This is a genomic window from Staphylococcus sp. FSL K6-0223 (genome assembly GCF_038008285.1).
The window spans coordinates 1,384,118-1,499,460 of the sequence record NZ_JBBOYX010000001.1 but is presented as its reverse complement, the minus strand read 5'-3'; the positions used below and the strand labels follow the sequence as shown (position 1 = coordinate 1,499,460).

Sequence of the window (115,343 nt, the reverse complement as noted above, 5' to 3'; positions counted from 1 at the left end):
CACAATTAATGGGTGGAGAAAATACATCTATTAAAATGGCTAATAAGCCACCCACAGTTGTAATGATGGTTGGTTTACAAGGGGCAGGTAAAACAACTACCGCTGGTAAATTGGCATTGTTAATGCGTAAAAAATATAATAAAAAGCCAATGTTAGTAGCAGCCGATATATATCGTCCAGCTGCGATTAATCAATTACAAACAGTAGGTAAACAACTTGATGTACCTGTTTATAGTGAAGGTGATCAAGTTAAACCACAACAAATTGTAGATAACGCATTAAGATATGCTAAAGAAGAACATTTGGACTTTGTAATTATCGATACTGCGGGACGTTTACACATTGATGAAACATTAATGAATGAATTAACTGATGTTAAAGAAATCTCAAAACCAGATGAAATTATGCTTGTTGTAGATGCGATGACAGGACAAGATGCTGTGAACGTTGCGCAATCATTTGATGAGCAATTGGATGTCACTGGTGTGACTTTAACTAAATTAGACGGAGATACTCGTGGTGGTGCGGCACTTTCTATTCGTGCAGTAACACATAAACCAATTAAATTTGTTGGTATGAGTGAAAAAATGGATGGTTTAGAATTATTCCATCCAGAGCGTATGGCATCTCGTATACTAGGTATGGGTGACGTATTAAGTCTTATCGAAAAAGCGCAACAAGATGTGGACCAAGAAAAAGCTAAAGATTTAGAAAAGAAAATGCGTGAGTCTTCATTTACATTAGATGACTTCTTAGAACAATTGGATCAAGTGAAGAATTTAGGACCACTGGATGATATTATGAAAATGATTCCAGGTATGAATAAAATGAAAGGTTTAGATAAGCTAAATATGAGCGATAAACAAATTGACCATATTAAAGCTATTATTCAATCAATGACACCTAATGAAAGACAAGATCCAGCAATTTTAAATGTTTCAAGAAAGAAACGTATAGCAAAAGGCTCAGGCCGTTCATTGCAGGAAGTGAATCGTTTAATGAAACAATTTAATGATATGAAAAAAATGATGAAACAATTTACGGGTAATGGTCGTAAAGGTAAAAAAGGTAAACGTAGCCAAATGGAAAATATGTTAAAAGGCATGAATTTACCATTCTAAAAAGTAATGAAAGCGGAATAACATCCTAAGTGTTATTCCGCTTTTTCATAAATAAGTAAAGGAATGCATGTACATTGGCACATGCATAACCAAAATGAATAAAGGTAAGCTCTAGTTAAAGCTAGTACATAATCAAATCTACAATTTATTTCATAAATCTAGATTTGGTAAAGAAAAAAGTCTTTACAAAGTTGGAGGTTCCTGTTATTATTATTTCTTGTAGAAAATAAAAATTAAAAGATTTAAAGGAGAGTTTTATAAATGGCAGTTAAAATTCGCTTAACTCGTTTAGGTTCAAAAAGAAATCCATTCTATCGTATCGTTGTAGCTGATGCGCGTTCACCACGTGATGGTCGTATCATCGAACAAATCGGTACTTACAATCCAGCAAGTGTAAATGCACCAGAAGTTAAAATCGATGAAGAATTAGCTTTAAAATGGCTAAAAGACGGTGCAAAACCAACTGATACTGTTCACAATATCTTATCAAAACAAGGTATTTTAAAAACATTTGATGAACAAAAACGTTCAAAATAATTGATAATAATATCAATATCATATAATAACAGGTCTGTGGCATAAGGTATGTCACAGGCTTTTATTATATTCTCACTTTATAAGAAACATGTTAATATGTATAAATAAACGACTATGTAAGGAGGATAAGGATGCAAGTAGAAGTAGGACAAATTGTAAATACACATGGGATTAAAGGAGAAGTAAAAGTAAAATCTAATTCTGATTTTACTGATACACGTTTTCAACCTGGAGAAGTCCTTATCGTGAATCACCACCATAATGAAATAGAAATGACTATTACATCATATCGTATACATAAAGGATTTCACATGCTTAAATTTGAAGGTATTAATAATATTAATGACGTCGAACAATATAAAGGCGACTACTTATTCCAAGAACGTGATCATGAGGATATTGAATTGAATGAAAACGAATTTTACTATTCTGATATTATTGGGTGTACGGTTTTTAATAACGATACACCAATTGGAAGAGTCATTAATATTTTTGAAACAGGTGCCAATGATGTATGGGTTGTTAAAGGTGACAAAGAATACCTTATTCCATATATAGCAGATGTCGTTAAAGAAGTAGATGTTGAACATAAAACAATTCGTATTACGCCAATGGAAGGATTATTAGAATAATGAAAATAGATTACCTAACATTATTTCCAGAAATGTTCGACGGCGTTCTAAATCATTCGATTTTGAAGCGTGCGCAAGATAAAAATATTATTGAAGTTAATACTGTAAACTTTAGAGATTACGCTGAAAATAAACATAATCAAGTGGATGATTATCCGTATGGTGGCGGTCAAGGAATGGTTTTAAAACCAGAACCAGTGTTTAATGCAATGAAAGATTTAAAACGTACTGATAAAACGCGTGTCATTCTCATGTGTCCTCAAGGACGACCATTCTCTCAAGCAATTGCTGAAGAATTGAGTGAAGCTGAACATATTGTATTTATTTGTGGACACTACGAAGGATATGACGAAAGAATTAGAGAAAATTTAGTAACCGATGAAATTTCAATGGGGGATTATGTATTGACTGGCGGAGAATTACCAGCTATGACTATGACTGATGCTATCGTTAGATTAATTCCTGGAGTACTTGGTAATGAACAATCCCATCAAGATGATTCTTTCTCCGATGGTTTACTTGAATTCCCACAATATACACGTCCAAGAGAATATAAAGGTATGACTGTACCTGACGTATTGTTATCTGGAAATCATGCAAATATAGAAAAATGGCGACATGAACAAAAATTAATACGTACTTTGCATAAACGTCCGGACTTACTAGAAAAGTATCAATTAAGTGATAAGGATAAAGAATTTTTAGAAAGCTATAAAAACCAATTGAAAAACAATTAGGAGTATGCTAATATATATCAAGTGTGAAAAGACACTAAAAATCACTATGATCCGCTGCTATATGAATGTCTAGGCAAGAACATAGGTTGAAGGAGAGTATAAAAATGAGTAATCATAAGTTAATCGAAGCAGTTACAAAATCACAATTACGCACAGACTTACCAACTTTCCGTACTGGTGACACTTTACGTGTACACGTACGTATCGTCGAAGGTTCACGTGAACGTATCCAAGTTTTCGAAGGTGTTGTAATTAAACGCCGCGGTGGAGGAATTTCTGAAACTTTCACAGTTCGTAAAATTTCTTCAGGTGTAGGTGTGGAACGTACATTCCCATTACACACTCCAAAAATCGAAAAAATCGAAGTTAAACGTCGCGGTAAAGTACGTCGTGCTAAATTATACTACTTACGTAGTTTACGTGGTAAAGCTGCAAGAATTCAAGAAATTCGCTAATCAGTATATAGAAAACTATACTAAAAAATGGGTAAGTTAATACGCAATTAAAAAAGAGTCTTGGATATAAAGTTCCAAGATAAGTAAAAAAAGACAATTTCTATTGAAATAATATAGAAATTGTCTTTTTTATAATTTTTGTGATTATTTTCTGCTCATTGAGCTGTTACTTTTCTTATATTAAGTGTCATTAGCTCAAATCCTAGTTCTCTTTTGTCTTTATTTATCCCTCGAACGGACATTCGAGTGAAACTCAAAATAGCCTTTATAAATCTAAAAACAGACGCCACATCAATTTTTCTTTGACTATAAATGGTTTTTGTTTTTGAAAGCTTTTTATTAATTTGCGCTTTAAAATATTCCCAATTATAATTCTTCATTACTTTTTTATTTGTTTTTGAATTGAAGTTCATACATGGGTGTTTCAGAGGACATTCTGAATCATCATCACATTCATATAATTTAAAGTCTCGTTTAAAGCTATATTTATCATGGTGATAGGTATATTTTTTAAATACTAGTCTTTTATTGTTCGGACAAATAAATTCAGTCTTAGTATTTGTTTCTACAATATCATTTACATGTCGTGAAATATCATGTATGGGAATGAGAACTGAAATTACCATTGGTAGAGTAAGATGAATCATATTATAATCTTTATACATAAGACATCTCGTTGATTTAGTTTAGTGATGTTTATTAAATTGTACGAATATGCCTTATTTTCTTAAGTATTTCAATGTAAAATTACATATAAATACAAAACATTTTGGCAAGACTCTTGAGAGAATAGGACAAGCTGAAGACTGCAGGCTGAAGCTATTCCCTAAAAAAGCGAGCCAACAATACGCAGTATTGTAAATAAAGAAGCCAGTAAATGAATTTATAATAAACTCATTTACTGGCTATTTTTCTAGTAATTATGACTCAGGCTCTTTTTATTTTAATTGATTTTTTCGTTTTAAATATCTGCTAAATATTATACTGCTTATTATTCCGATAACGCTCAAAATTAATAGTATATAAAAATGTGGTGGTGTATAAGATAATTCAATATGAGTATCATTTTTCTTGACTGGAATAGCTGTCATAATACCGTTAGCTTGTTTTACATCTACATCGTGTCCATTAACACGTGCATGCATACCATTAGCATAGGCGATTGGTACCACTAAGTATCCAGAAGTTCCTTTAGGTTTAGTGAATGTATAGCCACTTCTAAATTGTGAAATAGTCACAGGTTTAAGTGATTTAGAAGCTTGTTTCAATGTATGATAATCTTCTCCATAGATACCTTTAATAGATAATCGATAATGTCCTTTAGTAAGACGAATCTTTAATTGATCCGAAGCTTTTACTCTCATTGTTACAGGCGTTACAAAACGTCGATATTTATAACTTAGCATATTACGATTTTGAGCATATTCATTTACTCCTATAGAATGCTCAATATCGGGAGCTAACAATTCTACATCCATTTCGACATACATATCTTTATATTGATTAGCTAACGTTTTAGGTAATGTTAATGTGATACCACCATTATTTTTTTCTACGTTTAAATGAGTTTTATCTTTCCAAGTAGCATTATTTGTAGATTGATATGCTTTACTTAATAGGTTTTTATTTTGAGTGAAAGAAGTATTCGCTTTTATTGAATCATCATCTAATACTACACCTTGTAGCATCGCTTGCTCACGATCTAATGGCGATTTGAGATCATGTTTATTAAAAATCTTATTAGTAATATGCGTGGCTGGATAATTAATAGTATTTTCTGAATGAATTAATTTATCTGAACCATTATTGATAGTATCTACCTTTTTAAAACCATAAGGCATATTCAGATCATTAGGATGTCGGAATCGATCTTGAACATCCCACATGGCTTCTAAATTTGCTCGATTCCCTAAGTATCGATATGTACTATTTTTATCAACAGGCATATTAATTTGCACTTCTTTATCATAGTATTTTAATATGTCACCATCAAAAATACTTGAGTAAAGTGAAATGCCATTATAATGGTAAATAAATGGTGAATTGAGTGCATAGGCTGACATGTAATCGATACGATGGAAAGGATTTTTATTATCTTTTTGTTTCTTAATATTATTAATTTTTTTAGCAAGTTTATGATTATAATAACTTGAATCTGTTAATGTTTTCGTAGTCGTTGCATATGGATCAATAGTACGGGCTCGTGAATCGTGTGTCATTATAATTTGTTGTACAAAGAATAGTAATACAATAGCTATTAGTATATAAGGTTGATATAACCATTGCTTTTTCCATACTACAAAGATTAAAACGATGATTAAAAATAATGGTACAATCATCCAATTGACATAAGCACTTGCAAATATATAGTGATATAAACCAAATATAAATACCGGAATTGCTACAAGTAAATATTGTTTTAATGTAAGTTCAGATAAATATTGAATATATAATGCAATTAAGATACTAGTTGAAATAGATAAAAAGTATACCCATCGACGTTGTGGTAATGAAAAGCCATTAAATGCACTATCAAAGTATTGTGATAACGATCCAATAAGTAAAAACCAAGTGATGATAGCAAAAATTTTATAATAGTAGTGACGATATAACTTAAACGTAAATAAAGCCATTAATGCAATAATCGAAACTGTGATATAAAAACCATCAGAAAAAATATGATATTTACTTTGTGTTAAATCTGTAAACAATGTAATATTAAAGTCATCATTTTGGGCTCTATCATTGTTTAGGAATGAAGATACACCTGTATAGAATCCTAAAATACTAGATAAAAGCGCAAGTATTGCACCAATAACGAGTAAATAAAATTTTTCCCATCTTGATACGATATCACAACGATATTTAAAAATGACTCTTAATATGAAATAAATCCCTAATACAATAGCTTGGTAGTAACTGAAATAAAAATTAGAAAATAAGGTCAGAGCAACTGAAAAGATAAATAGCCCTATTCTTCTTTTTTGGAAGAAACGTTCCATTCCCCATAAAGATAAAGGTAATAAAATCAATAAGTCTCCATAAAATGACCATGTATAGTTATAGTAAAGCACAAGAGTGGATGCACCATATAAAATAGTAGCGATAAGCAATGGCGCTGTTTTCAACTTTAACCATTTTAAATAGTAAAATACAACAATAATTGTAATAATCGTTCTAGCGTAAGCGATTATTAATTGGTTAGTTGCCCAAAAGGCGATATGACTCGTTTGCCAATGAAATAAAAAATGACTTACCCAGATTATAAAAAAATTAATCCACATTATGGGAGATAAAGAATAATAATAGGCCAACCCCTTAATGTAATCTCCGCCTAATCCAAAAGATTGATCATAGGCTCCTTTGAACTTACTGTAATGTTCATATAAGTACATTTGAAATGGCATCATTTGTCTAAAACCATCTCCAGAACCACTAAATACAAATCCTTCTTTGAAATAATCTCGAATAAATGGATAATAAATTGCTAAAGAAATGATATTAGCAATTATAAATATAGATAAAAAGGTCAATAATCGATTGGACCGAATTTTATTGATCAATGTTTTTCCTCAACTTTCTCTTTTTGGTATTAACAAATCTAACAAATACAACACTTATTACTATACTGATGAGTGAGATTAAAATCATAGTATTCCAATAAGGTGGTTGATATTTAATAATTATTTTTTTAGCAGATGAATTAACAGGAACGCCTGTCATCATGTAATTAACTTTCATAGGTTTAATACGGTGTCCATCAACATACGCTTGCATCCCTTCTCTATAAGGAATATTAATTGAAGCAATCCCTTTATCATGTTTAGCTAAGTTGACTTCAACGCCGTTTTTAATATCTTTATATTTGTTATTAAAATCAGCTTTTTTATGCATTTGTTTTAACATTTTATAGTTTTCACCATTTAATTGTTGAAGGTTTAAATAAAATGTTCCTTTAGGAGATAAAGTGATATTAATGTTTCCCTTATTATCAGGTTGTGTTCGATAAAGTTGAGTATCAATACCAGTACGATAAGTAGAATTGTTAAATAATCGGTGATTTGCATAATTATTTACAGAGACTGTGTAATTACTATCAGGATTACCACGCTTTATTTTCATCGTAACGTAAAAATCATCATACTTTTGGCGTAATGATTGAGGTAAGTGTATCGTTAATGTTCCACCTTTATCTCCAATTACTTTATAGACATTACCATTTAAATGTTTTAAATTTTTATAACTCAATGATGATTGATTTAATAAATTAGGAGCTTTAGCTTTATAACTTGTGCCTTCATTGTTTAAAATCACACCTTTTAATATTGCATGTTCTCTATCAATTGCAGTCGTCAATTTTTTACTATTGTATATAAAATCAGTTACTTTAACAGATGGTAAGTTAAGTGTATTTTCATAAATACCATATTGTCCGCTTGATTTTATTTTTTTGAAGTAGGAAGGTAAGTTATTTTGATAATTTTTTAGCATCATATAACGCACTGAAAATAGACTCGCGATATTTTGTCGTCCGTTCGTTGATTGATATCTACTCAATGACTCCTCAGCTAAATTAATTTTTAAAGCATCGTAATAATAATCGAGTATATTATGATGAAAAATACTTGAATATAAACTTAACCCTTTAAAATGTTGATACATCGGTGTATTATCTTGCTCGTTGACTCTCCAATCGATACGTTCATCTTCATGCTTATTTTGATTTATTTCTTGAACAAGTGCACGTTGTAAGTCGGAACTATATAAACTGGAATTAATATAAAACGTATTTCCACGATCAGTGTGATCTTTATAGTAAATTTGATTTTTAATAAATACTATAGAGACCAAGATACTTAATAATATAATTGAAACACTATATAAATAACCTAATTTAAAACGATATGTACGATCTTTAATGATAAGAACCATCAGTCCAACCAAAGATACAATAGGGACTAATATGAACCATGCTAAAAATTTATGATATATCATAGCACTTATAAATATAACTAATTCTGCAATAATATTACTTATTAGATAAGATTTTGTAGTTAGTGTTTTGAAATATTTTAAAAATAATCCGATTAATAGTGTGGAATTAAAAGCTAAAATAAAATGCCAACGCTTTTGAGGCGCTGAAAAACCATTAAATACTTGGTCGATGAAAGGTATAAAACTAAATATAATAAATACAAAGGTAAGGATAGCAAATAAACGATAATAATAATGTTTATATAATTTAAAACTTAAAAGAGCTTGAATGGTAATAAATAATAATACAATTAAATAATTATCAAAGAAAATATTTGTATTAATATCTAATTTTTCAAATGTATCAACTGCTCCAGAAAAAGGTACACGACGGTTATTTAAAAAGCTTTGAGCACCATGAAAAAAGATAAATAAACTATTACCTAAACCTAACATGGCACTAATGATTAAAGTTAAAAATGCTTTACTTCTTGAGAGAATATCTTTTGGATGTCTAAATATTATACGAATCAATATATAACCCGCACCTATTAAACAAAGATAGTATGCAAAATAAAAGTTATTAATTAGTATTAAAGAAACAGTAACAATGAATAGTCCAAACTTCTGTTTTTGTAAGACTCTTTCAATAGAGAGTAATAATAACGGCATCCAAACAAACACATCACTAAAGAAGGGCCAATACACTGTAAAGCGATAATATAAGGGTGACATAACAAATAAAAACGCTACAACTAAGCTTAACCATTTGTTATTTGAAATGTATTTACTATATAAATAAGTGCAATACATGGCAATCGTTGCTTTAATCATGGACATAATCAGTGCATTAATCATCCAAAATAATACATCATGCGTATGTAAAGGAATAAAAATTTTAATAAGTGCAATAAATACTACATTTATTATAAATAAAATATTTGTGGAGAAGTAGTAACTAAGATCTGTAAAGAAATCGCCACCTAATCCAAAATCAGTGGAATAAAACAAATTGCCACTACTCCATTTATCAAATAAATACATTTGAATTGGAACCATTTGTTCCATTCCATCATTTGGACCTGTAAATAAAATACCATCGTGAATAAAACGATAAATGACATAACTATGTCCTATGATGGACAGTGCTATAAAAAGTCCTAGATAAGTAAAGAATTTTTTCATATTAAACCTCTATAGTTAGAATGTACTATTCATAATTAAAAAATGACTACATACTAAATTGTAGAGTATTAAACTTCTTAATAAAAGTATTTATATGTTTTATAAAAAATTAGAAATTTGTTTTTAATATTAGCGATTTAATGAATATGAAATAGCATGTTAAAATATAATAGAATTGATAATAGTAGTGAAGATTTTAAATATTGATTATAATCGAACAGTTGAAATAAATTTAATGAAAGTAGGGTGAATGTCATGGTGATTCAATGGTATCCAGGGCATATGGCAAAGGCCAAAAGAGAAGTGACAGAACAACTTAAGAAAGTAGATGTGGTATTTGAACTTGTTGACGCACGTATACCTTATAGTTCAAGAAATCCAATGATCGATGATGTCATTAAACAAAAACCACGCGTAGTTATTTTAAATAAAAAAGATATGTCGAATTTAAATGAAATGCAAAAGTGGGAACATTTCTTTACTGATAAAGGTTTTTATCCTGTAGCAGTTGATGCGAAACACGGCAAAAATTTAAAAGGTGTAGAAAATGCTGCAATTGAAGCGACTAAAGAAAAATTTGAGAAAGAAAAAGCGAAAGGACTTAAACCTAGAGCTATACGTGCCATGATTGTTGGTATACCTAATGTGGGGAAATCTACATTAATTAATAAGTTAGCTAAAAAAAATATTGCTCAAACAGGAAATAAGCCGGGAGTAACGAAACAACAACAATGGATTAAAGTAGGTAAAGCATTACAACTACTAGATACGCCAGGTATTTTATGGCCTAAATTTGAAGATGAAACTGTAGGTAAAAAACTAAGCCTTACTGGTGCCATTAAAGATAGTATCGTACACTTAGATGAAGTAGCAATATACGGTTTACAATTCTTAATTAAACATGATATTGAAGGATTGAAGAATCATTACAATATTGATGTAGAAACTGATGCAGAAATTTTAGAATGGTTTGATGCTATTGGACGTCGACGTGGGTTATTACAAAAAGGAAATGAAGTCGATTACGAGGCTGTCATCGAATTGATTATTAATGATGTGCGTAATGCTAAAATTGGAACTTATTGTTTTGATATTTATTCAGAAATGAAAGGGGACTTAGATTATGCCTCAAACAATTAAAGAGATTAAAGCATTATTAGACACAATTGATTCAATTGAAGCACTTGAACAACATGAATTAATGAGTGATACAAGAAAAGGGGTACAGCAAAATATAGTACGACGTCGTAAACAGCTTTTAAAAGATCAAGAAACACGAGAACATTATCAACAAATGAATAAATATGAAAATGAAATATTAAAGGACAATCCTAATGCTTTAATATGTGGAATTGATGAAGTAGGTCGTGGTCCACTTGCAGGGCCTGTTGTAGCTTGTGCAGTCATTTTAAATAAAGAACATCAATATTTAGGATTAGATGACTCGAAGAAAGTTTCAGCAACAAAGCGAAAAATACTTAACGAACAATTGAAAGAAGGCGTTTATGATTACGCTTACGGGATAGCAAGCGCTGAAGAAATTGATAAGTTCAATATTTACAACGCAACCAAATTAGCTATGGAACGTGCTATTAATCAATTAACACAACAACCTAATCATTTACTTATTGATGCTATGACATTGGATAATGCAATTCCTCAAACTTCTATTATTAAAGGAGATGCTAAAAGTGTTTCTATTGCTGCTGCTAGTATCATGGCAAAAGAATATAGGGATGGTTTAATGGCGGAAGTAGCACTGAAATATCCTGGTTATGATTTTGAAAAAAATGTAGGATATGGCACTAAATCACACCTTCAAGGATTAAAACAATTAGGCATAACGCCATATCATCGTAAAACGTTTGAGCCTGTTAAATCAATGATATAATTAAATAAAAATAAAATTATTTGAATTTAAAAACTATTGCAAAAAGTATAACACTTTCAGTTTACAAAAGCGCTTACATTTTCTATAATTAAAGTGAATTTAACCTAAGAAACAGGAGGATGGAAGATGAATATCCACGAGTATCAAGGTAAAGAAATATTTCGTGCTATGGGTGTAGCCGTTCCAGAAGGACGTGTAGCATTTACTGCTGAAGAAGCGGTGGAAAAGGCAAAAGAATTAAATTCAGATGTTTATGTAGTGAAAGCACAAATTCACGCTGGGGGTAGAGGTAAAGCAGGTGGAGTTAAAATTGCTAAATCACTGTCTGAAGTTGAAACTTATGCTAATGAATTATTAGGCAAGCAATTAGTAACGCATCAAACTGGACCTGAGGGTAAAGAAGTTAAACGCTTATATATCGAAGAAGGTTGTGATATTCAAAAAGAATATTATGTAGGCTTTGTCATTGATCGTGCTACTGATCGTATTACATTGATGGCTTCTGAAGAAGGTGGAACTGAAATTGAAGAAGTTGCAGCTAAAACACCAGAAAAAATCTTTAAAGAAACAATCGATCCAGTGATAGGATTATCACCTTTCCAAGCACGTCGTATTGCATTCAATATCAATATTCCAAAAGAATCTGTAAATAAAGCAGCAAAATTCTTACTTTCTTTATATAATGTTTTTGTTGAAAAAGATTGTTCTATTGTTGAAATTAATCCACTTGTAACAACGGGTGATGGTGATGTTTTGGCTTTAGATGCGAAATTAAATTTTGATGATAATGCATTATTTAGACATAAAGATATTTTAGAATTACGTGATTTAGAAGAAGAAGATCCAAAAGAAATTCAAGCATCTAAATATGATTTATCATATATTGCTTTAGATGGTGACATTGGTTGTATGGTTAATGGTGCCGGATTAGCCATGGCTACAATGGATACAATTAATCATTTCGGTGGTACTCCAGCTAACTTCCTAGACGTTGGTGGCGGTGCTACAAAAGAAAAAGTAACTGAAGCATTCAAAATCATCTTGGGGGATGATAATGTTAAAGGTATTTTTGTAAATATCTTCGGTGGAATTATGAAATGTGATGTGATTGCAGAAGGTATTGTAGCAGCAGTTAAAGAAGTCGAATTAACTTTACCTTTAGTTGTTCGTTTAGAAGGCACAAACGTTAAACGTGGTAAAGAGATTTTAAATGAATCTGGTCTAGCAATTGAACCAGCAGCAACAATGGCTGAAGGTGCACAACAAATTGTTAAACTTGTTAAAGAAGCGTAAGGAAAGGATGGGAACACTAAAATGGGTGTATTTATAGATAAGAATACTAAGGTAATGGTGCAAGGTATTACAGGGTCTACTGCCCTTTTCCATACAAAACAAATGCTTGATTATGGCACACAAATTGTCGCAGGGGTAACACCAGGTAAAGGTGGACAAGTTGTTGAAGGCGTGCCAGTGTATAATACAGTAGCTGAAGCTAAAAAAGAAACAGGTGCTAACGTATCAGTAGTTTACGTACCAGCACCATTTGCTGCAGATTCAATTTTAGAAGCAGCTGATGCAGAATTAGATATGGTGATCTGTATTACTGAACATATTCCAGTTGTTGATATGATTAAAGTGAAACGTTATTTAGAGGGTAGAAAAACACGTTTAGTTGGACCGAACTGTCCTGGTGTAATTACGGCAGATGAATGTAAAATTGGTATCATGCCAGGTTATATTCATAAAAAAGGGCATGTAGGTGTTGTTTCTCGTTCAGGTACTTTAACATATGAAGCAGTACATCAATTAACTGAAGAAGGTATTGGTCAAACCACAGCAGTAGGTATCGGTGGGGACCCAGTTAACGGTACAAACTTTATCGATGTACTTAAAGCATTTAATGAAGATGAAGAAACAAAAGCTGTTGTTATGATTGGCGAAATCGGTGGTACTGCTGAAGAAGAAGCAGCTGAATGGGTCAAAGCAAACATGACTAAACCAGTGGTTGGTTTTGTTGGTGGACAAACAGCACCTCCAGGAAAACGTATGGGCCATGCAGGTGCAATCATCTCAGGTGGTAAAGGAACTGCTGCAGAAAAAATTAAAACGCTTAATGAATGTGGTGTTAAAACAGCAGATACACCATCAGAAATTGGTACAACACTAATTGAAGCGGCAAAAGAAGCAGGCATTTATGAAGAACTATTAACAGTGAAGTAGCAATTATGTAATTAATAATTGAATTCAAACTGTCAACAATTACTGAAATTTGTTGGCAGTTTTTCTTATATATATCGTAGACTACAATATATTATAAATGACTGAACGCTCTATTTTTCACATGTTATGAAATCAAAAAGTATACATAATCTTTTAATATTATTACTCCTTACATTTATATATCAAATTTGTCTTATAAATGAAATTTTACTGTTAATGATTCACGGTATAATAAATTAAAAGGAGACATTTACTTCATGAATGATTTTATTTTATTAAAAATGAGATGGATAGGGTATACGACCCAACATATTCATCATTTACTCAATGTATTTCCAAAATTTTTCAATGTTAATGAACATGATCAATTTGAAATGATCAATGAATGGGAATCTCTATATTTAAAAAAGAAGCGTTTTACTCAATTAACAGAGATTTCTTACGATTATATTCAAACCCAACTTTCTAGATATCAGGTTAACTATGTTACTTCATTTTCTTCTCAATATCCTTCATTGCTTAAAACTATTTACGACTATCCTTTTATATTATTTTATCGTGGAAATATACATTTATTATCATCTACGTATACTTTAGGTGTTGTAGGTTCACGTGAGGCCACAAATTATTCTAAGTGTGCACTAGATTATCTATTTCCTCACTTTATAAATATTCCACTAACGATTGTATCCGGTTTAGCGAAAGGTGCTGATAGCATAGCTCATCAATTCGCATTAAAACATCATCTTCCAACTATTGCAGTTCTAGGTTTTGGTCATTTAAATCATTATCCAAAGGAAACACGAAAGTTACGCAATATAATTGAAGAAACTGGTTTAGTCATAAGTGAATATCCTCCTTTAACAAAAATAAACAAATATCAATTCCCTGAAAGAAATCGTCTGATAAGCGGGTTGTCTCGTGGTGTATTAATTACTGAAGCTAAAATTAAAAGTGGTAGTCAAATTACAATAGATTGTGCTTTAGATCAAAATAGAAATGTTTATGTACTGCCTGGATCGATGTTTAATCCTTTGACAAAAGGAAATTTATTACGTGCTCAAGAAGGTGCAATGATTGTTTCAGAAGCAGAAGATATATTATATGATTATCGCTTTTTAAACGATTAAATATATAAATAATTAATTGTGAAAATTCAAAGGATATTTCACAAAAAAATATCTATATTGGATTAAAATATTGACAAAAACAAAATTAACCGTTTATCATTTATCTTTAGTAATTGAAAAAGCAAGGGGGAATTCACTTTGGCAGATAATTTAGTCATCGTTGAGTCGCCTGCAAAAGCGAAAACCATTGAAAAATATTTAGGTAAACGATATAAAGTTATTGCTTCTATGGGACACGTACGAGATTTACCAAGAAGTCAAATGGGTGTAGACGTAGAAGATAACTATGAACCAAAATATATAACTATTCGAGGTAAAGGTCCTGTTGTTAAAGATTTAAAAAAATATGCGAAAAAAGCTAAAAAAGTTTTCTTAGCTAGTGACCCTGACCGCGAAGGTGAAGCGATTGCTTGGCATTTATCAAAAATTTTAGAACTTGAAGAATCAAAAGAAAACAGAGTTGTATTTAATGAAATCACTAAGGATGCAGTAAAAGAAAGTTTTAAACATCCTCGTGGTATTGAAATGAATTTAGTTGATGCACAACAAGCGCGTCGTATTTTAGATAGACTTGTAGGTTATAATATTTCTCCAGTACTATGGAAGAAAGTAAAAAAAGGATTGTCAGCTGGTCGAGTACAATCAGTTGCTTTAAGATTAGTCATTGATCGTGAAAATGAAATCCGTAATTTTAAACCAGAAGAATATTGGTCAATTGAAGGTGAATTTAGATATAAAAAATCAAAGTTCACTGCTAAATTCTTACATTATAAAAACAAACCGTACAAATTAAAAACAAAAAAAGATGTTGAAAAAATTACATCCGAATTAAATGGTGATGAATTTGAAATCACTAATGTAAATAAAAAAGAAAAAACGAGATACCCTGCAAATCCATTTACAACGTCTACGTTACAACAAGAAGCAGCACGTAAACTTAATTTTAAAGCACGTAAGACTATGATGTTAGCACAGCAATTATATGAAGGTATCGATTTGAAACGACAAGGTACAGTTGGATTAATCACATATATGAGAACAGATTCAACACGAATCTCACAAACTGCTAAAGATGAAGCAAAATCATATATTGAAGAGAAATATGGTACTGAGTATACTTCAAACCGTAAAACAAAAGGCAAACAAGGGGATCAAGATGCCCATGAAGCTATTCGTCCAACAAGTACATTACGTACACCAGATGAAATGAAAGCATATTTAACACGTGATCAACATCGCTTGTATAAATTAATTTGGGAACGTTTTGTAGCAAGTCAAATGGCTCCTGCAGTTTTAGATACTGTGGCTTTAGATGTAACACAAAATGACATTAAATTTAGAGCAAATGGACAAACAATCAAATTTAAAGGCTTTATGACATTATATGTTGAAGCAAAAGATGACAAAGATAATGATAAAGAAAATAAATTACCAAAATTAAATCAAGGTGACAAAGTAACTGCAACACAAATTGAACCGGCACAACATTTCACTCAACCACCTCCACGATACACAGAGGCACGATTAGTTAAAACATTAGAAGAATTAAAAATTGGTAGACCTTCAACATATGCTCCAACGATTGACACAATTCAAAAACGTAATTATGTTAAACTTGAAAGTAAACGTTTTGTACCAACTGAACTAGGAGAAATCGTGTATGAGCAAGTGAAGGATTACTTCCCAGAAATTATTGATGTTGAATTTACAGTTAATATGGAAACCTTGCTCGATAAAATTGCAGAAGGTGATATCGGTTGGAGAAAAGTTATCGATAATTTCTATGGTAGTTTTAAATTAGATGTTGCACGTGCAGAGGAAGAAATGGAAAAAGTTGAAATTAAAGATGAACCAGCCGGCGAAGATTGTGAAGTATGTGGAGCTCCTATGGTAATAAAAATGGGACGTTATGGTAAATTTATGGCGTGCTCGAATTTCCCAGATTGTCGAAATACAAAAGCTATTGTTAAAACTATTGGTGTCACTTGTCCAAAATGCAAAGATGGCGATGTAGTTGAGAGAAAATCTAAGAAAAATAGATTATTTTATGGTTGTTCGAATTATCCAGAGTGTGATTTTATTTCTTGGGATAAACCAATAGGAAGAGATTGTCCAAAATGTAATCATTACTTGATGCAACATAAAAAAGGACGTAGTTCTCAAGTGATTTGTTCTAATTGTGACTATAAAGAAGAAGTACAAAAATAGAGTTTTATTAAAGGAGAATGTATATGAGTCAAACTGTTAATGTTATAGGCGCAGGATTAGCTGGTTCAGAAGCAGCTTATCAATTAGCAGAACGTGGTATTAAAGTGAATTTAATCGAAATGCGTCCTGTTAAACAAACGCCTGCCCATCATACAGATAAATTTGCTGAGTTAGTATGTTCTAATTCACTACGTGGTAATGCATTAACAAATGGTGTAGGTGTGCTTAAAGAAGAAATGCGACGTTTAGATTCATTAATCATCGCAGCAGCTGATAAAGCTAGAGTTCCAGCTGGTGGTGCATTAGCAGTAGATAGACATGACTTTGCTGGTTATATTACAGATACATTGAAAAATCATCCTAATGTAACTGTTTTGAATAAAGAAATTCACAGTATTCCAGAAGGACATACAATCATTGCAACAGGCCCGTTAACAACTGAACATTTAGCTAAAGAAATTGTAGAAATTACAGGTAAAGATCAACTATATTTCTACGATGCAGCAGCTCCAATCATTGAAAAAGATTCAATTGATATGGATAAAGTCTATTTGAAATCACGCTATGATAAAGGTGAAGCAGCATATTTAAACTGCCCTATGACTGAAGAAGAATTCAATCGTTTTTATGATGCGGTATTAGAAGCTGAAGTTGCACCTGTAAATGAATTTGAAAAAGAAAAATATTTTGAAGGATGTATGCCATTTGAAGTGATGGCTGGTAGAGGTCGTAAAACATTACTATTTGGTCCAATGAAACCAGTAGGATTAGAAGACCCTAAAACTGGTAAACGTCCATATGCAGTAGTGCAATTACGTCAAGATGACGCGGCTGGTACGCTTTATAATATTGTCGGCTTTCAAACACATTTAAAATGGGGCGCTCAAAAAGAAGTCATTCAATTAATTCCAGGTTTAGAAAATGTTGATATTGTTAGATATGGTGTGATGCATAGAAATACCTTCATTAATTCACCTGATGTTTTAAATGAAAAATATGAATTAATTAATAATGATAGAATTCAATTTGCAGGACAAATGACAGGTGTGGAAGGATATGTTGAAAGTGCAGCAAGTGGACTTGTAGCAGGTATCAATTTAGCGCATAAGTTACTTGGAAAAGGAGAAGTGATTTTTCCAAGAGAAACAATGATAGGCAGTATGGCTTATTATATTTCTCATGCTAAAAATGAAAAAAACTTCCAACCAATGAATGCTAACTTTGGTTTATTGCCGTCACTTGATCGCCGCATTAAAGATAAAAAAGAACGTTATGAAGCACAAGCATATCGTGCACTAGACTATTTAGAAAATTTCAAAAAAACGTTATAGATTTAAATTATAATAAAATATTTTGAAGGAATTTTTAAATTATTCACAAATTCTCAAAAGATTTTGAATTCTATAGCTAATTATTTTAGTCCCCCTCAGTTTATATGCTACAATGCATATGATGGAGGGGATTTTTAGTGGAAGAAATCCAAAAGAAATTTTTGAATATGCTTAAAGTTGAAAGAAATTTCTCCGACCATACATTAAAAGCGTATCATGACGATTTAGCTCAATTTAATCAGTTTTTAGAACAAGAACTGTTAAATTTAAGAACGTTTGAATATAAAGATGCAAGAAATTATCTAAGTTATTTATATTCCAATAATTTGAAACGTACTACTGTATCAAGAAAAATATCAACATTAAGAACATTTTATGAGTTCTGGATGACTCAAGATACATCTGTAAATAATCCTTTTATACAACTTGTACATCCTAAGAAAGAGCAATATCTTCCTCAATTTTTTTATGAAGAAGAAATGGAAGCATTATTTAATACTGTTTCAAACGATGCAAAAAAAGGATTAAGAGATAGAGTAGTAATTGAATTATTATATGCAACAGGCATTCGTGTTTCAGAACTTGTGAATATAAAGGTTATGGATTTAGATATGAATCTTCCAGGGGTAAAGGTATTGGGTAAGGGAAATAAAGAACGATTTGTGCCTTTTGGAGAGTTTTGTAGACAAAGTATTGAACAATATTTAGAAAAATTCAAACCACTTAAAGGTAAAAGTCATCCTTATTTAATTGTTAATATGAAAGGTGATCCTATTACTGAGAGAGGTATTAGATATCTTCTCAATGATGTAGTTAAACGTACAGCGGGGGTAACTGAAATCCACCCTCATAAATTAAGACATACATTTGCTACACATTTATTGAATCAAGGTGCAGACCTAAGAACAGTTCAATCTTTATTAGGACACGTTAACCTTTCTACAACTGGTAAGTATACACATGTATCTAATCAACAATTGCGCAAAGTGTATTTAAATGCACATCCTCGAGCAAAAAAGGAGAGTAAATAAATGAGTAAGACATCATTACATGCTACAACGATATATGCTGTAAGACACAATGGAGAAGCGGCAATGGCTGGAGACGGTCAAGTTACACTTGGTGAACAAGTAATTATGAAGCAAACAGCTAGAAAAGTAAGACGCTTATACGAAGGTAAAGTGTTAGCAGGATTTGCAGGAAGCGTAGCCGATGCATTTACATTATTTGAAAAATTTGAAACTAAATTACAACAATTTAGCGGTAATTTAGAACGCGCTGCTGTAGAACTTGCTCAAGAATGGCGTGGAGATAAGCAATTACGTCAACTGGAAGCCATGCTTATCGTAATGGATAAAGATGGTATTTTAGTGGTAAGTGGTACAGGTGAAGTCATTGCGCCTGACGATGATTTAATCGCTATTGGTTCAGGAGGAAACTATGCATTAAGTGCAGGAAGAGCACTTAAACGTCATGCTTCACATATGACTGCTAAAGAAATGGCATATGAAAGCTTAAAAGTGGCTTCAGATATTTGTGTATTTACAAATGATAATATTATTGTTGAGACTTTATAAATAACATATATAAACAAAACGGAAATGAATTGATATGGACATACATTAAGGTGGAGGTAATAGTAAATGGATGCAAACGGTATAAAATTAACACCTAAAGATATCGTATCTAAATTGGACGAATATATTGTAGGTCAAGAAGATGCAAAACGTAAAGTAGCAATCGCGTTAAGAAATAGATACAGAAGAAGTCTTCTTGATGAAGAAACTAAGCAAGAAATTGCACCCAAAAATATTTTAATGATTGGCCCAACTGGTGTAGGTAAAACAGAAATTGCACGCCGTATGGCAAAAGTCGTAGGTGCACCATTCATTAAAGTAGAAGCTACAAAATTCACTGAAGTTGGATATGTTGGACGTGATGTAGAAAGTATGGTTAGAGACTTGGTGGACGTGTCTGTAAGACTCGTAAAAGAGCAAAAGAAATCATTAGTTGAAGATGAAGCAACACAAAAAGCTAATGAAAAATTAGTAAAATTACTTGTTCCTAGTATGAAGAAAAAAGCAGCTCAAAATAATAATCCACTTGAATCTCTTTTAGGTGGTGCTATTCCTAATTTTAATCAGAATGACGAGGAAGAAGAAGCCCCTACAGAAGAAATCAAAACAAAACGGTCAGAAATAAGACAACAACTTTTAGCAGGTAAGCTAGAAGAAGAAAAAGTTAGAATCAAAGTTGAACAAGACCCTGGCGCATTAGGAATGTTAGGCACGAGTCAAAATCAACAAATGCAAGATATGATGAATCAATTGATGCCTAAACGAAAAGTAGAAAGAGAAGTACCAGTAAAAACAGCACGTAAAATTCTTACTGATGATTTTGCAGATGAATTAATTGATCAAGAAACTGCTAATCAAGAAGCTTTAGAATTAGCAGAACAAATGGGAATTATCTTTATCGATGAGATTGATAAAGTCGCTACAAACAATTCCAATAGTGGTCAAGATGTATCAAGACAAGGTGTTCAAAGAGATATATTACCAATCCTTGAAGGTAGCATGATTCAAACTAAGTATGGTACTGTAAATACTGAGCACATGCTATTTATTGGTGCTGGCGCTTTCCATGTTTCTAAACCAAGTGACTTGATTCCTGAGTTACAAGGGCGTTTTCCAATTCGAGTTGAACTTGAAAGCTTAACAGTCAATGATTTCTATAGAATATTGACTGAACCTAAGTTATCTCTTATAAAGCAGTATGAAGCACTGTTAAAAACTGAAGAAGTTACGGTCAACTTCTCTGATGAAGCGATAACACGATTAGCTGAAATGGCATATCAAGTGAATCAAGATACAGACAATATTGGTGCACGTCGATTACACACTATTTTAGAAAAAATGTTAGAAGATTTATCTTTTGAAGCACCAAATATGCCAAATGCAGTAGTAGATATAACACCACAGTATGTTGATGATAAGTTGAAATCTATTTCAACAAACAAAGATTTAAGTGCATTTATTTTATAATATAAATAAAGGAGAAATTTTATGAGCTTATTATCTAAAACTAGAGAATTAAATACATTATTACAAAAACATAAAGGCATTGCGGTAGACTTTAAAGATGTTGCTCAGACTATTAGTAATGTAACTGTTACAAATGTCTTCATCGTTTCTCGTAGAGGTAAAATTTTAGGTTCAAGTTTAAATGAACTTTTAAAGAGTGAACGAATTAGTAATATGTTGACTGAAAGTAAACATATTCCAAGTGAATACACTGAACTACTTATGCAAGTTCAACAAACTGAAGCGAATATTGATATTGATTCAGACTTGACAGTATTCCCTCCAGAACACAGAGATGTATTTATTAATAGTAGAACAACCATCTTCCCGATTTTAGGGGGAGGCGAACGCTTAGGTACACTGATTCTAGGAAGAGTTAAAGATGACTTTAATGAAAATGATTTAGTGCTTGGCGAATACGCTGCAACTGTTATTGGTATGGAAATTTTACGTGAGAAACATAATGAAGTTGAGAAAGAAGCACGTGATAAAGCTGCTATTACAATGGCAATCAATTCATTATCTTATTCTGAAAAAGAAGCGATTGAACATATTTTTGAGGAACTTGGTGGTAATGAAGGTCTATTAATTGCATCTAAAGTAGCAGATAGAGTAGGTATTACACGTTCTGTAATTGTAAATGCGTTACGTAAATTAGAAAGTGCTGGTGTAATAGAATCACGATCGCTTGGCATGAAAGGTACATTTATTAAAGTTAAAAAAGAAAAATTCTTAGATGAACTTAATCGAAGTGAATAAATATTTTTTAAAACTACTATCTATTAAAATTAAGATAGTAGTTTTTTATTTTACACAGTTAAAAAATGTTGCGTAATGATTCTAGATATGATATTATTATTGACGGCTATAAAGCCAATACACACGTAGTGAATGTAAATATAAAGGGTGCAGTCTTAAGTATTGTCTTTATATTAGTTTACTATGGAGGTAATTAACCAATAGGAGGAATTTAACATGGCAGTAATTTCAATGAAACAATTACTAGAAGCCGGTGTTCACTTCGGTCACCAAACACGCCGTTGGAACCCAAAAATGAAAAAATATATCTTTACTGAAAGAAATGGTATTTATATCATTGACTTACAAAAAACAGTAAAAAAAGTTGAAGAAGCTTATAACTTCTTAAAACAAGTATCTGAAGATGGCGGTAAAGTCTTATTCGTAGGTACTAAAAAACAAGCACAAGAATCAGTTAAAGCTGAAGCAGAACGTGCTGGTCAATTCTACGTTAACCAAAGATGGTTAGGTGGAATCTTAACTAATTATAAAACAATCTCAAAACGTATTAAACGTATTTCTGAAATTGAAAAAATGGAAGAAGACGGTTTATTTGACGTTTTACCTAAAAAAGAAGTTGTTGAACTTAAAAAAGAATATGACCGTTTAATCAAATTCTTAGGCGGTATTCGTGATATGAAATCTATGCCTCAAGCATTATTCGTAGTTGACCCTCGTAAAGAGCGCAATGCGATTGCTGAAGCACGTAAATTAAATATCCCTATCGTTGGTATCGTTGACACTAACTGTGATCCTGATGAAATCGACTATGTTATCCCAGCGAATGATGATGCTATTCGTGCCGTTAAATTATTAACTGGTAAAATGGCTGACGCTGTCTTAGAAGGTCAACAAGGTATTTCAAACGATGAAGTAGCTGCAGAACAAAACATCGATTTAGATGAAAGTGAAGAAACTCAAAAAGCAGAATCAACTGAAGAAAATACTACTGTTGAATCAAACTAAGATATAGTTTAAATGGGTGATAAGATGTAATGCTTATCGCCCTTTTTTTAAAATATTTATTTAAAATGGATAGTAAATTGGGTATAAATATAAAAGATAAATATTCAATTATACTTTTAAATCAGATTTTATTTTTAAAATAACCTTAATTTAAAAAATTATTAATAAATCGTAATAGAGTATTGGAAATAATAGTACCTTTAATGGTAATATTTAAATATCATCTATTATTACAATTAGACATATTGGAGGAATAATTAATGGCAATTTCAGCAAAACTTGTTAAAGAATTACGTGAAAGAACTGGCGCAGGTATGATGGATTGTAAAAAAGCGCTAACTGAAACTGATGGAGATATCGATAAAGCAATCGACTACTTACGTGAAAAAGGTATTGCTAAAGCAGCTAAAAAAGCTGATCGAATCGCTGCTGAAGGTTTAGTACATGTAGAAGTAAAAGGTAATGAAGCAGCAATCGTTGAAATTAACTCTGAAACTGATTTCGTTGCTCGAAACGAAGGATTCCAAGAATTAGTTAAAGAAATTGCTAATCAAATCCTTGAAAGTAAAGCTGAAACAGTAGAAGCTTTATTAGAAACTAAATTAGCAAGTGGTCAAACAGTTGATGAAAGAATGAAAGAGGCTATCTCAACAATCGGTGAAAAATTAAGCATCCGTCGTTTTGCTATTAGAACTAAATCTGATAACGATGCTTTTGGTGCATACTTACACATGGGTGGACGTATCGGTGTATTGACTGTTGTTGAAGGTTCTACTGATGAAGAAGCAGCTAAAGATGTAGCAATGCACATCGCTGCAATTAATCCTAAATATGTTTCTTCAGACCAAGTAAGTGACGAAGAAATTAATCACGAAAGAGAAGTATTAAAACAACAAGCATTAAATGAAGGTAAACCTGAAAATATCGTTGAAAAAATGGTTGAAGGTCGTTTACGTAAATATCTTCAAGAAATTTGTGCTGTTGACCAAAACTTCGTTAAAGACCCAGATCAAACAGTTGAAGCTTTCTTAAAATCTAAAGGCGGTAAATTAGCTGACTTCGTACGTTATGAAGTAGGCGAAGGTATGGAAAAACGCGAAGAAAACTTTGCTGATGAAGTTAAAGGTCAAATGAAATAATTTGTTCACATTATTCTAACAAGAAAGAAGACACCTTTAAGGAATTCTATATAATAAAATTCTTTTATTATAGAAGACCATTAGTGTCTTCTTTACTTGTATATATTACATATCATTAATCATAGAGAGGAAAAAATAATGGCGCAGACTTCTAAATATAAACGTGTAGTACTGAAACTTAGTGGTGAAGCACTTGCAGGTGAAAAAGGTTTTGGTATCAATCCTATCATCATTAAAAGTGTAGCAAAACAAGTCGCTGAAGTAGCTAAAATGGATTGTGAAATAGCGGTTATCGTTGGTGGCGGTAATATTTGGAGAGGTAAAACAGGTAGCGATTTAGGCATGGACCGTGGTACAGCTGATTATATGGGCATGCTTGCTACTGTAATGAATGCATTGGCATTACAAGATAGTTTAGAGCAATTAGATTGTGATACACGAGTATTAACTTCAATTGAAATGAAACAGGTTGCTGAGCCTTATATTCGTCGTCGCGCAATTAGACATTTAGAGAAAAAACGCGTAGTTATTTTTGCAGCTGGTATTGGTAATCCATACTTCTCTACTGACACAACTGCAGCACTACGTGCAGCTGAAGTAGAGGCCGATGTCATTTTAATGGGTAAAAATAATGTTGATGGTGTGTATTCTGCCGATCCAAAAATTGATAAAAATGCTGTAAAATATGATCATCTAACACATATTCAAATGTTACAAGAAGGCCTACAAGTTATGGATTCAACTGCTTCTTCATTCTGTATGGATAATAACATTCCATTAAATGTATTCTCTATTATGGAAGAAGGCAATATTAAACGTGCCGTTATGGGCGAAAAAATTGGTACATTAATTACTAAATAATTAGAGGTGTAAATGTATGAGTGAGATAATTCAAGATACAAAATCTAGAATGAAAAAATCAATTGAAAATTTATCACGTGAATTAGCTAATATTAGTGCGGGTAGAGCGAATTCTAATTTATTAAACGGAGTAAATGTTGATTATTATGGTGCGCCAACACCAGTTCAACAGTTAGCGAGTATAAACGTGCCTGAAGCACGCTTACTTGTCATTTCTCCATATGATAAATCATCTGTAGCTGATATTGAAAAAGCGATTATTGCTGCTAACCTAGGTGTGAACCCTACTAGTGACGGTGAAGTTATTCGTATCACTGTTCCTGCTTTAACTGAAGAACGCCGTAAAGAATTAGTTAAAAATGTTAAAAAAATCGGTGAAGATTCAAAAGTTTCAATCCGTAATATTCGTCGTGATATCAATGATCAATTGAAAAAAGACGAAAAAAATGGAGACATTACTGAAGATGATTTAAGAAGCCAAACAGAAGATGTTCAAAAAGTAACAGACAATTCAATTAAAGAAATTGATAATTTAGTTGATGAAAAAGAAAAAGATATTATGTCTGTTTAATATTTCATCATATTCTTCTATGACAAGATTATAAATTGTTTTAGTCTAAACTGTGCCAAGTCAGACTTTGGTACAGTTTTTTAATTTGCTTATTCAATGCCATTATTTAGTATGATAAAATGATAGATGATTTCTTAAATAACCTATATAATATAACAGAAATGATCAGGCTCGGAGGAAAGACCATGTTTAGAAAGCTAATAAAAAGAAATAAGACTAAAATCAATCAAAATGATGATTTAGATATACATAATTTACCTGAACATATAGCAATTATCATGGACGGAAATGGTCGTTGGGCAAAAAAGCGTAAAATGCCTAGAATTAAAGGTCACTATGAAGGTATGCAAACCATAAAAAAAGTGACACGTGAAGCAAGTCATTTAGGTATTAAATATTTAACTTTATACGCTTTTTCAACGGAAAATTGGTCAAGACCTGAAAGTGAAGTTAATTATATCATGAATTTACCTGTGAATTTTTTAAAAACATTTCTACCAGAACTTGTAGAGAAAAATGTTAAGATAGAAACTATTGGTTTTTTAGATGCAATACCCCAATCAACAATTGAGGCGATTAATTATGCTAAAGAAAAAACCAAAAATAATACAGGATTGAAATTAGTATTTGCCATTAATTATGGTGGACGAGCTGAACTTGTTCAAAGTATGAAATCAATTTATGATGAACTTCAACGTAATGGTCAAAACAGTGATGATATTGATGAATTGATGATTTCCAAACATTTAATGACCCATCCATATCCAGATCCAGATTTATTAATACGTACATCTGGAGAACAACGCCTTAGTAACTTCTTAATTTGGCAGGCTTCGTATAGTGAATTTATTTTTAATGAGAAGTTATGGCCAGACTTTGATGGTGAAGAATTAAAACAATGTATAAAAATATATCAATCTCGCCAAAGACGTTTTGGAGGATTAAGTGAGGAGTAATTTATGAAAGTAAGAACATTGACCGCGATTATAGCATTGCTTATTTTTCTACCTATATTATTAAAAGGTGGAACTATTTTAATGCTTTTTGCTTATTTGCTGGCGCTCATTGCTTTAAAAGAATTGTTAAATATGAATATGATTAAATTTTTATCAATTCCAGGTATTTTCAGTGCTATAGCGCTTATTATTATTATGCTTCCTCAGTCTTCCGGAGATTGGGTGAGTGATGTTCAATTAAAAAGTTTAATTGCAATGAGCTTCATACTATTAAGTTATACTGTACTTTCGAAAAACAGATTTAGCTTTATGGACGCTGCATTTTGTTTAATGTCTGTAGCATACGTTGGAATAGGATTTATGTATTTTTATGCTACACGTTCTTATGGTTTACATTATATACTTTTTGCATTTTTAATCGTATGGTTAACAGATACTGGCGCATATATATTTGGACGATTAATGGGAAAACACAAACTATGGCCAGTTATTAGTCCAAACAAAACGATTGAAGGTTTTATTGGAGGACTCATTTGTAGTTTAATTGTTCCACTTGTAATGATGTTTTTTGTAGATTTTCATCTAAATATTTGGCTGTTATTATTAATTACAATTATTTTAAGTGTATTTGGTCAATTAGGTGACTTAGTAGAATCTGGTTTTAAACGTCATTTTGGTGTTAAAGATTCAGGCAGAATCTTGCCAGGACATGGCGGTATTTTAGATAGATTTGATAGCTTTATGTTTGTTTTACCACTGTTAAACATTCTATTACTACAAATGTAATAAAAAATTAACGTTTTATTTATTTATGAAAAGCATATAATGATATAATTGAGGAGTTATTGAGTTCACATTTGATTAATATTATACAATCGTGTACTTTATAGCTCTTTTTTTAAAACTGTTTTTTTATACTAGAAATTATTATAAAATTTAAAATCTAAAATCTTATAATCTAGATAATTTAAATATTAAAATTAATTGAGGTGTTGTAAGTGAGTTATTTAATCACAATCGTCTCATTTATTATCGTATTTGGTGTACTCGTTACAGTACATGAATATGGACATATGTTTTTTGCAAAACGTGCAGGTATTATGTGTCCAGAATTTGCGATTGGAATGGGACCCAAAATTTTCAGTTTCCGTAAAGATGAAACGTTATATACAATACGTTTACTTCCAGTTGGTGGATATGTAAGAATGGCAGGAGATGGATTAGAAGAACCACCCGTTCAGCCAGGAATGAATGTTAAAATAAAACTAAATGAACAAGATGAAATTACACATATTATTTTAGATGATCAACATAAATTCCAAAAAATTGAAGCGATTGAAGTTAAACGATGTGATTTTAAAGATGATTTATATATTGAAGGTATTACAGCATATGATAATGAAAGACATCATTTTAATATTGCTAAAAAAGCTTACTTTGTTGAAAATGGTAGTTTAATTCAAATTGCACCAAGGCATCGTCAATTTACACATAAAAAACCATTACCTAAGTTTTTAACTTTATTTGCGGGCCCATTATTTAACTTTATTTTAGCTCTCGTACTATTTATTGGCTTAGCTTATTATCAAGGTACGCCTACCCCTACAGTAAAACAATTAGCAGACCATTATCCAGCACAAGAAGCTGGATTAAAACCTGGAGATAAAATTGTTCAAGTTGGACACTATAAAATTAACGATTTTAGCGATATTCAAAGTGCACTTAATAAAACGAAAGACCATCAAACAACAATTAAAATTGTACGAGATGGTCACACCAAATCACTAGATGTTACACCTAAAAAACAAGTGATTAAACAGACAAAATTAAATTCTAAAACTTCTTATGTATTAGGTTTTCAACCTGCGAATGAACATTCACTATTTAAGCCATTAGCATTAGGCGTACAACAATTTTTTGATGCAAGTGTACTTATTTTTAAAGCAGTTGGAACAATGATTGGAAGTATTTTTACAGGTGGCTTTACTTTTGACATGTTAAATGGTCCAGTGGGTATTTATCACAATGTAGATTCTGTAGTAAAACAAGGTATTATTGCATTAACATACTATACGGCATTGTTGAGTGTTAACTTAGGGATTATGAACTTATTACCTATTCCAGCTTTAGATGGTGGTAGAATTTTATTTGTTATTTATGAAGCAATATTTAGAAGACCAGTAAATAAAAGAGCTGAAACTGCAATTATTGCTGTTGGAGCTATATTTGTAGTGATTATTATGGTCTTAGTCACTTGGAATGATATACAACGTTATTTCTTATAATTTAGGAGGATAAAAAATGAAACAATCGAAAGTCTTTATACCAACAATGAGAGAAGTCCCTTCTGAAGCTGAGGCTTTAAGTCATCAGTTGTTATTAAAAGCAGGTTTAATTAAACAAAGCACAAGTGGTATTTATAGTTATTTACCCTTAGCAACACGTGTACTAAATCATATTTCTAAAATCATTCGTGAAGAAATGGAAAATATTGATGCAGTTGAGATTTTAATGCCAGCATTGCAGCAAGCAGAACTTTGGGAAGAGTCGGGACGTTGGGGCGCTTATGGTCCTGAATTAATGCGATTAAAAGACCGTAATGGAAGAGAATTTGCTTTAGGACCTACTCACGAAGAAGTAGTGACTTCTATCGTTAGAGACGAATTAAAGTCTTATAAACAATTACCATTAATATTATTCCAAATTCAATCTAAGTTCCGTGATGAAAAACGTCCACGTTTTGGTTTATTACGTGGAAGAGAGTTCATCATGAAAGATGCTTATTCTTTCCATGCTGATGAAGCATCATTAGATCAAACATATCAAGAGATGTACAATGCTTATAGTCGTATTTTTAAACGTGTTGGAATTAATGCGCGTCCAGTAGTAGCTGATTCAGGTGCTATTGGCGGTAATCATACACATGAATTTATGGCTTTAAGTGAAATTGGTGAAGATACGATTGTGTATAGTGAAAATAGTGATTATGCAGCAAATATTGAAAAAGCTGAAGTTAAGTATTATCCAAATGAGAAACATACAGACATTAAATCACTAGAAAAAATAGAAACGCCAAATATTAAAACAGCTCAAGAATTGGCTGACTTTTTAAATCGTCCAATTGATGAAATTGTAAAAACAATGATTTTCAAAGTGGATGGAGAATTCATGATGTTCTTAGTAAGAGGCCATCACGAGCTCAATGATGTGAAGGTGAAAGCATACTTTGAAACTGATAATGTGGAAATGGCGACTCAAGATGAAATTGTAAATTTACTTGGAGCAAATCCTGGTTCATTAGGACCTATTCATAATAAAGACATTAAAATTATTGCTGATAATTTTGTTAAAGATTTAAATAACATAGTGGTAGGTGCTAATGAAGATGGCTATCACTATATTAATGCAAATGTTGAGCGTGATTTTAATATCGATGAATACGGAGACTTTAGATTTATTTTAGAAGGTGAACCGTTAAGTGATGGTTCTGGAAATGCAAATTTTGCAGAAGGTATTGAAGTTGGACAAGTATTTAAACTGGGAACGAAATATTCTGAAGCAATGAATGCTAAATTTTTAGATAATCAAGGTAAAGCGCAACCTTTAATTATGGGTTGCTATGGTATCGGAGTGTCTAGAACATTAAGTGCGATTGTTGAGCAAAATAATGATGAAAATGGTATTATTTGGCCAAAGTCAGTCACTCCATTTGATTTACATTTAATTACAATCAATCCTAAAAAAGAAGAACAACTTGAATTAGGAGATAAATTATACTCAGAATTACAATCTAAATATGATGTACTTTATGATGATCGTAAAGAGCGTGCAGGCGTTAAATTTAATGACGCTGATTTAATTGGTTTACCGATAAGAATTGTTGTAGGTAAAAATGCAAGTGAAGGTATTGTTGAAGTTAAAGTGCGTCAAACGGGTGAAAGTGAAGAAGTTCATGTTAATGAATTAGACAATCACATTGCTTCACTCTATGAAAAACTATAGGTGCACATGAATAAAAATGGTTGGAACATTTTGTTGTTTCCAACCTCTTTTATTGTTTTTATTAGTTAAACTGTAATCATGAAAAATAAATGTGAAAGTAGTATAATATAAATCAAGTTTTTTAAAGTAAATGATAAGTTCGAAATAAGGTGGTTATTCTTTGTGGCAATGACAAGTCAGGAAAAATTTAGAGTACTTGCCGATCAAATTAAGATTTCAAATCAATTGGATAAAGAAATACTTGAAAAAGGTGAACTCACACGAATAGATGTATCAAATAAAAATAGAAGTTGGGAATTTCAAATTACGTTACCTTATTTTCTTTCAAATGAAGATTATTTAATCTTTACTCATGCAATTAAAGAAGAGTTTAAAGATATTGCACATGTGGACTGGCATTTTACAATTCAAAATACATCGAATCAAGATGAACATGTGATTAAATATTTTGGACATTGTATTGAACACACAGCTTTATCACCAAAAGTGAAGGGTCAACTTAAACAAAAACGTTTAATTATGTCAGGTAATGTTTTAAAAGTAATGACTTCAAATGATATTGAAAGAAATCATTTTGATAAAGTATGTAATGGTAGTTTAGTAAAAGCATTTCAAAAATGTGGCTTTGATATAGATAAAGTAATATTTGAAACTGATGATTCGAATAGAGATGAAGATCTTGCTTCATTAGAGGCACATATTCAAGAAGAAGATCAACAAAGTGCTAAAGAAGCTACAGAAAAAATTGAAAAAATAAAAGCTGAAAAAGCAAAACAACAAGATAATAACGGCAGTAGTGTTGAAAAATGTCAAATAGGAAAGCCAATTCACGTTGAAAATATTAAACCTATTGAAACAATTATTGAAGAAGAATTTAAAGTAGCCATTGAAGGGGTTATCTTTGATATTAACATTAAAGAACTAAAAAGTGGACGTCACATTGTTGAACTTAAAGTGACAGACTATACAGATTCTTTAGTATTAAAAATGTTTACTAGAAAAAATAAGGATGATTTAAATCACTTTAAAGCCTTAAGTGTAGGTAAATGGGTACGTGCACAAGGTCGTATAGAAGAAGATACGTTTGTACGTGATTTAGTCATGATGATGTCAGATATTGAAGAAATCAAAAAGACACCTAAACAAGATAAAGCAGAAGAGAAACGTGTCGAATTTCATTTACATTCATCAATGAGTCAAATGGATGGTATTCCAAACATCAGTGCGTACGTTAATCAGGCTGCAGCATGGGGACATAAAGCAATAGCTGTTACTGATCATAATGTGGTTCAAGCTTTTCCTGATGCTCATAGTGCAGCGGAAAAAAATGGAATTAAAATGATTTACGGGATGGAAGGCATGTTAGTCGATGATGGTGTGCCTATTGCCTATAAACCTACTGATAGAAATTTAAAAGAAGCTACATATGTAGTGTTTGACGTCGAAACAACAGGTTTATCTAATCAATATGATCAAATTATCGAACTTGCTGCTGTCAAAGTTAAAGACGGCGAAATTATAGATAAATTTGAAAGATTTAGTAATCCACATGAAAAATTATCAGAAACAATAATTAATCTGACACACATTACAGATGACATGCTAGTGGATGCACCAGAAATTGAAGAAGTACTAACAGAATTTAAGGAATGGGTAGGAGATGCCATTTTTGTAGCGCATAATGCTTCATTCGATATGGGCTTTATTGATACAGGGTACGAACGATTAGGTTTCGGTCCATCAACTAATGGAGTGATTGATACTCTTGAATTATCACGTACCATTAACACTGAATATGGTAAACATGGATTAAATTTCTTAGCTAAAAAATATGGCGTTGAACTTACTCAACACCATAGAGCGATTTATGATACTGAAGCAACAGCTTATATTTTCATTAAAATGGTTCAACAGATGAAAGAACTAGGTGTGACTAATCATAAAGATATTAATAAAAAATTATCAAATGAAGATGCCTATAAACGTGCACGACCAACCCATGTCACACTCATAGTTCAAAATCAAGATGGACTCAAGAATTTATTTAAAATCGTAAGTGCTTCTTTAGTAAAATATTATTATAGAACACCTAGAATTCCACGATCATTATTAAATGAATATCGAGAAGGCATTCTAGTAGGTACAGCTTGTGATGAAGGGGAATTATTTACAGCTGTGATGCAACGTGATCAATCTGAAGTTGAAAAAATAGCAAAGTATTATGATTTTATAGAAGTACAACCACCTAAACTTTATCAAGATTTAATTGATCGTGAATTAATTCGTGATACTGAAACATTGTATGAAATATATGATCGTATTTTAAAAGCAGGAGAAAGTACAGGAATACCTGTGATAGCTACTGGTAATGCTCATTACTTATTTGAGCATGATGCTATTGCTCGTAAAATTTTAATTGCATCACAACCAGGTAATCCATTAAATCGTTCCACACTTCCAGAAGCACATTTTAGAACAACAGATGAAATGTTAGATGAATTTCATTTTTTAGGAGAAGATAAAGCCTATGATATTGTTGTTAAAAATACGAATGAATTAGCAGACCGAATTGAGAAAGTAATTCCAATTAAAGATCAATTATTTACGCCACGTATGGAGGGCGCTAACGAAGAAATACGTGAATTAAGCTATACAAATGCGAAAAAATTGTATGGTGATGACTTACCGCAAATTGTCATTGATCGTCTCGAAAAAGAATTAGATAGTATTATTGGTAATGGCTTTTCAGTTATCTATCTCATATCACAACGGTTAGTTAAAAAGTCATTAGATGATGGATATTTGGTAGGGTCACGTGGTTCTGTAGGTTCGAGCTTTGTTGCAACGATGACAGAGATAACAGAAGTGAATCCGCTCCCTCCACACTATATATGTCCACATTGTAAGACGAGTGAATTTTTTGATGATGGGTCGGTAGGTTCAGGATTCGACTTACCTGATAAAACATGTGAAACATGTGGTGGCGAATTAATTAAAGAAGGTCAAGATATTCCATTTGAGACTTTCTTAGGATTTAAAGGAGATAAAGTACCAGATATTGACTTGAACTTTAGTGGTGAATATCAACCGCATGCCCATAACTATACGAAAGTACTTTTTGGAGAAGATAAAGTATTCCGAGCAGGTACAATTGGTACAGTGGCTGAAAAAACGGCATTTGGCTTCGTTAAAGGATATCTAAATGATCAAGGTATTCATAAACGTGGTGCGGAAATCGATAGACTTGTCAAAGGATGTACAGGTGTTAAACGTACAACTGGACAGCATCCAGGAGGAATTATTGTAGTTCCTGATTATATGGATATTTATGATTTTACACCGATACAATATCCAGCAGATGATCAAAGTGCATCTTGGATGACCACACACTTTGATTTCCACTCTATTCATGATAATGTGTTAAAACTCGATATACTTGGACACGATGATCCTACAATGATACGGATGTTACAGGATTTATCGGGTATCGATCCTAAAACGATTCCTGTTGATGATAAGGAGACAATGCAAATATTTAGTAGTCCGGCTTCTTTAGGTGTAACAGAAGAGGATATTTTATGTAAGACAGGCACATTTGGTGTACCTGAATTTGGTACAGGTTTCGTTCGTCAAATGTTAGAAGACACTAAGCCAACAACATTTTCTGAACTTGTACAAATTTCAGGTTTATCACATGGTACCGATGTGTGGCTTGGTAATGCACAAGAGTTAATTCGCTCAGGCATCTGCGATTTATCCAGTGTAATTGGTTGTCGTGACGATATTATGGTATATCTTATGTATGCTGGGCTTGAACCATCAATGGCCTTCAAAACAATGGAGTCTGTGCGTAAAGGTAAAGGACTTACGGATGAAATGATAGATGCGATGAAAGCGAATGATGTACCTGATTGGTATTTAGATTCATGCTTAAAAATTAAATACATGTTCCCTAAAGCTCACGCAGCTGCTTACGTACTTATGGCTGTACGTATTGCATACTTTAAAGTGCATCATCCGTTATACTATTATGCAGCATATTTTACAATTCGTGCATCAGACTTTGATTTAATTACAATGATTAAAGATAAAGAAAGTATTAAGAACACAGTTAAAGATATGTATTCTCGTTATATGGATTTAGGAAAAAAAGAAAAAGATGTATTAACAGTATTAGAAATAATGAATGAAATGGCACATCGTGGATTTAAAATGCAGCCGATTAGCTTAGAAAAAAGTCAAGCTTTTGATTTCATTATTGAAGATGATACATTGATCCCACCATTTATTGCTGTGCCAGGATTAGGTGAAAACGTAGCTAAACGTATTGTTGAGGCACGTGAAGACGGTCCATTTTTATCCAAAGAAGACCTTAATAAAAAAGCAGGTTTATCTCAAAAAATTATTGAATACCTTGATGATTTGGGTTCATTACCAGATTTACCAGATAAAGCACAATTGTCCATTTTTGATATGTAAATGGACAACTTAGAAGTATTAATAGTAGCTTCATTTGTTTAAGCATATAAAGTATGTTATAATTAGTTTGTGTAAAAATTTAGACTCAGGCAGAAAGAGTGGGCATATACCCGCTCTTTTCTATTTGCCAAAAAAGGAGGCCTGTATGAGTAAAATTACTGAAGAAGTAGAAACTATCATTACTCCCATTTTAGATGATTTAAACTTTGAATTAGTTGATGTTGAATATGCAAAAGAAGGCAAAGATCGTTTTTTGAGAATCTCTATTGATAAAGAAGGTGGCGTGGATTTAAATGATTGTACGCTTGCTTCTGAAAAAATAAGTGAAGCAATGGATCAAAATGATCCTATTCCTGAAATGTATTATCTTGATGTAGCTTCACCTGGAGCTGAACGTCCACTAAAAAAAGAAAAAGATTATCAAAATGCGATAGAGCAACCTATATTTGTATCTCTTTATGCGCCAATTGAAGGTGATAAAGAATGGTTAGGCATTCTGAAGTCTGTCGATGATGACACAATAACTATGGAAGTTAAAGAAAAAGCAAAGAAAAAAACAATTGAGATACCAAGAAATAAAATTGCAAAAGCACGTCACGCTGTAATGATTTAACGTGATGAGGAGGAATAATTGTGGCAAGTAATGAATTATTATTAGCAACTGAATACTTAGAAAAGGAAAAGAAAATTCCAAGAGAAGTTTTGATTGATGCAATTGAAGCAGCTTTAATTACTGCATATAAGAAAAATTATGATAGTGCTAGAAACGTCCGTGTAGAATTAAATATGGATGAAGGCACATTTAAAGTCATCGCACGTAAAGAAGTTGTAGAAGAAGTATTTGATGATCGTGAAGAAGTTGATTTAAGCACAGCTTTAGTTAAAAATCCTGCTTATGAAATAGGTGATATTTACGAAGAAGATGTCACACCTAAAGACTTTGGTCGTGTGGGCGCACAGGCTGCTAAACAAGCAGTAATGCAACGTCTAAGAGATGCTGAAAGAGAAATTTTATACTCTGAGTTTATTGATAAAGAAGAAGATATTTTAACAGGTGTGATTGATCGTGTTGATCATCGATATGTGTATGTTAATTTAGGTAGAATCGAAGCGGTTTTATCTGAAGCTGAAAGAAGTCCTAATGAGACATACATTCCAAATGAAAGAATTAAAGTCTATGTTAATAAAGTAGAGCAAACAACAAAAGGTCCACAAATTTATGTGTCAAGAAGTCATCCGGGTTTATTAAAACGTTTATTTGAACAAGAAGTTCCAGAAATTTATGATGGAACTGTTATTGTGAAATCAGTTGCACGTGAAGCAGGAGATCGTTCTAAAATTAGTGTATACTCTGAAAATCCAGATATAGATGCAGTGGGAGCTTGTGTAGGTGCAAAAGGTTCACGTGTTGAAGCGGTTGTTGAAGAATTAGGTGGAGAAAAAATCGATATTGTTCAATGGGATGAAGATCCAAACGTTTTTGTACGTAATGCTTTAAGCCCATCACAAGTTTTAGAAGTTATTGTTGATGAAGATAACCAATCTACTGTAGTGGTAGTACCTGATTATCAATTATCATTAGCTATTGGTAAACGTGGACAAAATGCGCGCTTAGCTGCCAAACTTACAGGATGGAAAATTGATATTAAATCTGAAACAGATGCTCGCGAAGCAGGGATTTATCCTGTAATTGAATCTGAAGAAAAAGCTGATGAAATAGTATTTTCTGAAGATAAAGATATTGAAATTGATGACATAAATTTAGAAGAAACAAACTTAACAACAGCTGAATTATCAGCGGAAGTTGATGAAACTTCAAATGAAGCACAAGACGCTTCAGATAATAAAGAAGAACATTAATACGTTTAAGCATATGGGGTGAGTAGTAAATGAAGAAGAAGAAAATTCCAATGCGCAAATGCATCATCACGAATGAAATGCGTCCTAAAAAAGACATGATTCGAGTAGTAATTAATAAAGAAGGCGAAATTTTCGCTGATGGTACTGGAAAACAACAAGGTAGAGGTGCATATGTTTCAAAAGATGTTAAAAGCGTAGAAGATGCTCAAAAAAATGGTGTACTCGAGAAGTACTTTAATGAAAGTCCTGAAAAATTAGATCCTGTATATAAAGAAGTAATTCGATTAATTTATAGAGAAGAGATTCCTAAATGATAAAAGAACAGATATTTAATTTTTTAGGCTTAGCGATGAGAGCTAGAAAAGTTAAAGTTGGAGAATCAGTACTCATATCTGAGATAAAAAAACGTAATATTAAACTTGTGATTTTATCTACTGATGCTTCAGATAACGCTAAAAAGAATATAAAGAATAAATGTGACACATATCATGTTCCGTTTAGAGTTTTCGGTACGAGAGTAGAATTAGGACAATCATTGGGCAAAGAAGAACGTGTAAATGTTGGCGTGACAGATTCAGGTTTTGCTAAAAAACTTATGTCGATGATTGATGAATATTGTAAGGAGTGATTATATGAGTAAAAAGAGAATTTACGAATATGCGAAAGAATTAAATGTTAAAAGTAAAGAGATTATAGATGAGTTAAAGAAAATGGACGTTGAAGTATCCAATCACATGCAAGCATTAGAAGATGACCAAATTAAGATGCTTGATAAAAAGTTCAAATCATCACAAAATGAAGAAAATAAAAAACAAAACACTCAAAATAATCACCAAAAACAACAAAGTAAAAAAGATAATAATCAAAACAAATCTAATTCAAAGAAAAAAAACAATAAAAATAGCAAAAACAATAAAAACAACAAAAATAATAATAAAGGTAAGAATAACAAATCTGCTGCTGAACCTAAAGAAATGCCTTCAAAAATCACGTATGAGGAAGGTATTACAGTAGGAGAACTTGCTGATAAATTAAATATCGAATCATCTGGCATTATTAAAAAATTATTCTTGTTAGGTATTGTTGCTAATATTAACCAATCATTAGATGAAGAAACATTAGAACTTATCGCAGATGATTATGGTGTTGAAATTGAAAAAGAAGTTGTTGTTAATGAAGAAGACCTAACAACTTATTTTGATGATGAAGAAGACGATCCAGATGCAATTGAACGACCAGCAGTTGTAACAATTATGGGACACGTTGACCATGGTAAAACAACATTACTAGACTCAATTAGAAATACTAAAGTTACAGCAGGAGAAGCAGGCGGTATCACACAACACATTGGTGCATATCAAATTGAAAATAATGGTAAAAAAATTACTTTCTTAGATACACCTGGACATGCAGCTTTCACAACAATGCGTGCACGTGGTGCTCAAGTAACAGATATCACTATTTTAGTAGTAGCAGCAGATGATGGCGTTATGCCTCAAACAATTGAAGCAATTAACCATGCTAAAGAAGCGGATGTACCAACAATTGTTGCGGTCAACAAAGTTGATAAACCAACTGCAAATCCAGACCGAGTGATGCAAGAGTTAACTGAATATGGTTTAATTCCAGAAGATTGGGGTGGCGACACAATCTTTGTACCACTTTCAGCATTAAATGGTGATGGTATTGATGACTTATTAGAAATGATTGGTTTAGTTGCCGAAGTACAAGAATTAAAAGCTAATCCTGATAAGCAAGCAGTAGGTACTGTTATTGAAGCAGAATTAGACAAATCACGTGGACCAGCTGCGTCATTATTAGTTCAAAATGGTACGTTGCATGTAGGTGATTCAATTGTAGTTGGTAATACGTATGGTCGCGTAAGAGCTATGGTAAATGATTTGGGTCAAAGAATTAAAACAGCTGGGCCTTCTACACCGGTTGAAATTACTGGTATTAACGATGTACCTCAAGCAGGTGACCGCTTCGTTATTTTCAAAGATGAAAAACAAGCGCGTCGTATTGGTGAAGCTCGTCATGAAGCAAGTGTGATTCAACAACGTCAAGAAAGCAAAAATGTTTCATTAGACAATTTATTCGAACAAATGAAACAAGGAGAAATGAAAGATCTTAATGTCATTATTAAAGGTGATGTACAAGGTTCTGTAGAAGCTTTAGCTGCATCTCTTATGAAAATTGATGTTGAAGGCGTAAATGTTCGTATTATTCATACAGCTGTAGGAGCAATCAATGAATCAGATGTTACATTAGCTAATGCCTCAAATGGTATTATTGTTGGATTTAACGTACGTCCTGATGCAGGTGCGAAACGTGCAGCAGAAGCTGAAAATGTTGATATGCGTCTTCATAGAGTCATCTATAATGTTATAGAAGAAATTGAATCAGCGATGAAAGGTCTATTAGATCCTGAATTTGAAGAACAAGTTATCGGACAGGCTGAAGTACGTCAAACATTCAAAGTTTCAAAAGTTGGAACCATTGCTGGTAGTTACGTAACTGAAGGTAAAATCACTCGTAACGCAGGCGTACGTGTCATTCGTGATGGTATTGTTCAATTCGAAGGTGAACTTGATACGTTAAAACGATTTAAAGATGACGCTAAAGAAGTATCACAAGGTTACGAATGTGGTATTACAATTGCAAACTTTAATGACATTAAAGAAGGCGACATTATTGAAGCATTCGAAATGGTAGAAATTGAAAGATAACTAATTTGTAAGAGGCTAAAGTGTATATGATATAGGTAGGCACTTTAGCATTCTCTTCTAATCATATGTTAAATAATAAAGAGGTGACATATCCATGAGTAATATGAGAGCTGAACGTGTTGGCGAACAAATGAAAAAAGAAGTTATGGATATCATTAATAATAAAGTAAAAGATCCAAGAGTAGGATTTATTACTATTACTGACGTTGAATTAACAAATGATTTATCACAAGCCAAAGTTTTCTTAACAGTGCTTGGCAATAAGAAGGAAGTTAATGATACGTTTAAAGCTTTAGATAAAGCAAAAGGATTCATTAAATCTGAGCTAGGTTCAAGAATGAGATTACGTATAGTACCAGAGTTATTCTTTGAATATGATGAATCAATTGAATACGGTAATAAAATTGAAAAAATGATTCAAGATTTACACAAACAAGATAAATAATACTTTATCATTGTTATTAATCAGTGACATTCAATCAAATAACTTCAGAAAAAGAAGTTTAGATGCAACATATAATGGGGGTAGGACGATAACATTTACATGAATTCAGTCCTACTCCTTTTTATATGATTAATACTGATAAAATATGGATAAGACATTAAATGATTTAATAATACATAGTGAGACATAATAAACTAAAGGGTGTGAAAAAATGTACAACGGTATATTACCAGTGTATAAAGAACGTGGTTTGACCAGTCATGATGTTGTATTTAAACTTAGAAAAATCTTAAAAACTAAAAAGATAGGTCATACTGGAACATTAGATCCTGAAGTTTCAGGTGTACTACCTATCTGTATAGGGACAGCAACTAAGGTGAGCGACTATGTCATGGATATGGGAAAATCTTATCAAGCAACCATTACATTAGGTGAAAGTACGACAACTGAAGATCAAACTGGAGAAGTAATAGAAAAAGTAAATATATCATCGAATACGATTACTTCTATAGAAGTTGATCGTGTTTTAGAAGAATTTAAAGGAGTAATAGAGCAGATTCCTCCAATGTATTCCTCTGTAAAAGTAAATGGAAAAAAATTATATGAATATGCTAGAAAAGGAGAAACTATTGAACGGCCAAAACGACAAGTTAAAATTGATGAAATTGAACGAATATCTGATTTAACATTTATAGAACAAACATGTCATTTTGATATAAAAGTAACGTGTGGAAAAGGTACCTATATCAGAACGTTAGCAACAGATATTGGCAAAGCTTTAGGCTATCCTGCTCATATGTCGTTGTTAACTCGTATAAATTCGGGTGGATTTAATATAAATGAAAGTTTATCACTTGAAAAAATTTCTGAATTACATGAGCATGAAACATTACAACATTATCTATTTCCTATAGAATATGGTTTGAAAAGTTTACAACATGTAGTCATTGATGATGACACTTTAAAGTATAGAATCTTAAATGGTCAAAAACTCCTAAAAAAAGATTTTACTCTATCATTAGAAAAGCAATTTGTGTTTATTGATAAGATAAGTGAAAAAGCATTAGCCATTTATGAACATCATCCTGACAAAATTAACGAAATAAAACCTAAAAAAGTATTTAATTAAAGGAGCCTTTGATTGATATGAAAGTGATAGAAATAACACATCCAATACAAAATGAACAACTCATAAAAGAAGATGTTGCAATGGCATTTGGTTTTTTTGATGGTATGCATCGTGGTCACAGTAAAGTATTTGAAGCATTAGATATACGTGCAAAAGAAAAAAATTTAAAAAAGGCAGTAACAACATTTGATCCGCATCCATCAGTAGTATTAAATCCTGAACGTAAACGTACAGATTACTTAACGCCACTATCTGATAAATTAGAAATGATAGAACAGCATGATATTGATTATTGTATTGTTATCAATTTCTCATCACGTTTCGCTAACGTCACAGCTGAAGAGTTTATCAAAGACTATATTATTAATAATCATGTTAAAGAAGTTGTTGCTGGATTTGATTTTACATTTGGTAAATTTGGTAAAGGAAATATGGCCGTGTTAAATGAAATAGATGAATTTAATACTACAATAGTCGGTAAATTAGATTTAGATTCTGAAAAAATTTCAACAACATCAATTAGACAAGCGTTACATGAAGGCAATCTACAAAAAGCTAATGATGAATTAGGGTATTTATATCGAATTAAAGGCACAGTTGTTCAAGGAGAAAAAAGAGGTCGAACAATCGGTTTTCCAACAGCTAATGTCCAACCTAGCGATGATTATGTCCTTCCTAAAAAAGGGGTATATGCGGTAAGTATTGAAATAGGTGCCGAACACAAAATATATCGTGGGGTAGCTAACGTAGGTGTTAAGCCGACATTTCACGATCCATCTAAAGCAGAAGTGGTGATAGAAGTAAATATTTTTGATTTTGAAGAAAATATTTATGGAGAACGTGTAATCGTATATTGGCACCATTATTTAAGACCAGAGGTAAAATTTGATGGTATAGATGCTTTAGTAAGTCAAATGAATGACGATAAAGAACGTGCAAAATATCTTTTAGCAGTTGATTTTGGTGATGATGTATCGTATAATATCTAAAGTTGAGTTTTCGAAAAACTTATTACTATTGAATCCTTTATCTTGGCAGGTTGAAACTCCGACGCCTTGCTCAGATTAAGGTGTAAACAAAAATTAGGAGGAATTTAATTATGGCTATTACTCAAGAACGTAAAAATGAAATTATTAAAGAATATCGTGTACACGAAACAGATACTGGTTCACCAGAAGTACAAATCGCTGTTTTAACTGCAGAAATCTCTGCATTAAACGAACACTTACGTGAACACAAAAAAGATCACCATTCACGTCGTGGATTATTAAAAATGGTTGGTCGTCGTAGACACTTATTAAACTACTTACGTAGTAAAGATATTCAACGTTACCGTGAATTAATTAAATCATTAGGTATTCGTCGTTAATTTTAAATATATTGAAGGGAAAGCACCATTTAGATTGGTACTTTCCTTTTTTTGTATTTTTATCATAAACACTAATATAAAAATATATAAATAAATGATATGATGTAAGTATTAGATTTCAGAGAGGAGATTCATAATGTCTCAAGAAAAGAAAGTGTTCAAAACTGAATGGGCTGGAAGATCGTTAACGATTGAGACAGGTCAATTAGCGAAACAAGCTAATGGTGCAGTTTTAGTACGTTATGGTGATACTGTTGTATTATCTACAGCAGTTGCTTCTAAAGAGCCACGTGATGGTGATTTTTTCCCCTTAACAGTTAACTATGAAGAAAAAATGTATGCGGCTGGTAAAATTCCAGGTGGATTTAAAAAACGCGAAGGTCGTCCTGGAGATGAAGCGACACTTACTGCACGTTTAATTGATAGACCAATTAGACCATTATTCCCTAAAGGTTATCGACATGACGTTCAAATTATGAATACTGTATTAAGTGCGGATCCAGACTGCTCCCCAGAAATGGCAGCAATGATTGGATCGTCAATGGCATTGAGCGTGTCTGATATTCCATTCCAAGGACCAATTGCCGGTGTAAATGTAGGATATATTGATGGAAAATACGTGATTAATCCAACACTTGAACAAAAAGAAGTATCTCGTTTAGATTTAGAAGTTGCTGGTCATAAAGATGCTGTAAATATGGTTGAAGCAGGTGCGAGTGAAATTACAGAACAAGAAATGCTTGAAGCGATTTTCTTTGGTCATGAAGAGATAAAACGCTTAGTTGCTTTCCAAGAAGAAGTTGTTGAGCATATTCAACCTGTAAAAAAAGAATTTATTCCTGTTGAACGTGATGAAGAATTAGTACAACGAGTAAAATCTTTAACGGAAGAAAAAGGATTAAAAGAAACTGTATTAACATTTGACAAACAACAACGTGATGAAAATTTAGATGCACTTAAAGCAGAAATCGCTACTGAATTTGTAGACGAAGCGGATCCAGAAAATGAGTTGCTTATCGATGAAGTATATGCGATTTTAAATGATTTAGTAAAAGAAGAAGTTCGTCGATTAATTGCAGATGAAAAAATTAGACCTGATGGACGTAAACCAGATGAAATTCGTCCGCTTGAATCAGAAGTTGGTTTATTACCACGTGCACATGGTTCTGGATTGTTTACCCGTGGACAAACTCAAGCATTATCTGTACTTACTTTAGGAGCATTAGGAGACTACCAACTTATTGATGGATTAGGACCTGAAATTGAAAAACGTTTTATGCACCACTATAATTTCCCTAATTTCTCAGTAGGTGAAACGGGTCCAGTGAGAGCGCCAGGTCGTCGTGAAATTGGTCATGGTGCACTAGGTGAAAGAGCGCTTAGATATATCATTCCTGACACTACAGAGTTCCCTTACACAATTCGTATTGTGAGTGAAGTATTAGAGTCAAATGGATCATCTTCACAAGCTTCAATTTGTGGATCAACATTAGCGTTAATGGATGCTGGTGTGCCTATTAAAGCTCCAGTAGCTGGTATTGCTATGGGTCTTGTCACTCGTGAAGATAGTTATACAATTTTAACTGATATTCAAGGTATGGAAGATGCTTTAGGTGATATGGACTTCAAAGTTGCTGGAACTAAAGAGGGAATTACTGCGATTCAAATGGATATCAAAATTGATGGTTTAACACGTGAAGTGATTGAAGAAGCTCTTGAACAAGCTCGTCAAGGTCGTTTAGCGATTATGGATCATATGTTACAAACAATCGATCAACCACGTAGTGAATTAAGTGCATATGCACCTAAGGTAGAAATTATGCATATCAAACCTGAAAAAATTCGTGATGTCATTGGCCCAGGTGGTAAAAAAATTAATGAAATTATTGACGAAACTGGCGTTAAGTTAGATATTGAACAAGATGGCACTATCTTTATTGGCGCTGTTGATCAAGAAATGATAAATAGAGCTCGAGAAATTATTAATGAAATTACACGCGAAGCTGAAGTTGGCCAAGTATACCATGCGAAAGTTAAGCGTATTGAAAAATATGGTGCTTTTGTAGAATTATTCCCAGGTAAAGATGCTTTATTACACATTTCTCAAATTTCTAAAGATAGAATAAATAAAGTTGAAGACGTTTTAAAAATCGGTGATACAATTGAAGTTAAAATTACAGAAATTGATAAACAAGGCCGTGTAAATGCGTCTCATAAAGTTTTAGATGAATAAGTGAATGAAGTTAAGGTTAGGACAAAATGAAGTCCTAACCTTCTTTATATATATAAAGAATGATTTTATGAAAGTATATATTTTTTTATTAAAGGTCTTTTACTCCTTAGTTACAACACACTTTAATAGTGTACATCCTTCGTAAATTAAATTATAATAAATTATGAGTTTATATGGACGGGAATTAATTATAGGAGGTAACATTTTGAGTTTAGTAAAGAAAAAGAATGACGATATTCGCATTATTCCACTTGGGGGCGTAGGCGAAATCGCTAAAAATATGTATATCGTCGAAGTAGACGATGAGATGTTTATGTTAGATGCAGGATTAATGTTTCCTGAAGATGAAATGTTAGGAGTAGATATTGTTATTCCTGACATCCAATATGTAGTAGAAAACAAAGATAAATTAAAAGGGATATTTTTAAGTCATGGTCATGAACATGCAATTGGTGCAGTGAGTTATATTTTAGAGCAAGTTGATGCACCAATTTATGGTTCAAAACTTACTTTAGCTTTAGTTAAAGAAAGTATCAAAGAAAGAAATATAAAGAAAAAAGTACGATATTATACTGTAAATCATGATTCAGTGATGAGATTTAAAAACGTCAATATTACTTTCTTTAATACATCACATAGTATTCCAGATAGTTTAGGTATCTGTATTCATACTTCACACGGTTCAATTGTATATACAGGTGAATTTAAATTTGACCAAAGTTTACAAGGGCATTATGCTCCTGATATGAAACGCATGGCTGAAATTGGAGAAGAAGGTGTTTTTGCTTTGATTAGTGATTCAACTGAAGCAGAAAAACCTGGTTATAATACTCCAGAAAATGTCATAGAATCGCATATTTATGATGCATTTGCTAAAGTAAAAGGTCGTTTAATTGTTTCATGCTATGCATCGAATTTTATTAGAATTCAACAAGTATTAAATGTTGCTAGTAAATTAAATCGTAAAGTATCTTTCTTAGGAAAATCTCTTGAAAGTTCATTTAATACTGCACGCAAAATGGGATATTTTGATATTCCTAAAGATTTATTGCTTCCAATCAATGAAGTTGAAAACTATCCTAAAAATGAAGTCGTTATTATAGCAACAGGTATGGAAGGCGAACCTATTGAAGCGTTGAGTCAAATGGCCCAACATAAACATAAGATTTTAAATATTGAAGAAGGCGATTCAGTTTATTTAGCCATCACTGCTTCAGCAAATATGGAAGTTATTATAGCCAATACGTTAAATGAACTTGTTCGAGCAGGTGCACATATTATTCCAAATAATAAAAAAATTCATGCCTCTAGTCATGGTTGTATGGAAGAATTAAAAATGATGATTAATATTATGAAACCTGAATACTTTATTCCTGTTCAAGGTGAATTTAAAATGCAAATTGCGCATGCAAAATTAGCAAATGAAGCAGGCGTTGCACCTGAAAAGATTTTCCTTGTCGAAAAAGGGGATGTGATTCATTTCGATGGCTCACACATGGTATTAAATGAAAAAGTAAATTCAGGTAATATTCTCATCGATGGTATAGGTGTAGGAGACGTTGGAAATATTGTGTTAAGAGATCGTCATCTTCTTGCAGAAGATGGTATCTTTATTGCAGTAGTAACATTAGACCCTAAAAATAGACGTATAGCTGCTGGACCTGAAATTCAATCACGCGGATTCGTTTACGTACGTGAAAGTGAAGAATTAATGCAAGAAGCGGAAGATAAAGTTCGAGAAATTGTGGAAGCTGGACTACAAGAAAAACGTATAGAGTGGTCTGAAATTAAACAAAATATGCGCGACCAAATTAGCAAGCTTTTATTCGAAAGTACAAAACGTCGCCCAATGATTATTCCAGTTATTTCTGAAATTTAAAAGATATACATTTAATAAAGAGGTCGGGACAATATCACTTTTATAAAATAATTAAAAATATAAACGTTTATCATTCTTATTTATAGATTCATTGATGTATTAAATTGAAAGTATATAAAAGATAAGACATTTACCCTAACTTTTATAGTGAACTCTATAATTTTAAAAGATGATTTGACTCATTTATTTTTAATTATTTAAAAATGGGCTTAAGAGTCTATGTGATACATATTGTCTCAACCTCTTTCATACTTTTAACTCTAAAACATAACTTACATTTTTTTATATTTTTGAAAATGTCATTATTATAATTAAAAATAAAAGAAGGTGTAACATTTGCCACGAACTAAGAAAAAAACAACGACTAGAAAAACCAATTCAAAGTCGAAAACGAAAGCACGCCAAACTAAAAAGAAAAAGCAACAAAAAACAGATAGTTCTGTAAGGTATATTATTGCTATTGTAATTGTGATTATATCTATTTTAGGAATATTTCAATTAGGGCTTTTTGGTAGAATGATTGATAGCTTTTTCAATTATTTATTTGGCGCAAGTCGTTACCTTACATATATTTTAGTAAGTTTAATTACGATTTATATTGCAATGCAAAGACATTTTCCAAAAACACGTCGTACATTCGGTCTCATTTTATTACAATTTGTATTACTGATTGTTTCTCAACTCATTTATTATTTTTCTAAAGGAGAAGTTGCGAAAAGAGAACCGGTATTGTCTTACGTTTATAAATCTTATGAACATACTCATTTTCCAAATTTCGGTGGAGGTATTATTGGCTTTTATTTATTAAAATTATTTGTACCTTTAATCTCTATTGCTGGGATTATCATTGTGACTTTGATTTTACTGATATCAAGTTTTATCTTATTACTAAAATTACATCATAGAGATGTGGCGAGAAACACAATTGATTATTTTAAACGTTCTACTCAGAGTGCCTCATCTACTTTAAAAGAAAAAAGAGAAGCAAATAAAATTAGAAGAGAAGAACGATTACGTGAAAAAGAAGAACAGCGTCAAGCATTGGCACACCAAAGAGAATTAGAAGAACAACAAAGGAAAGATGAAGTCATGAAAGATGTGAGTGACTTCCCAGAAGTGAAACAGCAACATGAAGATATTCCTATATATAGCCATCATGCAGCAACGGATGAAGAAAAAGTACGACCTAAACGTAAAAAACGTCAATTTGACATGGACCATCAAGATAAAGAACCTACGCATGTGTCTGCATCAAATTCTATGAAAAAAGATAAAATAAAACACGTCTCTAATGATAACGATACGAATAATAGTTCGATCATAGAAGCGGGGGAAGTTGGCAATGTAGCTTATCACATTCCTCCTTTATCATTACTTAAACAGCCAACAAAACAAACGACAACTTCAAGAGCTGAAGTACAACGTAAAGGTCAAATATTAGAATCAACCATGAAAAATTTTGGAGTTAATGCTAAAGTGACTCAAATTAAAATTGGACCGGCTGTCACTCAATATGAAGTTCAACCAGCTCAAGGTGTTAAAGTAAATAAAATCGTTAATTTACATAATGATATAGCTTTAGCACTTGCTGCGAAGGACATTCGTATTGAAGCGCCTATACCTGGACGTTCAGCTGTAGGCATTGAGGTTCCAAATGATAAAATTTCTTTAGTTACGCTAAAAGAAGTTTTAGAATCTAAGTTTCCAGCAAAAAATAAATTAGAAGTCGGTTTAGGACGAGACATCTCCGGAGAACCAATGACTATTGAATTGAATGAAACACCTCACTTATTAGTGGCTGGTTCTACAGGTAGTGGTAAGTCAGTATGTATCAACGGTATTATTACGAGCATTTTATTAAACGCTAAGCCACACGAGGTAAAATTAATGTTAATTGATCCTAAAATGGTAGAATTAAATGTATATAATGGTGTTCCACATTTATTAATACCTGTAGTAACAAATCCTCATAAAGCATCACAGGCATTAGAGAAAATTGTAGCTGAAATGGAACGTCGTTACGATTTATTTCAACATTCGTCTACTAGAAACATTGAAGGATACAATCAATTTATAAGACGTCAAAATGAAGAACTTGATGAAAAGCAATCAGAACTTCCTTATATCGTTGTCATTGTTGATGAATTAGCAGATTTAATGATGGTGGCAGGAAAAGAAGTTGAAAATGCAATACAGCGTATCACACAAATGGCCCGTGCAGCCGGTATACATTTAATTGTAGCAACACAACGTCCTTCTGTAGATGTTATCACGGGGATTATTAAAAATAATATCCCTTCAAGAATTGCATTTGCTGTAAGTTCACAAACAGACTCTAGAACAATCATAGGCTCTGGAGGAGCAGAGAAATTATTAGGCAAAGGCGACATGCTTTATGTTGGTAATGGTGAATCCACACAGACACGTGTTCAAGGTGCATTTTTAAGTGATCAAGAAGTACAAGAAGTTGTAAATTATGTAGTTGAACAACAAAAAGCAAATTACGTAAAAGAAATGGAACCTGATGCTCCTGTAGAGAAATCAGAAATGAAAAGTGAAGATGCACTATATGATGATGCATACGCTTTTGTAATTGAGAAACAAAAAGCAAGTACGTCGCTTTTACAAAGACAATTCAGAATTGGATATAATCGTGCATCAAGATTAATGGACGATTTAGAGAGAAATAATGTTATTGGTCCACAAAAAGGCAGTAAACCAAGACAAGTTTTAATAGATTTTGAGAATGAAGAGGTGTGAGTATGACTGAATTGAACTCAGTTTTTAAAGTAAAAGAATATATTTTTAAAAAAATAAAAAATCATTCTTTAAAACCTGGTGATAAACTTCCTAGCAATTTATCCATTGCTAGAGAAGTTAACGTTAAAACAGATGATGTCTATGAAGCGATTGGAGAACTTATTATTGAACAAGTTTTAACTGATAATTTTGAAGAAGGAACAAGTATAAAGGCTCTACAGCCCTTTTATTATCCTTTAAATAAATTATTTAGTATTAGTGAAATGATTAAAAAAGCGGGATATGAAGCAAGTACAGAATATTTGAGTTTAGAGCAGCAACCCGCTTCTTTATTAGATGCAAAAATGTTAGATATTGAAGATAAGCAGCCTATAACAATTATTGAAAGACTACGTACTGCGAATCATCATCCAGTTATTTATTGTTTAGATAAGATTGCTGAACATCATTTAACTTGTACCGAATATCAAGAAAGTGATGGATCGATGCTTAATGCAATTGAACTTAATACTGGGCATAAGGTAGCTTCTGCTGAAACTGAAATTGAAGCAATCAGTTATGAACCTCATATTTCTAGCATATTGAATGCTGAACCACATGAGGGATTAATGTTATTAAAGGTTGTCCATTATGATGAAATGGGTAAACCTATTTTATACTCATTAAATTATATAAAAAGTAGCCTAGTGAAGTTTAAATTAACACGCACAAAAATTTAATAACAGGTAAAGGAGTGATTGATTATTTTGAAACAACATACTAATCATCAAATACATATTGATATTCTTCCAACTGAGAAATTTAAAACAACGATGATCACATTTAAATTTATGGCACCACTTGATTACGAAACAATTACTGCTCGTTCATTACTAAGTAAAGTATTGGTTCGTGCCACAAAAAAATGGCCAACAGATAAATCATTTAATAAACAATTATCAGAGCTTTATGGAGCTTATATTAATAGCTTTGTTTCTAAATTTAAAGATAAACATGTCATTACTATTTCTTTAGAAATTGTAAATGAACGTTATCTTAAAGATACTACACCATTATTTGAAAAAGGTTTGAATTTATTAAAAGAAGTCATCATGAATCCACTTGTTGAGAATAATTCATTCAACTCTACATTTGTTACTCAAGAAAAATCATTATTACATAAAAAAATAGAAGCGATGATTGACAATAAAGCGCAATATTCATTTATTAATTTATTAAAATATATGTTCAAAAATGAAGCTTATCGTTATTTAGCTATAGGTCAAATAGAAAATATTGCGCGTATTACAAATGAAAGTTTGTATGATACATATAAATCTATGATAAATAATGACATGTGTTCAGTGTATGTAGTGGGAAATGTAAATGAAAAAGAAGTTACATCACTCATAGAAAATTCATTTAGTCTTAGCTCAACGACGTTTGACTTTAATCATAATGTAAATACTGACTGTACCGCCCAATCTACTGAAACAATCATTGAAAAAGATACCGTTGACCAAGCTAAATTAAATTTAGGTTATCGTTTTCCAACTCATTATGGAAACGAAGATTACTATGCACTTGTCGTATTAAATACTATGTTTGGCGGTGATCCTTCTTCAGTACTATTTAATGAAGTACGTGAAAAACAAAGTCTAGCTTATTCTATTCATTCGCAATTAGATGGAAAAAATGGCTATTTATTTGTATTAAGTGGTGTATCTGTTGAAAAATACGATATTGCAAAAAATACAATTATTGAAGAATTCGAGAAGTTTAAAGTAGGAGATTTCTCTGAAGAAAAATTAGCATTAGCTAAAAAAATTATCATTTCACAACGACAAGAAATTGCAGATAGACCTAAAGGTATTATTGAAGTCATGCAAAATCAACTACTTTTAAATCAGCCTCAATCAGATAAAGAATACATGGAATTAATTAATAAAGTGACTAAAGAAGATGTCGTTAAAATGGCAAATCAAGCCTATTTAGATACGATATATGTATTAACGAAAGGAGGTCAATCATAGTGCAAGAACAATATTATGAATTAATTGATGAACGCGTCTATAAACATGAACTAAATAATGGATTACGCTTATTTGTAATTCCTAAAAAAGGATTTCAAAAAACATATGTGACCTATACAACTCAATTTGGTTCGTTGGATAATACATTTAAACCTCATCATAAAGATCAATATGTGACTGTACCAGATGGAGTAGCACATTTTTTAGAGCATAAGTTATTTGAAAAAGACGATGATGAAGATTTATTTACTGCATTTGCCAATGATAATGCTCAAGTCAATGCATTTACAAGTTTTGATCGTACGAGTTATTTGTTTAGTGCAACTGATCAAGTTGAACGTAATATTCTACGTTTACTTGATATGGTAGAAACACCCTATTTTTCAAAAGAAACAGTAGACAAAGAAAAAGGAATTATTGCTGAAGAAATTAAAATGTATCAAGAACAACCAGGATATAAAATTATGTTCAATACATTACGTGCAATGTATCATCATCATCCAATTAAAGTAGATATTGCAGGTAGTGTTGAGAGTATTTATAGTATCACTAAAGATGATTTATACTTATGTTATGAAACGTTTTATCATCCATCCAATATGGTATTATTTGTCGTAGGAGATGTGGATCCTAAACGTATTTGTAATGTTATTGAAGAACATGAAAATCGTCGTCATAAAACAAATCAACCTTCTATTCAAAGAGGAGCAATAAAAGAACCAAATGAAGTAGTTCAATCATTTATATCTGAAAAAATGAAATTACAGTCTCCACGTTTAATGCTAGGGTTTAAAAATGAACCTTTGGATGAAGCACCTGAGAAATATGTTCAAAGAGATTTAGAAATGACTTTATTTTTTGAACTCGTATTCGGTGAAGAAACAGATTTCTATCAATCTCTTCTTAATGATGATTTAATTGATGATTCATTTGGATATCAATTTGTTCTTGAACCTACTTATAGTTTCTCAATTATTACAAGTGCTACTCATGAACCAGATCAATTAAAGGATAGGTTACTTACTGAATTAAAGAAATATAGAGGAAACTTAAAAGATTCAGAAGCGTTTGAATTATTGAAGAAGCAGTTTATTGGTGAATTTATCTCTAGTTTGAATTCCCCAGAATATATTGCAAATCAATATGCAAAATTGTATTTTGAGGGTGTAAGTGTATTTGATATGTTAGATATTGTAGAAAATATTACTTTAGATAGTATTAATGAAACTGCTAAACAATATCTAAATATTGATCGTCTTGTTGATAGCCGTTTGGAGATAGATTAAATATGAAGGCATTAGTATTTGGTGGTTCTGGTAGTATTGGTAGTGCGATTGTAGATCGTTTATTAAAAGAGGGATATGAAGTAGTACTTCAATATTATCAATCTGATATTTCATCCTTAGAAAAAAAGTATAAAGGTGAAGCCGTAGAATTCATTCAAATGGATTTGACTCATGATATTGATTTAAATGATATATTTAGTCATATAAAACAGTTAGACTGTTTAATTTATAGTAGTGGTACATCATTATATGGCATGCTACAAGATATGAAAGATAAAGAGATAGATGAATGTTATCATATTCATGTCAAACAGTTGATTCGATGCTGTCGATATTTCATAGACCTATTGAGAAAAAGTACAAATGGTAGAATTATTGTTATCTCATCAATTTGGGGCGAGACGGGAGCAAGTATGGAAACTATTTATTCAGCAATGAAAAGTGCTCAAATTGGATTTGTAAAGGCCCTCAGTCAAGAGCTAGCATTGACGAATGTCACTGTGAATGCTATAGCACCTGGTTTTGTTTCAGGACGTATGGCTAAAGCATTCAGTGATGAAGACAAAGCAGTTATCTTATCTGAACTACCACAACAAAGAATGATAGCTCCACAAGAAGTAGCACATGTGTGTGCTTATTTATGCCATCCTAATGCTAAGAGTATTACAGGAACAGTCCAAAAGGTTAATGGTGGTTGGTATATTTAAAAAGTATCCTAAATTTTAAATGCAGATTTGACGATTCGTTTTTTATAATCAATGATATAATAAATTTAATTATATAAGGGGAATATTTCAAATTGTATTTAAACAAGGGGTTGGTTAGATGACTGTTGCTAAAAAAAAGGAATGGTATTTAGAATACGAGATAATTGTTAATCGGGCTGGACTTTTAGGCGACGTATCGAGTTTACTTGGTATGTTAGGAATTAGTATTATTACTATAAATGGTGTTGATCAAGGGCGTCGTGGATTACTTATTAAGACAGATAGTCTTGAAAAAGTCACACGTTTTGAAAATATCATTCATGAATTGAAAGAAATAGAAATAACAAAGTTAAGAATTCCAGAGTTACGTGATCGTTTAGCAGTGCGTCATGGTCGCTATATTGAACAAGATGCTGGTGACAAAAAAACATTTCGTTTTGAACGTGAAGATTTAGGTTTACTTGTCGACTTTTTAGCAGAATTATTTAAAGAAGATGGTCATAAATTAATAGGTATTAGAGGGATGCCTCGTGTTGGAAAAACAGAATCGATTGTCGCAGGTAGTGTCTGTGCGCATAAACGATGGCTATTTATAAGTTCAACATTAATTAAACAGACAGTTCGTAGTTCTCTTATAAAAGGTGAATATGATGCTAATCATGTTTATATTATTGATGGTGCGGTAACTGCTAGAGAAACAAATCCTAAACATCAACAGTTAGTTGAAGAAGTGATGACTTTACCGTCAATAAAAGTAGTTGAGCATCCAGATTTATTTATAGAAACAAATCAATATAGCATCGATGATTTTGATTATATTATCGAGCTACGTGAACATGAGAATCAAAAAATTGAATATGATCACATGAAACAACAAGTTAAACAACAAGCAATTAAAAGCAAAAACACATTAGATTTTGGAGAAGATGTGTTTGGCGGTGGCTTCGGTTTTTTTGAGTAATGAAGGTGGAGGCGTCAAAAGTGAAAACAATTGGTGAAACCTTAAAAGGTAGAAGAGAAAGATTAGGAATGACATTAACAGAATTAGAACAACGTACACAATTAAAGCGAGAAACGTTAAAATATATTGAAGAGAATAAATTTGATCAACTTGCCAAAGTGGATTACGCTGAAGGTTTTATTAGACGTTATGCAAGTGTAGTTAATATGGATGTAAATCAACTCATTAAAGTGCATCATGAAGAAATTCCTAATCAACATAATCAACTCGATACACTTTTACATCATTATCGACACAACGAAGTGCCCGAATATCGTACTAAAAATAAAGAACCTATTCAATTATTGATTATGATTAGTATTGTTATAATTATTACTTTTATTATGTGGGTATTAGCAGTATTATTAATATAATATACATATAAATTAAGAAATGAGGTATTAAAATGAATATACCTAACCAGATTACAGTTTTTAGAGTGATTTTGATTCCAGTATTTATATTATTTGCTCTAGTAAACTTTGGTTTTGGAAGTGTATCTATATTAGGTGGATATGACATAAGAATAGAGCAACTTATTGCTGCTATTATTTTTATTGTAGCTTCTTTAAGTGATTTTTTAGATGGTTATTTAGCAAGAAAATGGCAACTTGTGACAAATATGGGTAAGTTTTTAGATCCATTAGCGGATAAATTATTAGTTTCTAGTGCTCTTATTGTTATGGTTCAATTAGGGCTAACTAATTCAGTTGTAGCAATTATTATCATTGCTCGTGAGTTTGCGGTTACAGGTTTACGTTTACTTCAAATTGAACAAGGATTTGTGAGTGCAGCAGGCCAATTAGGTAAAATTAAAACAGCTGTTACAATGGTAGCAATTATTTGGATTTTACTTGGTGATTTATTCTCAAACTGGATTGGATTCCAATTAGGACAAGTATTATTATACATTGGCGTATTCTTTACAATATTATCAGGAATTGAATATTTCTATAAAGGTAGAGATGTGTTTAAGCAATAAAAGTATAATCAAATAAAGTGAAATGTAATGAGAGTCGCATAAAATGACTCTCATTTTTTTGAGTTATTTTTTAGATTATATAATAGATTAAGTATAAAATATGAATTAAGACTATATAAGGGAGAGGGACATATGAATATATCTATCATAGCAGTAGGTTCAGAATTATTATTAGGTCAAATAGCAAATACAAATGGCCAATATTTATCAAAACTTTTCAATCAAATTGGAAAGAATATAGTTGAACATACAGTTATCGGTGATAATCCTGATCGTTTAGAATTTATTATTAGAGAAGGACTAAAAAGATTTGACACATTAGTGCTCACTGGTGGATTGGGCCCAACTAAAGACGATTTAACTAAACAGACAGTAGCAAAAGTATTAAATAAAAACTTAGTGACTAATGAAGAAGCATTAAATTATATTGAAGATTTTTTCAAAGAACAAGGGCAAGAAATGACACCTAATAATAAACAACAAGCACTTGTAGTAGAGGGAGCGAAAGTATTAAAAAATCATTATGGTATGGCTCCAGGTATGTTTATTGAAATGGATAATAAAAAAGTAATTCTGTTACCTGGTCCTCCGAGTGAAATGCAACCTATGGCTAAAAATGAGTTGCTTCCATTACTTATAGATAATGACAATACTATTTTTTCAGAGCAACTGAGATTTGCAGGAATTGGAGAATCGAAAGTTGAAACAGAACTTATGGATTTAATTGAAAAACAAACTAATCCTACGATAGCTCCGTTAGCAGGGAAACATGAAGTATATATTAGATTAACAGCAAATGCTTCTACACAAAGTGAATGTAAAACATTGATTCAACCTATAAAAGAAGAAATACTAGAACGAATTGGTCAATTTTATTATGGTTCAGATGACACATTGTTAGAACAATCTGTAATGGAACAAATGAATTCTACAGTAAGTATATATGACGGGGTAACGGATGGAGCGATTTATACTCGTTTAAAACGCTTTGATAAACAAAATATATTAAAAGGAATATTACCAGATAATGATATATTTTTAAATCATCATTCAAGTATTGAAATGCAATTAAGAGACGCCTCTTCATATGTAAAAGATTTATATAAAACTGAAATGGGTATAGCAATATTACATGAGAAAGAGGAAGTTTATCTAGCAATTAATACAAAAGATGATTTTAAAATGACTACATTTAAGATAACACAATCAAGAAATATACTACCCAACAGAAGTCAAAATTATGTATTAATAAGATTATTAAATTGGCACTAAAATGTACTTAAATTAAAAAATGGTTATAATTTTCGGGCACATTTGTTCGATTTTGTATTCATTGTTCTCTTCTTATACGAACAAATATTCGCAAAATACTTGTGTTTGAATATGGTTAAGAGTATAATATATATATAATATTAAATAGATAACTATCTCATATAGGAGGTTTCGCTTTGGATAATGATCGTCAAAAAGCTTTAGATACAGTTATAAAAAATATGGAAAAATCCTTTGGTAAGGGTGCAGTAATGAAATTAGGCGATAATAAAGGTCGTCGTGTATCTAGTGTATCAAGTGGTTCAGTTACTTTAGATAATGCACTAGGTGTAGGTGGTTATCCTAAAGGAAGAATTATTGAAATATATGGTCCTGAAAGTTCCGGTAAAACAACAGTAGCACTTCATGCCATTGCTGAAGTACAAAAAAATGGAGGCGTTGCTGCGTTTATCGATGCTGAACATGCACTTGATCCAGTATATGCTGAAGCATTAGGTGTTGATATAGATAATTTATATCTTTCTCAACCCGACCATGGTGAACAAGGTTTAGAAATAGCAGAAGCTTTCGTAAGAAGTGGAGCAGTTGACATTGTTGTTGTAGACTCAGTTGCTGCTTTGACTCCTAAAGCTGAAATTGAAGGTGAAATGGGAGATACACATGTTGGTCTTCAAGCACGTTTAATGTCTCAAGCTTTGCGTAAACTTTCAGGTGCAATTTCAAAATCAAATACTACAGCTATATTTATTAATCAAATTCGTGAAAAAGTTGGAGTAATGTTTGGTAATCCAGAAACTACACCAGGTGGTAGAGCATTAAAATTCTATAGCTCAGTACGTTTAGAAGTGCGTCGTGCAGAACAATTAAAACAAGGTCAAGATATTGTAGGTAACAGAACTAAAATTAAAGTTGTTAAAAATAAAGTAGCACCACCATTTAGAATTGCTGAAGTAGATATCATGTATGGTCAAGGTATTTCAAAAGAGGGCGAATTAATTGACTTAGGTGTAGAAAATGATATTGTCGATAAATCTGGTGCTTGGTACTCATATAATGGTGAGAGAATGGGTCAAGGTAAGGAAAATGTTAAAACATATCTTAAAGAAAACCCTCAAATTAAAGATGAAATCGATCGCAAATTACGTGAAAAATTAGGCATTTTCGATGGTGATGTTGAAGAAAATGAAGATAAATCATCACAAACATTATTTGATGAAGAATAATGTTAAATTTTTAATGCTTTAACTAGAATATACTTAAAAATATTAAAATTATTTTGTGTGAGAGTGAATGATGAGTTCGAAATGAATTCAATGTCACTCTCTTTCTTTTATAAGTATGTGTAGTGAAATTGAAGTGAAATTTCATATCTTGACACTACTGAGTACATAAACGTACAATTAATATGTATATTATTTATACAATTTATAAAAAATCATAGAGATTTTAATATACAAGCAAATACCTAGAAAAAGGAGGTGTTTATGTGAATTTATTAGACCTCCTACTCATTTTGCTGGGGATTATTCTAGGGGTTGTTGTAGGGTATTTTTTAGCCCGAAATATATTACATCAAAAGCAAATTCAAGCTAGACAAACTGCTAATGATATTATCAAACAAGGACAAAAAGAAGCAGATAATATCAAAAAAGAGAAATTATTAGAGGCAAAAGAAGAAAATCAAATCATTAGAGAACAAGTTGAAACAGAGCTACGTGAAAGACGTAGTGAGCTTCAAAGACAAGAAGCCCGAAATCTTCAAAAAGAGGAAAATTTAGATCGTAAATCAGAATTATTGGATAAAAAAGATGAGATTTTAGATCAAAAAGAATCCAAAATTGAAGAAAGACAACAACAAGTAGATGCAAAAGAGAGTAGTGTTCAGACGTTAATAATGAAGCATGAACAAGAATTAGAACGCATCTCCGGTCTCACTCAAGAGGAAGCAGTTAATGAACAACTTCATAGAGTGGAAGAAGAACTGTCACAAGATATTGCAGTGCTTGTTAAGGAAAAAGAAAGAGAAGCTAAAGAAAAAGTTAACAAAACAGCAAAAGAATTGTTAGCTACTACTGTACAAAGATTAGCTGCTGATCATACAACGGAATCTACTGTTTCAGTAGTCAATTTACCAAATGATGAGATGAAAGGTCGAATTATTGGTAGAGAAGGTAGAAATATTCGTACTTTAGAAACGTTAACAGGTATCGACTTGATTATTGATGATACTCCTGAAGCAGTGATTTTATCTGGATTTGATCCTATTAGACGTGAAATCGCTAGGACTGCATTAGTGAATTTAGTCTCTGATGGAAGAATTCATCCAGGTCGTATCGAAGAAATGGTAGACAAAGCTAGAAAAGAAGTAGATGACATCATTAGGGATGCAGGTGAACAAGCAACATTTGAAATCAATGTTCACAATATGCATCCAGATTTAGTGAAAATTTTAGGTCGTTTAAACTATAGAACAAGTTACGGCCAAAATGTCTTAAAACATTCTATGGAAGTCGCACATCTTTCTGGAATGTTAGCTGCTGAATTAGGCGAGGATGTTAGTTTAGCAAAAAGAGCTGGATTACTACATGATGTAGGTAAAGCAATTGATCATGAAGTTGAAGGTAGCCATGTTGAAATTGGTGTTGAATTAGCTAAAAAATACGGTGAAGTTGAAATTGTTATTAATGCGATTCATTCACATCATGGAGATGTTGAACCAACATCTATAATTTCAATTCTAGTAGCTGCTGCAGATGCATTATCGGCCGCGCGTCCAGGAGCACGTAAAGAAACACTTGAAAATTATATTCGTAGATTAGAACGCTTAGAAACTCTTTCAGAAAGTTATGAAGGTGTTGAAAAAGCGTTCGCAATTCAAGCTGGTAGAGAGATTAGAGTTATTGTTTCTCCTGAAGAAATAGATGATTTAAAATCTTACCGATTAGCTAGAGATATAAAAAATCAAATTGAAGAAGAATTACAATATCCAGGACATATTAAAGTGACAGTTGTTAGAGAGACTAGAGCAGTAGAGTATGCGAAGTAATTTTTAAAATTAAATAGGGACTCACTGAGTACTAAAAAACCTGAGACATGTTTAAAATGTCTCAGGTTTTTCATTATTTAAGTTGTAAATCAGTTTTTTTGATTTCAGAAAGAATTTCAGCTGTATCATAACAATTTGTAGCAATATTAGAATATCTTTCTGCTAAACGGTATGCGTTAATATATAATTCTAAGCTTTCTTTGGCCATATCTTCTGCATCTTCTGATTTTGATGGGTTTGCTTTTACAACTAGTTCTGCAAATTTTTCTGGATCGATATTAATAGACATTTAATTATACAACTCCTAAATTTTTATAATATTATAATAACATATGCTGTATGCATGCTAAAGTTAAGACTGTGTAATTTTAAAAAATATGAAACTCTACCTTTAATTATATAGTTATTTCAATTACACTATATTGTGAGAGGATGAACATTAATGCGAATTTTATTTATTGGAGATATCGTAGGAAAAGTAGGGAGAAATACCATTGCTGAATATTTGCCTAAATTAAAGCAAGCTTATAAGCCTACGTTGAGCATTGTTAATGCAGAAAATGCTGCTCATGGAAAAGGTTTAACTGAAAAATTATATAAACAATTGCTTAGAGATGGCGTGGATTTTATGACAATGGGTAATCATACTTATGGTCAAAGAGAAATTTATGACTTTATTGATGATGCTAAAAGAATGATAAGACCTGCTAATTTTCCGAGTGAAGCGCCAGGTGTTGGCATGCGTTTTATTCAGGTTAATGATATTAAAGTTGCCATCATTAACTTGCAAGGACGTTCATTTATGCAAGATATTGATGATCCATTTAAAAAAGCAGATCAATTGATTGAAGAAGCTAAAAAAGAAACTAATTATATTTTTGTAGATTTTCATGCAGAAACTACTTCAGAGAAAAATGCAATGGGTTGGTATTTAGATGGAAGAGTCAGCGCTGTTGTAGGCACACATACTCATATTCAAACATCTGATGAGCGTATTTTGCCCAATGGTACAGGCTATATTACAGATGTAGGTATGACTGGTTATTATGATGGAATACTAGGGATTAATCGCGAGGAAGTTATTAAGCGTTTTATTACAAGTTTACCACAACGACATGTAGTGCCTGATAATGGTAGAAGTGTACTTTCAGGTGTTATTATAGATTTAGATAAAAATGGAAGAACCAAACTCATAGAACGCATTTTAATCAATGAGGATCATCCTTTTGATAAATAGTGTATAGTCCATTAGTATGAATTTAAATAAAAGCCACTGTTGACATAGTAAGACGGTGGTTATTTTTGTTATGATTTAGTATGAATTAATTCCACAGGAGGCTAATGATATGAAACCACAAATATCATGGAAAGTGGGCGGACAACAAGGTGAAGGTATTGAGTCAACTGGAGAAATATTTGCTACTGCAATGAATCGAAAAGGTTATTATTTATATGGATATCGACATTTCTCAAGCCGAATTAAAGGCGGTCATACAAATAATAAAATAAGAGTCTCAACTTCTCCAGTTCATGCAATTAGTGATGATTTAGATATTTTAGTTGCATTTGATCAAGAGACAATTGAATTAAATCATCATGAAATGAGAGAAGATAGTATTATTATTGCAGATGCTAAAGCTAAACCTTCTAAACCAGAACATTGTCGCGCTCAACTTATTGAATTACCGTTAACATTAACAGCTAAAGAATTAGGTACTGCACTGATGAAAAATATGGTAGCGATTGGTGCAACTTGCGCAGTAATGAAATTAGATACAACAACTTTCGAAACGTTAATTACAAATATGTTTACTAAAAAAGGTCAAAAAGTTGTTGAAATGAATATAGAAGCGCTTCATCAGGGTTATGAGTTGATGAAGGATAAATTAGATACAGTAAATGGTGATTATTTACTAGAAGATAGTGAGGGTACACCACATTTATACATGATTGGTAACGATGCAATTGGATTAGGCGCGATTTCGGCTGGTTCAAGATTTATGGCAGCTTATCCAATTACGCCCGCTTCAGAAATTATGGAGTATATGATTGCAAATGTTCCAAAAGTAGGAGGAACTGTAGTACAAACTGAAGATGAAATTGCTGCAGCGAATATGGCAATTGGTGCGAACTATGCAGGAGTTAGAGCATTTACTGCGAGTGCGGGACCAGGTTTATCTTTAATGATGGAAGCCATTGGTTTATCAGGTATGACTGAAACACCACTAGTTATTGTTAATACGCAACGTGGAGGCCCTTCAACTGGATTACCTACAAAACAAGAACAGTCAGATTTAATGCAAATGATATATGGAACACATGGAGATATTCCTAAGATAGTAGTAGCACCAACTGATGCTGAAGATGCTTTTTATTTAACTATGGAAGCTTTTAATTTAGCTGAAGAATATCAATGTCCGGTTATCGTATTAAGCGATTTGCAATTGTCATTAGGTAAACAAACAGTAAAACAACTCGATTACAATAGAATTCAAATTAAACGTGGAGAGCTTATTCAATCAGATATTGAACGTGATGAAGATGATAGATCATACTTTAAACGTTATGCACTTACAACATCTGGAATTTCACAACGTCCAATCCCTGGTGTTAAAGGTGGTATTCACCATGTTACTGGTGTTGAACATAATCAAGAAGGTAAGCCAAGTGAAGCTGCTGACAACAGACGTGAACAAATGGAAAAACGTATGAGTAAAACTGCGAACTTACTTATTGAAACACCTGTTGATTATGATGAGAAACATGAGAAAGCAGATATTTTATATATCGGATTTATTTCAAGTAAAGGTGCAATTGAAGAAGGAAGTAAACGATTAAATAATAATGGTATTAAAGTTAATACGATGCAAATTCGCCAACTTCACCCATTACCAAAAGATATTATTCAACAAGCTATTGATAAAGCTTCAAGCGTCATAGTAGCTGAGCATAACTATCAAGGCCAATTATCAAATATCTTAAAAATGAATACTGCCATTCAAGACAAATTAGTTAATCAAACTAAATATGATGGTACACCTTTTTTACCACATGAAATAGAAGAAAAAGGACTTTCAGTAGCTAAAGATATGAAGGAGATGATGTAATTGGCTACATTTAAAGATTTTAGAAACAGTGTGAAGCCAAACTGGTGCCCAGGGTGTGGAGACTTTTCAGTACAAGCTGCAATCCAAAAAGCGGCAGCAAATTTAGGTTTAGAACCTGAAGAAGTGGCATTAATTACTGGAATAGGTTGTTCAGGTCGTTTATCAGGTTATATTAACTCTTATGGGGTACATGGTATTCATGGTCGTGCATTACCTCTTGCACAGGGAGTGAAAATGGCTAATAAAGACTTAACAGTCATTGCTTCAGGTGGCGACGGAGATGGTTATGCGATTGGCATGGGTCATACAATTCATGCATTACGTCGCAATATGAATATTACTTATATTGTTATGGATAACCAAATTTATGGCCTAACTAAAGGTCAAACGTCCCCATCTTCTGCTGTTGGATTTGTAACTAAATCAACACCTAAAGGAAATATAGAAAAAAATGTTGCGCCATTAGAATTAGCACTATCATCAGGTGCTACATTTGTAGCACAAGGTTTTTCAAGTGATATTAAAGCATTGACGAAATTAATTGAAGATGCAATTAATCATGATGGTTTTTCATTTGTAAATGTGTTTTCTCCATGTGTAACATATAATAAAGTGAATACGTATGATTGGTTTAAAGAACACTTAACTAGTATAGAAGATATTGAAAATTATGATCCAACAGATAAACAATTAGCGATGAAAACTGTATTAGAACATGAATCACTAGTTAAAGGTATTGTATATCAAGACACAACAACACCTTCATATGAATCACAAATTGAAGAATTAGATGAAAGTGCATTAACTAAAAGAGATATCCATCTTTCTGAACAAGAGTTTAATGACTTAACTGCTCAATTTGTATAATTTTTTTAAAGGCATTCTTGAAAGTATCATATGACTTCAAGAATGTCTTTTAATTTAAGTTTAAATTTATAAAAATCTTGTTAAACTTCATTTATTTATTTTTATTAGGGAAGAAAATAATATAGTAAATAAAAGGAGTGGGGATGTTGGACAAATTTAAATCAATGCAAGAATTGGAAAAAGAAACGATAGAAAATGAAGACTGGAAAATAATAACTAGAAATCGAAATAGTAGTGTTTCAATATTAGCAATTCATGGTGGAGGCATTGAACCTGCTACAACTGAATTAGCAAGTATAATTGCTGATGAAGGAGGATATAATTACTTTATTTTCGAAGGTTTACGTAGTAAAGGAAATAAAGAATTGCACGTAACTTCTACACGTTATGATAATAAAGATGCAATGAATCTGGTAACTGAAAGTAACCAAGCTATTGCTATTCATGGTTGTGAAGGGAACGAGAGCATTGCTTATGTTGGTGGAAAAGATGAACGTCTAAAATCACTCATCAAAGAACAATTAAATCATATTGGTATAAAAGCAAAAGAAGCACCAAGTCATATTTCAGGTCAACAGGATAATAATATTGTTAATTGTACAACTAGAGGTAGAGGTGTACAAATTGAGTTAACTACCTCATTACGTAAGGCTTTTTTCAAAAATAATAAAATAAATCGAAAAAGTAGAGAAAATCAGTCAAATTGGGATAAATTAATGTACGACTTTGCAAAAGCCATAAAATCTGCAATAGAAAATATAGAATAACTCAGATTTATAAAGATAATCATGATAAAATAAAATTATAAATAAATCATAGAGGTGAAATTTATGCAAGATACGTTAATGAGTGTACAAATAGTTCCTAAAACACCTAATAATGATGATGTTATTCCTTATGTAGATGAAGCTATTAAAATTATCGATCAGTCGGGGCTACATTACAGAGTAGGTCCTCTTGAAACGACTGTCCAAGGTGATATGAGTGAATGCTTAATTTTAATTCAAAAATTGAATGAAAGAATGGTTGAATTAGAATGTCCTAGTATTATTAGCCAAGTGAAGTTTTATCATGTGCCAGAAGGGATATCTATTGAAACTCTAACTGGTAAATATGATGAAGCATAACATATGTTAAAGTTAAATGAAGTTTAGTTAAAGTGGAGTAAGATTCAAGATGACATCTATTCCACTTTTTTATTCAATATTTAATAATAGAATATATTAATTTGTAAACTCTTTTTGCACTTTAATGCTAATTTTAATATAATGTACTAATGATATTAGGGCATATAGAAAGGATTTTTGTAAAGTGAATGAAGAGCAAAGAAAAGCTGGTACGATAGATATTTTAAACGAACGTAATAAAAAAGCAGAAAAAGACTATAGTAAATATTTCGAACATGTTTATCAACCACCTAATCTTAAAGAAGCAAAAAAGCGTGGTAAACAAGATGTTCAATATAACCGAGATTTTCATATTGAAGATAAATATAAAGGTATGGGGAAAGGACGAACATTTTTAATTAAAACATATGGTTGTCAAATGAATGCACATGATACTGAAGTAATGGCAGGAATTTTGCAGGCTTTAGACTATCAAGCAACTGATGATATTAATGAAGCGGATGTTATATTAATTAATACATGTGCTATTCGTGAAAATGCTGAAAATAAAGTATTTAGTGAAATAGGTAATTTAAAACATTTAAAGAAAAATAGACCTGAAACATTAATTGGTGTATGCGGTTGTATGTCACAAGAAGAATCTGTTGTAAATAAAATCTTAAAATCATATCAAAATGTGGATATGATTTTTGGAACGCATAATATCCATAAATTACCTGAAATTTTAGAAGAAGCATATTTATCAAAAGCCATGGTCGTTGAGGTTTGGTCTAAAGAAGGCGACGTTATTGAAAACCTACCTAAAGTGCGTGAAGGAAGTACAAAAGCATGGGTTAATATTATGTATGGATGTGATAAATTCTGTACATATTGTATTGTACCTTTTACACGAGGAAAAGAACGCAGTCGTAGACCACAAGATATCATTGAAGAAGTTCGAGGTCTCGCTCGTGAAGGTTATAAGGAAATTACGCTTCTAGGACAAAACGTTAATTCATATGGAAAAGATATTAAAGATTTAGATTATGGTCTAGGTGATTTATTAGAGGATATTTCTAAAATTGACATTCCACGTGTACGTTTTACAACGAGTCATCCTTGGGATTTTACAGATAGAATGATTGAAGTGATTGCAAAAGGTGGAAATATCGTTCCTCACATTCATTTACCTGTGCAATCTGGAAATAATGCTGTATTAAAAATAATGGGACGTAAATATTCACGTGAAAGTTACTTGGATTTAGTTGATAGAATTAAAGAAGCTATTCCTAATGTCGCCCTTACTACTGACATAATAGTAGGATATCCTAACGAAACAGAAGAACAATTTGAAGAAACACTTTCATTATACGATGAAGTTCAATTTGAACATGCTTATACGTATTTGTATTCACAAAGAGATGGTACGCCTGCTGCTAAAATGAAAGATAATGTTCCAACTGAAGTGAAAAAAGATCGCTTGCAACGTTTAAATAAAAAAGTTGGTCAATATTCAGAAAAAGCAATGCAACATTATGAAGGACAAGTTGTTACTGTTTTATGTGAAGGAACAAGTAAAAAAGATGAAACAGTTCTAGCAGGTTATACTGAAAAAAATAAATTAGTTAACTTTAAAGGACCACGTGAAGCCATTGGTCAGCTTGTTGATGTTAAAGTTAAAGAAGCAAAACAATACTCATTAAATGGTGAATTTTTACATTTTCATAATCAAGTTATGGTGACTAATTAATATGTATGAGAAAGAAGATATTCTAAAACAAGCAGATAGTGTATCGAACAAAATAAAGGGACTAGAATTGATTAAACAATATCAAAATGTAGAGCAACAAATTCATGAGAATTCATCAATTGACCAAAAAATGAAACAATTAAAATTGCAACAAAAACAGTCAGTAAATTTTCAAAATTATGGCAAGCATCAGGCTTATCAAAAATCTGAAAAAGAAATTTCTCAACTTGAAAAAGAAATCAATGCATTACCTATTGTTGAAGAGTTTCGGTCAGCGCAATTTGAAGCAAATGAGTTGTTGCAATTGATGGTTTCTACTATGGAACAAAGTTTAAATAAGCATAATGAAAAAGCACATCATGACTCATAAACAGAAGGGAATATTCAAAGATGAAAACTAAAAAACTTACCATTACAGCTTTACTCATTGCTTTTAATGTCGTATTTAGTAGTTTTATTATTATACCTTTAGGTCCAGTAAAAGCAGCCCCAGTACAACATTTTGTAAATGTACTATGTGCTGTTTTTGTAGGACCATGGTATGGTTTAGCACAGGCTTTGATTTCTTCTTTAATAAGAATAATATTTGGAACTGGCAGTGCATTTGCCTTTCCTGGTAGTATGATTGGTGTGTTTCTAGCTAGCATCTTCTATATGTATAGAAAGCACATATTTATGGCTGCAGTTGGAGAAGTGATTGGAACTGGAATCATTGGTAGTTTAATGTGCATTCCACTATCTTGGATATTAGGTTTGCAACATTTCTTTATCAAACCATTAATGCTTGTATTCTTAGTTTCAAGTTTCCTTGGTGCGGCGATTAGTTACATCTTACTTATAGTGTTAAAAAAACGTGGATTATTAGATAAATTCAAATAAATATTTTATTTAAGATTATCATTTCATACGCTTAATAAGTTTAGTGTTTATTAAGCGGAATAAAGAGATGATAATCTTTTATTTTTAAGTTGTAGAATAATATTCTAATTTAGATAACGAGCGCTTCAGTATGACATATGTTAAAATATACAAGTTAAAATGTGAGAAACAAGTATATATCAGTAAGGTTGTGAAAAAAATATGGCTAATGTGACACCTATGATGCAACAATATTTAAAAATAAAATCTCAATATCAAGATTGCTTATTGTTTTTTAGATTAGGTGATTTTTATGAAATGTTCTTTGAAGATGCTAAAGAAGCATCTAGAGTATTAGAAATTACTTTAACTAAAAGAGATGCTAAAAAAGAAAATCCAATTCCAATGTGTGGTGTTCCGTATCACTCAGCAAATAGCTATATTGAAACACTTATTAACAATGGATATAAAGTTGCTATTTGTGAACAGATGGAAGATCCAAAACAAACTAAAGGCATGGTTAAAAGAGAAGTAGTTAAAGTAGTCACACCTGGAACAATGATGGAACAAGGCGGAATGGATGAAAATCAAAATAATTATATTCTTAGCTTCATTCAGAATGAAAATGGATACGCATTAAGTTATTGTGATGTTTCTACTGGTGAATTAAAAGCTACCAATTTTGAAGATGAAAGCACGTTAATTAATGAAATCATTACGATTAACCCAAATGAAATTGTAGTACGAGAAGACATAAATGAAGATTTAAAAAAACAAATTTCACTTACTACAGAAACGATTACAGTTAGAGAAGAAATTTCTGATATGGAATATAGTGTCAATACATTAGAAAATAATTTAATGTTTTTGACAACACAATTATTGTTAGATTATATTCATCATACTCAAAAAAGAGATTTGTCTCATATTGAAGACGTGATAACCTATGCGGCGATTGACTTTATGAAAATGGATTATTATGCAAAACGCAATTTAGAGCTTACTGAAAGCATACGTTTAAAAAGTAAAAAAGGAACATTGCTATGGTTAATGGATGAAACAAAAACACCTATGGGTGCAAGACGCTTGAAACAGTGGATTGATCGCCCACTTATTCATAAAGACAATATTGAACAACGATTAGATATCGTAGAATCATTTATTGATCATTTTATAGAAAGAGATACTCTAAGAAGTTACCTTAATCAAGTATATGATATTGAAAGATTAGTAGGACGAGTAAGTTATGGAAATGTAAATGCTCGTGATTTGATTCAACTCAAACATTCTATTTCTGAAATTCCAAATATTAAATCACTTCTTGAACAAATGAATAGTGTGACAACAACGCAGTTTAGCACATTAGAACCATTAGAAGATTTACTGACAGTCTTAGAAGATAGTTTAGTAGAAGAACCACCTATTTCAGTTAAAGATGGGGGGCTGTTCAAACAAGGATTCAGTAAACAACTAGATGAGTATTTAGAAGCATCTAAAAATGGAAAAGATTGGCTCGCACAACTTCAAGCGAAAGAACGTGAAAGAACAGGTATCAAATCTTTAAAAATTAGCTACAATAAAGTTTTTGGTTACTTTATTGAAATCACACGTGCTAATCTTCAAGGATTCGAACCAAGCGAGCATGGCTATCATCGTAAACAAACTTTATCTAATGCAGAAAGATTTATTACAGACGAATTAAAAGAAAAAGAAGATATTATTTTAGGTGCAGAAGATAAAGCAATTGAATTAGAATATCAACTGTTTATTCGATTGAGAGAGCATGTTAAATCATATACTGAAAGATTACAAAGACAAGCAAAAGTGATATCAGAGCTTGATTGTTTACAAAGTTTTGCAGAAATTGCACAAAAATATAACTATGTTAGACCAAAATTTAGTGATGATAAAACATTGAACTTAGAAAATTCTAGACATCCTGTTGTAGAACGTGTGATGGATTATAATGATTATGTACCAAATGATTGTTATCTTGATCAAAATAACTTTATTTATTTGATTACTGGCCCAAATATGTCCGGTAAATCAACTTATATGCGACAAGTGGCAATCATTAGTATCATGGCACAAATGGGAGCTTATGTACCATGTGATAATGCAATATTACCGATTTTTGATCAAATTTTTACAAGAATTGGTGCAGCAGATGATTTAGTATCCGGTAAAAGTACCTTTATGGTTGAAATGCTAGAAGCACAAAAAGCATTAACATACGCAACAGCAGATAGTTTAATCATCTTTGATGAAATCGGACGAGGAACGTCAACATATGATGGTTTATCTCTAGCGCAAGCTATGATTGAATATGTATCTGAAACATCACATGCTAAGACGCTTTTTTCAACCCATTATCATGAATTAACAACATTAGATCAACAGCTATCTAGTTTAAAAAATGTACATGTAGCAGCAGATGAGTATCAAGGTGAACTTATTTTCCTTCATAAAGTTAAAGAGGGTGCTGTTGATGATAGTTATGGTATTCAAGTTGCTAAATTAGCAAATCTTCCTGAGAAAGTAATTGAAAGAGCTCAAGTTATTTTAAATGCGTTTGAACAAAATGGAGTATTAGATGAGAATGTCCATCGTCAACATTATAATGACAACTCTAAAGATATTGAAAATAAGAATCATTTAAATAATAAGGAAGAACACTCAACTATTAAACAAACAGATGTGTTTGAACAAACAAGTTTTGACTTATTTAATTCGAATGAAACACAAAGTGAAATAGAAGCACAAATTAAAAATTTAAATATTTCAAATATGACACCTATTGAAGCATTACTTAAGTTAAGCGAATTACAAAATCAGTTAAGATAGAGGTGTTAATACATGGGTAAAATTAAAGAATTACAAACATCTTTAGCAAATAAAATTGCTGCAGGAGAAGTGGTTGAACGTCCTAGTTCAGTAGTAAAAGAATTACTTGAAAATGCAATTGATGCTAAGGCGACTGAAATTAATATAGAAGTAGAACAATCAGGTATTTCCTCAATTCGTGTAGTCGACAATGGAACTGGAATTGAGCAAGATGATTTGCAACTTGTTTTTCATCGCCATGCTACCAGTAAAATAAATGATGATGACGATTTGTTTCATATCAGAACATTAGGGTTTCGAGGTGAAGCACTGGCCAGTATTTCATCTGTAGCTAAAGTGACACTTAAAACGTGTACAGATAATGAAAATGGTCACGAAATTTATGCTGAAAATGGTGAAATATTATCTCAAAAACCAGCAAAAGCCAAAAAAGGAACAGATATTAAAGTAGAATCATTATTTTATAATACGCCAGCTCGGTTAAAATATATTAAAAGTTTATATACAGAATTAGGAAAAATTACAGATATTGTTAATCGAATGGCAATGAGTCATCCAAACATTCGCTTTTCACTTATATCTGATGGAAAAACGATGTTAAAAACGAATGGTTCTGGAAGAACAAATGAAGTGATGGCTGAAATATATGGTATTAAAGTTGCAAAAGATTTAGTTCACATTTCTGGCGATACTAGTGACTATCATTTAGAAGGATTTGTTGCTAAACCGGAACATTCTCGTAGTAATAAACATTATATTTCAATTTTTATTAATGGTCGATATATCAAAAATTTCGCTTTAAATAAAGCTATTACTGAAGGATATCATACACTTCTAACCATAGGTCGTTACCCTATTTGCTATATCAATATAGAAATGGATCCAATTTTAGTAGATGTCAATGTGCATCCAACGAAACTTGAAGTTAGACTTTCAAAAGAAGAACAACTTTATAATTTAATTATTGAAAAAATTAGACATGCATTTAAAGATAGAATATTAATTCCTAAAAACGATTTAGATCGAACACCTAAAAAAAATAAAGTATTGCATACATTTGAACAACAAAAAATCGATTTTGAACAAAAACAACAAAATATTTCAAATGAGACAAAACAATTAGAAAATAAAAATGACCCCAACATTTCGACTAACAATACCTTTTCAACAATAAGTCATCAATATGATGAAGCACATACCTCTGATGATTCTTACACTAGAGAAGATAACGAAAATTCTAGTGTCTATAATAATAAACGTAGTATGGATAAAGATTACTTCGACATTCAAAAAGATATTTTAAATAGTTTAGATCGTGCCGAATCTTCAATCGATAACACTCGACATGATGAAACCAATATTTATAATTATGATGAAAATGATGACTTTCAAGAGAATGTTACAAATCAAGAAGAACAAGATATTAAAGGTAAAGTAAGTTCAACACCGTCTCGACGTGTGCCATATATGGAAGTAGTTGGCCAAGTACACGGTACCTATATTATTGCTCAAAATGAAAATGGAATGTTTATGATAGATCAACATGCTGCACAAGAACGTATTAAATACGAATATTTCAGAGAAAAGATAGGCGAAGTATCAAATGAAGTACAAGATTTGTTAATTCCTTTAACATTTCACTTCTCAAAAGACGAGCAATTAATTATTGATCAATATCGAGAAGAACTTGATAAAGTAGGGGTCCATTTAGAACATTTTGGTGGATATGACTATATTGTAAATAGTTATCCAGTATGGTTTCCTAAAGTGGAAGCAGAGGAAATTATTAAAGATATGATTGAACTCGTATTAAATCATAAAAAAATTGACGTTAAAAAAATGCGTGAAGACGCAGCTATTATGATGAGTTGTAAGAAGTCAATTAAAGCAAATCATTATTTAAAAAAGAATGAAATGGCAGATTTAATTGATCAATTAAGAGAAGCGGAAGATCCATTTACTTGTCCTCATGGTAGACCAATTATTATTAACTTTTCAAATTATGAATTAGAGAAATTATTTAAACGAGTAATGTAGAAGGGATGCATAGAAATGAAAGAACACGTACTACCAGCAATTCGAAATATGAAAGATTTAGAGAAATTAATTCAAACGGATTATAAAGTGTGTGTCCTTTTAGATATGCATGTAGGTCATTTAAGAAGCATTATAGAGTTACTTAAAAAACATGACATTGAAGCATATATTCATATTGATTTAATTAAAGGAATGGCACATGATGAATATGCATGTGAATATATCATTCAAACTTATAAACCAAAAGGGATTGTTTCAACAAAAACAAAAGTTATTCAAAAAGCAAAATCATTAAATGTACTTACTATTTTTAGAGTTTTTATTATTGATAGTCAAGCACTCAATCGTAGTATACAACTCATAAAGAAAGTGGACCCAGATTATGTTGAAGTACTACCAGGTATTGCTCATAAAATTGTTGAAAATGTAAGAGAAGCAACGACTGCTAAAATTATAGCAGGTGGGCTAATCGAAGAAGAAAAAGAAGTGAATGATGCAATTAATAGTGGTGCAAGTTATGTAACCACAAGTAACAGAAAATTATGGTAGAAATTATATTTTTAACCTGAGACAAAATTGATGTCTCAGGTTTTTTTATGTATTGATAAAAAATAATTATAATACGCTCTTTTAATCTATAAAATAAATTGTGACAATTTTTTTACAAAAATCATTGACAACGCTTACAATTATTTTGTATGATTTATACAAGTTAATATTTGAATGAGAGATGAAGAGATTTCTGCAACCCTAATTATATAGTTTGTAGAAGTCTCTTTGCCTTGTAGGAGGTTAAAACATGAATGCTTATTTAGCAGAGTTTTTAGGCACGGCCATTCTTATTTTGTTCGGTGGAGGCGTATGTGCAAATGTAAATTTAAAACGTAGCGCTGGACAAGAATCTGATTGGATCGTTATTGCCGCTGGATGGGGCTTAGCTGTAACTATGGGAGTTTATGCAGTAGGACAATTTTCTGGAGCCCATTTAAATCCAGCTGTGTCAATTGCTTTAGCAGTTGAGGGAAGTTTTAGTTGGATAAAAGTACCAGGATATATTGTTTGTCAAATGTTAGGAGGAATTGTAGGAGCTACACTTGTTTGGTTAATGTATTTACCACATTGGAAAGCAACTACAGATCAAGGTGCAAAATTAGGCGTATTCTCTACTGCACCTGCTATTAAAAATTATTTTGCTAACTTTTTAAGTGAAATTATTGGAACTGCTATTTTAAGTTTAGGGATTTTATTTATTGGGGTAAATAAAATTGCAGATGGATTAAACCCATTAATTGTGGGTAGTTTAATTATTGCAATAGGTTTAAGTTTAGGTGGGCCTACAGGTTATGCCATTAATCCAGCTCGTGACTTAGGACCAAGAATTGCACATGCGATTTTACCAATTGCTGGTAAAGGAGGATCTAATTGGTGGTATGCTATTGTACCAGTACTAGGACCAATTGCTGGCGGTATGCTAGGTGCTGTAATTTATCAAGTTTTTTATAAAAATGAATTTACTTTTATGAGTGGTGTTAGCATTGTAGTTGTAATTGTTACATTACTTATTGGTTTATCTCTTAATAAATCAAATAACAATAAAGATATTGAATCAATTTATTAAAAGTAAAAATTTAGTTTTAAATCATATAATATATTGACTATGTGATTCAAAGGATACTTAACACATACAGTCAGAATGAAAGAAGGAGAAAAATTATGGAACAATACATCATGTCAATAGACCAGGGCACAACTAGCTCTAGAGCAATTTTATTTGATAAAGAAGGAGAAATTCAAGGCGTTGCGCAAAGAGAATTTAAACAATACTTTCCTAAATCTGGTTGGGTAGAGCATGACGCCAATGAAATATGGACATCAGTATTAGCAGTAATGGCTGAAGTGATAAATGAAAATGAAATTGACCCTGAACAAATTAAAGGTATTGGTATTACTAACCAACGTGAAACTACGGTCATTTGGGATAAGAAAACAGGCCGTCCAATTTATCATGCAATTGTTTGGCAATCTCGTCAAACACAACATATTTGTAATGAATTAAAAGAACAAGGTCACGAAAAAACATTTCGTAATAAAACAGGTTTATTATTAGACCCTTACTTCTCTGGAACAAAAGTAAGATGGATATTAGATAATGTTAAAGGTGCAAGAGAAAAAGCAGAAAATGGGGATTTATTATTCGGAACTATCGATACTTGGTTAGTGTGGAAACTTTCTGGTGGAGAAGCACATATTACAGACTATTCAAATGCTAGCCGTACATTAATGTATAACATTCATGAACTTAAATGGGATGATGAATTATTAGAATTACTAGATATTCCTAAAGCAATACTTCCAGAAGTTAAAGAATCTAGTGAAATCTATGCACATACTAAAGATTATCATTTCTTTGGTCAAGAAGTACCAATTGCTGGTATTGCTGGTGACCAACAAGCAGCATTGTTTGGTCAAGCTTGTTTCGAACGTGGTGATGTGAAAAATACGTATGGTACTGGCGGATTCATGTTAATGAACACTGGTGAAGAACCTGTAACGTCTGAAAGTGGATTGTTAACTACAATTGCTTATGGTCTTGACGGTAAAGTAAACTATGCACTTGAAGGATCAATTTTCGTATCTGGATCAGCAATTCAATGGTTACGTGACGGTTTAAGAATTATTAATTCTGCACCGCAAACTGAAAACTATGCAACACGTGTTAATTCTACTGATAATGTCTACTTTGTTCCTGCATTCGTAGGACTTGGTACACCATATTGGGATTCTGAAGCACGTGGTGCGATTTTCGGATTAACTCGTGGTACTGAAAAAGAACATTTCATTCGTGCAACATTAGAATCTTTATGTTATCAAACACGCGATGTTATGGAAGCAATGTCTAAAGATTCAGGAATTGAAGTAAATAATTTACGTGTTGATGGTGGCGCAGTAAAAAATAACTTTATAATGCAATTCCAAGCAGATATTGTTGATACATCAGTTGAACGTCCGGAAGTTCAAGAAACAACAGCACTTGGAGCTGCTTATCTAGCAGGTTTGGCTGTAGACTTTTGGGAAGATAAAAAAGACATTGCTGATAGATGGAAATTAGAAACAGAATTTAATCCAGAAATGTCTGAAGAAACAAGAACTAAGTTATATAAAGGTTGGAAGAAAGCAGTAGAAGCTACTCAAGTCTTTAAATTAGAAGATTAATTTTTAATTATGGCTTAGTTACAAAGAATATGTTATGATGTAATTAAGTTAATACATTAGTCGAGATTTGAGAGACCTGTTATCATGCAGTATGCTTCTGTGTGTATAGGTCTCTCTTTTTTTAATATAAATTTTGGAGGGTATATTATGGCATTATCTACTTTTAACAGGAACTTAATTAAAAAGAATTTAAGAAATAAAGAATTTGACGTTGTAGTTATTGGTGGAGGAATTACTGGTGCAGGTATTGCATTAGATGCTACACAACGTGGTATGAAAGTAGCTTTAGTAGAAATGCAAGACTTTGCGCAAGGTACAAGTTCTCGCTCAACTAAATTAGTACATGGTGGTTTACGTTACTTGAAACAAGCACAAATCAAAGTTGTTGCTGAAACAGGTAAAGAACGTGCAATAGTTTATGAAAATGGTCCCCACGTAACAACTCCTGAATGGATGTTATTACCGATGCATAAAGGGGGGACATTTGGTAAATTCACAACTAACATCGGGTTAACAATGTATGATCGTTTAGCAGGCGTTAAACGTCATGAACGTAAAAAAATGTTATCAAAACAAGCTACTTTAAATAAAGAACCTCTTGTGAAAAAAGATGGTTTAAAAGGTGGCGGATACTACGTAGAATATCGTACTGATGATGCTCGCTTAACAATTGAAGTGATGAAACGTGCTGCTGAAAAAGGCGCTGAAGTCATTAATCACACTAAATCTACTGACTTCGTATACGATGCTAAAAATAAAGTAAGTGGTATTAAAGTAAAAGATATGCTTACAGGTGAAGAGTATCAAATCAATGCTAAAAAAGTAATCAATGCTGCTGGTCCATGGGTAGACGAAGTGAGAAAGAAAGATTATACACGTAACAATAAACAATTACGTTTAACAAAAGGTGTTCACGTAGTTATCGATCAATCAAAATTCCCATTACGTCAAGCGGTTTACTTTGATACTGAAAAAGATGGTCGTATGATTTTTGCTATTCCTCGTGAAGGTAAAGCATATGTAGGTACTACTGATACATTCTATAATAATGAAAAAACAAAACCTTTAACTAATCAAGAAGATAGAGACTATTTAATTGATGCAATCAATTATATGTTCCCTGATGTACATGTTACTGATGCTGATATTGAATCAACTTGGGCTGGCGTACGTCCATTAATTTTAGAAGATGGAAAAGATCCTTCAGAAATTTCACGTAAAGATGAAATTTGGGAAGGTAAATCAGGATTATTAACCATTGCTGGTGGTAAATTAACTGGATATCGTCATATGGCATTAGAAATTGTTGATTTATTAGCTAAGCGTTTAAAACAAGAATATAGTCTAAAATTTGCGGATAGCAAAACTAAAAATACACCTATTTCTGGTGGAGATGTTGGTGGTAGTAAAAACTTTGAAAATTACGTAAATCGTAAAGTTCAAGAAGGTAAAGCACTTGGATTAAGCACAGATGTGGCACATAATTTAGCTTCAAAATACGGTTCAAATGTAGATAAATTATTCGCAATTGCACAATTAACGAATGAAAAAGATTTAAATATGCCATTAGAATTATACGTTCAATTAGTTTATAGTGTACAAAACGAAATGGTATATAAACCAACTGATTTCTTAATTCGTCGTACTGGTAAATTATACTTTGACATCAATACAGTTAAACAATATAAACAAGCAATTATTGATGAATTAGATAAATTATTAAATTATACTGCTGAACAGAAAAATGAATTTTCTAAAGAAGTTGATGAAGCTATTGAAGAAGCAACACATGGTAATCATCAACCTGCAGAAAAATAAATATAGTTAAAATAGTATAGCAACTGAGATTGGGTAAAAGTACTCAATCTCAGTTTTTTATATTTTGATAAAATTTTTAAATTTAAAGTATATATAACCTATTAAAAAGTAACAAACTATTTGATAACATTAAAGAGTATAGGTATATTAGTAGGAATAGTACGTTGTTAACATACCATTAAAGAAAGAGATTGGAGGCATATCTATGGGGCAAAGTGCTTATAAAATAACTGTAGAAGATGGAACAACTTTAGAAGTTAAAGTAGATAAAGCAAACATAGCGACTTATGGTATTATACATATATTTCATGGTATGGCTGAACATATGGATCGATACGAAACACTTGTTAATGCTTTAACGCATCAAGGCTATGATGTGATTAGACATAATCATAGAGGACATGGGAAAGAGATTGATGAGAAAGAACGTGGACATTACGACAGTATGAATCAAGTTGTTCAAGATGCGTTTGAAATTGCACAAACATTATATGATAGTGAGAAAGGATTACCCTATATTGTATTAGGCCATTCAATGGGATCTATTATTGCACGTTTATTTGTTGAAACTTATCCAAATTTTGCTAATGGATTGATATTAACTGGAACAGGACAATATCCGAAATGGAAAGGAATTCCTGCAAGAATCAGTTTGAAATTAATTTCTATTTTTACTGGGAAGCGCAATCGTTTAAAATGGGTCAATCAACTCGTTTACAAATCATTTAACAAAAAGATTGATCAACCACGAACTGAAAGTGACTGGCTTTCATCACAATCTACAGAAGTTGATAAATTTGTAAACGATGAGTATACCGGCTTTTTAGTTTCAAACCAATTAATTTATGAAACAGTAAAACATATGACACGTACTGCAAATTATACTCAATTAAAAAAAATGAATAAACAGTTACCAATATTGATGATTTCAGGAAAAAATGATCCTTTTGGAGAGTATGGCAGAGGTGTTAAATCCTTGGCCAGAAAATTTAAAAAAGCTGGTATTAAACATATTACGGTACAACTTTATGCAAATAGAAGACATGAAATATTATTTGAAGTTGATCAACAAATGATATGGAATCATATGTTTGATTGGATTCAAAAACAAGTATTGAAAAATAATCAGAGTGAGGCGTAATCATTGCAAGCATCAAAAAAACCTTTTCTAGTAGTTATTGTAGGACCGACAGCTTCGGGTAAAACAGAATTGAGTATCGAATTAGCTAAAAAAATGAATGGAGAAATCATTAGTGGCGATTCGATGCAAGTATACCGTCAAATGAATATAGGTACTGCAAAGGTAACAGAAACAGAAATGGAAGGGATACCCCATTATTTAATAGATATCTTAAATCCTGATGAATCATTTTCTGCATACGAATTTAAAAAAAGAGCAGAAGTGCTTATTGAAGATATTACAAAAAGAGGTAAAGTACCTATTATTGCAGGAGGTACAGGTTTATATATTCAGTCTTTAATTTACGATTATCCATTTGATGATGAAAATGTATCAGTAGAAAAAGAATTAAGAGTAAAAGAAAAATTAGATGCATTAAATCAATTGAATAATGATGACTTACATCGTTACTTGGCATCGTTTGATGAAACATCAGCTAAAGATATTCATCCAAATAATAGAAAAAGAGTACTTAGAGCGATTGAATATTACTTAAAAACAAAAAAACTTTTAAGTTCTCGAAAGAAAGTTCAACAATATACAGAAAATTATGATACATTATTAGTAGGGATTGAAATGTCGCGCAAAACATTATATACAAGAATAAATAAACGTGTTGATATTATGTTGGGCCACGGATTATTTAATGAAGTGAAAGCACTAGTTGAACAAGGTTTTGAATCTAGTCAGAGTATGCAAGCAATTGGTTACAAAGAACTTGTCCCTGTTATAAAAGGAGAAATGGAATTAGAACCAGCTGTAGAATTATTAAAACAACATTCAAGGCAATATGCGAAAAGACAACTCACATGGTTTAAAAACAAAATGAATGTTCAATGGTTTGATAGAGAGACAATGTCACTTCAAATGATGTTAGATGAGATTACAACCCAAATAAATAAAAGGAGTTCTAAACATGATTGCAAACCAAAACATCCAAGATCAAGCACTAGAGAACTTTAAAGCAGAACAAACGGAAATTACTGTATTTTTCTTAAATGGTTTTCAAATGAAAGGTGTTATTGAAGACTTTGATAAATACATGATTAGCTTAGTTTCTCAAGGCAAACAACATTTGATTTACAAACATGCGATCAGCACTTTCACTGTGGATACAGAATCTACTGATTCAGAAGCTACAGGCGAAGGTGAAGAATAAGTTGTAATTAAAGTGCCAAGTTACTGAATTTTAGAGCGTAGTCCACGGTCGAAATGTATACGTAGCTTGCAAAATTCTCATCAATTTTTGCACTTTTGAACAAATAAAGGAAATGTTTGTAATAAAACAAAGCTTCAATATAGAACGATTGTCTATGACATAGTCATCTATATTGAAGCTTTTATTTAATTTATAGAAGTTTTTCAATATCTTTTTCAATTTGAGCAGGTTTTTTCTGAGGTGAGAAGCGTTGAACAATATTACCTTCACGGTCAACTAAAAACTTAGTGAAATTCCATTTAATTTTTTCACTTAACATGCCTTTAGCTTGACTTGTTAAATAACGGAACAATGGATGCTGGTTATCGCCTTTAACGTCAATTTTTTCATGAATAGGGAATGTGACACCGTAGTTAATTTTACAATTTTGATTTGCTTCAGCACCAGAACCAGGTTCTTGACCTCCAAACTGATTGCATGGGAAACCTAAAACAATAAATCCTTGGTCCTTATATTTATTATATAGTTCTTGTAATCCTTCAAATTGTGGTGTAAATCCACATTCACTCGCTGTATTAACGATAAGCATAACATCGCCTTTATATACATCTAATTTATAATTTTCACCATTAGATTTTTGAACTTCAAAATCATAAATATTTTCCATACTATCACCCTTTCAATTTAGCTTTAATTTAACATAGTTTTAGTCGTTAGTCTTTAAACTTGCTCTATGATAGAATATGTAAGACATGTTAGAAAAGGAGATGTATATCATGACTCAGCAACACACTTATGATACAAAGAAAAAGCTAGAAACTGCTGTATTAGTTGGTGTACATGCTCAAAGTGATCATCAATATAATTTTGAATCTACAATGGAAGAATTAGAAGCTTTAGCGTTGACTTGTCAATTAGATGTTAAAGGACAGGTCACTCAAAATAAAGATCAATTTGATTATAAATATTATGTTGGCAAAGGTAAGATTGATGAAATTAAAGCTTTTATAGAATTTCATGACATCGATGTTGTTGTGACAAATGATGAATTAACAACAGCACAATCAAAAACATTAAATGATAATTTGGGCATTAAAATTATCGATAGAACACAGCTCATTCTTGAAATTTTTGCTTTAAGAGCGCGTAGTAGAGAAGGTAAATTACAAGTTGAATTAGCTCAACTCGATTACTTACTTCCTAGATTACAAGGACATGGAAAAAGTTTATCTCGTTTAGGCGGGGGAATTGGTACGCGTGGTCCTGGTGAAACAAAATTAGAAATGGATAGACGTCATATTAGAACACGTATGAATGAAATTAAACTTCAACTTAAAACAGTGGTCGAACATCGTGAAAGATATCGTAATCAACGCGAACAAAATCAAGTGTTTCAAATTGCACTTATTGGCTATACTAACGCTGGAAAATCTTCTTGGTTTAATGTTTTAGCAAACGAAACGACTTTTGAAAAAGATTTACTATTTGCCACACTTGACCCTAAAACACGACAAATACAAATTAACAATGGGTTTAATTTAATTATTTCTGATACCGTAGGCTTCATTCAAAAGTTGCCTACAACGTTAGTAGCAGCATTTAAGTCGACATTAGAAGAAGCGAAAAGTGCTGATTTACTTCTACATGTCGTTGATGCAAGTCATCCAGAATATCGTGCTCAATATGATACGGTTAATCAATTGGTAAAAGACTTAGATATGGATGACCTTCCACAAGCAATCATTTTTAATAAAAAAGATCAATGTTCTGAAGAAACTGATGTACCGGTATCAGGCCATCCGTCTGTATTTGTATCAAGTCGTAATAGTGAAGATAAATTAAAAGTGAAGCAGTTACTGTTTGATCAAATAAAAGCGACTTTGTCATATTACGTAGAAACTGTATCTAGTGAAGATGCAGATAGATTATATTTTTTAAAACAACATACACTTATCGAAGAAATGAAATTTGATGAAAATAATGAAAGCTATATCGTTAAAGGATATAGAAAATAATTATATATAAAGGAAGATAAATTGCATGTCAGATATTCAACACATCGTTTCTAAAGTAGAAGAAACGTTAACACCCTTATTTAAAGAAATTGAAGAAACTGCTTATATCAATCAGGAAAAGGTTCTTAATGCATTTCATCATGTTAAAGCGAGCGAGAATGATTTAGTAGGTTCTACAGGATATGGTTATGATGATTTTGGACGTGATCATTTAGAAGAGATATATGCTCATACGTTTAAAGCAGAAGATGCAATTGTTAGACCTCAAATTATTTCGGGTACTCATGCAATTACATTAGCATTGCAAAGTACACTCAAATATGGCGATGAACTGATGTACATTACAGGTAGTCCCTATGACACCTTACTTGAAGTGATTGGTGTTAATGGTAATGGTATTGAAAGTCTCAAAGAGCATGGCGTGACATATAAAGAAGTTGCATTAAAAGATGGAATGATTGATGTTGAAACTGTTTTAAATACTATTTCGAAACAAACGAAAGTTATTGCTATTCAACGTTCAAAAGGGTATGGACAACGACCTTCAATTACAGTAGATGAAATAGAAACTGCTATTTCTCAAATTAAACAACGATATCCCAATGTAATTATTTTTGTGGATAATTGCTACGGAGAGTTTGTAGAGCGTCGAGAACCAATAGAAGTGGGTGCAGATTTAATTGCAGGGTCATTAATAAAAAATCCTGGTGGTGGATTAGCAAAAATTGGTGGTTACATTGCAGGACGAAAAGATTTAATCGAACGATGTGGTTATCGTTTAACTGCACCTGGTATTGGTAAAGAAGCGGGTGCTTCATTATTTTCATTGCAAGAAATGTATCAAGGATTCTTTTTAGCACCGCATGTAGTGAGTCAAAGCTTAAAAGGCTCATTATTTACAAGTTTACTTCTTGAAAAAATGAATATGAACACAGTACCCAAATACGATGTTAAGCGTACAGACTTAATTCAAACCGTTCAATTTGATACAAAAGAACAGATGATTGCATTTTGTCAAAGTATTCAACATGCTTCACCAATTAATGCACACTTTAGTCCTGAACCTAGTTATATGCCTGGTTATGAAGATGATGTCATCATGGCAGCAGGAACGTTTGTGCAAGGATCCTCTATTGAATTATCAGCAGATGGTCCGATTCGTCCGCCTTATGAGGCATATGTGCAAGGTGGTCTAACTTATGAACATGTTAAAATTGCAGTAACACGTGCGGTTATGAATTTAAAAGAACAGAATTTAATTTAAGTAGTATAACACAATATTCAAAAATAGATAGTAATAAACATAATGAGAGTGAATTTCCTTTTGTATATGGATTTATTTTATGATAATATATCATGGTTAATTATACGAGATACTAATGAATAAGAAGGTTTAAATCAATTATGAAAGAAAATTTTTGGAATGAATTACCACGTCCATTTTTCATTTTAGCGCCGATGGAAGACGTGACAGACATTGTTTTTCGACATGTAGTAAGTGAAGCAGCGAGACCGGATGTATTTTTTACTGAATTTACAAATACGGAGAGTTTTTGTCATCCAGAAGGGATACATAGTGTACGAGGACGTTTAACATTCAGTGAAGATGAACAGCCTATGGTTGCTCATATATGGGGTGATAAGCCAGAGCAATTTAAAGAAATGAGTTTTGGTTTAGCAGATATGGGCTTTAAAGGTATTGATTTAAATATGGGCTGTCCTGTCGCAAATGTTGCCAAAAAAGGTAAAGGGTCTGGGTTAATTTTACGACCAGAAAGAGCAGCTGAAATTATTCAAGCAGCCAAGGCAGGTGGACTACCTGTTAGTGTTAAAACACGTCTAGGTTATTATAATATAGAGGAATGGAAAGAATGGTTAAGACATGTGTTTAAGCAAGACATTGCAAACTTATCTATCCATCTTCGTACACGTAAAGAAATGAGCAAAGTCGATGCACATTGGGAATTAATTGAAGCCATTAAAGAAATGCGCGATGAAGTGGCGCCTCAAACATTATTAACTATCAATGGTGATATTCCAGATAGACAAAAAGGTATGGAACTTGCGACGAAATATGGTATTGATGGAGTTATGATAGGAAGAGGCATTTTCCATAATCCTTTTGCATTTGAGAAAGAGCCACGCGAACATACAAGTAAAGAACTCTTGGATTTATTTAGATTACATTTAGAGTTATTTGAAAAGTATTCAAATGAAGAAACACAACAATTTAAAAGTTTACGACGTTTCTTTAAAATTTATGTGCGAGGTATTAGAGGTGCAAGTGAATTACGGCATCAATTAATGAGTACAGAAACTGTGGATGAAGCTCGAGCATTACTTGATGACTTTGAAGCAAATATGGAAGATAACCATTAATGAAACTTAAATTTTCAAAACTTAACAATAAGAATACGCTATCGTATTGATGTCTTGAAAAATAATTTTTAAATAGTAAAAAGCCTGTAGATAACTGTATCTATGGGCTTTTACGTTTATATGTAAGAAATATTTAATTTTCATGTCAGAAAACCTAACATATTTTTGTATTTCATATTAATCTATGCTAAATTATAGACAAGTTCAAAAGTAGAGGTGAGGTTATAGTGTCTAACGATACAATAAGACGTAATATGGCCGTGTTCTCTATGAGTGTTGTTTGTAAATTGACAGAACTCACAGCAAGACAAATACGTTATTATGAAACACATGAACTCATTAAGCCCGAACGTACCGAAGGAAATAAAAGGTTATTCTCGATGAATGACTTAGAGAGACTGTTAGAAATTAAAACGTTAATTGAAAAAGGTTTTAATTTAAAAGGTATTAAACAAATAATTACAAATAATCAAGGGCACTTAACTACTGATGAACAAGAGACGAGAAAAAGAATGATTGTAGATGCAACTCAGAAACCGCGCAGTGAAGCTTTACCGATAAACCGTGGCGATTTATCACGATTTATTAATTAATAACTTGGAGGATGTCTACCATGCCAAAACATACTTTTACAAAAGAGGATATTCGCAAATTTGCAAAAGAGGAAAACGTAAGATATTTAAGATTACAATTCACTGATATCTTAGGTACAATTAAAAATGTTGAAGTTCCAGTAAGCCAATTAGAAAAAGTGTTAGATAATGAAATGATGTTTGACGGATCTTCAATCGAAGGTTTCGTACGTATTGAAGAATCAGATATGTATTTATACCCAGATTTAGATACTTGGGTTATCTTTCCTTGGACAGCAGGTCAAGGCAAAGTAGCACGTTTAATTTGTGATGTTTATACAACTGATGGTGAACCATTTGCTGGGGACCCACGTACGAACTTAAAACGTATATTAAAAGAAATGGAAGACTTAGGTTATACAGATTTCAACTTAGGACCTGAACCAGAATTCTTCTTATTCAAATTGGATGAAAAAGGTGAACCAACATTAGAATTAAATGATAATGGCGGTTACTTCGACTTAGCACCAACTGACTTAGGTGAAAATTGTCGTCGTGACATCGTCCTTGAATTAGAAGATATGGGCTTTGATATCGAAGCAAGTCATCATGAAGTAGCACCAGGTCAACACGAAATTGACTTCAAATATGCAGATGCAATTTCAGCATGTGACAACATTCAAACATTTAAATTAGTTGTTAAAACAATTGCACGTAAACATAATTTACATGCGACATTTATGCCAAAACCATTATTTGGTGTAAATGGAAGTGGTATGCACTTCAACGTATCTTTATTCAAAGGTAAAGAAAATGCATTCTTTGATCCAAACGGCAAAGATCAATTAACGGAAGATGCTTATCACTTTACTGCAGGTATCTTAAATAATGCACGTGGATTTACAGCAGTATGTAACCCATTAGTCAATTCATATAAGCGTTTAGTACCTGGTTACGAAGCACCATGTTACATTGCTTGGAGTGGTAAAAACCGTTCTCCATTAGTACGTGTACCTACTTCAAGAGGTTTATCAACTCGTATTGAAGTACGTTCAGTTGACCCAGCTGCTAACCCATATATGGCTTTAGCTGCGATCTTACAAGCTGGTTTAGACGGTATTAAAAACAAAACTAAAGTACCAGAACCAGTAAACCAAAATATCTATGAAATGAATCGTGAAGAACGTGAAGCAGTAGGTATTCAAGATTTACCATCTACACTTTACACTGCATTAAAAGCAATGCGTGAAAACGATACAGTTAAAAAAGCATTAGGCAATCACATCTATAATCAATTTATTAATTCTAAATCTATCGAATGGGACTATTACAGAACTCAAGTTTCTGAATGGGAACGCGATCAATATATGAAACAATACTAATCGCTAAGCAAAAAGGGGAAAGACTTAGGGACATAAGGAGTTAAGGCATTTGCCTTAGCTTCTTTTTTATTTGAAAATAATCTATTTTTACTTGACCACTTTCTTCAAAAGTAGTGAATTGGTCAAGTTTTGGTCAAGTAAGTTAAAAAAAAACAGTCTTTATATACTTCTTAAAATTTTCTAGTTTAATTATAGATTGTTTAGCTTTTTTTGTTTTTTCATGTTCGTCTACCACTAAATATTTTTTCATAATATATAGCTCCTATTTTTATTAAATATATCAATAAAACCTATATGAATTATAAAAATATTATGTAAACATAAAAATATAGACCCGAAGTATGTCACCTTAAGGTCTATATTAAATAAGTTTATAATTAAATTAATTCTAAAAGTTTGTCAACATTTTCCTCAGTTGTGGCCCAACTTGTTGCGAATCTAACAACGCGATGTGTATCATCGTATTTTTCCCAAATTGCAAATTTCACTTTACTCTGAAGATCTTTAATCTTATCATCATTTAATACGAAAAACTGTTGATTAGTAGGAGAATCAAAATATACTTTATATCCTTTATTGATAAATCCTTGCTTCATTTTATTCGCCATATTAATAGCATGTCGACTAATATCAAAATACAAGTTATTAGTAAATAATTCTAAAAATTGAATACCAACTAAACGCCCCTTAGCTAGTAGGGCACCATGCTGTTTAATACGTGTAGTGAAGTGTTTAGGTTCATTATTGTTTGTAAATACAATCGCTTCACCACATAGTGCACCAATCTTTGTACCACCAATATAAAAAATATCACAGTAATTAGCAATATCTTCAATTGTGACATCTGTTTCATTACTCATCAAACCATAACCTAATCGGGCGCCATCCATAAATAATGGAATATGATGTTCCTTACAGACTTCTGATAAATTTTTGAGTTCTTCTTTACTATAAAGCGTTCCATATTCAGTAGGATGAGAAATATACACCATACCAGGAAATACCATATGTTCACGTTTGAAATCATTATAAAAAGTTTCAAGATAGGTATTTACTTCTTTAGGTGAAATCTTACCTTCATGAGATGGTACTGCTAATACTTTATGACCACTAAATTCTATAGCGCCCCCTTCATGTACTGCCACATGACCTGTATCTGCTGAAATAACCCCTTCATATGGCTCTAATACAGTATTAATAACAACTTGATTTGTTTGTGTACCACCAATTAAAAAGCGAACAGTGGCTTCAGGACATTGAATCGTTTTTCGAATTTGATCAGCGGCTTGTTTTGAAAATTGGTCATCCCCATAACCCGAAGCTTGAATATAATTTGTATCAATAAAACGTTGTAAAACTTTTGGATGTGCACCTTCTAGGTAGTCATTTTCAAAAGATATCATCGAATTCCTCCCTAACTTCCTTATGCTTATTCTAAACTGATTATTCTGAAAATTTGAATAGAATGTATTTAGTATACACTACCTTTTTAGTAATGTGAATTTAAGAGAATAAAAATAAATATGTAAACGCTTTTAAAAGACGTCCTATTATCATTGCAATTTAGTTGATAAACACATGTAAAAAGACTATGATTTAAATAAATATATGAAATGGAGTGTTATAAATGAGTAAAGTAAAATTTAAAAGAATTCAAGAACAAACAATTGAAGAATTGGAAAATGAAATTAATCAATATTTAGCAAGTGAAGAAGGTCGTCGCTATGAATTATTAAATGTTTCAATTGATAAAATTGAAGAACGCCAATTTCCTAACAATGAAGAAATATTAAGTGCCTTTTTAATATTAGCCGATAAATAAAAGTTGAATTTGAGAAGTAGGAGTTTAGAATTATGATAAGTCTTTTTGGCCCTAAAATTGGCACAATATTGAATATAATTTTAGTGCTTGGATTTTTAGGCAATTTAGTGTTGGCTTTTATTTTAATTTTTTTAGAGCGTAACAGACGTAGTGCATCTTCAACATGGGCCTGGATATTTGTATTATTTGTATTACCAGTGCTTGGATTTATTCTTTATCTATTTTTCGGTAGAACTGTTTCAAAAAGAAAAATGGAGAAAAATAATGGTAAAGAGCTAGATGTTTATAAAGATTTGATTGATGAACAAGCTCATAAAATTGATCATTACAACTATCATACAGAAAATAAGCAGCTACAAAATCATCAAGATATGGCAAGAATGCTATTAAAGAAACAAGATGCTTTTATTACTGAAGACAATAAAATTGATTTATTTATTGATGGTCATGAATTATATGACAAAGTACTCGAAGATATTTATAATGCGAAAGATTACATACATTTAGAGTACTTTGGATTTGAAATCGATGGTCTAGGAAAACGAATTATCGATGCCCTAGAAACAAAGTTAAAAGAAGGTTTAGAAGTTAAATTACTTTACGATGATGTGGGTTCAAAAAATTTAAAACGTCACAAATTTAAACATTTTGAATCATTAGGTGGAGAGGTAGAAGCATTTTTTGCATCTAAACTACCAATTATTAACTTTAGAATGAATAATCGTAACCATCGTAAGATTATTGTTATTGATGGTCAAATCGGGTATATTGGTGGATTTAATGTAGGTGACGATTATTTAGGTTTAGGTAAACTAGGATACTGGAGAGATACGCATTTAAGAGTACAAGGTGATGTTGTAAATGCACTTCAAATTAGGTTTATTCTTGATTGGAACTCTCAAGCACATCGTCCACAATTTGAATATGATGATAAGTATTTTCCTAAAAAGAAAGTACAGGATGGTCATTCAGCCATTCAAATTGGTTCAAGTGGACCTGCATATGAATTACACCAAATTGAGTTTGGATATACCAAAATGATTATGAGTGCGAAAAAATCTATTTATATTCAAACACCTTACTTTATACCAGATCGATCTTACATTAATGCATTGAAAATGGCAGCAAATACTGGTGTTGATGTTAACATAATGATTCCATGTAAACCGGATCATCCATTTGTCTACTGGTCTACATTTTCAAATGTTGCTGAATTGCTTGAATATGGAGTAAAAGTGTATACGTATCAAAATGGATTTATACATTCTAAAATGTTAATGATTGATGATGAAGTCAGTAGTGTAGGTTCATCTAATATGGACTACAGAAGTTTTGTATTGAACTTTGAAGTTAATGCATTCGTATATGATGAACAATTAGCTAAGAAGTTAAAAGAGGCGTATAAAGAAGATATAAAAAAATCTAAACAACTTACACTTGAGAAATATAAAAAACGACCATTATCAATTAAATTCAAAGAAGATATTGCCAAATTATTATCACCAATCTTGTAAAAATAATAAAACCGACAAAGCTTTGTGCTTTGTCGGTTTTATTAATATGACAAATGTCATTTGAAAATAGTGACATTTTTATCTGAAATTATAACTTGTTTGTTGATAAATTATTTATATTAACAAAAGGAAGTGATGAGTTATGATTCAAATTCGACATTTATCCAAAAAATATAATGGAAAAACAGTATTGAAAAATATATCACTAAATATAGAAAAGGGTATGAGTACTGCATTAATAGGAAAAAATGGAGCCGGAAAATCAACTTTAATTAATATTTTAATTAATCATTTGAAAGCAGAAACGGGAGAAATTATAGATATAGATCATTTATTAAATTTAAATCATATTGGTGTATTATTTCAAAAAACGTCTTTTCCTAGGTTAATAAAAGTAAAAGAATTATATAAATTATTTTGTCAACTATACAAGGATGCAATTTCGATAGATGAATTTAAAAAAATTACAAAATTGAATGATAGCCAATTGAATCTGTATGCAAATCACTTATCTGGTGGACAACAACGAATATTAGATTTTGGGTTATGTTTAATAGGAAAACCAAAGCTTCTCATTTTAGATGAACCTACTGCAGCTATGGATGTTGAAATGCGAGAACATTTCTGGACAATGATAGAGAAATTAAAAAAAGAAAATGTATCTATTTTTTATACTTCTCATTATATTGAAGAAGTAGAACGAATGGCAGATAAAGTTATATTTCTTGATCAAGGCATTATTAAGTTAAATGATTCACCTAGAAATATATTAACCAACCAACAATATTCAATAATTAAAGTACCAAATACAGTAGACAATAATTTACAGAATTTAACAAATTATTTTGATGTAAAAATTGAAGATACTATTTTAAAAATTAAAACATCTGATGTTAAGAAAGTAATATATTATTTGGAAAAATTAAATATAAATTTAAATGACATGACTATTGAAAAGCAAACATTGTTAGAAACAATTTTATTTGCTGATGTAAAAGAGGGAGGGACTAAAAATGAATAATATCGCTTTATTAAAAACAGAATTTAAAATTATTTTTCGAAAGAAACTAACAACATTCTTATCAATCATATTACCGGTAGGCTTTTATTTATTATTTACTTCTTTACTAGACTTACCAGAAGAGGCGAAACAGCAGTTCTATAAAGAATATATGTATAGTATGACAGTGTTTAGCTTGATGAGTTTTTGTTTAATGCAATTTCCTATAGAGATTATTGAAGAAAGAAACACAGGTTGGTTTAAACGATTAATGGTAACGCCTTTATCTAGTAAAACCTATTTTACTACTAAAATGATAAAAACAATATTGTTATTTTTATTGGCTATTATTTTGATTTTTACTGTTGCTCATCTATATAAACACGTAAATATGAGTATACAACAATGGTTGCTTTCAGGTGTTTCATTATGGATAGGTGCAAGTTTATTTTTAACATTAGGACTAATCATTGCTCAATTTAATGAAACACAAAAAGCAAGTAGTTTAGCCAATATAGTTAATATGGTATTAGCGATATTAGGAGGATTGTGGTTTCCAATTCAAACATTTCCGAGTTGGTTACAAAGAATTTCAAATATTACTCCAACATATCATTTGAAAAATTTTGCATTAGAATTAGCTAAAAATCAAGGTTTAAATATTACTTCATTATTTATTTTAATTGTATATAGTATACTATTTTTAATTATTACAGTGTGGATCAATCACAGAAAAGAAGTGAGTTAGATGAAAAAAAGAAAATGGAGCGTTAGATTAGGAGAGCTGTCTACGCTTATATATTTGTTATTTCCAATTATAAGTATCTTTAATGAAAAACGAGGTTCTCAAACTGTATATTTAATTGTTTTAGCTATTTTTATTGTGTCATATCTTATGCTAGTAATATATTATTATCGATTTAACAATAACGTAATATATAGCCTATTAGTGGTTCATTATGTAGGAATTATATATTTTGTTTATGCAATTAATCCAATGAATAGCTTATTCTTTTTCTTTAGCGCATTTGCATTACCTTTTATGTTTGAAGTAACAATTAAGTCAAAAGAATTTATCACATTTATAATTGCAATATTTTTATGTCTTATAATTACAAGTATTTATCAAATACAATATATAACTGTATTAGTTATCTTTTATTTAGTTATTTTAATTATTACTTTAGGGAATTTTAAAACTAAAAAAGATGGAGCATTAAAAAATGAAATAGAAGAGAAAAATAAGTATATTAATACATTAATTGCAGAACAAGAACGTCAACGTATAGGGCAAGATTTACATGATACACTAGGTCATGTATTTGTAAGTCTTAGTTTAAAATCAGAATTGGCATATAAATTGATTGATAAAGATCAAGAAAAAGCTAAAAATGAAATATTGGCGATTAATCAGATATCTAAAGATACCTTAATTAAGGTAAGAAATATTATTGAAAATTTAAAATCTCAAAGTTTTGAAGAGGAAGTTCAATCCATAAAAAATGTTTTAAAAGATGCAAACATTCAATTTGAATTAAAAAATATAAGAAAGGTAAATGTTTTAACTCCAACAAAGCAATCGATACTATCAATGATTTTGAGAGAAGCAATCAATAATGTCATTAAACATGCAAAGGCTAGTAAGATTTATTGTGAAATGATACAAGAAGATAATAATTTATACCTAATTATTCAAGATAATGGAAAAGGTTGTAACACCACTGAAGACTTTAAATTAAAAAGTATAGAAAATAGAGTTCAACTTCTTAAAGGAAAATTAGAAATTAAATCTAAAAATGGTATGCATATACGTATTATGATACCAAGAGAGGATATTAAATGATTAGCATTATAATAGCTGAAGATCAATATATGTTGAGAAAAGCGATGGTTCAACTGATTGAATTTAACGATCAAATGAAAGTAGTTAATGATTGTGATAATGGGGGTGACGCATTTGAGTTTATTGAAAAATATCATCCAGATATTGCAATTTTAGATATCGAAATGTCAGGGCTAACAGGTTTAGAAGTATTATCTAAAATAAGAGAATTTAAAATTGATACTAAAGTAATAATTGTAACTACATTTAAAAGACCAGGTTATTTTGAAAAAGCTGTGGCAAATGAAGTAGATGCTTATGTATTAAAAGAACGTTCCATAGAAGATTTAATACAAACTATTAAACATGTCATGAATGGTGAAAAGGAATATAGTACTTCATTAATGACTACTTTATTCAAAGAATCTAATCCCTTAACACATAAAGAACAAGTGGTATTACGTGAAATTGGAGATAATTTAAGTAGTAAAGACATTGCAGAAAAACTTTATCTTTCAGATGGGACAGTGAGAAATTATACGTCTAATATAATTGATAAATTAAATGCAGAGAATCGATTTAATGCTTGGAAGAAAGCAAAGGAAAAAGGCTGGATATAAAAAGTAAGAAAAATATTTAAGGAATGTATAAAAAAGACTGAATTGAATAATATTTAATGTTTTCAATTCAATCTTTTATTGAGAGTGACATTGTATGATACTCCCTTATTTACCTTTTCGTTTACGTATAATACTTTGAATAATATAAACAATAAATCCAACTAAAATGCCTAACAATACTGCTATAACAACCGAAACAATAATAGGCAGTTTATAAACGATTTGTAAAATAACGCCAACGATAATAGCAATTACGACAGCAATCATCGTGACTAAATTTTCATTACGTTCGCTCATGTATTTCACTCCTAACATGTATAATTATATCATGTTGAATATCAATTAATCATTTTTTGAAAATAAATTCAATATAGGTAGACTTTTTAGGTCGAAAGTATTGATTGATTATTAAATACATATTATATATTATATTTGAGTATTAAAAATATAATATAGGAGGCACCTATGAATTCAAAGAAAAATTTAACAATAATTGTTCTTGCTATCATTGTTATTGGCGTATTAGCATTTCAATTTTTAAATCATACAGGGCCATTTAAAGACGATAGTCAACATTCTTCATCTAATTCAACACAGACAGAACTTAAAGGAAAAGAGAAAGTCCACGTTGATCGGGTTGTAGATGGAGATACATTTGCGGCTAAGAAATCAAATGGTGAGCAAATTAAGGTACGTTTAATTGGTGTTGATACACCAGAAACGGTTAAACCTAACACACCAGTTCAACCTTATGGGAAAGAAGCTTCTAATTACAGCAAACAACATTTAAATAATAAAGATGTGTACTTAGAATATGATAAGGAAAAAGAAGACCGTTATGGTCGTACATTAGCCTATGTATGGTTAGATGAAAAAACAATGTATAACGAAGAATTAGTTAAAAAAGGATTAGCTCGTGAAAAATACTTCTCACCTAATGGTAAATATAGAAGTACATTTGAAAAAGATGAACAGCAAGCTAAAAAAGATAAAGTGAATCTTTGGAGTTAAAAAATGAGTATGGGAGAACATTCTTGACGAATGTTCTCCCATACTCATTTTTTAGTTATGAAAGTTTTCAACAATAGTATTAACTTGAGTTTCAGATAGAGGGTGTTTAGATAATTCAATAGCATTATTAATAACAGATTCTAAAGAAGATTTAGTGGATACTGTATCAATATATTTTTCTCTTTCTTCAGCACCTTCAATTATATTAACACTACCATCACTAAAATAAATGACACCAATACTTTGAACTTTATGATTAAAATATTTTTCAATGCCATCTTTTAAGATTTTTGCGTTAATAGCGGCTTGTTCATAAGGGTCATGTTGATAAAACTCATAGATAACTCGATTGTTTTGAATTTTTTCAATAAAAGTATATATTTCATTACGATTTGAATCAAATTGACTATGATATTGTTTACTAATATAATGCCCTACAATTTGTTCTACACTTTGATTATCACCCTCTAAGTGATCAGAAGTAGGTAAATCAAAATGATAAAATGTTTTTTGTTTCCAACTTTTAACGTCAATATTAATAAGACCTACGTCAGACACAACTATATAGTCAAATGTTCTTGCATACTCAAACAGTGGATGTTTAGTAGCTAAATTACTAGTCGTAATAATATTATAATATTTTAATTTTCCTAAAGCTTTAAAACGGTCTAAGATATCTTGTAATTCACGTTTAGCATTACGTTTGGAATGAGGACTAATCTCGTTATTAGAACTTAATATTTTATTTTTAAGTTCTAAATTTTCTTTACTGAGTAAAGAATTTTTAGAGACCATTTGATTTTTAGCGTAAACTTCAGTATCTATTCTATCTTGCATGTATCTTTGATTGAGTACAAATGCAAGTATAAGAATAACAATAATAATAATTAGAATAATCGTATGTGTCATATGCTCACCTCCTATTTAATATTTGTAAATTAGAAGATTAATGATTAAATTAATTTTCTATAGAAATCAATAATTAATTATAAATAAAATATATTTATTGTTCAATAAACAAAAAATGATAATTTAAGTTGAAAAAGAACATAATAACAGGATATAATTTATTCATTATTATAAATATAAAATTGTGTAAAATTATATCTCACACCCTAAAGAAGAGTTAGAAGATTTACAAATTTTTCACAAATTAAAAATTGAAAACATTAAATTGTGTCTGTATAATTAACTTATGAAAGCGTTTCCTTTAAGGAGGACAGTTGTATGTCTCATCACCAAAATCATGTAGAAGAACTAGTTGGAATATTAAAAAATCAATGCCGTACAGCATTCAAATTTCACGGTGAAGTTGCTATTCAACTATTTTTAAATGAACTTTTTGAATTACCTTCGAAAGTCGATATTTGTGTAGAAAGAAAACGAATAGTAGAGGTTTTAAAAGTTATTCCTTCAAGTTATACATTTAAATATTATGATACGTCCAATCATAACATGGATAAAGATAATTTAGATATTCCATCTATTTCTCATATAAACGTTGTTAATAATGATAAAGTTATTTTAAGTATTTTTATTTATGATGTTATAAATGAGGAATGGATATTTAGACTAAACAGTAATATCCGATTACCTAAAAATAGTATTTATTTTCATTCATTAACCTGGGATGTCGATTATATCAAACCTGAAATCGTATTAATGTATGATTTACTAGATTATCAACAAAACAATTCAGAAGCCAATTATAAGTCAGTTTTAGATGCTCTAAGCTATTATCAATTTGTGATTTTAAAAATGGTAGTGGGAGAGCATAAAATTAAAAAAGCACTTACACAAAAAGTTTAATATAAAAAATCTGAGACAAAATAGATGTCTCAGATTTTTTTATGTAATTGTTATTTAGGACATAAATTTTTTAAGCATACACCATGATAGCAATACTCATAAGTTGATAACACAGCTTTATCTGCATTTTCTCTTGAAATACCAAACATCATAGAAATTTCAGAAGCACCCTGATTAATCATTTTTAGGTTGATATTTGATTCTGCTAGAGCATGTGTGATTTTGTTAGCAGTTCCGACAGATTGAGTCATTCCTTCACCGACAATCATTAAGATGGCAAGGTCATGGTCAATGCTTAATTCATCAATATCACATTTTTTTCTAATCGCACTCAATACTTCATTCTCTTTATTTTTAATTTGATTAGAACGCATTATAATACTAATATTATCAATACCTGATGGCATATGATCGAAAGAGATATGATAGTTTTCTAATATTTCTAAAATTCTTCTTGTAAAACCTATTTGTCTATTCATTAAGTATTTCTTAATATTTATAACTGTGAAATCTTTATCGCAACTAATGCCAATAATTTGATTTTTATCTGTGACTTCACGATCATGGCGAATAAAGGTTCCTTTGTCCTCTGGATGATTTGTGTTTTTTATGACTACGGGTATTCTATGTTTATATAAAGGCTGTAATGCTTCATCGTGAAATACACTAAAGCCGGCATATGATAACTCACGCATTTCTCTATATGTAATTTCTTCAATAAGTTCAGGATTTTCAATTACATTTGGATTTGCCTTAAAAATACCAGAGACATCTGTAAAATTCTCATATAATGATGCTTTAATACCACGCGCTATGATTGCACCTGTGATATCCGAACCGCCTCTCGGAAATGTAACAACATAGTTATGTTTAGAAACACCAAAGAAACCTGGGATAATAATTTTTCCTTCAATTTCTCTTAATTTATAAATTTTATCATAAGCGTCTTCTAAAATTTGTGCTTGTTGTGGTAAGTCAGTTACTAAGATACCAGCATCTTTTGGTGAGAGATATGTTGTTTTAATGCCTTGTGAATCGTTGTATTTAGCGATAAGTTGAGCATTAAAATTCTCACCACATGATAACAATGCATCGTATAAACGATCATGCTTATCGTTTAATTGTTTAATGATTGTTTCAAGTGTTTCATCTATTGTTTCTAAGAGTGTAGACTCCATATGTAATTCTTCTAAAATATCTGCATAACGTTGAATAATCTCTCTTTTTTTATCTTGATAATCCAATTGATTGATTACTTTTTCATATAAACGAATAAGTAAGTCAGTCGTTTTAACATCATTCTTATGTCTTTTACCAGGTGCAGATACAATAATAATTTTTCTGTCTGGGTCATCATTGACAATATTTAGGACTTTTTTAATTTGTGTTGCATTTGAAACTGAACTTCCACCAAACTTAGCAACTTTCATAAAATTTACCAACCTTTCTAAAAAATCAGAAAATTCTATTTAATTTCCTGATACTACATGATAATATATATCTACATATTCACTTTTTCTTTTAAAAGTCCTATTCAATTAATTTGATTTAATAGTATAATAAATTTAAGTGTTTTTCAATAAAACAATTGTACTTCTCAATAATACAAATGGGAGGAAGATAAAAATTATGAAGGAATTAAACGTCGCGTTACTAGGGTTAGGAACAGTAGGCTCAGGTGTAGTAAAAATTATTGAAGAAAATCGACAACAGATTAAAGATACTCTAAATAAAGATATTGTTATTAAACATATTTTAGTAAGAGATACCACTAAAAAAAGACCTATTAATATTAGTCAATATCATTTAACAGAAGACATTAATGAAATTTTAAACGATGATGATATTGATATCGTTATAGAAGTAATGGGAGGAATTGAACCAACTGTTGATTGGTTAAGAGAATCTTTAAAAAGAAAAAAACATGTCATTACAGCAAACAAAGATCTACTTGCTGTGCATTTAGAATTACTAGAGAACCTAGCAGAACAACAAGGCGTAGCCTTAAAATTTGAAGCAAGTGTTGCAGGTGGTATTCCCATTGTTAACGCGATTAATAATGGGTTAAATGCTAATAATATCTCTAAATTTATGGGAATTTTAAATGGTACGTCAAATTTTATTCTTTCAAAAATGACGAGAGAACAAACTTCATTTGAAGATGCACTTGCTGAAGCACAAAGATTAGGATTTGCTGAAGCAGATCCTACTGATGATGTAGAAGGTATTGATGCAGCTAGAAAAGTAGTGATTACGTCTTATTTATCATTTAACCAAGTAATTAAGTTAAATGATGTGAAAGTAAAAGGTATCAGTAAAACAACATTATCTGATATTAATGTAGCTGACAAATTAGGTTATAAGATTAAATTGATTGGTAAAAGTACATATCATCATAGAGAAGTTAATGCATCCGTTGAACCAACCTTAATACATAAATCACATCAGCTTGCAGCAGTAGAAAATGAATACAATGCAATTTACGTTATTGGAGATGCTGTAGGGGATACAATGTTTTATGGTAAAGGAGCAGGTAGCTTAGCTACTGGTAGTGCAGTAGTGAGTGATTTATTAAATGTAGCACTCTTCTTTGAATCAAATTTACATACACTTCCACCTCATTTCGAATTAAAAACAAATAAAACTCGAGAATTAATGGATAATGGTGACGCAATTGCTATTGGAGAAAAATTAAATTACTATGTTGTCATTCATAGTGATGAATCAATTGATAAACTTAAAGATCAACTTAAATCAGATTTACCATTCCACAAATCACTTCAAATAGAACAACGTGATTCTAGTTCTTATGGAGTTGTGGTTACCGGATTAGACCAATCACCTGAATCACTACTTAGTAAAGCAAATTACAACATTGAAAAAATTTATCCAGTTGAAGGAGTTTAATAATTATGAAAAGATGGCAAGGTTTAGTAGAAGAATTTAAAGATTATTTACCGGTGAATGAAGATACACCTAAACTTACTTTAAATGAAGGACATACACCACTGATTCACTGTGCTAATATATCAGAAATGCTAGATATTGATTTATATGTTAAATATGAGGGTGCTAATCCAACCGGTTCTTTTAAAGATAGAGGAATGGTAATGGCTGTAACAAAAGCGAAAGAACAAGGTAAAAAAGTGGTGATTTGTGCTTCAACAGGAAACACCTCTGCCTCAGCAGCAGCTTATGCTGCACGTGCAGGTTTAAAAGCAATTGTAGTGATTCCCGAAGGAAAGATTGCTTTAGGTAAACTTTCGCAAGCGGTCATGTATGGTGCAGAAATTGTCTCAATTGAAGGTAACTTCGATGAAGCATTAGAAATCGTTAAAGAGATTGCACAAAATGATGATGATATTGAATTAGTAAATTCTGTTAATCCATTTAGAATAGAAGGACAAAAAACAGGTGCATTTGAAATTGTCGAACAATTAGAAGAAGCTCCAGATGTTCTAGCAATCCCAGTAGGAAACGCAGGAAACATTACTGCTTATTGGAAAGGCTTTAAAGAGTATCATGAGAAAAAAGGAAGTCAACTTCCTCAATTATTTGGTTTCCAAGCAGAAGGAGCCTCACCAATTGTTCAAAATAAAGTCATTAAAAATCCTGAAACAATCGCTACAGCAATCCGTATCGGTAATCCAGCAAGTTGGAAAAAAGCAACTGTTGCGTTAGAAGAATCAAATGGCCTCATTGATAGTGTGACTGATGATGAAATTTTAGAAGCATATCAATTAATGACATCTAAAGAAGGCGTATTTAGTGAACCAGCAAGTAATGCTTCAATTGCTGGTTTAATCAAATTACAACGTGCAGGAAAATTGCCGAAAGGTAAAAAAGTAGTAGCAATATTAACTGGTAATGGATTAAAAGATCCAGACACTGCTATCTCAATTTTAGATAATCCAATTCAACCGCTTCCAAACAATAAAGAAAGTATTATCAATTATATTAAAGGAACACTTTAATATGAAGCCATCACTTCACCTGAAAATACCTGCATCAACTGCTAACTTAGGAGTAGGATTTGATTCTATTGGTATGGCAATTAATAAATATTTATACCTATATGTTGAGGAAGCGGAAGGCAGTAACTGGGAATTTAAATATTTAAATGAAGAGTTAGACTCATTACCGAAAGGTAAAAGTAATTATGTCTATAAAGTTGCACAACAAGTAGCTGAAAAATATAATGTAACTTTACCTAATTTAAAAGTGTCGATGAGAAGTGAAATTCCATTAGCAAGAGGGTTAGGATCATCTGCATCCGCTTTAGTTGGAGCATTATATATCGCTAACTACTTCGGTAATATTCAATTATCTAAGTATGAATTACTACAACTAGCTACTGAAATAGAAGGGCACCCTGATAATGTAGCACCTACAATTTATGGTGGATTACTCGCAGGATATTATAATCCTGAAACCAAAGAGACAAATGTGGCACATATTGATATACCTGATGTAGAAGTAATTCTTACTATCCCAACATATGAACTCAAAACAGAAGACTCACGTAGGGTACTTCCAGATAATTATTCTCATGAGAAGGCAGTTCAAAATAGTGCGATTAGCAATACAATGATTTGTGCATTAATTCAACATAATTATGACCTTGCCGGAAAAATGATGACACAAGATGGTTTTCATGAACCTTATCGTCAACACTTGATTCCTGAATTTGAAAAAGTAAAAGTACTATCCCAAAAATATGATGCTTATGCTACAGTGATTAGTGGAGCAGGTCCAACGATATTGACATTGAGTCGTAAAGAAAAAAGTGGAGAACTTGTTAGAACATTAAAATCAGAAATAACAACTTGCGATTCTGAACATGCAACAATTAATAATGTAGGTGTTATTGAAGAAGTTGTGTATCCTTCATAAAATTATTGTAAAATAGATAAGAGCAAAAATGAAAGGAGAGCAACTAAGAAATGAGTAACTATAAAATGATTGTTATGGATATGGATGACACTTTAATGACAAGTGATAATGTAGTTAGTCCTGAAACCAAAGACTATTTAATTCAACTACAAGAAGAAGGATATAAAATTGTTTTAGCTTCTGGAAGACCAACTGAAGGAATGATTCCAGTAGCTAAAGAATTAAAGTTAGATCATTATCAAAGCTATATCATTAGTTATAATGGCGGTAAAACAATTAACGCTAAAACAGAAGAAATTGAAGTAAGTAAAAGTGTAACTAAAGATCATTTTGATAAAATTACAGACTATTGTCGTAAAAAAGGCTTTTTAACATTAACGTATCAAGACGGACAAATTATCTTTGATACAGAACATGAATATCGTAAAATTGAATCAGAATTAACTGGTCTACCTATGAAACAAGTGGATGATATTAAAGCGTATATTCAGTCTGATGTACCTAAAACAATGGGCGTTGATTATGAAGAAAATATTTCAAAAGCACGTAACGAATTAAATGGAACATTTAATTCTGATATTGATGTGACGACGAGCAAACCTTTCTTCCTGGAATTCATGGCTAAAGATGTTTCTAAAGGTAATGCAATTAAAGCTTTATGCGAAAAGTTAAATATTTCATTATCAGAAGTGATTTGTTTTGGAGATAGCCTCAATGACCAATCAATGTTTAAAGTTGTAGGATATGCTGTAGCAATGGGAAATGCGAGTGAAGAATTAAAAAAAATTGCAGATAAAGTTACATTAGATAATGATTCTAATGGTATACCAGTAGCGCTTAAAGAATTGCTATAAAACATTTATATAAATTAAAAAGGAAGCGGAATGAATTCGTATTGAATCATGTTTCGCTTCCTCTTTTTTATTATCATAACTAATTATTTAGCAGTATGTGTCCAGTCATGTTTACCTTTATTTCTTTTTACATGAGCATATACTTGATCAGCTGCATAATCTAAATTTGTATATACTGTTATTGTATATGCAGATTGGTTAACGTGAAATGGCTCATCTCGAAATACATCTTTTAAGTGTGTAAATAAGTTTTCCATTTGATCATGAGTTAGACTAGGATACTCACGCAATGTACGTTTCAGTAATTGTCCATTTCTTTCTTCTAAAGATTGTACGACAATAACAAAACGTTCATCACTCTTTATTACGTCATCAAATAAATTTGTTTGACCTACCATACTCAGTCACCTCTAAGTCGTTATCGTTATACTCATTATACAAAATAAACGACTATTAGAAAATATACATATTATGTTTAGTAATAAAAATAGGAGTAGAATTGTATTTAATTCTACTCCTAAATAAACGATGATATTAATCATGATAATGATGGGTTGTAAGATCCATGTGATCTAATTTTACAAATTTAGTTTTACGAATCAATTTATGCACGATAAAGATAATTGCTAAGACAATTAAAGGCATGATATTAACAAAAAAATCGCCTATATTACCATTAAATAAATCACCGATAGAATTACCAAGGTATAAGAAAATTAATGTAGCAAACACAATGATAGGGCCTAGAGGGAAAAGTGGTGATTTGTAAGGCAATAATGTGTTAATATTTTTGCCTTGACGTTTAATCCCTCTACGTAAACGTATTTGAGCCCATGCACTTATTGCCCATACAATAATTACTAAAGAGCCAATGATATTTAACAAGCTAAATACTGCATTAGCATAGAAATTAGCTAGAATAATAATTGCTACTACTAAAATGTAAGTAGTGACTATTGAACGCATCGGTAATTTCGTTTTATTATTTAATTTACTTAAAAACTTTGGTGCTTGCTTTTCATCACTCAAAGAGAAAAGCATTCTACTTGTTGTATACATTCCAGAATTCGCTGCAGATAGTAACGATGTAAGAATGACAGCATTAATAATTGATGCTGCAAATGCTATACCGATTCGATCGAAAACTATAGTAAATGGACTTTGAGATACCGATTGATTTTTATTTAATAATAAAGGATCAGTATAAGGAATAATAGCTGCAATGACGACAATAGATAAAACATAAAACAATAAAATTCTCCAAAATACTTGCTTAACAGCCCTTGGCATAGTTTTTTCAGGATTATCAGATTCACCTGCAGTGACAGCTACAACTTCCGTACCACCCACAGAAAATCCTGCTACAAGTAATACTGCTAAGAAACCAGATAAACCACCTACAAAAGGTGCTTCACCTTTGGTATAATTCTCGAATCCATATGTATGTCCACCAAGAATACCAAAAATCATTAATATACCAACAACAATAAATACAATAATTGTGATTACTTTAATTAATGATAACCAAAATTCTGTTTCGCCAAATGCTTTAACAGTAAAGATATTTAATAGGAATATAATCGTTATAAAAATTAAACTCCATACCAGAGGACTGAAAATTTTAAATACATCCCAATAAAATAAAACATTAGAAGCTACCATTACATCAACGCTTGATACTAAAGACCATAGAATGTAATACAACCATCCCATTGTAAAACCGATAGACGGATCAATGAAACGGGTAGCATATGAACTAAACGAACCAGATACAGGATAAAATGTAGCAAGTTCTCCAATAGACGACATTAAAAAATAAAGCATGATTCCTATCAATAAATAAGCTAAGATAGCTCCTCCAGGTCCTGCCTGAGAAACGACACTACCTGTAGCAACAAAAAGTCCAGTACCTATTGCGCCTCCGATAGCAATCATAGATATGTGTCTTGACTTAAGACCGCGTTTCATATTGTTATCTTCCATATAATATCTCCTAAATTAAAATTTAAAATATACAAATCATTTTAATCGTTTTAGGTCAAGTATTCAATAACTTTTGAACAATTTGTTTTAAAAATTTTAAATTTTCTGATTTTTTAAAACGATTAGTTTTTGGTACGTAGAAGGAAACTGATTAAATTAAAAGAAACTTATTGCGTAAAAATAAAGGATATGATAGAATTTTAAATCGTAAGAATTCCTAATTATATATAACAAGAAAGGATGTTATTGATGCGCGTTAATGTAACTTTAGCTTGCACTGAATGTGGCGATCGTAATTATATTACAACAAAAAATAAACGTAATAACCCTGAGCGTATTGAAATGAAAAAATATTGCCCAAGATTAAATAAATACACGCTACACCGTGAAACTAAATAATTCCTTATCTTTTAAATACGACAAAAAGATAAACTATTATAGACTCATACATGTTTAAGATGAATAACATGTGTGAGTCTTTTAATTTTAAAATAATTGTCTTTGTAATTTTTTAAAAGTATGTTAAGATATAAAACGTAATTATTACGATTTGTAAAAAGGAGATATTATATGGCTAAAAAATCTAAAATAGCTAAAGAATTAAAAAGAGAAAAATTAGTAAATCAATATTATGAATTACGTAAAGAACTGAAAGAAAAAGGAGATTATAAAGCATTAAAAAAATTGCCAAGAGATTCATCTCCAACTCGTTTAACAAGAAGATGCAAAGTTACAGGACGCCCAAGAGGTGTAATGAGAAAATTTGAAATGTCTAGAATTGCATTTCGAGAACATGCTCATAAAGGTCAAATTCCTGGTGTGAAAAAATCTAGTTGGTAACTGAAACTAATACTTTAGTCCATTTACATTGTATTTAAAAAATTGTAAAGTATATAAGGATATAAATAATAAGAGCGAGGAAAAGGTGATTTCTCGCTCTAGATTACGTTATAAATGATTTTTTAAAGCGTCAGATATTTTATTTATGTCTACAGTGTCTTTTTAATTTTTAATGTATAGGGGAAATTTAAAGTATGAAAATTTTTGATTATGAAGATATTCAATTAATTCCAAATAAATGTATTGTTAATAGTAGATCTGAATGTGATACAACTGTACAATTTGGACCTAAAACTTTTAAGTTGCCAGTGGTTCCTGCTAATATGCAAACAGTTATGAATGAATCTTTAGCTGAATGGTTTGCAGAAAATGATTATTTTTATATTATGCATCGTTTTGATGAAGCAGGTCGCATACCTTTTATAAAAAAAATGCAAAATAAAGGACTTTTCGCTTCTATTTCAGTGGGTGTAAAGGAAACTGAATTTGAATTTATAGAAAAATTAAAAACTGAGCATTTAATACCTGAATATATTACAATTGATATCGCCCATGGTCATGCTAATTCGGTTATTAATATGATTAAACATATTAAAAAACATATTCCTCAATCATTTGTTATTGCTGGTAATGTAGGAACGCCTGAGGGAGTAAGAGAATTAGAAAATGCTGGTGCAGATGCTACTAAAGTTGGTATAGGACCAGGACGAGTGTGTATTACTAAAATTAAAACTGGATTTGGTACAGGAGGATGGCAATTAGCTGCATTAAACATTTGTAGTAAAGCTGCACGTAAACCAATTATTGCTGATGGAGGTATTAGAACACATGGTGATATCGCGAAATCTATTCGTTTTGGAGCCACTATGGTTATGATTGGTTCATTATTTGCAGCGCATGAAGAATCTCCTGGCAAAACAGTTGAGTTAGATGGTAAACGTTATAAAGAATATTTTGGTAGTGCTTCCGAATTCCAAAAAGGAGAACATAAGAATGTTGAAGGGAAGAAAATGTTTGTGGAACATAAAGGTTCATTAAAAGATACCTTAGTTGAAATGCAACAAGATCTTCAAAGTTCAATTTCCTATGCTGGCGGCAAAGATTTAAAATCACTAACTACTGTTGACTATGTTATTGTAAGAAACTCAATTTTTAATGGTGATAGAGATTAATATATATTTAGTAGGTGAATGTTATTAAAAAATTCCTTTTATTTACTGCAATATTTCTGTTATTTATCATTATAAAACCCATCGAAGAAAACCAGTTTTTTATTCATTTGCAAAATAATGTAAGAGATAAAGTAGAAGTTTTATTAAATGAAAATACAAGCTATAAAAATAATGTGCTTAAAGTTCCAAAAAAACAAGAATTCGCAGTTAATAATATTCAATTAAATATGTCACAAAAGGAAGTAGAAAATAAGATAGGGCGACCAAAAAGAGTGACTTCAAATGAATATGGTACAAAATGGTACACTTATTATAATGATGATTATCAAAATTTTTTAATGGTAAGTTATATTAATAATAAAGTTAATGCTTTATTTAGTAATCAAAACATTATAACTTCTAAATCTAAAATTAAATATAATACCCCTAAAAAAGTGGTTGAACAACGTCTTGGTAAGCCAGTAGATAAAATTGCAAAAGGACGTAATCGTTTTGTTGTAAAAAATGATGAATATGATGTTTTTTATAAAGATCACATTTATACAACTGCATTTTACGATAAACATAATAAAAATAACTTAACAGGGTTGTTGCAAGTGAGTGAATCGATGGAAAACCGATTACAAAAGCAATATGGTGCACCTTCTACAACGCTAGAAAAAAGCTTTGAATATCAAAACTTTGATTTAGTTAATGCAGAAAGAAAACAACACGGATTAAATACATTGGATTACTCTAAAAAAATATCTAATACTGCAAGAAAACATAGTGAAGATATGGTTAAAAATAATTATTTTGAGCATACTGATTTAAATGGTCATTCACCTTTCGATAGAATGAAACGTGATGGTATACAATTTAATGCTGCTGCTGAAAATTTAGCTTATGGTCAACAAAGTAGTATTTATGCTCACGAAGGACTTATGAATTCTCTAGGACATCGGGAAAATATTTTAAATACACACGTTAATACATTAGGTGTAGGTGTAGATTTTAATAATAAGCGACAACCATTTTGGACAGAAAACTATGCTGGATAATGTTTGATTTATAATATATAGGGGTATGTTCTTTTTGCAAGGAAGTTGATATTATGCCTACAAAGAAAAATAAGAAAAAAGATATACTTGATAAAGTTAAAGAGATTTTAAATAAAAAATAAAACTAGAAGTGCTTAGGCACTTCTAGTTTTTTGTATATTAAACATATATATAAGAGATTTTAACGTAACAAACAAGAGATAAACTACAATTCTCTATAAAGACCAATAACTTTACCGATAACTGTTACATTATCTAAGTAAATAGGACTCATAGCACTATTTTCTGGTTGTAAACGATATCGATTTTTTTCTTTAAAAAAACGTTTTACAGTAGCTTCATCATCTTCAGTCATTGCTACGATAATATCTCCATTTTCAGCAATAGTTTGGCTTCTTACAATTACTTTATCTCCGTCTAAAATACCCGCTTCAATCATACTTTCACCGATAACATTTAAAATAAACACATCACTATTGTGTGTGGATGTTAAATGTTCTGGTAATGGAAAGTATTCTTCTATATTCTCTACTGCTGTAATTGGAACTCCAGCTGTAACTTTACCGATAACAGGAACATAGATAGTTTCTTCTCTAGTCATATCATTATTTTGATCACTCACGATTTCAATTGCTCTAGGTTTAGTAGGATCTCTTCTAATATATCCTTTTTCTTCTAATCTAGATAAATGACCATGCACAGTTGAACTTGAAGCAAGACCAACAGCTTCACCAATCTCTCTTACACTTGGTGGATAACCTTTTATTTGAACAACATGTTTAATATAATCATAAATCTCACTTTGTCTTTTAGTTAACTCTCTCATATATAGGCACTCCCTAAGTTTATTTTAATATAGTATAGCATTTTTTGATTTTTTAAACAAACATTTGTTCGTAATACTATTGACTAGGAACACTCGTTCTGTTAAAGTATTTATACAAACAAATGTTCTAGGAGTGGAAATAAATGCTTAGTAATTATACTAGTAATATCATTAAAAATATAATTGTTCTAGTAGTATCTTGCATCGTTTTTCTGGTGTTTTTTACTAACTTATATCAGAACGCTCATACGGAACACATGTACGAAATTACCGATCATACGATCCCTAAAAAAGCGATTTTAAACGATGATTATAAGAACGATATACCCGATAATACAGAACAAACAGACTATAAAGTGTTCGCCTTAGTTAAATAAATATTTAAGAGATATAGATAAAAAGTTATTACTTCTAAGAAATGGGAATATGAAGTATTATATAAAAATACTTCATTTATTTTAGAAAGAGTTTATGATGCTTAGATTTTTTATCTATGTCTCTTTTTGTTATATTAATTAAGTATTTTATATGTATTAAAGAAAAGAATAGGAAGTGTGATGACATGTCAAATAATAATTTAAATATAGATAGAATTAATGAATTAGCAAAAAAGAAAAAAGAGCAAGGTTTAACAGAAGCTGAAGCAAAAGAGCAATCTAAGTTGCGTAAACAATATTTAGATTCTTTTAGAGAAGGATTTAAACAACAAATTGAAAGTACCAAAGTCATTGATCCAGAAGGTAACGATGTAACGCCGGAAAAACTTAAAAAAATTCAAGAAAGTAAAAAGAATGATCAATAGTTAATAACATTTTAATCATTAACATTATAATCTTATCATTTACTATATTTTTAAGTTATAATATAAAAAAGATGATTAATTCTAGAAGGGAAGTATGTAAGATGTTTAATGAAAAAGACCAATTAGCTATTGATACTATACGTGCATTAAGTATTGATGCAATTGAAGAAGCAAATTCTGGTCATCCTGGTCTGCCTATGGGAGCTGCACCAATGGCCTACACGCTTTGGACTCGCCACTTAAACTTTAATCCACAATCTAAAGACTACTTTAACAGAGATAGATTTATATTATCTGCAGGTCATGGTTCTGCTTTACTATATAGTTTATTACATGTCTCTGGAAGCTTAGAATTAGAAGAATTAAAGCAGTTCAGACAATGGGGTTCTAAAACACCTGGACATCCTGAGTTTCGTCATACAGATGGTGTTGAAGTTACAACAGGTCCATTAGGACAAGGATTTGCTATGTCTGTGGGAATGGCTTTAGCTGAAGCGCATTTAGGTGGTAAATTTAATAAAGATGATATTAACGTTGTAAATCATTATACTTACGTGTTGGCTTCAGATGGAGATTTAATGGAAGGTATTTCTCATGAAGCAGCTTCATTTGCTGGACATAATCAATTAGATAAACTTATTGTATTATACGATTCAAATGATATTTCACTTGATGGTGAACTTAACAAATCTTTCTCAGAAGATGTAAAACAACGTTTTGAAAGTTATGGATGGAACCATATTTTAGTAAAAGATGGCAACAATTTAGAAGAAATTGATAATGCGATTACTAAAGCTAAACAGCAAAATGGTCCTACGTTAATTGAAGTTAAAACAATTATTGGTTACGGCGCGCCAAACGTTAGCGGTACAAATGGTGTTCACGGAGCGCCACTTGGTACTGATGAAAGAAAACTTACATTTGAAGCATATGGATTAGATCCAGAAAAAAGTTTCAATGTTCCAGAAGAAGTATATGAAATCTTCCAAACAACAATGCTAAAACGTGCAAATGAGCATGAAGATGAGTGGAAAGAAAAATTAGAAACATATACAGAAAAATATCCAGAGTTAGCTGAAGAATTTAAATTGGCAATCAGTGGTAAATTACCTGAAAATTATAAAGATGAATTACCAAAATTCAGTAGTGATCATAATGCAGCTACTCGTGCAGATTCTGGAGAAATCATTCAAGCAATTAGTAAATCTGTTCCTTCATTCTTTGGTGGTTCTGCAGATTTAGCAGGATCTAATAAATCAAATGTTAAAGAAGCTACAGATTACAATCCTAATACTCCAGAAGGTAAAAATGTTTGGTTTGGTGTAAGAGAATTTGCTATGGGTGCTGCAGTAAACGGTATGGCAGCACATGGAGGTTTACATCCTTATGGTGCTACATTCTTCGTATTTAGTGATTACTTAAAACCAGCATTACGCTTATCTGCAATTATGGGATTGAATGCAACATTTATCTTTACACATGATTCAATTGCTGTAGGTGAAGATGGTCCAACACACGAACCGATTGAACAGTTAGCAGGTTTAAGAGCTATTCCAAATATGAACGTCATTCGTCCAGCAGACGGTAATGAAACAAGAGTAGCATGGGAAGTTGCATTAGAATCTAAACAAACACCAACATCTCTAGTTTTAACTCGTCAAAATCTTCCTTATTTAGATGTAGATGAAGAAACGGTTGAAGAAGGCGTACGAAAAGGTGCATATGTTGTATTTGAAACTGAAACTAAACCTGAATATCTATTACTAGCAACTGGCTCAGAAGTAAGCTTAGCTATTGAAGTAGCTAAAGATTTAGATAAACAAGGTAAAGGTGTAAGAGTCGTTTCTATGCCAAACTGGTTCGCTTTTGAGCAACAAACAGACGAGTATAAAGAATCAGTTATTCCAAAAGAATTAACTAAACGTGTTGCAATTGAAATGGCTTCACCACTCGGTTGGCATAAATATGTAGGCACTGAAGGTAAAGTAATTGGAATCGATGGTTTTGGTGCAAGTGCACCAGGAGACTTAGTTGTCGAAAAATATGGCTTTACTAAAGAAAATATTTTAAATCAAATTCGCACTTTTTAATATTATGATTTAGTCAACATAGAGAGAGCGGGGAATGAATTCAAAATGAGTTCTTTCCTGCTCTTTTTTATTTTGTGCATAGCACTTTATATGAAGTTATTTATAAATATTAGTATTCGTGTTAAACAGTTTGTTAATATAAAAGCGAAGAGGTGTTATTCTAAAACTAACTCTTGAAATCAAGGTAGTTATTTAGTAAAATTCAGTAGGATATAGAAAGTGGGTGAAACAATGGCAACTTGGTTAGCAATTTTATTAATCATTGTAGCACTTATCATCGGACTAGTTGGTGGTTTCTTCTTAGCAAGAAAATATATGATGGACTATTTGAAAAAAAACCCACCTATCAATGAAGAAATGTTACGTATGATGATGATGCAAATGGGACAAAAACCGTCTCAAAAGAAAATCAATCAAATGATGACGATGATGAACAAAAACATGGATCAAAACATGAAGAGTTCAAAAAAATAATAGTTATTAAAGGATTGTATGCCATAAGGGTTTACAATCCTTTGTTTTTGTTGTAAAACATTTTTAGTTGAAGTATTTAAGAAGTATAATAGTATTAAACTTTTAGTTATGTGAATATAAGAAGGTGTAAATTTGGCATATTTAGTTTTTTCCATAGTATTTGCATTGTTTATGGGGATTGTTGTCATAGTTATTCGTATGAAAGCACAAAAGTTCCCTGTAAATGAAAAGAAAATTATTTTACCTCCTATCTTTATGTCGACAGGGGCTTTGATGTATGTTATTCCATATTTTAGATTAACTGGGGCTGAAATTTTAGAATCTATCATTTTAGGTGTGATATTTTCATCTGTACTTATCTGGACAAGTCATTTTGAAGTTCAAGGCGCTGAGGTATATATGAAACGATCAAAAGCGTTTCCAATCATTTTAATTTCACTTTTAATTATTAGAACAATCATAAAAATATTTATTAGTAGCTCTATTGATCCAGGAGAAATCGGAGGCATGTTCTTTTTATTGGCCTTTAGTATGATTGTTCCTTGGCGTTTAGCTATGTTATATAAATATAAAAATGTTAAAAAATCTTTAGTCTCATAATAGAGATTAATATTATTAGCTTATCTAAAATTAAATAAAATATTATTTTTTGATATTAAATTGAATTGAAGTATAGAGCGAGTATGTGAGTTCATTGAGAATTCAATCTCGCTCTTTTTTAAAATTAAAGTATAATGCTTAAAAAAGTAAGGGGAATGTTATGAAAATTATACATACTGGAGATTGGCATTTAGGAAAGATACTTAACGGAAAACAATTTCTTGAAGACCAATCATTTATTTTAGAACAATTTATCCAATGTTTAAAAGATGAGAAACCTGATGTAGTTGTGATTGCTGGGGATATTTATGATACAACTTATCCAAGTAAAGAAACTATTCATCTTTTTGAAAATGCTATTCATACTATTAATATAGATATGAATATCCCTATGATTATTTCTAATGGTAATCACGATGGTAAAGAACGATTGAATTATGGAGCTTCATGGTTTGAACATTCCAAACTCTTTATTCGTACAAAATTAAAACATATGAATCAACCTATCGAATTTAATGATGTACATTTCTATGTACTTCCATTTGCTACTATTAGTGAAGTAAAAGAATTTTTTAAAGATGCTTCTATTCAAACTTATCAACAAGCAACAGAAAAATGTATTAATTATATAGTAGAAAATTTGAATAAAGAGAAAATAAATATTTTAATTGGTCACTTAACGATAAATGGAGGAAAAACATCGGATTCAGAAAGACCTTTAACAATTGGGACTGTTGAAAGTGTTACTAAATCATGTTTTAACGTATTTGATAAAGTGTTATTAGGACATTTACATCATCCATTTAGTATTAAAGATGACATTATTGATTATTCTGGTTCACTGTTACAATATTCATTTTCAGAAATAAACCAGCCTAAGGGATATAAACGTTTAGTGGTTCAAGATAAAAATGAACTATCAACATCATTTGTGCAACTTAAACCTTTAAGAGAGCTTGAAGTGGTTGAGGGCGAGTATGATGAAGTGATTCAAGGACATATTCAACCTAAAAATAAAGATAATTATATACATTTCAAACTTAAAAATATGTCGCATATTAGTGATCCAATGATTCATTTAAAACAACTATTCCCCAATACTCTTGCGCTTAGCAATATTACTTTTGAAAATGAGGGGCCTTTACATCAGACACAAATACAACAACAAGACGACCAAACTATTATTAAGCAATTTTATAAGATGATTACAGATAATGAGATGACCAAGTATCAGGAAGAAAAAATAAATAATTTAATCACTTTGGTATCGAATAAGGAGGTCTAAAATGAAACCAATAAAATTAACGTTAAATAATTTTGGCCCATTCTTACATGAAAAGATAGATTTTACTCAAATTAAAAATGATCAGCTTTTTTTAATTAGTGGTAAAACTGGTTCGGGAAAAACCATGATATTTGATGCAATTGTATTTTCGTTATTTGGAAAAGCTTCTACAGAAGGCAGAAGTGAAGCGGGATTAAGAAGTCATTTTGCAGAGGCAAAATCTCCTATGTGGGTTGAATATGAATTTCAACTTAATGAAAAATATTTCAAAATTATTCGTCAAGGTGCTTTTACTAAAGAGGGAAACACTAGTCAAACACCAGGAAAACTAGATGTGTATGAATATGATTCTAAAAGTGAAACATATGAATTAAGAGAAAGTAAAATCAGTGCTGGAAATCAATATATTAAGTCATTACTAGGCGTTAATGCTGAACAATTTAGACAGTTATTTATTCTTCCACAAGGTGAATTTAAAAAATTTTTAGTATCCAATAGTACAGATAAACAGGGGATATTAAGAACTTTATTTAATAGTATACGTTTTGAGGAAATTCAAAATTTGCTCAAAAATGAAATGAAAGAAGAGAAAAAACAAATTGAAAAAAGATACGATCAAATTAAATTACTATGGGAAGATATTGACGCATTTGATGATGAGCAATTAATTCAATTGAAACAAATCCATCATATAAAAACTCAAGAATTATTGCAGGCTATTCCCAACTTCAAAACGATAGGTCATCAACTCGAAGAACAAAGACTACATATAAAAAATGAGCAAAAAGAACAATTACATTCTATAATAAAACGCATTGATTTAAATAAAAAGTTAGAACAACAACTGATTGAATTAGAAGAATACCACCAATTAAAACATCAATTAGATGAACAGATTGAAGACATACAAGCATTAAAAGTAAAATTAAATCGATTAAAAGATACTGGCATGCTATTTAATTTATATGATCAACAACGTTTGAAAGAAGAGAAGTATCAAATAATAAAAACCAAAATAATAGAGACTGAGAATAAAATATCGCAAATAAATAATAAAATAAACATACTTGAAAAAGAACATAAACAATTAAACAAGATGAGTGACTCATACCACTTAAAAAGTGAGAATTTAGAACAATCGAAGCCTTTTTATCATCAATTGGATAAATATCAACAAGCATTTGAAGAGCAAGAACATATTATTCATAATTATAATGAAATGATGAAAGAGCAAGAGCAGTTAATTAATAAAGGACATAAAATGAGTCAATCTATTGATAGCTATAAAGTGGATAATAAAGCTATTGATGAGCTGACTGAACAAATATATCAATTACAAAAACAATTAGATGAACAACAAAGTTTAAAAGATAAGTATGAAAAGCAAGTTTCCCTAAAACAACAATATCATCAACATTCAAAAAAGATACAAAATTTAAAAAATGAGATTGATACACTCAATCAACAGTTAGAAAGCATTGATAAACGTAATATTGATTTAAATGATAAACAAACCTTTATTATTGAAATACAGTCAGCGTTACGTATTGGCGATACATGTCCAATATGTGGAAATGAAGTTGAATCTTTAAATCAGCATATTGATTTTGAAACTATTAATCAAAATCATCAATTACTTGATAAACTTTCTGATGAAATTAATGAAAAAAAACAGCATTTAAGTAAAAGCGAAACGACGTGTGAATTACTCTCTCAAAACATATCAGATTTAGGAGAGATAGAGTATGAATCGATTAATTTAGACCAAATCAAAGAAAAGTTACAATGTGCAAAGTCTGAAAAAATACAATTACAACAACAATTAGAAAAGTTAGATAAATTACAACAACAATTTCATGCGTTACAGCAAGAGAAGCATCAGCAGGAACTTAAATTAGAGAAATTAGCTTCTCAAAAACGTCAGAATCAAACTTTAATTCAAGATTTTGAAATAAGCACAGGATATTCAAGTATTGAAACTTTTAAAAATTATTACTTAAGTCTTCAAAAAGAGATTGATGAGTATCATCAACATGTTGATGATACTAATAAAAATATGCAATCATATCAAAATGCGCTAGCTTTAGAAAAAAATAGTGTTGATAATTATTTGACTACGAGTAAAGAACTACAAAACGAATTAGATTATTTTACAACAACTATCCGAAAAGAAATGAAACGATTAGGTTTAGAAAATGAAGATGAAATAAAAAAATTAAAACATGAACTTCAAGATATAGAGCATATTGAAAAAAGAATTAATCACTTCGATAAGGAACAACATAAATATAACGTTGAAATAGAACGATTAACACGTCTTACAAGTGAAAAAGAACTTGAAGATATATCTAATCTTGAAATGCAAAAAGAACATATCGAAGAAAAATATAATCAGTATGTTAATGATGTTGTATCAATACAATATAAAATTAAGAAAAATGATGAAAAATTTGCAAAAATTGAAAAACATATTCACTATTTAGATGAAGAGTTAAAAGAGCAGCAACAAATTTTTAATTTATCTGAGGTTTTATCAGGAAAGAATCATCAAAAATTATCGCTTGAAAACTATGTATTAATCTATTATTTAGAAAGAATTATACATCAAGCAAAT

Annotated in this window: 102 protein-coding genes and 3 pseudogenes (2 of these 105 running past the window's edge); 93 read left to right on the top strand and 12 right to left on the bottom strand. The window is 31.2% G+C overall.

The window, feature by feature from the left end; all coding sequences use genetic code 11:
• From ffh to rplS, 5 genes are all read left to right on the top strand, one after another.
• Positions 1-1,121 carry the 3' portion of a signal recognition particle protein gene (ffh, locus tag MHI13_RS07360; protein WP_019835642.1) on the top strand. 250 nt of this gene lie to the left of the window's left edge, so 1,121 of the gene's 1,371 nt are visible here — the last part of the coding sequence; its start codon lies off the left edge, out of view; the stop codon is at positions 1,119-1,121.
• A 261-nt stretch (positions 1,122-1,382) separates the two neighbouring features.
• On the top strand, positions 1,383-1,658 hold the full coding sequence (rpsP, locus tag MHI13_RS07355) for a 30S ribosomal protein S16 (protein ID WP_002448807.1): 276 nt from the start codon (positions 1,383-1,385) through the stop codon (positions 1,656-1,658).
• A gap of 131 nt (positions 1,659-1,789) precedes the next feature.
• Complete coding sequence (gene rimM / locus MHI13_RS07350; protein WP_017174586.1) at positions 1,790-2,290, top strand: ribosome maturation factor RimM; 501 nt, start codon at positions 1,790-1,792, stop codon at positions 2,288-2,290.
• The gene (gene trmD, locus MHI13_RS07345) at positions 2,290-3,027 is read left to right on the top strand and encodes a tRNA (guanosine(37)-N1)-methyltransferase TrmD (protein ID WP_017174587.1); all 738 of its coding nucleotides are present in this window, start codon (positions 2,290-2,292) and stop codon (positions 3,025-3,027) included. Before rimM ends, trmD begins: the two co-directional genes overlap by 1 nt.
• Before the next feature lie 104 nt (positions 3,028-3,131).
• Positions 3,132-3,482 (top strand): 50S ribosomal protein L19, encoded by a 351-nt coding sequence (gene rplS / locus MHI13_RS07340; protein ID WP_002448843.1) that lies wholly within the window; start codon positions 3,132-3,134, stop codon positions 3,480-3,482.
• A gap of 47 nt (positions 3,483-3,529) precedes the next feature.
• Here the strand turns inward: rplS and MHI13_RS07335 are convergent.
• The 3 genes and pseudogenes from MHI13_RS07335 to MHI13_RS07325 all read right to left on the bottom strand — a co-directional run.
• Positions 3,530-4,030, bottom strand: a pseudogene (locus tag MHI13_RS07335) (transposase); the annotation flags it as partial.
• Between the two features lie 390 nt (positions 4,031-4,420).
• Positions 4,421-7,045: a YfhO family protein gene (locus MHI13_RS07330; protein WP_054105458.1), complete on the bottom strand. Its 2,625-nt coding sequence runs from the start codon at positions 7,043-7,045 to the stop codon at positions 4,421-4,423.
• Positions 7,035-9,641, bottom strand: a complete 2,607-nt coding sequence (locus tag MHI13_RS07325; RefSeq protein WP_054105459.1) for a YfhO family protein — start codon at positions 9,639-9,641, stop codon at positions 7,035-7,037. Before MHI13_RS07325 ends, MHI13_RS07330 begins: the two co-directional genes overlap by 11 nt.
• A gap of 255 nt (positions 9,642-9,896) precedes the next feature.
• On the opposite strand from MHI13_RS07325, the gene ylqF reads away from it, so the two are divergent.
• The 43 genes and pseudogenes from ylqF (at position 9,897) to rny (ending at position 59,985) form a co-directional block, all read left to right on the top strand.
• The gene (gene ylqF / locus MHI13_RS07320; protein ID WP_049379252.1) at positions 9,897-10,781 is read left to right on the top strand and encodes a ribosome biogenesis GTPase YlqF; all 885 of its coding nucleotides are present in this window, start codon (positions 9,897-9,899) and stop codon (positions 10,779-10,781) included.
• Positions 10,765-11,532 carry a ribonuclease HII gene (locus tag MHI13_RS07315; RefSeq protein ID WP_049379251.1) on the top strand — a complete coding sequence of 256 codons (768 nt, stop codon included), beginning with the start codon at positions 10,765-10,767 and terminating at the stop codon, positions 11,530-11,532. The genes ylqF and MHI13_RS07315 overlap by 17 nt, the downstream gene beginning before the upstream one ends.
• 126 nt (positions 11,533-11,658) lie before the next feature.
• On the top strand, positions 11,659-12,825 hold the full coding sequence (gene sucC / locus MHI13_RS07310) for an ADP-forming succinate--CoA ligase subunit beta (RefSeq protein WP_017174593.1): 1,167 nt from the start codon (positions 11,659-11,661) through the stop codon (positions 12,823-12,825).
• 21 nt (positions 12,826-12,846) lie between these two features.
• Entirely contained in the window at positions 12,847-13,752 is a 906-nt protein-coding gene (gene sucD / locus MHI13_RS07305; RefSeq protein WP_037540990.1) for a succinate--CoA ligase subunit alpha, read from the top strand.
• A gap of 257 nt (positions 13,753-14,009) precedes the next feature.
• Positions 14,010-14,882, top strand: a complete 873-nt coding sequence (gene dprA / locus MHI13_RS07300; protein WP_019835580.1) for a DNA-processing protein DprA — start codon at positions 14,010-14,012, stop codon at positions 14,880-14,882.
• Positions 14,883-15,020: 138 nt separating this feature from the next.
• Positions 15,021-17,090, top strand: coding sequence for a type I DNA topoisomerase (gene topA, locus MHI13_RS07295; RefSeq protein ID WP_017174596.1), 2,070 nt, complete (start codon positions 15,021-15,023; stop codon positions 17,088-17,090).
• Positions 17,091-17,113: 23 nt separating this feature from the next.
• Entirely contained in the window at positions 17,114-18,421 is a 1,308-nt protein-coding gene (gene trmFO, locus MHI13_RS07290) for an FADH(2)-oxidizing methylenetetrahydrofolate--tRNA-(uracil(54)-C(5))-methyltransferase TrmFO (protein ID WP_002455420.1), read from the top strand.
• A gap of 137 nt (positions 18,422-18,558) precedes the next feature.
• Positions 18,559-19,452 (top strand): tyrosine recombinase XerC, encoded by an 894-nt coding sequence (xerC, locus tag MHI13_RS07285; RefSeq protein WP_017174598.1) that lies wholly within the window; start codon positions 18,559-18,561, stop codon positions 19,450-19,452.
• Positions 19,453-19,998, top strand: a complete 546-nt coding sequence (gene hslV / locus MHI13_RS07280) for an ATP-dependent protease subunit HslV (protein WP_002448739.1) — start codon at positions 19,453-19,455, stop codon at positions 19,996-19,998.
• Between the two features lie 66 nt (positions 19,999-20,064).
• Positions 20,065-21,465: an ATP-dependent protease ATPase subunit HslU gene (gene hslU, locus MHI13_RS07275; protein ID WP_017174599.1), complete on the top strand. Its 1,401-nt coding sequence runs from the start codon at positions 20,065-20,067 to the stop codon at positions 21,463-21,465.
• Positions 21,466-21,486: 21 nt separating this feature from the next.
• Positions 21,487-22,263 (top strand): GTP-sensing pleiotropic transcriptional regulator CodY, encoded by a 777-nt coding sequence (codY, locus tag MHI13_RS07270; protein WP_017174600.1) that lies wholly within the window; start codon positions 21,487-21,489, stop codon positions 22,261-22,263.
• Between the two features lie 216 nt (positions 22,264-22,479).
• Entirely contained in the window at positions 22,480-23,268 is a 789-nt protein-coding gene (gene rpsB / locus MHI13_RS07265) for a 30S ribosomal protein S2 (RefSeq protein ID WP_002448842.1), read from the top strand.
• A gap of 260 nt (positions 23,269-23,528) precedes the next feature.
• Entirely contained in the window at positions 23,529-24,407 is an 879-nt protein-coding gene (tsf, locus tag MHI13_RS07260; protein WP_017174601.1) for a translation elongation factor Ts, read from the top strand.
• Positions 24,408-24,545: 138 nt separating this feature from the next.
• Positions 24,546-25,268: a UMP kinase gene (pyrH, locus tag MHI13_RS07255; RefSeq protein WP_017174602.1), complete on the top strand. Its 723-nt coding sequence runs from the start codon at positions 24,546-24,548 to the stop codon at positions 25,266-25,268.
• Positions 25,269-25,284: 16 nt separating this feature from the next.
• Entirely contained in the window at positions 25,285-25,839 is a 555-nt protein-coding gene (gene frr, locus MHI13_RS07250; protein WP_017174603.1) for a ribosome recycling factor, read from the top strand.
• Between the two features lie 185 nt (positions 25,840-26,024).
• The gene (locus MHI13_RS07245; protein WP_049420551.1) at positions 26,025-26,795 is read left to right on the top strand and encodes an isoprenyl transferase; all 771 of its coding nucleotides are present in this window, start codon (positions 26,025-26,027) and stop codon (positions 26,793-26,795) included.
• 3 nt (positions 26,796-26,798) lie between these two features.
• Positions 26,799-27,581: a phosphatidate cytidylyltransferase gene (locus MHI13_RS07240; RefSeq protein ID WP_049382496.1), complete on the top strand. Its 783-nt coding sequence runs from the start codon at positions 26,799-26,801 to the stop codon at positions 27,579-27,581.
• A gap of 212 nt (positions 27,582-27,793) precedes the next feature.
• Positions 27,794-29,080, top strand: coding sequence for an RIP metalloprotease RseP (rseP, locus tag MHI13_RS07235; protein WP_054105460.1), 1,287 nt, complete (start codon positions 27,794-27,796; stop codon positions 29,078-29,080).
• Positions 29,081-29,096: 16 nt separating this feature from the next.
• Positions 29,097-30,797 carry a proline--tRNA ligase gene (locus MHI13_RS07230; RefSeq protein WP_054105461.1) on the top strand — a complete coding sequence of 567 codons (1,701 nt, stop codon included), beginning with the start codon at positions 29,097-29,099 and terminating at the stop codon, positions 30,795-30,797.
• 168 nt (positions 30,798-30,965) lie between these two features.
• On the top strand, positions 30,966-35,276 hold the full coding sequence (locus tag MHI13_RS07225; RefSeq protein WP_128805165.1) for a PolC-type DNA polymerase III: 4,311 nt from the start codon (positions 30,966-30,968) through the stop codon (positions 35,274-35,276).
• 145 nt (positions 35,277-35,421) lie between these two features.
• Entirely contained in the window at positions 35,422-35,889 is a 468-nt protein-coding gene (rimP, locus tag MHI13_RS07220) for a ribosome maturation factor RimP (RefSeq protein WP_017174609.1), read from the top strand.
• 20 nt (positions 35,890-35,909) lie between these two features.
• Positions 35,910-37,136 carry a transcription termination factor NusA gene (gene nusA, locus MHI13_RS07215; RefSeq protein WP_019835114.1) on the top strand — a complete coding sequence of 409 codons (1,227 nt, stop codon included), beginning with the start codon at positions 35,910-35,912 and terminating at the stop codon, positions 37,134-37,136.
• Between the two features lie 29 nt (positions 37,137-37,165).
• Entirely contained in the window at positions 37,166-37,450 is a 285-nt protein-coding gene (gene rnpM / locus MHI13_RS07210) for an RNase P modulator RnpM (RefSeq protein ID WP_002448835.1), read from the top strand.
• Positions 37,447-37,764, top strand: a complete 318-nt coding sequence (locus MHI13_RS07205; protein WP_017174611.1) for a YlxQ family RNA-binding protein — start codon at positions 37,447-37,449, stop codon at positions 37,762-37,764. Before rnpM ends, MHI13_RS07205 begins: the two co-directional genes overlap by 4 nt.
• A 4-nt stretch (positions 37,765-37,768) precedes the next feature.
• Positions 37,769-39,865 carry a translation initiation factor IF-2 gene (gene infB / locus MHI13_RS07200; protein ID WP_049382489.1) on the top strand — a complete coding sequence of 699 codons (2,097 nt, stop codon included), beginning with the start codon at positions 37,769-37,771 and terminating at the stop codon, positions 39,863-39,865.
• Between the two features lie 94 nt (positions 39,866-39,959).
• Positions 39,960-40,310 (top strand): 30S ribosome-binding factor RbfA, encoded by a 351-nt coding sequence (rbfA, locus tag MHI13_RS07195; RefSeq protein WP_002448740.1) that lies wholly within the window; start codon positions 39,960-39,962, stop codon positions 40,308-40,310.
• Positions 40,311-40,521: 211 nt separating this feature from the next.
• Positions 40,522-41,439, top strand: coding sequence for a tRNA pseudouridine(55) synthase TruB (gene truB, locus MHI13_RS07190; protein WP_049420550.1), 918 nt, complete (start codon positions 40,522-40,524; stop codon positions 41,437-41,439).
• Positions 41,440-41,456: 17 nt separating this feature from the next.
• Positions 41,457-42,428: a riboflavin biosynthesis protein RibF gene (ribF, locus tag MHI13_RS07185; RefSeq protein WP_002448787.1), complete on the top strand. Its 972-nt coding sequence runs from the start codon at positions 41,457-41,459 to the stop codon at positions 42,426-42,428.
• Positions 42,429-42,538: 110 nt separating this feature from the next.
• Positions 42,539-42,808 carry a 30S ribosomal protein S15 gene (gene rpsO, locus MHI13_RS07180; RefSeq protein WP_017174614.1) on the top strand — a complete coding sequence of 90 codons (270 nt, stop codon included), beginning with the start codon at positions 42,539-42,541 and terminating at the stop codon, positions 42,806-42,808.
• A 136-nt stretch (positions 42,809-42,944) separates the two neighbouring features.
• Positions 42,945-45,041: a polyribonucleotide nucleotidyltransferase gene (pnp, locus tag MHI13_RS07175; protein ID WP_019835109.1), complete on the top strand. Its 2,097-nt coding sequence runs from the start codon at positions 42,945-42,947 to the stop codon at positions 45,039-45,041.
• 205 nt (positions 45,042-45,246) lie between these two features.
• Positions 45,247-46,920, top strand: a complete 1,674-nt coding sequence (rnjB, locus tag MHI13_RS07170) for a ribonuclease J2 (protein ID WP_017174616.1) — start codon at positions 45,247-45,249, stop codon at positions 46,918-46,920.
• Positions 46,921-47,256: 336 nt separating this feature from the next.
• A pseudogene (locus MHI13_RS23465) lies at positions 47,257-47,929 on the top strand (cell division protein FtsK); the annotation flags it as partial.
• A 77-nt stretch (positions 47,930-48,006) separates the two neighbouring features.
• Positions 48,007-49,680 (top strand): annotated as a pseudogene (locus MHI13_RS07165) (DNA translocase FtsK); the annotation flags it as partial.
• A gap of 2 nt (positions 49,681-49,682) precedes the next feature.
• The gene (locus MHI13_RS07160) at positions 49,683-50,399 is read left to right on the top strand and encodes a GntR family transcriptional regulator (RefSeq protein WP_048762400.1); all 717 of its coding nucleotides are present in this window, start codon (positions 49,683-49,685) and stop codon (positions 50,397-50,399) included.
• 93 nt (positions 50,400-50,492) lie between these two features.
• Positions 50,493-51,692 carry an EF-P 5-aminopentanol modification-associated protein YfmF gene (gene yfmF / locus MHI13_RS07155; protein ID WP_372584749.1) on the top strand — a complete coding sequence of 400 codons (1,200 nt, stop codon included), beginning with the start codon at positions 50,493-50,495 and terminating at the stop codon, positions 51,690-51,692.
• Complete coding sequence (gene yfmH, locus MHI13_RS07150) at positions 51,692-52,978, top strand: EF-P 5-aminopentanol modification-associated protein YfmH (protein ID WP_048762404.1); 1,287 nt, start codon at positions 51,692-51,694, stop codon at positions 52,976-52,978. The genes yfmF and yfmH overlap by 1 nt, the downstream gene beginning before the upstream one ends.
• A 2-nt stretch (positions 52,979-52,980) precedes the next feature.
• Positions 52,981-53,685, top strand: coding sequence for an elongation factor P 5-aminopentanone reductase (gene ymfI, locus MHI13_RS07145; protein WP_019835106.1), 705 nt, complete (start codon positions 52,981-52,983; stop codon positions 53,683-53,685).
• Between the two features lie 118 nt (positions 53,686-53,803).
• Positions 53,804-54,646, top strand: coding sequence for a DUF3388 domain-containing protein (locus MHI13_RS07140; RefSeq protein WP_002448864.1), 843 nt, complete (start codon positions 53,804-53,806; stop codon positions 54,644-54,646).
• 20 nt (positions 54,647-54,666) lie between these two features.
• Complete coding sequence (locus MHI13_RS07135) at positions 54,667-55,059, top strand: helix-turn-helix domain-containing protein (RefSeq protein WP_017174622.1); 393 nt, start codon at positions 54,667-54,669, stop codon at positions 55,057-55,059.
• A 32-nt stretch (positions 55,060-55,091) separates the two neighbouring features.
• Positions 55,092-55,667: a CDP-diacylglycerol--glycerol-3-phosphate 3-phosphatidyltransferase gene (gene pgsA / locus MHI13_RS07130; RefSeq protein WP_145422970.1), complete on the top strand. Its 576-nt coding sequence runs from the start codon at positions 55,092-55,094 to the stop codon at positions 55,665-55,667.
• A gap of 132 nt (positions 55,668-55,799) precedes the next feature.
• Positions 55,800-56,939 carry a CinA family nicotinamide mononucleotide deamidase-related protein gene (locus MHI13_RS07125; protein ID WP_019835105.1) on the top strand — a complete coding sequence of 380 codons (1,140 nt, stop codon included), beginning with the start codon at positions 55,800-55,802 and terminating at the stop codon, positions 56,937-56,939.
• 176 nt (positions 56,940-57,115) lie between these two features.
• Complete coding sequence (recA, locus tag MHI13_RS07120; protein WP_002448773.1) at positions 57,116-58,162, top strand: recombinase RecA; 1,047 nt, start codon at positions 57,116-57,118, stop codon at positions 58,160-58,162.
• A 263-nt stretch (positions 58,163-58,425) separates the two neighbouring features.
• On the top strand, positions 58,426-59,985 hold the full coding sequence (gene rny / locus MHI13_RS07115; RefSeq protein ID WP_054105464.1) for a ribonuclease Y: 1,560 nt from the start codon (positions 58,426-58,428) through the stop codon (positions 59,983-59,985).
• Between the two features lie 73 nt (positions 59,986-60,058).
• Here the strand turns inward: rny and MHI13_RS07110 are convergent, their stop codons facing one another.
• Positions 60,059-60,274: a hypothetical protein gene (locus MHI13_RS07110; protein ID WP_002448781.1), complete on the bottom strand. Its 216-nt coding sequence runs from the start codon at positions 60,272-60,274 to the stop codon at positions 60,059-60,061.
• Between the two features lie 153 nt (positions 60,275-60,427).
• On the opposite strand from MHI13_RS07110, the gene MHI13_RS07105 reads away from it, so the two are divergent.
• The 17 genes from MHI13_RS07105 to hfq all read left to right on the top strand — a co-directional run bounded on the left by MHI13_RS07105 (position 60,428) and on the right by hfq (position 79,924).
• On the top strand, positions 60,428-61,222 hold the full coding sequence (locus MHI13_RS07105; protein ID WP_017174625.1) for a TIGR00282 family metallophosphoesterase: 795 nt from the start codon (positions 60,428-60,430) through the stop codon (positions 61,220-61,222).
• A gap of 109 nt (positions 61,223-61,331) precedes the next feature.
• Positions 61,332-63,092: a 2-oxoacid:acceptor oxidoreductase subunit alpha gene (locus MHI13_RS07100; RefSeq protein WP_017174626.1), complete on the top strand. Its 1,761-nt coding sequence runs from the start codon at positions 61,332-61,334 to the stop codon at positions 63,090-63,092.
• Entirely contained in the window at positions 63,093-63,959 is an 867-nt protein-coding gene (locus tag MHI13_RS07095; RefSeq protein WP_002448821.1) for a 2-oxoacid:ferredoxin oxidoreductase subunit beta, read from the top strand. It abuts the gene before it with no gap.
• Between the two features lie 146 nt (positions 63,960-64,105).
• Entirely contained in the window at positions 64,106-64,726 is a 621-nt protein-coding gene (locus tag MHI13_RS07090) for a poly-gamma-glutamate hydrolase family protein (RefSeq protein ID WP_017174628.1), read from the top strand.
• A 63-nt stretch (positions 64,727-64,789) separates the two neighbouring features.
• Positions 64,790-65,086: a thiamine-binding protein gene (locus MHI13_RS07085; RefSeq protein ID WP_002448768.1), complete on the top strand. Its 297-nt coding sequence runs from the start codon at positions 64,790-64,792 to the stop codon at positions 65,084-65,086.
• A gap of 184 nt (positions 65,087-65,270) precedes the next feature.
• A complete protein-coding gene (gene miaB, locus MHI13_RS07080) occupies positions 65,271-66,815 on the top strand; it encodes a tRNA (N6-isopentenyl adenosine(37)-C2)-methylthiotransferase MiaB (protein WP_017174629.1) in 1,545 nt (514 codons plus the stop codon).
• Position 66,816: 1 nt separating this feature from the next.
• Entirely contained in the window at positions 66,817-67,185 is a 369-nt protein-coding gene (locus MHI13_RS07075) for a RicAFT regulatory complex protein RicA family protein (RefSeq protein ID WP_017174630.1), read from the top strand.
• Between the two features lie 20 nt (positions 67,186-67,205).
• On the top strand, positions 67,206-67,694 hold the full coding sequence (thiW, locus tag MHI13_RS07070) for an energy coupling factor transporter S component ThiW (RefSeq protein ID WP_017174631.1): 489 nt from the start codon (positions 67,206-67,208) through the stop codon (positions 67,692-67,694).
• 201 nt (positions 67,695-67,895) lie between these two features.
• A complete protein-coding gene (mutS, locus tag MHI13_RS07065; protein ID WP_054105466.1) occupies positions 67,896-70,517 on the top strand; it encodes a DNA mismatch repair protein MutS in 2,622 nt (873 codons plus the stop codon).
• A 12-nt stretch (positions 70,518-70,529) separates the two neighbouring features.
• Complete coding sequence (gene mutL / locus MHI13_RS07060) at positions 70,530-72,554, top strand: DNA mismatch repair endonuclease MutL (protein WP_037540998.1); 2,025 nt, start codon at positions 70,530-70,532, stop codon at positions 72,552-72,554.
• A 15-nt stretch (positions 72,555-72,569) separates the two neighbouring features.
• A complete protein-coding gene (locus MHI13_RS07055; RefSeq protein WP_017174634.1) occupies positions 72,570-73,103 on the top strand; it encodes a glycerol-3-phosphate responsive antiterminator in 534 nt (177 codons plus the stop codon).
• 250 nt (positions 73,104-73,353) lie between these two features.
• Positions 73,354-74,172 (top strand): MIP/aquaporin family protein, encoded by an 819-nt coding sequence (locus MHI13_RS07050; protein ID WP_054105467.1) that lies wholly within the window; start codon positions 73,354-73,356, stop codon positions 74,170-74,172.
• A 95-nt stretch (positions 74,173-74,267) separates the two neighbouring features.
• Positions 74,268-75,767: a glycerol kinase GlpK gene (gene glpK, locus MHI13_RS07045; protein ID WP_017174636.1), complete on the top strand. Its 1,500-nt coding sequence runs from the start codon at positions 74,268-74,270 to the stop codon at positions 75,765-75,767.
• A gap of 147 nt (positions 75,768-75,914) precedes the next feature.
• On the top strand, positions 75,915-77,585 hold the full coding sequence (locus tag MHI13_RS07040; RefSeq protein WP_017174637.1) for a glycerol-3-phosphate dehydrogenase/oxidase: 1,671 nt from the start codon (positions 75,915-75,917) through the stop codon (positions 77,583-77,585).
• 205 nt (positions 77,586-77,790) lie between these two features.
• Positions 77,791-78,726, top strand: a complete 936-nt coding sequence (locus tag MHI13_RS07035) for an alpha/beta hydrolase (protein ID WP_049420543.1) — start codon at positions 77,791-77,793, stop codon at positions 78,724-78,726.
• A gap of 3 nt (positions 78,727-78,729) precedes the next feature.
• Positions 78,730-79,728 (top strand): tRNA (adenosine(37)-N6)-dimethylallyltransferase MiaA, encoded by a 999-nt coding sequence (gene miaA, locus MHI13_RS07030; protein WP_054105468.1) that lies wholly within the window; start codon positions 78,730-78,732, stop codon positions 79,726-79,728.
• Positions 79,682-79,924 (top strand): RNA chaperone Hfq, encoded by a 243-nt coding sequence (gene hfq, locus MHI13_RS07025; protein WP_002448741.1) that lies wholly within the window; start codon positions 79,682-79,684, stop codon positions 79,922-79,924. The genes miaA and hfq overlap by 47 nt, the downstream gene beginning before the upstream one ends.
• Before the next feature lie 190 nt (positions 79,925-80,114).
• Here hfq and MHI13_RS07020 read toward each other — a convergent pair whose 3' ends face one another.
• The gene (locus tag MHI13_RS07020; RefSeq protein WP_037541002.1) at positions 80,115-80,591 is read right to left on the bottom strand and encodes a glutathione peroxidase; all 477 of its coding nucleotides are present in this window, start codon (positions 80,589-80,591) and stop codon (positions 80,115-80,117) included.
• Positions 80,592-80,700: 109 nt separating this feature from the next.
• Between MHI13_RS07020 and hflX the strand changes: the two genes are divergently transcribed.
• From hflX to glnA, 5 genes are all read left to right on the top strand, one after another.
• Complete coding sequence (gene hflX / locus MHI13_RS07015) at positions 80,701-81,939, top strand: GTPase HflX (RefSeq protein WP_054105469.1); 1,239 nt, start codon at positions 80,701-80,703, stop codon at positions 81,937-81,939.
• Between the two features lie 25 nt (positions 81,940-81,964).
• Positions 81,965-83,203, top strand: a complete 1,239-nt coding sequence (locus MHI13_RS07010; RefSeq protein ID WP_054105470.1) for a methionine gamma-lyase family protein — start codon at positions 81,965-81,967, stop codon at positions 83,201-83,203.
• Between the two features lie 140 nt (positions 83,204-83,343).
• The gene (locus MHI13_RS07005; RefSeq protein WP_049379239.1) at positions 83,344-84,318 is read left to right on the top strand and encodes a tRNA dihydrouridine synthase; all 975 of its coding nucleotides are present in this window, start codon (positions 83,344-83,346) and stop codon (positions 84,316-84,318) included.
• Between the two features lie 224 nt (positions 84,319-84,542).
• A complete protein-coding gene (locus MHI13_RS07000) occupies positions 84,543-84,911 on the top strand; it encodes a MerR family transcriptional regulator (RefSeq protein ID WP_025987220.1) in 369 nt (122 codons plus the stop codon).
• A gap of 20 nt (positions 84,912-84,931) precedes the next feature.
• A complete protein-coding gene (gene glnA / locus MHI13_RS06995) occupies positions 84,932-86,272 on the top strand; it encodes a type I glutamate--ammonia ligase (protein WP_017174642.1) in 1,341 nt (446 codons plus the stop codon).
• Positions 86,273-86,649: 377 nt separating this feature from the next.
• Here glnA and MHI13_RS06990 read toward each other — a convergent pair whose 3' ends face one another.
• Positions 86,650-87,675, bottom strand: coding sequence for a threonine aldolase family protein (locus MHI13_RS06990; protein WP_048681125.1), 1,026 nt, complete (start codon positions 87,673-87,675; stop codon positions 86,650-86,652).
• A gap of 224 nt (positions 87,676-87,899) precedes the next feature.
• On the opposite strand from MHI13_RS06990, the gene MHI13_RS06985 reads away from it, so the two are divergent.
• The 6 genes from MHI13_RS06985 (at position 87,900) to MHI13_RS06960 (ending at position 93,050) form a co-directional block, all read left to right on the top strand.
• Entirely contained in the window at positions 87,900-88,094 is a 195-nt protein-coding gene (locus MHI13_RS06985) for a hypothetical protein (protein ID WP_017174645.1), read from the top strand.
• Between the two features lie 32 nt (positions 88,095-88,126).
• Positions 88,127-89,608 (top strand): cardiolipin synthase, encoded by a 1,482-nt coding sequence (gene cls / locus MHI13_RS06980; RefSeq protein ID WP_017174646.1) that lies wholly within the window; start codon positions 88,127-88,129, stop codon positions 89,606-89,608.
• Between the two features lie 142 nt (positions 89,609-89,750).
• Complete coding sequence (locus MHI13_RS06975) at positions 89,751-90,629, top strand: ABC transporter ATP-binding protein (RefSeq protein WP_054105471.1); 879 nt, start codon at positions 89,751-89,753, stop codon at positions 90,627-90,629.
• Positions 90,622-91,356 (top strand): ABC transporter permease, encoded by a 735-nt coding sequence (locus tag MHI13_RS06970; RefSeq protein WP_017174648.1) that lies wholly within the window; start codon positions 90,622-90,624, stop codon positions 91,354-91,356. Before MHI13_RS06975 ends, MHI13_RS06970 begins: the two co-directional genes overlap by 8 nt.
• Positions 91,357-92,451: a sensor histidine kinase gene (locus MHI13_RS06965; RefSeq protein WP_017174649.1), complete on the top strand. Its 1,095-nt coding sequence runs from the start codon at positions 91,357-91,359 to the stop codon at positions 92,449-92,451.
• Entirely contained in the window at positions 92,448-93,050 is a 603-nt protein-coding gene (locus MHI13_RS06960) for a response regulator transcription factor (protein WP_070653924.1), read from the top strand. The genes MHI13_RS06965 and MHI13_RS06960 overlap by 4 nt, the downstream gene beginning before the upstream one ends.
• A 105-nt stretch (positions 93,051-93,155) precedes the next feature.
• Here MHI13_RS06960 and MHI13_RS06955 read toward each other — a convergent pair whose 3' ends face one another.
• Positions 93,156-93,347, bottom strand: coding sequence for a hypothetical protein (locus MHI13_RS06955; protein ID WP_017174651.1), 192 nt, complete (start codon positions 93,345-93,347; stop codon positions 93,156-93,158).
• Between the two features lie 168 nt (positions 93,348-93,515).
• Between MHI13_RS06955 and nucI the strand changes: the two genes are divergently transcribed.
• Positions 93,516-94,061, top strand: coding sequence for a thermonuclease NucI (gene nucI / locus MHI13_RS06950; protein ID WP_049382339.1), 546 nt, complete (start codon positions 93,516-93,518; stop codon positions 94,059-94,061).
• A gap of 51 nt (positions 94,062-94,112) precedes the next feature.
• Here the strand turns inward: nucI and MHI13_RS06945 are convergent, their stop codons facing one another.
• Positions 94,113-94,970: a hypothetical protein gene (locus MHI13_RS06945; RefSeq protein WP_017174653.1), complete on the bottom strand. Its 858-nt coding sequence runs from the start codon at positions 94,968-94,970 to the stop codon at positions 94,113-94,115.
• A gap of 318 nt (positions 94,971-95,288) precedes the next feature.
• On the opposite strand from MHI13_RS06945, the gene MHI13_RS06940 reads away from it, so the two are divergent.
• Positions 95,289-95,870: a hypothetical protein gene (locus MHI13_RS06940; RefSeq protein ID WP_049419846.1), complete on the top strand. Its 582-nt coding sequence runs from the start codon at positions 95,289-95,291 to the stop codon at positions 95,868-95,870.
• A gap of 50 nt (positions 95,871-95,920) precedes the next feature.
• Here MHI13_RS06940 and MHI13_RS06935 read toward each other — a convergent pair whose 3' ends face one another.
• Positions 95,921-97,300 carry an aspartate kinase gene (locus MHI13_RS06935; protein WP_019835493.1) on the bottom strand — a complete coding sequence of 460 codons (1,380 nt, stop codon included), beginning with the start codon at positions 97,298-97,300 and terminating at the stop codon, positions 95,921-95,923.
• Positions 97,301-97,499: 199 nt separating this feature from the next.
• On the opposite strand from MHI13_RS06935, the gene MHI13_RS06930 reads away from it, so the two are divergent.
• From MHI13_RS06930 to MHI13_RS06915, 4 genes are read left to right on the top strand one after another with little or no spacing between them, the layout of a single operon-like run.
• Complete coding sequence (locus tag MHI13_RS06930; RefSeq protein WP_054105474.1) at positions 97,500-98,777, top strand: homoserine dehydrogenase; 1,278 nt, start codon at positions 97,500-97,502, stop codon at positions 98,775-98,777.
• A 5-nt stretch (positions 98,778-98,782) separates the two neighbouring features.
• Positions 98,783-99,844: a threonine synthase gene (thrC, locus tag MHI13_RS06925; protein ID WP_017174657.1), complete on the top strand. Its 1,062-nt coding sequence runs from the start codon at positions 98,783-98,785 to the stop codon at positions 99,842-99,844.
• 1 nt (position 99,845) lies between these two features.
• Positions 99,846-100,763: a homoserine kinase gene (gene thrB / locus MHI13_RS06920; RefSeq protein WP_054105475.1), complete on the top strand. Its 918-nt coding sequence runs from the start codon at positions 99,846-99,848 to the stop codon at positions 100,761-100,763.
• 50 nt (positions 100,764-100,813) lie between these two features.
• Positions 100,814-101,617 carry a Cof-type HAD-IIB family hydrolase gene (locus MHI13_RS06915; protein ID WP_017174659.1) on the top strand — a complete coding sequence of 268 codons (804 nt, stop codon included), beginning with the start codon at positions 100,814-100,816 and terminating at the stop codon, positions 101,615-101,617.
• Between the two features lie 83 nt (positions 101,618-101,700).
• Here the strand turns inward: MHI13_RS06915 and MHI13_RS06910 are convergent, their stop codons facing one another.
• Together MHI13_RS06910 and MHI13_RS06905 are read right to left on the bottom strand one after the other, a co-directional pair.
• Positions 101,701-102,015, bottom strand: coding sequence for a hypothetical protein (locus MHI13_RS06910; protein ID WP_017174660.1), 315 nt, complete (start codon positions 102,013-102,015; stop codon positions 101,701-101,703).
• A 136-nt stretch (positions 102,016-102,151) separates the two neighbouring features.
• Complete coding sequence (locus MHI13_RS06905; RefSeq protein WP_054105476.1) at positions 102,152-103,600, bottom strand: amino acid permease; 1,449 nt, start codon at positions 103,598-103,600, stop codon at positions 102,152-102,154.
• A gap of 249 nt (positions 103,601-103,849) precedes the next feature.
• Here MHI13_RS06905 and rpmG point away from each other — a divergent pair, with 249 nt between their 5' ends.
• The 4 genes from rpmG to MHI13_RS06885 all read left to right on the top strand — a co-directional run bounded on the left by rpmG (position 103,850) and on the right by MHI13_RS06885 (position 106,652).
• Positions 103,850-103,999, top strand: a complete 150-nt coding sequence (rpmG, locus tag MHI13_RS06900) for a 50S ribosomal protein L33 (protein ID WP_001265708.1) — start codon at positions 103,850-103,852, stop codon at positions 103,997-103,999.
• Between the two features lie 171 nt (positions 104,000-104,170).
• The gene (gene rpsN / locus MHI13_RS06895) at positions 104,171-104,440 is read left to right on the top strand and encodes a 30S ribosomal protein S14 (protein ID WP_002449108.1); all 270 of its coding nucleotides are present in this window, start codon (positions 104,171-104,173) and stop codon (positions 104,438-104,440) included.
• Positions 104,441-104,634: 194 nt separating this feature from the next.
• The gene (gene guaC, locus MHI13_RS06890; protein ID WP_017174662.1) at positions 104,635-105,612 is read left to right on the top strand and encodes a GMP reductase; all 978 of its coding nucleotides are present in this window, start codon (positions 104,635-104,637) and stop codon (positions 105,610-105,612) included.
• A 14-nt stretch (positions 105,613-105,626) separates the two neighbouring features.
• Positions 105,627-106,652, top strand: coding sequence for a CAP domain-containing protein (locus MHI13_RS06885; protein ID WP_054105477.1), 1,026 nt, complete (start codon positions 105,627-105,629; stop codon positions 106,650-106,652).
• A gap of 205 nt (positions 106,653-106,857) precedes the next feature.
• Here MHI13_RS06885 and lexA read toward each other — a convergent pair whose 3' ends face one another.
• Positions 106,858-107,478, bottom strand: coding sequence for a transcriptional repressor LexA (lexA, locus tag MHI13_RS06880; RefSeq protein WP_002449099.1), 621 nt, complete (start codon positions 107,476-107,478; stop codon positions 106,858-106,860).
• 143 nt (positions 107,479-107,621) lie between these two features.
• Between lexA and sosA the strand changes: the two genes are divergently transcribed.
• The 7 genes from sosA to sbcC form a co-directional block, all read left to right on the top strand.
• Positions 107,622-107,855, top strand: a complete 234-nt coding sequence (gene sosA / locus MHI13_RS06875) for a DNA damage-induced cell division inhibitor SosA (protein ID WP_017174664.1) — start codon at positions 107,622-107,624, stop codon at positions 107,853-107,855.
• Positions 107,856-108,040: 185 nt separating this feature from the next.
• Entirely contained in the window at positions 108,041-108,280 is a 240-nt protein-coding gene (locus MHI13_RS06870; RefSeq protein WP_017174665.1) for a DUF896 domain-containing protein, read from the top strand.
• Positions 108,281-108,381: 101 nt separating this feature from the next.
• On the top strand, positions 108,382-110,370 hold the full coding sequence (tkt, locus tag MHI13_RS06865) for a transketolase (protein WP_340761036.1): 1,989 nt from the start codon (positions 108,382-108,384) through the stop codon (positions 110,368-110,370).
• A gap of 231 nt (positions 110,371-110,601) precedes the next feature.
• Entirely contained in the window at positions 110,602-110,844 is a 243-nt protein-coding gene (locus MHI13_RS06860) for a YneF family protein (RefSeq protein ID WP_037541068.1), read from the top strand.
• Between the two features lie 132 nt (positions 110,845-110,976).
• Positions 110,977-111,444 carry a CcdC family protein gene (locus MHI13_RS06855; protein WP_002449105.1) on the top strand — a complete coding sequence of 156 codons (468 nt, stop codon included), beginning with the start codon at positions 110,977-110,979 and terminating at the stop codon, positions 111,442-111,444.
• 160 nt (positions 111,445-111,604) lie between these two features.
• Complete coding sequence (gene sbcD, locus MHI13_RS06850; RefSeq protein ID WP_017174667.1) at positions 111,605-112,729, top strand: exonuclease subunit SbcD; 1,125 nt, start codon at positions 111,605-111,607, stop codon at positions 112,727-112,729.
• A 1-nt stretch (position 112,730) separates the two neighbouring features.
• Positions 112,731-115,343, top strand: partial view of an exonuclease subunit SbcC gene (sbcC, locus tag MHI13_RS06845; RefSeq protein WP_054105479.1) — the 5' portion only. The gene runs 423 nt beyond the window's last position; the window shows 2,613 of its 3,036 coding nt (coding positions 1-2,613); the start codon lies at positions 112,731-112,733; its stop codon lies beyond the right edge, outside the window.

Bases quoted from the DNA above. Each gene is read 5' to 3' on its own strand.
- MHI13_RS07225 (WP_128805165.1), top strand. From the start codon at position 30,966: ATGACAAGTCAGGAAAAATTTAGAGTACTTGCCGATCAAATTAAGATT.
- guaC (WP_017174662.1), top strand. From the start codon at position 104,635: ATGAAAATTTTTGATTATGAAGATATTCAATTAATTCCAAATAAATGT.
- MHI13_RS07005 (WP_049379239.1), top strand. From the start codon at position 83,344: ATGAAAGAAAATTTTTGGAATGAATTACCACGTCCATTTTTCATTTTA.
- hslV (WP_002448739.1), top strand. From the start codon at position 19,453: ATGAGTAAGACATCATTACATGCTACAACGATATATGCTGTAAGACAC.
- MHI13_RS07125 (WP_019835105.1), top strand. From the start codon at position 55,800: ATGAATATATCTATCATAGCAGTAGGTTCAGAATTATTATTAGGTCAA.
- sucC (WP_017174593.1), top strand. From the start codon at position 11,659: ATGAATATCCACGAGTATCAAGGTAAAGAAATATTTCGTGCTATGGGT.
- thiW (WP_017174631.1), top strand. From the start codon at position 67,206: ATGAAAACTAAAAAACTTACCATTACAGCTTTACTCATTGCTTTTAAT.
- ylqF (WP_049379252.1), top strand. From the start codon at position 9,897: ATGGTGATTCAATGGTATCCAGGGCATATGGCAAAGGCCAAAAGAGAA.
- rimM (WP_017174586.1), top strand. From the start codon at position 1,790: ATGCAAGTAGAAGTAGGACAAATTGTAAATACACATGGGATTAAAGGA.
- hflX (WP_054105469.1), top strand. From the start codon at position 80,701: ATGACTCAGCAACACACTTATGATACAAAGAAAAAGCTAGAAACTGCT.
- MHI13_RS07205 (WP_017174611.1), top strand. From the start codon at position 37,447: ATGATAAAAGAACAGATATTTAATTTTTTAGGCTTAGCGATGAGAGCT.
- MHI13_RS06940 (WP_049419846.1), top strand. From the start codon at position 95,289: ATGTCTCATCACCAAAATCATGTAGAAGAACTAGTTGGAATATTAAAA.
- rpmG (WP_001265708.1), top strand. From the start codon at position 103,850: ATGCGCGTTAATGTAACTTTAGCTTGCACTGAATGTGGCGATCGTAAT.
- rpsP (WP_002448807.1), top strand. From the start codon at position 1,383: ATGGCAGTTAAAATTCGCTTAACTCGTTTAGGTTCAAAAAGAAATCCA.
- yfmF (WP_372584749.1), top strand. From the start codon at position 50,493: ATGATCACATTTAAATTTATGGCACCACTTGATTACGAAACAATTACT.
- MHI13_RS06905 (WP_054105476.1), bottom strand. From the start codon at position 103,600: ATGGAAGATAACAATATGAAACGCGGTCTTAAGTCAAGACACATATCT.
- rbfA (WP_002448740.1), top strand. From the start codon at position 39,960: ATGAGTAATATGAGAGCTGAACGTGTTGGCGAACAAATGAAAAAAGAA.
- MHI13_RS07085 (WP_002448768.1), top strand. From the start codon at position 64,790: ATGCAAGATACGTTAATGAGTGTACAAATAGTTCCTAAAACACCTAAT.
- glpK (WP_017174636.1), top strand. From the start codon at position 74,268: ATGGAACAATACATCATGTCAATAGACCAGGGCACAACTAGCTCTAGA.
- MHI13_RS07105 (WP_017174625.1), top strand. From the start codon at position 60,428: ATGCGAATTTTATTTATTGGAGATATCGTAGGAAAAGTAGGGAGAAAT.
- MHI13_RS07100 (WP_017174626.1), top strand. From the start codon at position 61,332: ATGAAACCACAAATATCATGGAAAGTGGGCGGACAACAAGGTGAAGGT.
- rpsB (WP_002448842.1), top strand. From the start codon at position 22,480: ATGGCAGTAATTTCAATGAAACAATTACTAGAAGCCGGTGTTCACTTC.
- MHI13_RS06970 (WP_017174648.1), top strand. From the start codon at position 90,622: ATGAATAATATCGCTTTATTAAAAACAGAATTTAAAATTATTTTTCGA.
- hslU (WP_017174599.1), top strand. From the start codon at position 20,065: ATGGATGCAAACGGTATAAAATTAACACCTAAAGATATCGTATCTAAA.
- MHI13_RS06945 (WP_017174653.1), bottom strand. From the start codon at position 94,970: ATGACACATACGATTATTCTAATTATTATTATTGTTATTCTTATACTT.
- MHI13_RS07110 (WP_002448781.1), bottom strand. From the start codon at position 60,274: ATGTCTATTAATATCGATCCAGAAAAATTTGCAGAACTAGTTGTAAAA.
- rpsO (WP_017174614.1), top strand. From the start codon at position 42,539: ATGGCTATTACTCAAGAACGTAAAAATGAAATTATTAAAGAATATCGT.
- truB (WP_049420550.1), top strand. From the start codon at position 40,522: ATGTACAACGGTATATTACCAGTGTATAAAGAACGTGGTTTGACCAGT.
- cls (WP_017174646.1), top strand. From the start codon at position 88,127: ATGATAAGTCTTTTTGGCCCTAAAATTGGCACAATATTGAATATAATT.
- thrC (WP_017174657.1), top strand. From the start codon at position 98,783: ATGAAAAGATGGCAAGGTTTAGTAGAAGAATTTAAAGATTATTTACCG.
- MHI13_RS07160 (WP_048762400.1), top strand. From the start codon at position 49,683: ATGACTGAATTGAACTCAGTTTTTAAAGTAAAAGAATATATTTTTAAA.
- trmD (WP_017174587.1), top strand. From the start codon at position 2,290: ATGAAAATAGATTACCTAACATTATTTCCAGAAATGTTCGACGGCGTT.
- MHI13_RS07010 (WP_054105470.1), top strand. From the start codon at position 81,965: ATGTCAGATATTCAACACATCGTTTCTAAAGTAGAAGAAACGTTAACA.
- mutL (WP_037540998.1), top strand. From the start codon at position 70,530: ATGGGTAAAATTAAAGAATTACAAACATCTTTAGCAAATAAAATTGCT.
- MHI13_RS07240 (WP_049382496.1), top strand. From the start codon at position 26,799: ATGAAAGTAAGAACATTGACCGCGATTATAGCATTGCTTATTTTTCTA.
- glnA (WP_017174642.1), top strand. From the start codon at position 84,932: ATGCCAAAACATACTTTTACAAAAGAGGATATTCGCAAATTTGCAAAA.
- MHI13_RS06860 (WP_037541068.1), top strand. From the start codon at position 110,602: ATGGCAACTTGGTTAGCAATTTTATTAATCATTGTAGCACTTATCATC.
- rplS (WP_002448843.1), top strand. From the start codon at position 3,132: ATGAGTAATCATAAGTTAATCGAAGCAGTTACAAAATCACAATTACGC.
- MHI13_RS07230 (WP_054105461.1), top strand. From the start codon at position 29,097: ATGAAACAATCGAAAGTCTTTATACCAACAATGAGAGAAGTCCCTTCT.
- MHI13_RS07245 (WP_049420551.1), top strand. From the start codon at position 26,025: ATGTTTAGAAAGCTAATAAAAAGAAATAAGACTAAAATCAATCAAAAT.
- ribF (WP_002448787.1), top strand. From the start codon at position 41,457: ATGAAAGTGATAGAAATAACACATCCAATACAAAATGAACAACTCATA.
- MHI13_RS07035 (WP_049420543.1), top strand. From the start codon at position 77,791: ATGGGGCAAAGTGCTTATAAAATAACTGTAGAAGATGGAACAACTTTA.
- MHI13_RS06870 (WP_017174665.1), top strand. From the start codon at position 108,041: ATGTCAAATAATAATTTAAATATAGATAGAATTAATGAATTAGCAAAA.
- MHI13_RS07325 (WP_054105459.1), bottom strand. From the start codon at position 9,641: ATGAAAAAATTCTTTACTTATCTAGGACTTTTTATAGCACTGTCCATC.
- MHI13_RS06990 (WP_048681125.1), bottom strand. From the start codon at position 87,675: ATGATATCTTTTGAAAATGACTACCTAGAAGGTGCACATCCAAAAGTT.
- infB (WP_049382489.1), top strand. From the start codon at position 37,769: ATGAGTAAAAAGAGAATTTACGAATATGCGAAAGAATTAAATGTTAAA.
- frr (WP_017174603.1), top strand. From the start codon at position 25,285: ATGAGTGAGATAATTCAAGATACAAAATCTAGAATGAAAAAATCAATT.
- tsf (WP_017174601.1), top strand. From the start codon at position 23,529: ATGGCAATTTCAGCAAAACTTGTTAAAGAATTACGTGAAAGAACTGGC.
- MHI13_RS07020 (WP_037541002.1), bottom strand. From the start codon at position 80,591: ATGGAAAATATTTATGATTTTGAAGTTCAAAAATCTAATGGTGAAAAT.
- MHI13_RS06915 (WP_017174659.1), top strand. From the start codon at position 100,814: ATGAGTAACTATAAAATGATTGTTATGGATATGGATGACACTTTAATG.
- tkt (WP_340761036.1), top strand. From the start codon at position 108,382: ATGTTTAATGAAAAAGACCAATTAGCTATTGATACTATACGTGCATTA.
- mutS (WP_054105466.1), top strand. From the start codon at position 67,896: ATGGCTAATGTGACACCTATGATGCAACAATATTTAAAAATAAAATCT.
- rimP (WP_017174609.1), top strand. From the start codon at position 35,422: ATGAGTAAAATTACTGAAGAAGTAGAAACTATCATTACTCCCATTTTA.
- MHI13_RS06955 (WP_017174651.1), bottom strand. From the start codon at position 93,347: ATGAGCGAACGTAATGAAAATTTAGTCACGATGATTGCTGTCGTAATT.
- hfq (WP_002448741.1), top strand. From the start codon at position 79,682: ATGATTGCAAACCAAAACATCCAAGATCAAGCACTAGAGAACTTTAAA.
- codY (WP_017174600.1), top strand. From the start codon at position 21,487: ATGAGCTTATTATCTAAAACTAGAGAATTAAATACATTATTACAAAAA.
- MHI13_RS06935 (WP_019835493.1), bottom strand. From the start codon at position 97,300: ATGAAAGTTGCTAAGTTTGGTGGAAGTTCAGTTTCAAATGCAACACAA.
- dprA (WP_019835580.1), top strand. From the start codon at position 14,010: ATGAATGATTTTATTTTATTAAAAATGAGATGGATAGGGTATACGACC.
- MHI13_RS07040 (WP_017174637.1), top strand. From the start codon at position 75,915: ATGGCATTATCTACTTTTAACAGGAACTTAATTAAAAAGAATTTAAGA.
- MHI13_RS07140 (WP_002448864.1), top strand. From the start codon at position 53,804: ATGACTGTTGCTAAAAAAAAGGAATGGTATTTAGAATACGAGATAATT.
- MHI13_RS07315 (WP_049379251.1), top strand. From the start codon at position 10,765: ATGCCTCAAACAATTAAAGAGATTAAAGCATTATTAGACACAATTGAT.
- MHI13_RS06975 (WP_054105471.1), top strand. From the start codon at position 89,751: ATGATTCAAATTCGACATTTATCCAAAAAATATAATGGAAAAACAGTA.
- MHI13_RS07075 (WP_017174630.1), top strand. From the start codon at position 66,817: ATGTATGAGAAAGAAGATATTCTAAAACAAGCAGATAGTGTATCGAAC.
- MHI13_RS06985 (WP_017174645.1), top strand. From the start codon at position 87,900: ATGAGTAAAGTAAAATTTAAAAGAATTCAAGAACAAACAATTGAAGAA.
- thrB (WP_054105475.1), top strand. From the start codon at position 99,846: ATGAAGCCATCACTTCACCTGAAAATACCTGCATCAACTGCTAACTTA.
- pyrH (WP_017174602.1), top strand. From the start codon at position 24,546: ATGGCGCAGACTTCTAAATATAAACGTGTAGTACTGAAACTTAGTGGT.
- ymfI (WP_019835106.1), top strand. From the start codon at position 52,981: ATGAAGGCATTAGTATTTGGTGGTTCTGGTAGTATTGGTAGTGCGATT.
- rnpM (WP_002448835.1), top strand. From the start codon at position 37,166: ATGAAGAAGAAGAAAATTCCAATGCGCAAATGCATCATCACGAATGAA.
- sucD (WP_037540990.1), top strand. From the start codon at position 12,847: ATGGGTGTATTTATAGATAAGAATACTAAGGTAATGGTGCAAGGTATT.
- MHI13_RS06930 (WP_054105474.1), top strand. From the start codon at position 97,500: ATGAAGGAATTAAACGTCGCGTTACTAGGGTTAGGAACAGTAGGCTCA.
- sosA (WP_017174664.1), top strand. From the start codon at position 107,622: ATGCTTAGTAATTATACTAGTAATATCATTAAAAATATAATTGTTCTA.
- MHI13_RS06960 (WP_070653924.1), top strand. From the start codon at position 92,448: ATGATTAGCATTATAATAGCTGAAGATCAATATATGTTGAGAAAAGCG.
- rpsN (WP_002449108.1), top strand. From the start codon at position 104,171: ATGGCTAAAAAATCTAAAATAGCTAAAGAATTAAAAAGAGAAAAATTA.
- MHI13_RS06965 (WP_017174649.1), top strand. From the start codon at position 91,357: ATGAAAAAAAGAAAATGGAGCGTTAGATTAGGAGAGCTGTCTACGCTT.
- pgsA (WP_145422970.1), top strand. From the start codon at position 55,092: ATGAATATACCTAACCAGATTACAGTTTTTAGAGTGATTTTGATTCCA.
- trmFO (WP_002455420.1), top strand. From the start codon at position 17,114: ATGAGTCAAACTGTTAATGTTATAGGCGCAGGATTAGCTGGTTCAGAA.
- nucI (WP_049382339.1), top strand. From the start codon at position 93,516: ATGAATTCAAAGAAAAATTTAACAATAATTGTTCTTGCTATCATTGTT.
- pnp (WP_019835109.1), top strand. From the start codon at position 42,945: ATGTCTCAAGAAAAGAAAGTGTTCAAAACTGAATGGGCTGGAAGATCG.
- MHI13_RS07050 (WP_054105467.1), top strand. From the start codon at position 73,354: ATGAATGCTTATTTAGCAGAGTTTTTAGGCACGGCCATTCTTATTTTG.
- MHI13_RS06910 (WP_017174660.1), bottom strand. From the start codon at position 102,015: ATGGTAGGTCAAACAAATTTATTTGATGACGTAATAAAGAGTGATGAA.
- MHI13_RS07055 (WP_017174634.1), top strand. From the start codon at position 72,570: ATGAAAGAACACGTACTACCAGCAATTCGAAATATGAAAGATTTAGAG.
- sbcD (WP_017174667.1), top strand. From the start codon at position 111,605: ATGAAAATTATACATACTGGAGATTGGCATTTAGGAAAGATACTTAAC.
- lexA (WP_002449099.1), bottom strand. From the start codon at position 107,478: ATGAGAGAGTTAACTAAAAGACAAAGTGAGATTTATGATTATATTAAA.